This is a genomic window from Pseudomonas sp. 2024-210, from assembly GCF_045062345.1.
Taxonomy (GTDB): Bacteria; Pseudomonadota; Gammaproteobacteria; order Pseudomonadales; family Pseudomonadaceae; genus Aquipseudomonas.
Window position 1 is genome coordinate 1 of sequence record NZ_JBJGEJ010000012.1, and the last position, 115,343, is coordinate 115,343.

Annotated in this window: 90 protein-coding genes, 5 pseudogenes and 1 riboswitch (1 of these 96 running past the window's edge); of the genes and pseudogenes, 45 read left to right on the forward strand and 50 right to left on the reverse strand. The window is 56.5% G+C overall.

The window, feature by feature from the left end; genetic code table 11:
* Positions 1 to 113: 113 nt before the first annotated feature.
* From ACI7MX_RS16335 to ACI7MX_RS16355, 5 genes are all read right to left on the reverse strand, one after another.
* A complete protein-coding gene (locus ACI7MX_RS16335) occupies positions 114 to 737 on the reverse strand; it encodes a response regulator (RefSeq protein WP_405585548.1) in 624 nt (207 codons plus the stop codon).
* Between the two features lie 429 nt (positions 738 to 1,166).
* Positions 1,167 to 1,523: a CesT family type III secretion system chaperone gene (locus ACI7MX_RS16340; RefSeq protein ID WP_405585551.1), complete on the reverse strand. Its 357-nt coding sequence runs from the start codon at positions 1,521 to 1,523 to the stop codon at positions 1,167 to 1,169.
* Positions 1,524 to 2,336: a hypothetical protein gene (locus ACI7MX_RS16345; RefSeq protein WP_405585554.1), complete on the reverse strand. Its 813-nt coding sequence runs from the start codon at positions 2,334 to 2,336 to the stop codon at positions 1,524 to 1,526.
* A 102-nt stretch (positions 2,337 to 2,438) separates the two neighbouring features.
* Positions 2,439 to 3,152 (reverse strand): hypothetical protein, encoded by a 714-nt coding sequence (locus ACI7MX_RS16350; RefSeq protein ID WP_405585556.1) that lies wholly within the window; start codon positions 3,150 to 3,152, stop codon positions 2,439 to 2,441.
* Positions 3,153 to 3,220: 68 nt separating this feature from the next.
* Positions 3,221 to 3,760 (reverse strand): hypothetical protein, encoded by a 540-nt coding sequence (locus tag ACI7MX_RS16355; protein WP_405585559.1) that lies wholly within the window; start codon positions 3,758 to 3,760, stop codon positions 3,221 to 3,223.
* Between the two features lie 1,371 nt (positions 3,761 to 5,131).
* Between ACI7MX_RS16355 and ACI7MX_RS16360 the strand changes: the two genes are divergently transcribed.
* Positions 5,132 to 7,552 carry a glucose/quinate/shikimate family membrane-bound PQQ-dependent dehydrogenase gene (locus tag ACI7MX_RS16360; RefSeq protein ID WP_405585562.1) on the forward strand — a complete coding sequence of 807 codons (2,421 nt, stop codon included), beginning with the start codon at positions 5,132 to 5,134 and terminating at the stop codon, positions 7,550 to 7,552.
* A gap of 56 nt (positions 7,553 to 7,608) precedes the next feature.
* On the opposite strand, the gene ACI7MX_RS16365 is transcribed toward ACI7MX_RS16360, so the two are convergent.
* Positions 7,609 to 9,156, reverse strand: coding sequence for a TerC family protein (locus ACI7MX_RS16365; protein ID WP_405585565.1), 1,548 nt, complete (start codon positions 9,154 to 9,156; stop codon positions 7,609 to 7,611).
* Positions 9,157 to 9,499: 343 nt separating this feature from the next.
* On the opposite strand from ACI7MX_RS16365, the gene ACI7MX_RS16370 reads away from it, so the two are divergent.
* Entirely contained in the window at positions 9,500 to 9,949 is a 450-nt protein-coding gene (locus ACI7MX_RS16370; RefSeq protein ID WP_405585568.1) for a GNAT family N-acetyltransferase, read from the forward strand.
* A gap of 173 nt (positions 9,950 to 10,122) precedes the next feature.
* On the opposite strand, the gene ACI7MX_RS16375 is transcribed toward ACI7MX_RS16370, so the two are convergent.
* Positions 10,123 to 10,353, reverse strand: coding sequence for a PLD nuclease N-terminal domain-containing protein (locus ACI7MX_RS16375; RefSeq protein WP_314483164.1), 231 nt, complete (start codon positions 10,351 to 10,353; stop codon positions 10,123 to 10,125).
* Between the two features lie 66 nt (positions 10,354 to 10,419).
* Positions 10,420 to 11,265 (reverse strand): tyrosine recombinase XerC, encoded by an 846-nt coding sequence (gene xerC, locus ACI7MX_RS16380; protein WP_405585571.1) that lies wholly within the window; start codon positions 11,263 to 11,265, stop codon positions 10,420 to 10,422.
* Positions 11,266 to 11,564: 299 nt separating this feature from the next.
* Here xerC and ACI7MX_RS16385 point away from each other — a divergent pair, with 299 nt between their 5' ends.
* On the forward strand, positions 11,565 to 12,422 hold the full coding sequence (locus tag ACI7MX_RS16385) for an SDR family oxidoreductase (RefSeq protein ID WP_405585574.1): 858 nt from the start codon (positions 11,565 to 11,567) through the stop codon (positions 12,420 to 12,422).
* A gap of 177 nt (positions 12,423 to 12,599) precedes the next feature.
* Positions 12,600 to 12,823 (forward strand): annotated as a pseudogene (locus ACI7MX_RS16390) (AMP-binding enzyme); the annotation flags it as partial.
* A gap of 105 nt (positions 12,824 to 12,928) precedes the next feature.
* Here ACI7MX_RS16390 and ACI7MX_RS16395 read toward each other — a convergent pair.
* The 5 genes from ACI7MX_RS16395 to ACI7MX_RS16415 form a co-directional block, all read right to left on the reverse strand.
* On the reverse strand, positions 12,929 to 13,225 hold the full coding sequence (locus ACI7MX_RS16395) for a putative quinol monooxygenase (RefSeq protein ID WP_405585577.1): 297 nt from the start codon (positions 13,223 to 13,225) through the stop codon (positions 12,929 to 12,931).
* A 9-nt stretch (positions 13,226 to 13,234) separates the two neighbouring features.
* Positions 13,235 to 13,489: a DUF465 domain-containing protein gene (locus ACI7MX_RS16400; RefSeq protein ID WP_314483171.1), complete on the reverse strand. Its 255-nt coding sequence runs from the start codon at positions 13,487 to 13,489 to the stop codon at positions 13,235 to 13,237.
* Positions 13,490 to 13,691: 202 nt separating this feature from the next.
* Positions 13,692 to 15,035: a CDP-diacylglycerol--serine O-phosphatidyltransferase gene (pssA, locus tag ACI7MX_RS16405; protein WP_405585580.1), complete on the reverse strand. Its 1,344-nt coding sequence runs from the start codon at positions 15,033 to 15,035 to the stop codon at positions 13,692 to 13,694.
* Positions 15,036 to 15,128: 93 nt separating this feature from the next.
* The gene (locus ACI7MX_RS16410) at positions 15,129 to 16,265 is read right to left on the reverse strand and encodes a glycerate kinase (RefSeq protein WP_314483176.1); all 1,137 of its coding nucleotides are present in this window, start codon (positions 16,263 to 16,265) and stop codon (positions 15,129 to 15,131) included.
* A gap of 78 nt (positions 16,266 to 16,343) precedes the next feature.
* Positions 16,344 to 17,459, reverse strand: coding sequence for a sugar diacid recognition domain-containing protein (locus tag ACI7MX_RS16415; RefSeq protein WP_314483178.1), 1,116 nt, complete (start codon positions 17,457 to 17,459; stop codon positions 16,344 to 16,346).
* A gap of 160 nt (positions 17,460 to 17,619) precedes the next feature.
* Between ACI7MX_RS16415 and ACI7MX_RS16420 the strand changes: the two genes are divergently transcribed.
* Both ACI7MX_RS16420 and rarD (ACI7MX_RS16425) read left to right on the forward strand, forming a co-directional pair.
* Positions 17,620 to 18,933: an MFS transporter gene (locus tag ACI7MX_RS16420; protein ID WP_405585584.1), complete on the forward strand. Its 1,314-nt coding sequence runs from the start codon at positions 17,620 to 17,622 to the stop codon at positions 18,931 to 18,933.
* 828 nt (positions 18,934 to 19,761) lie between these two features.
* Complete coding sequence (gene rarD, locus ACI7MX_RS16425; RefSeq protein ID WP_405585587.1) at positions 19,762 to 20,646, forward strand: EamA family transporter RarD; 885 nt, start codon at positions 19,762 to 19,764, stop codon at positions 20,644 to 20,646.
* Between the two features lie 116 nt (positions 20,647 to 20,762).
* Here rarD (ACI7MX_RS16425) and ACI7MX_RS16430 read toward each other — a convergent pair whose 3' ends face one another.
* Entirely contained in the window at positions 20,763 to 21,968 is a 1,206-nt protein-coding gene (locus ACI7MX_RS16430) for an MFS transporter (RefSeq protein WP_405585590.1), read from the reverse strand.
* 105 nt (positions 21,969 to 22,073) lie between these two features.
* Here ACI7MX_RS16430 and ACI7MX_RS16435 point away from each other — a divergent pair, with 105 nt between their 5' ends.
* The 3 genes from ACI7MX_RS16435 (at position 22,074) to rarD (ACI7MX_RS16445) (ending at position 25,452) form a co-directional block, all read left to right on the forward strand.
* On the forward strand, positions 22,074 to 22,709 hold the full coding sequence (locus ACI7MX_RS16435; RefSeq protein WP_314485207.1) for a TetR/AcrR family transcriptional regulator: 636 nt from the start codon (positions 22,074 to 22,076) through the stop codon (positions 22,707 to 22,709).
* Positions 22,710 to 22,795: 86 nt separating this feature from the next.
* On the forward strand, positions 22,796 to 24,298 hold the full coding sequence (locus ACI7MX_RS16440; RefSeq protein ID WP_405585593.1) for an MFS transporter: 1,503 nt from the start codon (positions 22,796 to 22,798) through the stop codon (positions 24,296 to 24,298).
* Positions 24,299 to 24,570: 272 nt separating this feature from the next.
* Entirely contained in the window at positions 24,571 to 25,452 is an 882-nt protein-coding gene (gene rarD / locus ACI7MX_RS16445; RefSeq protein ID WP_405585596.1) for an EamA family transporter RarD, read from the forward strand.
* 12 nt (positions 25,453 to 25,464) lie between these two features.
* Here rarD (ACI7MX_RS16445) and ACI7MX_RS16450 read toward each other — a convergent pair whose 3' ends face one another.
* Positions 25,465 to 26,760 carry an ATP-binding protein gene (locus ACI7MX_RS16450; RefSeq protein WP_405585599.1) on the reverse strand — a complete coding sequence of 432 codons (1,296 nt, stop codon included), beginning with the start codon at positions 26,758 to 26,760 and terminating at the stop codon, positions 25,465 to 25,467.
* 4 nt (positions 26,761 to 26,764) lie between these two features.
* Positions 26,765 to 27,466, reverse strand: coding sequence for a response regulator transcription factor (locus ACI7MX_RS16455; protein ID WP_405585602.1), 702 nt, complete (start codon positions 27,464 to 27,466; stop codon positions 26,765 to 26,767).
* Between the two features lie 175 nt (positions 27,467 to 27,641).
* Here ACI7MX_RS16455 and ACI7MX_RS16460 point away from each other — a divergent pair, with 175 nt between their 5' ends.
* The 3 genes from ACI7MX_RS16460 to ACI7MX_RS16470 are packed head-to-tail and all read left to right on the forward strand — an operon-like array spanning position 27,642 to position 32,600.
* On the forward strand, positions 27,642 to 28,799 hold the full coding sequence (locus ACI7MX_RS16460) for an efflux RND transporter periplasmic adaptor subunit (protein WP_405586044.1): 1,158 nt from the start codon (positions 27,642 to 27,644) through the stop codon (positions 28,797 to 28,799).
* Between the two features lie 2 nt (positions 28,800 to 28,801).
* Positions 28,802 to 31,903, forward strand: a complete 3,102-nt coding sequence (locus tag ACI7MX_RS16465) for a multidrug efflux RND transporter permease subunit (protein WP_405585605.1) — start codon at positions 28,802 to 28,804, stop codon at positions 31,901 to 31,903.
* A gap of 55 nt (positions 31,904 to 31,958) precedes the next feature.
* Entirely contained in the window at positions 31,959 to 32,600 is a 642-nt protein-coding gene (locus tag ACI7MX_RS16470; RefSeq protein ID WP_314485194.1) for a DUF1345 domain-containing protein, read from the forward strand.
* 49 nt (positions 32,601 to 32,649) lie between these two features.
* Here the strand turns inward: ACI7MX_RS16470 and hppD are convergent, their stop codons facing one another.
* A complete protein-coding gene (hppD, locus tag ACI7MX_RS16475) occupies positions 32,650 to 33,726 on the reverse strand; it encodes a 4-hydroxyphenylpyruvate dioxygenase (protein WP_314485190.1) in 1,077 nt (358 codons plus the stop codon).
* 312 nt (positions 33,727 to 34,038) lie between these two features.
* Between hppD and ACI7MX_RS16480 the strand changes: the two genes are divergently transcribed.
* The 3 genes from ACI7MX_RS16480 (at position 34,039) to gloA (ending at position 37,179) form a co-directional block, all read left to right on the forward strand.
* Positions 34,039 to 35,589 carry an EAL domain-containing protein gene (locus ACI7MX_RS16480; RefSeq protein WP_405585608.1) on the forward strand — a complete coding sequence of 517 codons (1,551 nt, stop codon included), beginning with the start codon at positions 34,039 to 34,041 and terminating at the stop codon, positions 35,587 to 35,589.
* 255 nt (positions 35,590 to 35,844) lie between these two features.
* Positions 35,845 to 36,204 carry a histone-like nucleoid-structuring protein, MvaT/MvaU family gene (locus tag ACI7MX_RS16485; RefSeq protein ID WP_314485215.1) on the forward strand — a complete coding sequence of 120 codons (360 nt, stop codon included), beginning with the start codon at positions 35,845 to 35,847 and terminating at the stop codon, positions 36,202 to 36,204.
* 453 nt (positions 36,205 to 36,657) lie between these two features.
* Positions 36,658 to 37,179 (forward strand): lactoylglutathione lyase, encoded by a 522-nt coding sequence (gloA, locus tag ACI7MX_RS16490; protein WP_405585611.1) that lies wholly within the window; start codon positions 36,658 to 36,660, stop codon positions 37,177 to 37,179.
* A 55-nt stretch (positions 37,180 to 37,234) separates the two neighbouring features.
* On the opposite strand, the gene ahpF is transcribed toward gloA, so the two are convergent.
* From ahpF to ACI7MX_RS16505, 3 genes are all read right to left on the reverse strand, one after another.
* Positions 37,235 to 38,797: an alkyl hydroperoxide reductase subunit F gene (gene ahpF / locus ACI7MX_RS16495; protein ID WP_405585614.1), complete on the reverse strand. Its 1,563-nt coding sequence runs from the start codon at positions 38,795 to 38,797 to the stop codon at positions 37,235 to 37,237.
* A 127-nt stretch (positions 38,798 to 38,924) separates the two neighbouring features.
* Positions 38,925 to 39,488: an alkyl hydroperoxide reductase subunit C gene (gene ahpC, locus ACI7MX_RS16500; RefSeq protein WP_016780891.1), complete on the reverse strand. Its 564-nt coding sequence runs from the start codon at positions 39,486 to 39,488 to the stop codon at positions 38,925 to 38,927.
* 172 nt (positions 39,489 to 39,660) lie between these two features.
* Positions 39,661 to 40,599 (reverse strand): site-specific integrase, encoded by a 939-nt coding sequence (locus ACI7MX_RS16505; protein ID WP_405585620.1) that lies wholly within the window; start codon positions 40,597 to 40,599, stop codon positions 39,661 to 39,663.
* A 178-nt stretch (positions 40,600 to 40,777) separates the two neighbouring features.
* On the opposite strand from ACI7MX_RS16505, the gene ACI7MX_RS16510 reads away from it, so the two are divergent.
* A complete protein-coding gene (locus tag ACI7MX_RS16510) occupies positions 40,778 to 41,776 on the forward strand; it encodes a DNA-binding protein (protein WP_405585623.1) in 999 nt (332 codons plus the stop codon).
* Between the two features lie 478 nt (positions 41,777 to 42,254).
* On the opposite strand, the pseudogene ACI7MX_RS16515 reads toward ACI7MX_RS16510, so the two are convergent.
* Together ACI7MX_RS16515 and ACI7MX_RS16520 are read right to left on the reverse strand one after the other, a co-directional pair.
* Positions 42,255 to 43,100 (reverse strand): annotated as a pseudogene (locus ACI7MX_RS16515) (glycosyltransferase family 2 protein); the annotation flags it as partial.
* Positions 43,097 to 43,471 carry a GtrA family protein gene (locus ACI7MX_RS16520; protein ID WP_405585626.1) on the reverse strand — a complete coding sequence of 125 codons (375 nt, stop codon included), beginning with the start codon at positions 43,469 to 43,471 and terminating at the stop codon, positions 43,097 to 43,099. The pseudogene ACI7MX_RS16515 and the gene ACI7MX_RS16520, both read right to left, overlap by 4 nt.
* Before the next feature lie 237 nt (positions 43,472 to 43,708).
* Between ACI7MX_RS16520 and efeU the strand changes: the two genes are divergently transcribed.
* From efeU to ACI7MX_RS16590, 14 genes are all read left to right on the forward strand, one after another.
* Positions 43,709 to 44,551 carry an iron uptake transporter permease EfeU gene (gene efeU, locus ACI7MX_RS16525; protein WP_405585629.1) on the forward strand — a complete coding sequence of 281 codons (843 nt, stop codon included), beginning with the start codon at positions 43,709 to 43,711 and terminating at the stop codon, positions 44,549 to 44,551.
* A gap of 8 nt (positions 44,552 to 44,559) precedes the next feature.
* Positions 44,560 to 45,774 carry an iron uptake system protein EfeO gene (efeO, locus tag ACI7MX_RS16530; RefSeq protein ID WP_405585631.1) on the forward strand — a complete coding sequence of 405 codons (1,215 nt, stop codon included), beginning with the start codon at positions 44,560 to 44,562 and terminating at the stop codon, positions 45,772 to 45,774.
* On the forward strand, positions 45,771 to 47,075 hold the full coding sequence (gene efeB / locus ACI7MX_RS16535; protein WP_405585634.1) for an iron uptake transporter deferrochelatase/peroxidase subunit: 1,305 nt from the start codon (positions 45,771 to 45,773) through the stop codon (positions 47,073 to 47,075). The genes efeO (ACI7MX_RS16530) and efeB overlap by 4 nt, the downstream gene beginning before the upstream one ends.
* Before the next feature lie 28 nt (positions 47,076 to 47,103).
* Complete coding sequence (efeO, locus tag ACI7MX_RS16540) at positions 47,104 to 47,928, forward strand: iron uptake system protein EfeO (protein WP_314485162.1); 825 nt, start codon at positions 47,104 to 47,106, stop codon at positions 47,926 to 47,928.
* Positions 47,929 to 48,602: 674 nt separating this feature from the next.
* Complete coding sequence (arnC, locus tag ACI7MX_RS16545; protein ID WP_314485160.1) at positions 48,603 to 49,616, forward strand: undecaprenyl-phosphate 4-deoxy-4-formamido-L-arabinose transferase; 1,014 nt, start codon at positions 48,603 to 48,605, stop codon at positions 49,614 to 49,616.
* Entirely contained in the window at positions 49,613 to 51,604 is a 1,992-nt protein-coding gene (gene arnA, locus ACI7MX_RS16550) for a bifunctional UDP-4-amino-4-deoxy-L-arabinose formyltransferase/UDP-glucuronic acid oxidase ArnA (protein WP_314485157.1), read from the forward strand. The genes arnC and arnA overlap by 4 nt, the downstream gene beginning before the upstream one ends.
* A complete protein-coding gene (arnD, locus tag ACI7MX_RS16555) occupies positions 51,604 to 52,488 on the forward strand; it encodes a 4-deoxy-4-formamido-L-arabinose-phosphoundecaprenol deformylase (protein WP_314485155.1) in 885 nt (294 codons plus the stop codon). Before arnA ends, arnD begins: the two co-directional genes overlap by 1 nt.
* Positions 52,485 to 54,134 carry a lipid IV(A) 4-amino-4-deoxy-L-arabinosyltransferase gene (arnT, locus tag ACI7MX_RS16560; protein ID WP_314485152.1) on the forward strand — a complete coding sequence of 550 codons (1,650 nt, stop codon included), beginning with the start codon at positions 52,485 to 52,487 and terminating at the stop codon, positions 54,132 to 54,134. Before arnD ends, arnT begins: the two co-directional genes overlap by 4 nt.
* Positions 54,131 to 54,475: a 4-amino-4-deoxy-L-arabinose-phosphoundecaprenol flippase subunit ArnE gene (arnE, locus tag ACI7MX_RS16565; RefSeq protein WP_314485149.1), complete on the forward strand. Its 345-nt coding sequence runs from the start codon at positions 54,131 to 54,133 to the stop codon at positions 54,473 to 54,475. Before arnT ends, arnE begins: the two co-directional genes overlap by 4 nt.
* Positions 54,472 to 54,879, forward strand: coding sequence for a 4-amino-4-deoxy-L-arabinose-phosphoundecaprenol flippase subunit ArnF (gene arnF / locus ACI7MX_RS16570; protein ID WP_405585640.1), 408 nt, complete (start codon positions 54,472 to 54,474; stop codon positions 54,877 to 54,879). Before arnE ends, arnF begins: the two co-directional genes overlap by 4 nt.
* Positions 54,876 to 56,255, forward strand: a complete 1,380-nt coding sequence (locus tag ACI7MX_RS16575; RefSeq protein ID WP_405585643.1) for a UDP-glucose dehydrogenase family protein — start codon at positions 54,876 to 54,878, stop codon at positions 56,253 to 56,255. The genes arnF and ACI7MX_RS16575 overlap by 4 nt, the downstream gene beginning before the upstream one ends.
* 16 nt (positions 56,256 to 56,271) lie before the next feature.
* Positions 56,272 to 57,879 (forward strand): ArnT family glycosyltransferase, encoded by a 1,608-nt coding sequence (locus tag ACI7MX_RS16580; protein ID WP_405585646.1) that lies wholly within the window; start codon positions 56,272 to 56,274, stop codon positions 57,877 to 57,879.
* Between the two features lie 88 nt (positions 57,880 to 57,967).
* Complete coding sequence (gene pnuC / locus ACI7MX_RS16585; protein WP_314485137.1) at positions 57,968 to 58,531, forward strand: nicotinamide riboside transporter PnuC; 564 nt, start codon at positions 57,968 to 57,970, stop codon at positions 58,529 to 58,531.
* A complete protein-coding gene (locus tag ACI7MX_RS16590; protein WP_405585651.1) occupies positions 58,528 to 59,055 on the forward strand; it encodes an AAA family ATPase in 528 nt (175 codons plus the stop codon). The genes pnuC and ACI7MX_RS16590 overlap by 4 nt, the downstream gene beginning before the upstream one ends.
* Before the next feature lie 7 nt (positions 59,056 to 59,062).
* Here ACI7MX_RS16590 and ACI7MX_RS16595 read toward each other — a convergent pair whose 3' ends face one another.
* The gene (locus ACI7MX_RS16595; RefSeq protein WP_405585654.1) at positions 59,063 to 60,385 is read right to left on the reverse strand and encodes a sigma 54-interacting transcriptional regulator; all 1,323 of its coding nucleotides are present in this window, start codon (positions 60,383 to 60,385) and stop codon (positions 59,063 to 59,065) included.
* 326 nt (positions 60,386 to 60,711) lie between these two features.
* On the opposite strand from ACI7MX_RS16595, the gene ACI7MX_RS16600 reads away from it, so the two are divergent.
* Complete coding sequence (locus tag ACI7MX_RS16600) at positions 60,712 to 60,978, forward strand: hypothetical protein (protein WP_314485130.1); 267 nt, start codon at positions 60,712 to 60,714, stop codon at positions 60,976 to 60,978.
* Positions 60,979 to 61,016: 38 nt separating this feature from the next.
* On the opposite strand, the gene ACI7MX_RS16605 is transcribed toward ACI7MX_RS16600, so the two are convergent.
* The 4 genes from ACI7MX_RS16605 to cobW all read right to left on the reverse strand — a co-directional run bounded on the left by ACI7MX_RS16605 (position 61,017) and on the right by cobW (position 67,684).
* Entirely contained in the window at positions 61,017 to 61,613 is a 597-nt protein-coding gene (locus tag ACI7MX_RS16605) for a vWA domain-containing protein (protein WP_405585657.1), read from the reverse strand.
* A gap of 68 nt (positions 61,614 to 61,681) precedes the next feature.
* On the reverse strand, positions 61,682 to 62,689 hold the full coding sequence (locus ACI7MX_RS16610; protein ID WP_405585660.1) for an ATP-binding protein: 1,008 nt from the start codon (positions 62,687 to 62,689) through the stop codon (positions 61,682 to 61,684).
* Positions 62,690 to 62,839: 150 nt separating this feature from the next.
* Positions 62,840 to 66,610: a cobaltochelatase subunit CobN gene (gene cobN, locus ACI7MX_RS16615; protein WP_314485124.1), complete on the reverse strand. Its 3,771-nt coding sequence runs from the start codon at positions 66,608 to 66,610 to the stop codon at positions 62,840 to 62,842.
* Between the two features lie 3 nt (positions 66,611 to 66,613).
* Positions 66,614 to 67,684: a cobalamin biosynthesis protein CobW gene (cobW, locus tag ACI7MX_RS16620; protein WP_314485121.1), complete on the reverse strand. Its 1,071-nt coding sequence runs from the start codon at positions 67,682 to 67,684 to the stop codon at positions 66,614 to 66,616.
* Positions 67,685 to 67,776: 92 nt separating this feature from the next.
* Positions 67,777 to 67,976, reverse strand: a riboswitch (cobalamin riboswitch).
* Positions 67,977 to 68,074: 98 nt separating this feature from the next.
* On the opposite strand from cobW, the gene ACI7MX_RS16625 reads away from it, so the two are divergent.
* Positions 68,075 to 69,370 (forward strand): glycosyltransferase, encoded by a 1,296-nt coding sequence (locus ACI7MX_RS16625; protein WP_314485118.1) that lies wholly within the window; start codon positions 68,075 to 68,077, stop codon positions 69,368 to 69,370.
* On the opposite strand, the gene ACI7MX_RS16630 is transcribed toward ACI7MX_RS16625, so the two are convergent.
* Both ACI7MX_RS16630 and cobF read right to left on the reverse strand, forming a co-directional pair.
* Entirely contained in the window at positions 69,361 to 69,513 is a 153-nt protein-coding gene (locus tag ACI7MX_RS16630) for an SGNH hydrolase domain-containing protein (protein ID WP_405586047.1), read from the reverse strand. The genes ACI7MX_RS16625 and ACI7MX_RS16630 overlap by 10 nt on opposite strands.
* A gap of 123 nt (positions 69,514 to 69,636) precedes the next feature.
* Positions 69,637 to 70,383: a precorrin-6A synthase (deacetylating) gene (gene cobF, locus ACI7MX_RS16635; protein WP_405585664.1), complete on the reverse strand. Its 747-nt coding sequence runs from the start codon at positions 70,381 to 70,383 to the stop codon at positions 69,637 to 69,639.
* A 101-nt stretch (positions 70,384 to 70,484) separates the two neighbouring features.
* Between cobF and ACI7MX_RS16640 the strand changes: the two genes are divergently transcribed.
* From ACI7MX_RS16640 to ACI7MX_RS16675, 8 genes are all read left to right on the forward strand, one after another.
* A complete protein-coding gene (locus ACI7MX_RS16640; RefSeq protein ID WP_314485107.1) occupies positions 70,485 to 71,420 on the forward strand; it encodes an AraC family transcriptional regulator in 936 nt (311 codons plus the stop codon).
* A 141-nt stretch (positions 71,421 to 71,561) separates the two neighbouring features.
* Positions 71,562 to 72,872, forward strand: a complete 1,311-nt coding sequence (locus ACI7MX_RS16645) for a sugar ABC transporter substrate-binding protein (protein WP_314485104.1) — start codon at positions 71,562 to 71,564, stop codon at positions 72,870 to 72,872.
* A gap of 136 nt (positions 72,873 to 73,008) precedes the next feature.
* A complete protein-coding gene (locus tag ACI7MX_RS16650; protein ID WP_314485101.1) occupies positions 73,009 to 73,935 on the forward strand; it encodes a sugar ABC transporter permease in 927 nt (308 codons plus the stop codon).
* A gap of 7 nt (positions 73,936 to 73,942) precedes the next feature.
* The gene (locus ACI7MX_RS16655; RefSeq protein ID WP_405585668.1) at positions 73,943 to 74,776 is read left to right on the forward strand and encodes a carbohydrate ABC transporter permease; all 834 of its coding nucleotides are present in this window, start codon (positions 73,943 to 73,945) and stop codon (positions 74,774 to 74,776) included.
* Between the two features lie 20 nt (positions 74,777 to 74,796).
* Positions 74,797 to 75,900: an ABC transporter ATP-binding protein gene (locus tag ACI7MX_RS16660; RefSeq protein WP_405585671.1), complete on the forward strand. Its 1,104-nt coding sequence runs from the start codon at positions 74,797 to 74,799 to the stop codon at positions 75,898 to 75,900.
* 13 nt (positions 75,901 to 75,913) lie between these two features.
* On the forward strand, positions 75,914 to 77,389 hold the full coding sequence (locus ACI7MX_RS16665; protein WP_405585674.1) for a mannitol dehydrogenase family protein: 1,476 nt from the start codon (positions 75,914 to 75,916) through the stop codon (positions 77,387 to 77,389).
* A gap of 154 nt (positions 77,390 to 77,543) precedes the next feature.
* Positions 77,544 to 79,031 carry a xylulokinase gene (gene xylB / locus ACI7MX_RS16670; RefSeq protein ID WP_405585677.1) on the forward strand — a complete coding sequence of 496 codons (1,488 nt, stop codon included), beginning with the start codon at positions 77,544 to 77,546 and terminating at the stop codon, positions 79,029 to 79,031.
* 5 nt (positions 79,032 to 79,036) lie between these two features.
* The gene (locus ACI7MX_RS16675; protein WP_405585680.1) at positions 79,037 to 79,972 is read left to right on the forward strand and encodes a carbohydrate kinase; all 936 of its coding nucleotides are present in this window, start codon (positions 79,037 to 79,039) and stop codon (positions 79,970 to 79,972) included.
* Positions 79,973 to 79,986: 14 nt separating this feature from the next.
* On the opposite strand, the gene ACI7MX_RS16680 is transcribed toward ACI7MX_RS16675, so the two are convergent.
* Complete coding sequence (locus ACI7MX_RS16680; RefSeq protein ID WP_405585683.1) at positions 79,987 to 81,285, reverse strand: OprD family porin; 1,299 nt, start codon at positions 81,283 to 81,285, stop codon at positions 79,987 to 79,989.
* Positions 81,286 to 81,527: 242 nt separating this feature from the next.
* The gene (locus ACI7MX_RS16685; RefSeq protein WP_405585686.1) at positions 81,528 to 84,830 is read right to left on the reverse strand and encodes a hypothetical protein; all 3,303 of its coding nucleotides are present in this window, start codon (positions 84,828 to 84,830) and stop codon (positions 81,528 to 81,530) included.
* A gap of 227 nt (positions 84,831 to 85,057) precedes the next feature.
* Between ACI7MX_RS16685 and ACI7MX_RS16690 the strand changes: the two are divergent.
* Both ACI7MX_RS16690 and ACI7MX_RS16695 read left to right on the forward strand, forming a co-directional pair.
* Positions 85,058 to 86,356: pseudogene (locus tag ACI7MX_RS16690) on the forward strand (sensor histidine kinase); the annotation flags it as partial.
* A gap of 67 nt (positions 86,357 to 86,423) precedes the next feature.
* On the forward strand, positions 86,424 to 86,699 hold the full coding sequence (locus ACI7MX_RS16695; protein WP_019409622.1) for a peptidylprolyl isomerase: 276 nt from the start codon (positions 86,424 to 86,426) through the stop codon (positions 86,697 to 86,699).
* Between the two features lie 777 nt (positions 86,700 to 87,476).
* Here ACI7MX_RS16695 and ACI7MX_RS16700 read toward each other — a convergent pair.
* The 6 genes from ACI7MX_RS16700 to ACI7MX_RS16725 form a co-directional block, all read right to left on the reverse strand.
* Positions 87,477 to 88,670: an amino acid deaminase gene (locus tag ACI7MX_RS16700; protein WP_405586050.1), complete on the reverse strand. Its 1,194-nt coding sequence runs from the start codon at positions 88,668 to 88,670 to the stop codon at positions 87,477 to 87,479.
* Positions 88,671 to 88,678: 8 nt separating this feature from the next.
* Positions 88,679 to 89,074, reverse strand: a complete 396-nt coding sequence (locus ACI7MX_RS16705; RefSeq protein ID WP_314491932.1) for a RidA family protein — start codon at positions 89,072 to 89,074, stop codon at positions 88,679 to 88,681.
* 74 nt (positions 89,075 to 89,148) lie between these two features.
* Positions 89,149 to 91,401 carry an ATP-dependent DNA helicase gene (locus ACI7MX_RS16710; RefSeq protein WP_314491929.1) on the reverse strand — a complete coding sequence of 751 codons (2,253 nt, stop codon included), beginning with the start codon at positions 91,399 to 91,401 and terminating at the stop codon, positions 89,149 to 89,151.
* Entirely contained in the window at positions 91,398 to 93,050 is a 1,653-nt protein-coding gene (locus ACI7MX_RS16715) for a VRR-NUC domain-containing protein (protein WP_405585690.1), read from the reverse strand. Before ACI7MX_RS16715 ends, ACI7MX_RS16710 begins: the two co-directional genes overlap by 4 nt.
* 148 nt (positions 93,051 to 93,198) lie before the next feature.
* Positions 93,199 to 94,647, reverse strand: coding sequence for a hypothetical protein (locus ACI7MX_RS16720; RefSeq protein WP_405585693.1), 1,449 nt, complete (start codon positions 94,645 to 94,647; stop codon positions 93,199 to 93,201).
* 305 nt (positions 94,648 to 94,952) lie between these two features.
* Complete coding sequence (locus ACI7MX_RS16725) at positions 94,953 to 95,975, reverse strand: zinc-dependent alcohol dehydrogenase family protein (RefSeq protein WP_314491921.1); 1,023 nt, start codon at positions 95,973 to 95,975, stop codon at positions 94,953 to 94,955.
* Between the two features lie 264 nt (positions 95,976 to 96,239).
* Between ACI7MX_RS16725 and ACI7MX_RS16730 the strand changes: the two genes are divergently transcribed.
* Complete coding sequence (locus ACI7MX_RS16730) at positions 96,240 to 97,154, forward strand: LysR family transcriptional regulator (RefSeq protein ID WP_314491918.1); 915 nt, start codon at positions 96,240 to 96,242, stop codon at positions 97,152 to 97,154.
* A gap of 85 nt (positions 97,155 to 97,239) precedes the next feature.
* On the opposite strand, the gene ACI7MX_RS16735 is transcribed toward ACI7MX_RS16730, so the two are convergent.
* The 12 genes and pseudogenes from ACI7MX_RS16735 to ACI7MX_RS16790 all read right to left on the reverse strand — a co-directional run bounded on the left by ACI7MX_RS16735 (position 97,240) and on the right by ACI7MX_RS16790 (position 112,372).
* Positions 97,240 to 98,058 carry a LuxR C-terminal-related transcriptional regulator gene (locus ACI7MX_RS16735; RefSeq protein WP_314491915.1) on the reverse strand — a complete coding sequence of 273 codons (819 nt, stop codon included), beginning with the start codon at positions 98,056 to 98,058 and terminating at the stop codon, positions 97,240 to 97,242.
* Positions 98,059 to 98,064: 6 nt separating this feature from the next.
* Positions 98,065 to 99,378, reverse strand: coding sequence for an MFS transporter (locus tag ACI7MX_RS16740; RefSeq protein ID WP_405585697.1), 1,314 nt, complete (start codon positions 99,376 to 99,378; stop codon positions 98,065 to 98,067).
* A gap of 42 nt (positions 99,379 to 99,420) precedes the next feature.
* Positions 99,421 to 99,591: a DUF2783 domain-containing protein gene (locus tag ACI7MX_RS16745; protein ID WP_405585700.1), complete on the reverse strand. Its 171-nt coding sequence runs from the start codon at positions 99,589 to 99,591 to the stop codon at positions 99,421 to 99,423.
* 8 nt (positions 99,592 to 99,599) lie between these two features.
* Positions 99,600 to 101,312: an FAD-dependent monooxygenase gene (locus ACI7MX_RS16750; protein ID WP_405585703.1), complete on the reverse strand. Its 1,713-nt coding sequence runs from the start codon at positions 101,310 to 101,312 to the stop codon at positions 99,600 to 99,602.
* 464 nt (positions 101,313 to 101,776) lie between these two features.
* A pseudogene (locus ACI7MX_RS16755) lies at positions 101,777 to 102,730 on the reverse strand (XdhC family protein); the annotation flags it as partial.
* Positions 102,717 to 104,936, reverse strand: a complete 2,220-nt coding sequence (locus ACI7MX_RS16760; RefSeq protein ID WP_405585706.1) for a xanthine dehydrogenase family protein molybdopterin-binding subunit — start codon at positions 104,934 to 104,936, stop codon at positions 102,717 to 102,719. The gene ACI7MX_RS16760 and the pseudogene ACI7MX_RS16755, both read right to left, overlap by 14 nt.
* Entirely contained in the window at positions 104,933 to 105,931 is a 999-nt protein-coding gene (locus ACI7MX_RS16765) for an FAD binding domain-containing protein (RefSeq protein WP_405585709.1), read from the reverse strand. Before ACI7MX_RS16765 ends, ACI7MX_RS16760 begins: the two co-directional genes overlap by 4 nt.
* A pseudogene (locus ACI7MX_RS16770) lies at positions 105,931 to 106,404 on the reverse strand ((2Fe-2S)-binding protein); the annotation flags it as partial. The gene ACI7MX_RS16765 and the pseudogene ACI7MX_RS16770, both read right to left, overlap by 1 nt.
* A gap of 359 nt (positions 106,405 to 106,763) precedes the next feature.
* Positions 106,764 to 107,702: a sulfonate ABC transporter substrate-binding protein gene (locus ACI7MX_RS16775; RefSeq protein WP_314485472.1), complete on the reverse strand. Its 939-nt coding sequence runs from the start codon at positions 107,700 to 107,702 to the stop codon at positions 106,764 to 106,766.
* 49 nt (positions 107,703 to 107,751) lie between these two features.
* Complete coding sequence (gene mgrA, locus ACI7MX_RS16780; RefSeq protein ID WP_314485469.1) at positions 107,752 to 108,789, reverse strand: L-glyceraldehyde 3-phosphate reductase; 1,038 nt, start codon at positions 108,787 to 108,789, stop codon at positions 107,752 to 107,754.
* The gene (locus tag ACI7MX_RS16785; RefSeq protein WP_314485467.1) at positions 108,786 to 110,147 is read right to left on the reverse strand and encodes an LLM class flavin-dependent oxidoreductase; all 1,362 of its coding nucleotides are present in this window, start codon (positions 110,145 to 110,147) and stop codon (positions 108,786 to 108,788) included. Before ACI7MX_RS16785 ends, mgrA begins: the two co-directional genes overlap by 4 nt.
* 2 nt (positions 110,148 to 110,149) lie before the next feature.
* Entirely contained in the window at positions 110,150 to 112,372 is a 2,223-nt protein-coding gene (locus ACI7MX_RS16790; RefSeq protein WP_405585714.1) for a TonB-dependent receptor, read from the reverse strand.
* A 204-nt stretch (positions 112,373 to 112,576) separates the two neighbouring features.
* Here ACI7MX_RS16790 and ACI7MX_RS16795 point away from each other — a divergent pair, with 204 nt between their 5' ends.
* On the forward strand, positions 112,577 to 113,617 hold the full coding sequence (locus tag ACI7MX_RS16795) for a LacI family DNA-binding transcriptional regulator (protein WP_405585717.1): 1,041 nt from the start codon (positions 112,577 to 112,579) through the stop codon (positions 113,615 to 113,617).
* A 126-nt stretch (positions 113,618 to 113,743) separates the two neighbouring features.
* On the opposite strand, the gene ACI7MX_RS16800 is transcribed toward ACI7MX_RS16795, so the two are convergent.
* Entirely contained in the window at positions 113,744 to 114,667 is a 924-nt protein-coding gene (locus ACI7MX_RS16800) for a pyridoxal-phosphate dependent enzyme (RefSeq protein WP_314485461.1), read from the reverse strand.
* A 190-nt stretch (positions 114,668 to 114,857) separates the two neighbouring features.
* Between ACI7MX_RS16800 and mrdA the strand changes: the two genes are divergently transcribed.
* Positions 114,858 to 115,343, forward strand: the 5' portion of a protein-coding gene (gene mrdA / locus ACI7MX_RS16805; RefSeq protein WP_314485458.1) for a penicillin-binding protein 2. Its footprint extends 1,410 nt past the window's final position; the window shows 486 of its 1,896 coding nt (coding positions 1-486); it begins with the start codon at positions 114,858 to 114,860; the stop codon falls past the right edge of the window.

Below are 115,343 nucleotides of genomic sequence, written 5' to 3' on the forward strand. Positions count from 1 at the left end.
TTCCCCAGCCTTATCAGATAGCGCCAATGTTTGAGCATAGGCAGGCTTCACCGATAAGAACGCCAGCAAGGCCATGACGCCCAGCGGTAGGATGCGTGCATTATTATTCATTATTAATTGACCTTATTACGCCGTGCAAAGTCAATTAACTCCATAATATTGGACACTTCTAACTTCTGCATGATACGTGCCTTATAAGTACTCACGGTTTTGTTGCTCAACAGCATGTCCACGGCAATCTCTTTATTGCTCATGCCCAGCGACAAACCGTGCAACACTCTCAGTTCGCGCCGACTGATGCGCGCTAATAAATGGCGCTCATCATCTTCGCGCTGATCCGCGCTACCATACGTCATCACCTCTGCGGGAAAGTAACGTTTTTGTTTAACGATTGCCCGCATCGCCTCAACCAGTTCTTGCGTATCTTCCTCCTTTGAAACAAAGGCCGAGACACCTGCCCTCAAGCAACGAGAGGCATACGTATAACTTTTCAAACCCGTATAGATGATAATTGCAGTTCGATTATTCAGACTTTTCAATCGTTCAACAACAGACATGCCGTCCAATAATGGAATGTCTAAATCCAATACCACCACGTCAGGATTTAACTTGGTTATGGCACTAATAGCATCGACCCCATTGTCAAACTCACCGATTATTTCGTGCCCTTCATTACTGAGTATCATGCTTACTGCCAAGCGCACGACCGCATGATCATCAACCACTAAAACCTTCACTGCTCGATCCCTCCTTGAGCGGACAACATTTAATCAGCAGATCTTTACCGTACCTGCCAACACGTCATCGTCACAGGCATTGCATGCACCTTAATGAGGTAGCCGCGCCGTGACTAAAGCGACCTTACGGGCACAGTAAGGCCGAGTCATTACCCAATCGGAATTCACTCTTACTCTACCCTTAAGGATCCTTAACCCCCCTTAATCAAGGGCCCCGCAGGGGGTACGCCTAAGCCTTCCCTGCTCATGCGTACCCCCTGAACGGGGTATTTATAATTTTTTAGAGTTCGCGATGCACGCCTGGCCGAGCGCTCGCCATCGGTATCACGAGATAATCGAAACCTGCTGAACCACTCACACTCAATGTTAGGCAGGTTGAATGGATTTGCTCGACCTTATGCGCTGTTGCTTATTTATCGCTAACGGCCTTTACACCTTCTTGCCAGCCAATTGATTGGCCGCATAGGCCAACTGTTCCAATTGATAATGAATCTGCGCTCGACCCAATTGCGCAATCGGCTGTCGGTTCCACAAGATGTAGCTGTTACTCTGCGGCTCCTTCCCAAGTACCGGCCGGCACGGATCTTGACTAAAAATATTTTGTTCAATAACTGGGGCATCTTCCGAAGGCTCCACCGTCGCGAACATCAACACATAATCTGCTGGATGTTCGGTCACATGAAACACATCCTCGCCTATTCTAAAACTGGACACAGATTGAATGTATTCAGGTTTGGGCAACGATAAAGCCACATTCAACTCGATCATCAATGTTTCGTATTGCACTTATGCCTCCGACTGCAAGCCCACTGAATCATTAACTTTCAAGGTGACAGCACTGTCTATGCCCGTCTCCTTATAAGTTCTGCATCTCTCCAGGATGGCAGCGATGGGACCCGCCATAGAGTCAATTTCTTGCCCCGCCATTTCAATTTTCTGTTGTAGCGTCTCTCTCGCATCGAGCTGCTTATCGAGTTCTTCCTTCGACAAGCTCGCATCCAAATTATTGACAACATTAAGCTGCTCTAATAATTCATTAGCCGGACCCTGCGGCGTGGCCCACTGGGAAAATCCAATACCCGCAATAGGCGTGTCAAGTATATTTTGTAATTCACTCGTTATTTCCGGCGTATAATCAGCGCCTACCAAACCCTGAAGCTGTGTCACCATTCTACGCAGAGGACCATTACCATCGAACAACTCTCCACGAATATCATTCAGCGCTCTATCCCCCACCCAAGGATTTGTTTCAGCCTCTTTTAAGAGTTTTGGAATTATGGTGTAAGCAAGTTCCGCGTACACCAGCCTCTGTTGCTGTAAGTCCATGGGTTGTGTTTTATCAGGGACAGGCTCAACAGTGCGCCCTAACAAACTGTTAATCATGTCCATCACACCCGACACAGCCTGCTCCAAGTAAACCTTGAAACTTGCAAGATACCCTACACCCTTAGTGGGCTCTTGATGGTCAGCGAGTCGCTTTGCATCAGAAGGCGTGGGGGCAGGCGCTGCATGCGACATGCTGGAATTAGAAGAATCGCCGGTATACCACTGTGAAAAAACCTGACTCAGCGCCGCGGGATTTGGATGACCGATCATCATGACATTTCTCTTTCTTAACATTACAAGATAAAGGGGCGACGTAAGACTTCGCATTACGTCCATTGGCTAGGCGCTATTACTGAGCGCCCGTGTCTTTAACGATCAAGACGCCTGCTTTAAATTGACTTCTGCTACTGCCTCCGACGCCATCTCATGGTAAGTCGCCATATAGTTCACCAACCGCAGGTGCAAACTATCGCTAAGCTTAGTGCTGTCCTTTGGGCCAACTAACAGGACTGGGCTGTATGTGTTCATTGTGCCATCTGACTTGACATCGCCAAAAAAAGGCTTGCCGTATTTATCAAAATTCAATTCAGGAAAACTTTCTTTGTGCGCATATAAATGTTGAGCCTCTTTATACCTGCTCACTTCGTTAAATTCGCCAGAGAGTGTTTTTTTTGCTTCGCCAATCTTCTCTTTCAGTATAGAAATATCGTTCTTAACCACTTCCAGCGAATTGCGCACCCAACCGCGCCACTCGTTTTTTCTAAACTCAATTGCTTCTTGCGAGAGTTTCATCTCGACTGTTTCAAGCACTTTATTTAAACATTCAAGCTTAGCATCTTTGGTGTTTGACTTTGCCGCTTGCTGGCTTGACATTTGGGCCGACAAGAGAGCTTGTAACTCTTGTCCTTTATTATGGATTAATTTAAATTCTCCATAGCCAATGCTGGCTGAAGAATTCTTAACGGTTGACACCAACTTACTCAGCTCCGAAGCGGAGAACTTGCCTTTCGCAACTGCCGCATTAGCCGCCTTATTGAAAGCATCAACGACACTCACATGACGGCGTGTAAAAAAACTCAACATACCCATGCCTATAACCTCTTGTTACGCTGCAACCCAGCGCGCACTGTTATTTATAAATATTACTCAGCCCCACTTTAGAGGCGTGTAGTTTCAGTCTCGCTGTTGTTTATTGGCTGATGAATTTTAAGCGCGCTTTTCAGGGGGGACTTATCTCCGTCTCCTACCAGCTCACGAACCTTGAGTTTTCCATCAATTTCCGAGATATCTTTAACTTGAACCGTGTTAGAAAGCCTCACTTTTGTCGGCTTATCACTTGCGCTCTCGCGAAGCATTAGCTCGCACCTACCCATCATCCCTCTCAAAACCTTACCTGGACATGATTGATTGACACTTTTCAGATCCCCCAACAAACGCGACACCTTATGAACCACCTTATCGGCCACGTGCTTATTTTCCTTCGATAACTGGTCTAGACTCTTATCGTTTTGATTCTTGTCCAGCACTATTAGCGAGGCAAGGCCTCTGGATATTTTATAATCAGCATTTATAGCGCGCACCAAATGTTCAGCTGTTTTATTAGATATGGATTTATGCCCTGATTTCTTGCAAGCCATATCAATAAAGTTGTCTGATTCAATAATCTTATTTGAATGAAAGATATTACCAAGCTTCATTACCGCAAACTCCAGTTCAATATAACAGAATTCTGATAAGTCTCCCCTTTAAGCGAAAGACCTCATCATTATTTTACGGATTAGCGGCTTTCAATTGCTTGCACAATTCGCTCATTGTGCAGTCCTACTTTGAACCCAAAATTTTTGAGTATTGAGTGCCACCTACACGCGATGAAGTCAGCTCATTACACGCGCTCTCAAGGGAGTCCATTAACACGTCTTGCGCGAAAAGTTTTTGAGCCGCTCTGCCAGGCGTTTCGGGGTTAGCATGCTGTAATGCTGATCCCAGGCTGCTCGCAGGCTCACGCATAACTTTATGTGCGGCGTGCGCGGCCAGGCTTGAATGAGCATTGCGCGCGCCATAACGGGCTAAGTCCGTGACCACGCCAACACCCCGGCCATTGGCGGCCAATGCCTGGGTGATGGACGACTGAACAGCTCGGTGGCCAATCATCTCATCCTGTAGATGTCAGCCGACTACTGTGTGCTGCATTGAGTCCCTTTAATGTGTTGGCAATCACAGCACGATCAAAACCTACAGTTGATGTGTGGCTCCATAAATACAGATTTGATACCAGATACCCGGGTATTCATTGCAATCTTTGTTGCATGTGTGACTGGCACCCATGCTAACGCAGGCACTGGCCGTCTGTGATAATGCCGCTGTGAGTGCACATGCAATTAAACACTTTACGACTGATTTCATAGATCAAATCTCGTAGTCCAACATTTACGTTAGCTGCTTACGGTGAGTACCTGTCAAAACACTGACGCTTACCCCACAGAACTTAAGCAGCGGTAAGCGCTAGTATTTACTGGGTTGCGTGTAAAATCAGCCGAACCAATTCCTTAGTTACTGAAGTGCTTTTCTGTTGTTTATGCAGGAAGAAACGCTATTAGTGGTAGAAATGTCCTACTTTATTCAGACAATTCTTTCCTGTCCTACAGCCTGTATCGTTTGTCTTTTATTCCAAAAAAGAATAACCAGGGCGAGTGGTTGTTTGACTTAGTTATATTTGACGTACCATTTTTGTAAATCGCTTGAGGTCAGCTTCTCGCCGAAACAGATCTCCAGCTTGAAGCCTTGAAGCTTCTAATCCCTGCCCCCCCACGGCCCTCCTCCTATTTTTACGTTTTCGACGAGGGTCTTTCACACTGAGCCAAACACTGACAATTTGTCGCAGGGCTGCGTTTTTGATAGAGTCGTAAAACTAACTGTTTAGTACATAGCTTGATGTGCCTGCCGGTTTCTCGCTTTGAGCCTTAGGCTACGGGCGTTGCCTATGACCTCCAGATGCTGCAGTGCGCTATAGCTGAAGGGCTTCTGCCCTCCTCCCTCCCCGTTTTTTTGCATCAGTAGGGTCCCGAAACATGAATAAGTCACAACCTTCGGCCTCTGTAAGTCGCTGGCCCGTTTGGATCGCCGCCTTCGGTGTGCTGGTCTTCGGATTACTCTTTGTCGCCGGTGGTGGTTATCTCGCCACGCTGGGCGGTAGCGTGTATTTCCTGCTCGCCGGTATTGGGATGATTGTTTCGTCCGTCCTGCTGTTCAAACAGCGTTTGCTGGGCGCATGGCTCTTTGCTGCTGTGATGATCGCCTCCATTGTTTGGGCCGTGCTGGATGCAGGCCTGGTCTTCTGGCCGCTGGTCTCGCGGCTGTTCGCGTTGGCTGTGTTGAGCCTTGTCGTCGCACTGGTCTACCCGACATTGCGCAAAGCCAATGGTATGAACGGTAACGGTGGCTACGCTCTAAGTGTTGTACTGTTCGCGGCCATCGTTGCGGGTTTCTGGGGCATGTTCCAGCCTCACGCGTCGGTATCACCGACCGGTGACGGCCCGGGTATTACCAAGGTTGACCCGGCTAAAGCCCAGAAAAACTGGGAGCATTACGGTAATGATGAAGGTGGCAGTCGCTTCGCTGCACTGGATCAGATTAACCGTGACAACGTTTCCAAACTGGTTCCAGCCTGGACTTATCACACCGGCGACGTCGCAATCAGCGATGGCAATGGCGCTGAAGATCAGATGACGCCACTGCAAGTGGGCGACAAGGTGTTTATCTGCACCCCACACAACAACCTGATCGCGCTGGATGCTGACTCCGGTAAAGAACTGTGGAAGAACAACATCAATGCCATGTCAGCGGTATGGCAGCGTTGCCGTGGCCTGGCTTACTTTGATGCGACTGCGCCAATTGCCCAGCCAACCGATGGCAGCACGCCGGCCGCAGCGGTCTCGGTTGAGCCAGGTGCAGCTTGTCAGCGTCGTCTTTTGACCAACACCATCGATGCACGTCTGATCGCGGTCGATGCTGATACCGGCAAGTTCTGTGAAGATTTCGGCAACCATGGCCAAGTAGACCTCAAAGCTGGCTTGGGCAATGTCCCGGACTCCTTCTACCAACTGTCGTCTGCTCCGCTGATGGCGGGCACCACGGTCGTGGTTGGCGGTCGTGTGGCCGATAACGTTCAGACCGATATGCCGGGTGGTGTTATTCGCGGGTTTGATGTGATCACTGGCGCGATGCGCTGGGCATTTGACCCCGGCAATCCGCAAGACAAACAAGCGCCAGCTGAGGGGCAGACCTACGTTCGCAGCACGCCGAACAGCTGGGCTCCGATGTCTTATGACCCACTGATGAACACGGTTTTCCTGCCTATGGGCAGCTCGTCTACCGATATTTACGGGGTGGAACGTACTGATCTGAACCACAAGTACGGTGCTTCGGTGTTAGCACTCAACGCCACCACGGGTGATGAAAAGTGGGTGTATCAGACTGTCCACAATGACTTGTGGGACTTTGACCTGCCCATGCAGCCTAGCCTGATCGACTTTGCCAAACCTGACGGCAGCAAGGTTCCAGCGCTGGTCATCGGCACCAAGGCCGGTCAGATTTTTGTACTGGATCGCCACACCGGACAGCCGCTGACACAGGTAGAAGAAGTGCCTGTCAAAGCCTCCAACATCCCGAACGAACCTTACTCGCCGACACAGCCGAAATCGGTCGGCATGCCGCAGATTGGCGCTCAAACGCTGACTGAATCGGATATGTGGGGCGCAACACCGTTCGATCAGATGCTGTGCCGTATTTCGTTCAAAAAAATGCGTTATGACGGTTTGTATACCGCGCCGGGTACTGATGTGTCCCTGAGCTTCCCGGGTTCGCTGGGCGGGATGAACTGGGGCAGCCTATCGACCGATCCGGTACACGGGTTTATCTTCGTCAACGATATGCGTCTGGGTCTGTGGGTGCAGATGGTGCCACAGCAAAAAAATGCCATCGCCAATTCCGGTGGTGAGGCCTTGAACACGGGCATGGGTGCCGTACCGCTTAAAGGCACACCGTATGCTGTGAACAAGAACCGCTTTCTGTCGATTGCCGGCATTCCTTGCCAGGCACCGCCCTTTGGCACACTGACGGCTATCGACATGAAGACCCAGAAAGTTGCGTGGCAAGTACCGGTTGGCACCGTTCAGGACACCGGTCCTCTGGGGATCAAAATGGGCCTGCAATTGCCAATTGGCATGCCAACCCTCGGCGGTACGCTGTCAACTCAAGGCGGTTTGATCTTTATCGCCGGCACGCAGGATTACTACCTGCGTGCGTTTAACTCGGCCAATGGTCAAGAGGCATGGAAAGCACGCCTGCCCGTTGGTAGCCAAGGTGGCCCGATGACGTTTGTGTCGCCTAAAACCGGCAAGCAATACATTGTCATCACCGCGGGTGGCGCTCGCCAGTCGGCTGACCGTGGTGATTACGTGATCGCTTACGCACTGCCTGATAAAGAGTAAATTTGAAGCAATAAAAAAGACCCGCTGATAGAGCGGGTCTTTTTTTTGGATGGTTGTTACGTTTGAGTCAACAACACCCGCGTCACTCGGCGCTCTTCCACTTCTACTACCTTCAATGTCCAGCCTTCCCACGACAGCGTGTCGCCAATCATGGGCAGACGGTCCAGCAAGCTCATGACCATCCCGCCCAGTGTTTGGTAGTCGTCCGTGGCCTTGGCCGGGAAACCGGTGTGCAGGCCTATTTGGCTCAGGTTCAAGGCACCACTGACCAGAAATCCACCCTCCTGCGGCACGATGTTCGGACCTTCAATTTCGCTGGCATCTGGCAGTTCGCCTGCAATCGACTCAAGAATGTCAGTCATGCTGACAAGACCGGTGAAATCGCCGAATTCGTTGACCACAAAGGCAATGTGGGTCGACTCTTTGCGCATTTGTTCCAATGCATTAAGGATCGAGAAGCTGTCGAGCAAATTGATAGCCGTGCGTGCCATCGCTTCCAGGTCGGGTTCGTGACCTGCCAGCAGCTCCTTCAACAGTTCCTTTTTGTGAACAAAGCCCAAAGGTTCATCGATGCGCCCTGCCCTGATCAACGGTAATCTTGAGTAAGACGAGTGCATTAATGTTGTGCGAATTGTCTCAGGCGAGTCAGACAAATCTATGTGATCAATGTCGGACCTCGGAGTCATAATCGAACGTATGGGGCGTTCCGCGAGTTGCAGAACACCGCTGATCATCACACGCTCACGACGATGGAAGACCTCTTCGCTCTCCCCGCCTTCGAGCATGTCGGCGATTTCTTCTCCTACCTCGTCCACATCCAGGGTGCGACCGCCCATCATGCGCAGCACCGCATGAGCGGTACGTTCACGCATGGGACGAAGCCCTTGCACGCTCTTTTTGCGTCGTGAACGGGCAATCTGGTTGAACACTTCGATCAGAATCGAGAAACCAATCGCAGCGTACAAATAGCCTTTCGGGATATGGAAGCCCAAGCCTTCGGCCGTCAGGCTGAAGCCGATCATCATCAAAAAGCCCAGGCAGAGCATGATCACAGTGGGATGACTGTTGACGAATTTGGTCAGCGGCTTGCTGGCAATGATCATCAAGCCAATGGAGATCACCACTGCGATCATCATGACCGCCAAGTGTTCAACCATGCCCACAGCCGTAATCACCGCGTCCAGCGAGAACACGGCATCGAGCACTACGATCTGCGCCACAATTGGCCAGAACATCGCATACACGGGGTTCGAGACCTTTTCGGCGACATGACCTTCGAGCCGTTCGTGCAATTCCATCGTGGCCTTGAACAACAGGAACAGGCCACCAAACAGCATGATCAGGTCACGCCCCGAGAACGACTTCTCAAACACTTCAAACAAAGGCTCGGTGAGTGTCACCATCCACGAGATGCTGGCCAGCAGGCCCAGTCGCATCAGCAGCGCCAGCGTCAAGCCGATGACGCGAGCGCGGTCGCGCTGCTCAGGTGGCAGTTTGTCCGCCAAAATGGCAATAAACACCAGGTTGTCGATACCGAGTACCAATTCCAGCACGATCAACGTCAACAGGCCTAGCCAGGCCGTGGGGTCTGCAATCCATTCCATAAAATTATTAACACACTCGCAAAGTCAGGGAGTGCGCGTAACGCGCACGGACGCACAAAGCTGCAGACAAATTGTCGAGCTTCAAAAAAGCTGGGGTGTGTGATGCGGATGGATAAACAGTGGCTGCGCACAGGCGGGATGCTGGCAAAGAATAGCGACTGGGAGGCTCCAGGAGCGTGTTCATATAAACCTTTAGGGAATTTGGGGAGGCAATCCTACAGCGCTTTAGGTTTAGAGAGCGTGGCAGACTTATTACAAAATTTGACCGGACGCTGCATCATCAGCTTTTAATAGGGTGTCCTACCAATGAGCGGTCAACGCTATTACCCAGATGGCAAATACTATGGAAATCCAGTTACGAATCGCCCAGGTTGAAGACGCTGAGCCCATAAGTGCACTTATTACTGCAGCGCTGCAGGTCTCTAATGCGCAAGATTACCTGCCAGACGTCATCGCACAGGTTCAGCAAAACTTCACCCCAGTGCATATCCTTGGGTTTTTAAGCCAACGAGAGGTCTACGTGGCCACGCTCAAGGGCCGCGTTGTCGGCACTGCAAGTCTGGATCGGCAGGTGGTTCGCAGCGTATTTGTCGAGCCGGGTCTGCAAGGTTCGGGCATCGGTAAAAGACTGATGTCAACGCTAGAAACCGTGGCCGCACAAAAAGGCTACAGCGAGTTGAAAGTGCCCTCCTCGATCACCGCTGAGGGCTTTTACCGCGCAATGGGGTATTGCGTAGAACGCGATGAATATTTTGCCGGTGAGCGCACCATCATCATGATCAAACAGCTTTAGCCACTACTTATCGGGCTTTGACTGTTGTTGGCGAGCGGTCGACTGAGCCGTTGTCTCGCCCGCTCTGGTTTTTTTATTGTCAGCCACTTCAGGTGAGCGAAGAGCGTCATTGTCCCGTTCAACCTCACCCGGTGGCCTGTCCTGTGTGTCAGGATTTTCTGTTGACTTGCTCATCACTGACTTCTTGAGCGATGCGCTCTGTGATGTAACGCCCGGCTGTTATGGACTCGAGGCCCGGCAATCAGCCAAGCCAGCATCCCGAACAGCGGGACGAAGATAATGATCGCGAGCCACATTAGACGGCTAGTGGCGTGGCCTCCGCTTCGAAGAACACAGCTAATTGCCCAAAACTCGACTAGCAGCAAAATGATGGCCGACGCGACCCAGATATATTCGGTTTGCATACATCACCTCCCGTGTTGTTTGTCTTTAGGCTAGGTGATATCGCAAGGGTTCCATATTTTATTTAGTTATAACTGGAACCGATCTGTCACATTTCGACGCTCATTGTCATCGCGCATGTCATAGGCGACTGTTGTTGCGATGTTGGCATGGTGAGCGAGTTTTTGTGCAATCGATACGTCGTATTCCTCGATAACGCGGGTGATAAACGAACGACGGAAGTCATGGGGCATGATCTCGACCCCGATTTGCCTGCCTCGCTGCTTGGCAATGTAGTAAATCGCGTGCTTGGTCAGTCGCTCACGGGTGATGTGATTGCCACGCCTAATCCTGTTGAACAGGAATACATCGTCACTGACGCCTTGTGGCAATTGTTCACGGCGAAACGCCAGCCACGCCTCAAGCTTTTCGAAGGCCCATGCCGGAGCGAACTTGATCAGCTGTTTGTTACCTTTGCCGAGCACTTGCAGACTGCGTTCGACCACATTGACTTGCCACAGATCCATGTTCACCGACTCGGACTTGCGCATTCCGGAGCCATACAAGATCGCCATGATCGCTGCATCTCTGAGCCCCTGTGGACGCGGGTCAGCAGCGCATACGTCCATCAGCTCGCGGATCAGGGTGCGGCGCAGATTGCGGCCTTTGACCAACCGCGAACCCCCGCTCGCCTTGACGGCACGAATCTTGAGCAGGTGGTCCTGAGTGATCAGGCTTTGTTGCCATGCCTGATTCATCACCCCACGAATGGCATTGACGTACAGCGATGACGTGTTGGGCGCATAACCGTCTTCACGCAATGCCGCTACCAAGGCTGTGATATGCCCCGGTTGCAGCTCTTGCCAGGGGAACTCATCGATTGAGACGTCTTCCACTCCCAAGCGATCAGCCGCGTCTTGTAGGATATAGCGCATTGTCTGACGGCTAGACGGCGCGAGCCTCTCAAGATAGAGCGATACCGGCGGCCGAACCTGATTGAGCTGAAGGCCGGGAGCCGATGGAGTAGCGAGGTCAATAGTCGACAAAAGCAATCTCGGTGCGGGCTGAAACAGGTCGTAATATACCCCATATGCACCGCTGCATATTTCGATTTCTGCTTCAGAAGGCATGATCTAGAGCGCCGCCCATCGATCCTGCTTCAAATTTTTTAAACTTTTGCGAGTGCGTGCATTCACACCTTAGGCAACCTCTGAAGTTAATCAGGAGCCACGCCATGAAGCACTACCCTACGCCCCCGTTCGCACCGCAAGCGCAACCTGTGCCCGGTTCACAGCGCAAAATGGAACCGTACCCGGACTGTGGTGAGCAGAGCTACAAGGGATCGGGTCGACTGAATAACAAAATTGCATTGATCACTGGCGGCGACAGCGGCATCGGCCGTGCCGTGGCCATTGCTTATGCTCGTGAAGGTGCCGATGTTGCGATCGCCTACCTGGATGAACACGAAGACGCTCAAGAGACGGCTCGCTGGGTCAAGGAAGCCGGCCGTCAGTGCCTGTTACTGCCCGGTGATCTCGCTCAAAAGGAGCAGTGTGAAACCATTGTCGCCAAAACCGTGGCGCAATTTGGACGCATTGATGTGCTGGTCAACAACGCGGCCTTTCAAATGACCCACTTCTCACTTGAGGAGATCACGGATGAGGAATGGGTCAGAACGTTTGATATCAACATCACTGCCATCTTCAGAATCTGCAAAGCGGCGTTGCCGCATTTGCGCCCCGGCAGTTCGATCATTAACACCAGCTCCATTAATTCGGATATGCCCAAGCCAACTCTTTTGCCCTACGCCACCACCAAAGGGGCCATCGCCAATTTCACCGGCGGGCTGGCTCAACTGCTGGGGGACAAAGGGATTCGCGTCAACAGCGTGGCCCCCGGCCCTATCTGGACACCCTTGATCGTGGCAACCATGCCTGATGATGAAGTCAAAGACTTCGGTGGCCAAACCCCGATGGGGCGTCCGGGGCAGCCAGTAGAAGTGGCGCCGGTTTATGTGATGCTGGCCTCTGATGAGTCCAGTTATATCTCCGGTTCGAGAATTGGTGTGACGGGTGGCAAGCCTATTCTGTAGGCCGCACCGTTTAATTGAGCCCTGCCCCCAGCCTTTAGCGGGGCTCATTCACAACCTGATGGCCGCCCTTGGCGCCTAGCTCGATTAGACCGGCGCGAGTGGATCAACCAGCTTGGCCGCAATAGGCATCCCGTCCAGATCCCGTAAATGTCGGCCTTGCATGCGCTGCATGACCCGGGGGTCGTTGCTCGCCCGGATGAGCGCTGGGGCGAGACACCTTGTGCTTTTATTACCCTCAAGGCCGATCACCAACACGTGCGTGAGAGCGAGATCATCGCGTTTTGCCGCGAGCATCTGGCCGGGTCAAAGTCCCGCGCACGGTGGTGTTCACGTTGTTGCCCAAAACGTCGACCGGCAAGATTCAGAAGTTCGTGCTGCGGGATATGGCCAAGGCTTTATAGAACACGCGTTCAGTCCGTCATCCATGCACATCCTGCACATGTTCAACCCGCCAATAAAAACGACGGCCTTTACGGGCCGCCGTTGGGCGTGCGGGCAGAACGAACTCAGTCCTCCAGCTCTTCCAGTAACAGCACTTCACGATGCGCGAGCAGGTCTTTGACCGCCCCAGCCATCGTTAGATAGTGCGCCGTGGTTTTATGCTGCTCTATGGCCTCCCTGTTCGTCCACGCCTCGATAAAGACAAAGCGGTCAGGGTCGTCTATATCCACATGCAGGGCGTAGGCAATGCACCCTGCCTCAGCCCGTGATCCTTTCACACACGCGCGAAGCGCCTTTTCAACCTCGACACCATGGCCGGATTTGGCGCGCAGTGTGGCAACAATCTTGATGACTTTGGACATATCGACTTCCTAGACCTTGCTGGCACTTGATGCCGAAAAATAGCCAGCGATCTTATCTTTGATCACAAGCCTTTGCTCTTTGAGTTTGAGCAATGCCTCATCAGATATGCCCAGCGCATTGTCTTTTTCAGCTGCAACAATCTGGTCATCCTTGTCCTTGTACTCCGCAAACAATCGGTCCAGATGAGGGTTTTCGTTGCGCAGCTTGCTGGCCAACTCAGGGGTCACACTCAAGTCTTTAAGCAAATCGTGTTTAACAGGCATATCGGCACCTCGTAGAAATTTCGGTGGTCGCCTTGGGCTCGTGTGATGAGCCCAAGGCAGGTCGTGTCGCCATAAATGCTCCCTAAGCAATAGCACGCAACCGATCACCTCGAAAGCTACGCGTGAAAATTCACCGTCAGGCCCTCGTCAAACTTCCATCCCAACGTGCGCAAGATGTTCTCTTTAGCACTGGGCGGGTGACTCACAAAATCCGGTACAGCAACCGCTCAATTCTCACCCGGCTCACCCTGCGTAGAAACTTGGCGACGCCTGCCGGGTATTCCTCCAGCGTTTCCAGAATCTTGTAACTCTCAATACGCCGAGTGTTGGCAAAAATCGACTCCAGCTCTTGACGTCGTGGCTCCAGCCATTCGCGGCGCGGGTCATCAATCAGTAGGCCATTTTCAAGATCCAGACGGAACGCCCGCGGATTGAGGTTATTGCCCGTTAACAAGGTGTAACGGTCATCGACCCACAGGCCTTTGAGGTGAAAGGTGTTATCCCCATCACGCCATAAATGCAGGTTCAGTAAACCGCTATCGATCATGTGCTGATGCTTTTTGGCAAACCGGCGCAGACTCAACTCATACAGGTACGGGAGTGCCGCAATCACCTTGAAAGGCTCGCTGGGCGGGATGTAAAAATCATTGGCCGTCTTGTCGCCAACCACAATATCAATCTTCACGCCGCGCTCCAGCGCCCGATTGATTTCACGGGTCACGGGCAATGGCAAATTGAAGTACGGCGTGCAAATGGTCAGTTGCTGTTGGCTGCTGGCAATCAGCTCGCAAATCACCCGGCTTAGCGGGTTGTTTTTGCCCACCCCCAGCAGCGGGCTCACCGAAAGACCAAAATGCCCGGTTGTCGCTTCGCGGGTGTCGTATACGGCTTTTTTCAGGCTGCTGCGCAAATCACCAATGGCACTGCGCAGGCTGCGGGTAGACGGCAACTGGGGCACGTCCAGACGATGCACCGCCTTGGTGGTAATCAAGTCCTCAACCACAAAGCGCTGCATGGCATCCGCCAGGGGTTTGTTGCGCAGCAGATGATAGCGATCGAAGCGATATTTGTCGAACTTGTGCAAATACACATTGTTCAGGCTCGCGCCGCTGTAGATCACACAGTCGTCAACAATAAAGCCTTTGAGGTGCAAAACGCCGAAAAGCTCGCGGGTTTGAACCGGCACGCCATAAACAGGCACTTCGCTGCTGTGGGCGGCGGTCTGGGCCTGATACCAGGCGGCATTGCCCGGTTGTTTGCCGGCGCCGATCAAGCCGCGCTGGGCCCGTAGCCAATCCACCACCACCACGATTTCCAGTTCTGGACGTGCGGCTTTGGCAGCGTGCAAGGCATCGAGGATTTCCTGTCCTGCTTCGTCCTGCTGCAGGTACAAGGCCACCAGCGTAATGCGCTGACGTGCACTGGCGATATGTTCGAGCAGGCACTGACGAAATTGGGCCGCGCTGGGCAAGATGCTGATTGCATCGGCGGACAAAGGAAAGCTGCGAAGTTTAGGCAGCAAAGAACGTTTGAAGAGCGACGGCATAGGGCTCGCTAAGGGTCGAATGCGAAGAGCCGCAAAGCTTACACGATTGAGCTTTGAAGCTGTAGCCGCCGCAAAGGCGGCGGCCGGCGCGCATCAAACCGCGTAAATAGCCATCAGCCGCGCAATGTCGCGCGCCCTATCGGTGAGCAGTTGTGCGGCGTTGGCACAGGCGTCTTCGAGGCTCATGGGCCCGCTGGTCACGGCGAATGCGGCGTTGATGCCGTGCGCATAGAGTGTTTGATACCCCTCGCCCAACGTGCCAGCCAGCACCACGACCGGCACACCCTGAGCCTGAGCTATGCGCGCCACACCAAAGGGGGTTTTGCCGCGTAATGTCTGCGCATCGAAACGGCCTTCACCAGTAATCACCAGATCGGCATCCTTAACAGCTTCTGCCAGCCCCACCAATTCCGCCACCACTTCAACCCCGGCGCGAAACTCTGCGCCGAAAAATGCCTTGGCTGCAAAACCAAGCCCGCCTGCGGCTCCCGAGCCGGGCTCATCACGCACATCCTTGGGTAATACAGCCGCGCAGTGATCGGCAAAATGTCCCAGCGCTCGATCCAGCAAGCGAACGTGCTCAGGTGTTGCGCCCTTTTGCGGGCCAAAGATGGCAGAAGCGCCGTGTTCGCCACACAGCGGGTTGTTAACGTCGGCGGCAATTTCAAATCGAACGTCCGCCAAGCGCGGGTCAAGCCCCGAAAGCTCGATGTGTGCCAGCCTGGAAAGCGCCAGACCTCCGGGCGCCAAAGGCTGCCGTTCAGCGTCAAACAGACCCAGCCCCAACGCCTGCAAGGCGCCCGCACCCGCATCATTGGTGGCGCTGCCGCCGATGGCCAGAATAATGCGTTGTGCGCCCGCATCGAGCGCTGCCCGGATCAGTTCGCCAGTGCCGAAGGTGCTGCTGATGCGTGCATCGCGTTGCGACACAGGCACGCGTTGCAAGCCGCTGGCTTCGGCCATTTCGATAATGGCTGTATGGCTGTCCGGCAACCAGCCCCAATGAGCCTCGACCGCTTCGCCCAGCGGGCCCTGAACGTGATTGCGGCGCAACTGGCCATTGCCTGCGGCAACGATGGCCTCCACAGTGCCTTCGCCACCATCGGCCATCGGGCAGGTCACCAACTGCGCATCGGGCAGCGCGTCTGCCAGGCCCGCCGCGATGGCATTGGCGACTTTTTCGGCACTCAGGCTGTCTTTGAACGAGTCGGGGGCAATCACGATTTTCATAGGGGCGCATCTCCAGGTCTTATGCCAACCATGCTGCCATCATCGGGCTGCAAACACGCCAGTCAGGCGCACAAGCAATCACAGTGTTTGTTGTTCATTCTGACAAGGCAACAATTGCACACCCAAATACAACGCCAGCATGCCGTTCAAACTCAGCGGGTCCACTGAACTCAATTCAGCGATGCGTTCCATGCGGTAACGCAGGCTGTTGCGGTGGATACCCAGTGCGTCCGCGCATAACTGGCTTTGGCCGTCGTGCTCGCACCAACTGCGAAGCGTGGCAATCAACTGACCGTTGCTGTCTTTAGCCACGACTTTGTGCAACGGCCCCAGCAGTTCTTCAAGTGCATCATCATGCCGGTGACGCCATAGCATCACAGGCAAGCGGTAGCGATCTAGCGCCAGCACGCGGGTCTGGGGCAACACGTCGCGCCCATACGCCAGCAAGTCAGCGACCCGGCGATAGCAGCGACGCAGGCCTTTAAGTGCATCAGCCTGCCCCCCTGCTGCAATGCGCAGCACTTTCCAGCCCTGAGCATCCAGCCGTTCCAGCAGGCGCAGGTCATCCAGCGCAACCGTTGCAGGCCGGCACCACAACAGCGAGCCGGTCGCCGGGGTGACGCACCAGCTGTCCGGGTAGCGCGATTGCAACCACGCACTCAACGCTTCGGCGCTTTGACCTTTGCCCAGTTCGAACAGATAAGGGATACGCGATAACTGCGGTTTTAATCCCAACTGTTGAGCCTCATCGATCAGCCTCGGGGAATCGCCGCCTTCGCTGAGCAGTAATGCCACCAGGTCATCGCAACGCTGACGGCGCCACTGCTGTTCGGCCTGCTGGTAACGCTGGCCGACCAGCATTTCGGCGGTCATGCGCACCAGTTGAGCGTAAGTGCGAAGCTTCTCCGGTTCACCGGTCAGCCCTAGCACGCCGACCAGACGATCATCCAGCAATAGCGGCAAATTGATTCCGGGCTGAACACCCTTCAGGCAGGTCGCAGTCTGCGCGTCGATTTCCACCACTCGTCCATTGGCCAGCACCAGCTGCGCACCCTCGTGCCGGGTATTGATACGCTCAGGCTCGCCACTGCCCAGGATCAACCCCTGGCTGTCCATGACGTTTACGTTGTAAGGCAAAATGGCCATCGCGCGATTGACGATGTCCTGCGCCAATTCATGATCCAACTCAAACATGGGGACGACAATCCTTGGAAAAAATTTGTTCATGGGCACAGCGCTAGTGGAAATTCCCTGTGCGCAGGCACAAAGACAGCAGCGTTAAGGTGGTCGAAACTCAGGCCGCGATCAACGTTAACCCCGGATCGTGAAAAAACATAATAAAGAGAGACATACAATGTCACAGAGCGCCACCGCTTCGCTGATCAGCGATGACGATAAAAACGCCATCTACAAGCGCATCACACTGCGCCTGATTCCCTTTATCTTCATCTGCTACCTGTTCAACTACCTTGACCGGGTCAACGTGGGCTTTGCCAAACTGCAAATGCTCGATGCGTTGAAATTCAGCGAGACCGTTTACGGCCTTGGAGCCGGGATTTTCTTTATCGGTTACGTGCTCTGCGGCGTTCCGAGCAATCTGGCCCTGACCCGATTTGGCCCACGGCGCTGGATTGCTGTGATGATGATCGGCTGGGGCGCGTTGTCGACCTGCCTCATGTTCGTGACCACACCGACCGGCTTTTACACCCTGCGTTTTTTCACCGGTGCCGCCGAAGCGGGATTTTTTCCGGGCGTAGTCTTGTATCTCTCGCAATGGTTTCCGACCTTTCGCCGTGGCCGCATCATGGCCTTATTCATGTGTGCTATCCCGGTTTCCGGCTTGATTGGCGGGCCTTTCTCGGGCTGGATTCTCAGTCACTTCGCCGCAGGCCAGGGTGGGCTCGCTGGTTGGCAGTGGATGTTTCTGCTGCAAGGCATTCCCACGGTCATACTGGGCGCACTGGCGATTTTCTTGCTGAGCGACAGCTTTGCCAATGCCAAATGGCTGGGAGCCCATGAACGTGCCGTGTTGCAAGCCGACCATGATCTGGATGCTGCCAATAAACCCTTAACGGCGACCGATTCACTGCTGGCGGTGTTCAAGAACCCGGCAATCTGGGCCTTCGGCCTGATTTACTTCTGCATCCAGAGTGGCGTCTACGCAATCAACTTCTGGTTGCCCTCGATCATCAAGAACCTGGGCTTCAGCGACACCCTGGTGATTGGCTGGATCAGTGCGATTCCTTACCTGCTGGCGGCTGTCTTCATGTTACTGGTGGGTCGCTCGGCGGACTTGCGTAAAGAGCGCCGTTGGCATTTGGTGGTGCCCATGTTGATGGGCGCGATTGGGTTGGTGATTGCTGTGAACTTTGCAACACAGCCTGCCATTGCGATTCTTGGCCTGACCATCGCCACGATGGGTGCCCTTACCGGTTTGCCGATGTTCTGGCCGGTGCCGACCGCGATGCTCAGTGCGGGGGCTGCAGCAGGTGGCCTGGCGTTGATCAACTCGATGGGCCAGATGGCGGGTTTCCTTAGCCCGTATTTGGTGGGTTGGGTTAAAGACGCAACGGGCTCGACTGATGTGGCCTTGTACGTACTTGCGGCGGTAATCGTCGCTGGCAGCGTATTGGCATTACGGATGACACGCGGGATGAATAACGCCTAACAGCGCTTGTGATCTGGTTTGTGATCTAGATCTTGCTTGTGATCTTGATCTTGCTTGTGATCTTGATCTTGGCTTTTGATCTTGCTTTTGATCTTGATCTGCCGCCCCTTCGGGAGGCCGAAAGGAGGTTTCGCGGAGTGGGTCGACCGGCATGGATGCCGGGAGAGCCGTGTTGGGCCATGGATGGCCCGTCACGGCGTGCCCACGGAGCGGGACCGGAGTGAGGGACACCTGAGCGCAGCGAGGGCCGTACGCGGGGGCAAGGCCTTTTTGCTTACTTTTGTGGCTGTTTGACAAAAGTGAGCCGCCGTAAGGACGGAACCCGTAGATAATCGTTAAGCATCAAATGGATATGTACGCGGTTTATATAACTGGAGCACTGAGTACATATCCATTGGATGTGTAAATTCTTTCTACGGGTTTCGCCCTTACGGCGAGGTACTTTTGGCAAACGCCCCAAAAGTACCCAAAAGGTCTGCGCCCTACCATACGGCCGACCTCGCCTAGGCTCGCCCGGTGCCAGAACGAAGGCACTGTTATGGGGGCACGCCGCGACGGGCCATCCTTGGCCCGATCGCGGCTGGCTCGGCGTCCTGCCTCGCCACCCCCATAACAGCACCTGCGTTCAGCCTCCTGTGATGGGCTCCAGTGTCGCTCCCACTGTTTCGGTGGCGGCAGGAGGAATGTTTTAGAAGCTGCAATCTAGAAGCTGCAATCTAGAAGCTAGAAGCTAGAAGCTAGAAGCTAGAACGGATTTGCCCTACAGCTCGCTGAGCCTCAAGCTACACACTTCCTAACAATCATAAAGCGTGTTGCGACGAGGCTGTTGTGTCCAAAGGTATTGTTCTATCGGTTCTGGCATCGAGCCTGTTCGGTGTCATGTATTACTTCACATCCCTGCTCTGGCCCTTGAGCGGTGCCGAAATCTTCGGCTGGCGTATGCTTCTGACCCTGCCCTGCATGACCCTGTTCATGTGTGTTTCCGGCGATTGGCGCTTGGTGCCAAAAATCATCTCGCGGCTGCGCCAGCAACCACGCCTCTGGGCAGTTCTGTTGGCCTCCAGCGCGCTGGTGGGCCTGCAACTCTGGCTGTTTCTCTGGGCTCCACTCAATGGGCATAGCCTGGATGTCTCGCTGGGCTACTTCCTGCTGCCGCTGACCATGCTGCTGACCGGGCGACTGGTGTACGGCGAACATTTGTCCCATCTGCAAAAAATTGCCGCCGCCTTGGCCACGCTCGGCGTCGCCAATGAGGTCTATCGCGTGGGCGGGGTTTCATGGACCACGGCCGTGGTCGCCATCGGCTATCCCTTGTACTTCGTGCTGCGCAAACGCGCCGCGACCGACAACCTCGGTGGCCTGTGGCTCGACATGCTGCTGTTGATTCCCGTCGCTTTCTGGTTTGTACAAAGCGGTGAGCAGGGTTTTGACGTGGCCAGCCATCGCCCTGCCCTGTATGTGTTGATTCCGCTACTGGGCGGCATCAGTGCGTTGGCACTGATCAGCTACATCCTGGCCAGCCGGATGCTGGCCTTCAGCCTGTTTGGCCTACTCAGTTATGTGGAACCGGTGTTGCTGGTGTTTGTCGCCTTGTTGCTGGGGGAAAGCATCACCGCCGGACAATGGATGACCTATCTACCGATCTGGATGGCCGTACTGGTGTTGATGTATGAAGGTTTCAAGCATCTGGTACGTCATCGTCGGTCGGTTTGATATCCCGTCACGCTGAGCGGCTATGCACGCCACATCCGTGTAGCCGCTCACGTTTAGACGAGTCTGGCATCGGCCAGAAGCCGACACTTACGAAGATCAGGCGTGCAATGCCCTGATCAATGCCCGTGGATTGCCTGGGTGGTATGCCGTTGACCTTGCGGAAAACCATGCGCTTTTGCCCGAAATGCAATGGCCAGGCTGATCACTAGCAGCGCCAGCAACACGCCAGCAAATGCACTCGTTCCCCATTGGCCCAGTAACACGCCACCGAGCAGTCCACCGCCGGCAATAGCACTGTTCCAGACCACTACGTTCATGGAGAGCGCAACGTCAGAGCCCTTGCCGGCGGCGTCGGCGAGTGCTGTTTGCAGCAGGGTGGCCGCACCACCAAAGGTCAGCCCCCAAATGAAGACCCCCGCGTAAACGGCCACGGCAAAGCCTGAGAACACACCGAGGAAAATCGAAACCGCTGCGAATAGTGCAAGGCTGGCCAGAACGGTTGTTCGCAGGTGCCGGTCAACCAGTCGGCCCGTGAGCCAGATGCTGGCCAACGCCGCGACACCAAATGTGAGCAAGACCAAATCGACGTCTCTGTCGAGCCCGGCCCTGGACACGAAGGGCGCGACATAGGTGTAAAGAATGTTGTGGGCCAGCATCCAGGTGAAGACCACTGCCAATACCGAGCGCACGCCCGGAGTGAAGAATACCTGGCGTAACGGCAGGCGCTGTGAGGATGATTGGCCTGGGTAATCAGGCACTTTGATCAGCACCCAAACGATCAACACCAAGGTCATGCCGGACATCAATCCAAAGGCCATGCGCCAGCCCATGAATCCACCCAGCCAAGTTCCCATTGGCACGCCCAACGACAACGCGATCGGCGTACCCACCATCGCCACCGCCAATGCGGGCCCCTGCAAATGAGGAGCGACCATGCGCCGCGCATAGCCCGCGATAAGGCTCCAGGCCAGTCCCGCTGAAACCCCGGCGAAAAACCGCGCAATCAGCGTCAGCCAGTAATCGGATGAAAGTGCCGTGAGCGAGTTGAATACCAGGAAGCCAACAACGGTCACCAGCAGTACCGTTCTGCGGCGCCAGCTTTGCGTGGCAATGGTCAGCGGGATGGCCGCCAGTAACGACCCCAACGCATACACAGTCACCATCTGCCCGGCCAGAGACGCAGAGACACCCAGGCCACTGCCGATTTCGGGTAGCAAACCGGCTGGCAAGGTCTCAGTGACAATGCAAATGAAACCCGTCATCGCCAGTGCAAGCAGGGCCCCAAGCGGAAGCTGTCCGCTAGGTCGCTGTTCTGTAGTCATCTGCCACCTCACTTATATACTGATCGATACAATATGGAGGTGTGCCGCGATCTCGTCAATGACTTATATATCGACTAGTATTGAAGTGATCGACAGGAGGTTCACATGGCACAGATGGGACGTCCACGCACCTTTGACCGTAGCGTGGCGATTACTCAGGCGATGCATTTGTTCTGGGAGCACGGCTATGACGCAACATCGCTCAGCCAGCTCAAGGCCAATATCGGCGGCGGTATAACCGCCCCCAGCTTCTATGCTGCGTTTGGCTCAAAGCAGGCGCTGTTCAATGAAGTGATGGAACGTTATCTGAACACCCACGGCCGGGTGACCGATAGCCTCTTTGACACTACGCTCTCCCCGAGAACGTCGATCGAATTGACGCTGCGGCGCTCCGCGAAAATGCAATGTGAACCCGGCCACCCCGCAGGATGCATGGTGGCGCTGGGTCTGCTGAGCGCCTGCACGGATGAAAGCCAAGCCATCTCCCAGCCACTGGCTCAAGCAAGATCCTTGAACCGTGCAGGGATGTTGGCGTGTGTCGAACGCGCTATAGCATCCGGAGAGCTCTTACCGACGGTTATGCCCGAGGCATTGGCCACGGTGTTTGAGAGCTTTCTGCTGGGCATTTCAGTACTGGCCCGAGACGGCGTGCCCCTCAAACAAATAGACAACGCGGTGACGCACATCATGACGTTATGGGATGCATCGTGTTGCGCCGCCCGGAAATCGCCAGCCCGGTAGTATCCTCCAAGTCGCTCAGTGGTGATCTGAATGAGCGCAATACCTCAGACATTTGCGCAGTAACCGCGGCTTACTAGAGTGTGTCCATGCCTACAATTAATCCCCGCCGCTGGCTGGTTCTGTTAGCCGTCATGCTGGCCTTCCTGCCGGTGGTCATCGACATGACCATTTTGCACATCGCCGTGCCCTCCCTGACCTTAGCGCTCGGAGCCTCGGCCAACGAGGTGTTGTGGATCATCGACATCTACCCGCTGCTGATGGCGGGTTTGCTGGTGCCCATGGGCACCTTGGCCGACCGCATCGGCGACCGTCGCGTGTTGCTCACCGGGTTGGTCATATTCGGCTTCGCCTCACTGCTGGCCGCCTTTGCGCCGACCCCGGCCCTGCTCATCGGTGCACGGGTGCTGCTGGCCTTGGGCGGCTCGATGATTTTGCCCTGCGTGCTGGGCATCATTCGCCGTACCTTCGAGGACGAAAACGAGCGTGCTATGGCCCTGGGCCTGTGGGGGACGGTTGGTGCCGCAGGCGCTGCGCTAGGGCCTTTGATTGGCGGTGCGCTGCTGGAGCACTTCTGGTGGGGCTCGGCCTTTCTGATCAACGTGCCGATCATGCTGGTGGTCGCGCCGCTGGTGTTCCTCCTGCTACCCCGCACGCTACACACCACACCGGGTACTTGGGGGCTGGGCCAAGCCCTACTGCTGGTCGCTGGCATGCTCGCGCTGGTGTACAGCATCAAGGCTGCCGCCAGCGCGACGCAACCGCTGGCCATGGCGTTAGCCGTGGCGCTGCTGGGGATTGGGCTGCTGACCGTCTTTGTGCGCATGCAATTGCGCTCGGCGCAGCCCATGCTCGATCTGTCGTTGTTCTCACACCCGGCGATCCTGGCCGGAATGATTATGGCCACGGTGGCGACGGTTGCGTTGGCTGGCGTCGAGCTGACGCTGGCGCAAGAGCTGCAATACGTGCTGGGCAGAACACCGTTGCAGGCGGGCATCTTCATGATACCGATCATGGCTGCCGCCGCCGTGGGAGGTCCCATTGCTGGCTATCTGTCTAACTTATGCGGATTGCGTCTGGTCGCGAGTGCATCGCTGGTGTTGTCCGCCGTCGCCTTGGCGTTTCTAGCCTTCGCGGACTTCCATACGTCCGGCTTCATGGTGCCGGCGATGCTGGCGTTGCTGGGTCTGACGCTCAGCATCGGCCTGACGGCTTCGTCCATCGCCATCATGGGCTCGGTGGAGCCCAGTAAAGGCGCAGCGGCAGGTGCGCTCGAAGCCACCGCCTATGAACTGGGCACCGGGTTAGGGATCACCTTTTTCGGCGTATTCATGTCCGCTTTGTTTGGCCAGAGGATTTCGCTAGCCGTTGATCTCGATAACGATCTGGCAGAGCGTGCGGCACGTTCGATTGGCGATAGTTATGTCGTCGCTAACCGTTTGGTCGAGCCCCAAAGTACTGCACTCATAGAGGCGGCTAAAGAAGCTTTTTCAGCCGCTCATGAGCTGCTGCTGATGACATCTTCCGTAATGATGGGAATTCTCGGCATCGTCGTGTTCATCATGCTTAGCAGCTACAAGGGAGGAAAATAACCGCTCACTCATCCTCGGCTGTTTCGAGATTTGGCACTCCCTACCCACCCATCAGGCCGCCAGAACTGACCGTTAATCTTTTATTTCAAAAACACGAACGCACGTTTTAAACGGATTTGGCCCAGTATTTGCTTGGGATATTTAGAATTGATCTTGCTTAACAAGAATCAGTCCTAAGTAACTGGTTTAAAACGTGTTTGCCAATGGCCCCCAACACCCTCAAGCTACGTGCCCACTCAAATGAGTAACGTTGTAGATCCATTGAGGTTGTTGTGTCTAAAGGTATTGTTTTATCGATTTTGGCTTCCTGCTTGTTCGGCGTCCTGTACTACTTCACTTCCCTCCTCTGGCCCCTTGATGGCCAAGAAATCTTCGGCTGGCGAATACTTATTTCGCTGCCCTTTATGACTCTATTCATCTACCTGTCCGGTGATTGGAAATGGGTCCCTATAATTTTCAAGCTCTTACGCGATAAACCTCTACTGATTCCTTGTGTGCTGCTCACCAGCTTCCTGGTCGGCCTGCAACTCTGGATGTTTATGTGGGGGCCTTTAAACGGGCATGGTCTGGACGTGTCTCTGGGCTATTTCCTGTTGCCACTGACAATGATCCTCACTGGGCGCATCGTCTACGGTGAGCACCTGTCGCACTTGCAGAAAATAGCCACGGCACTGGCCGTTGTTGGCGTGGCCAATGAACTGTACCGAACGGGCGGTTTTTCATGGACGACACTAGTAGTAGCCATCGGCTACCCACTGTACTTCGTGCTGCGCAAAAAGATCGGTATCGACAACCTCGGTGGGCTGTGGCTGGACATGCTGCTTATGGTGCCCGTCGCCCTGTGGTTTGTACTCGCGGGCGGGCACATTGATCTCGGCGCACAACGTCAGGCTTTGTATGCACTCGTACCGTTGATGGGTGTGATCAGTGCCGCTGCAGGCTTTGCTTACATCCTGGCCAGCCGCCTGCTGCCCTTCAGCCTGTTTGGCTTGCTCAGTTACGTCGAGCCGGTATTGCTGGTGGCCGTCGCTCTGTTGCTGGGTGACAACCTCGAAGACGGCCAATGGCTGACTTACGGCCCGATCTGGCTTGCTGTGGTGGTGTTGATTATTGAAGGCTTGAAGCATGTGAGCCGCCAACGCCGCTCAATCTAAAGCCGGCCCGCTTCAAATCGGTAGCCAGAGTTTGAAGCGGGCACCGCCCAAGGGTGATGGCTCCACGGTTAACGTACCGCCCTGGGCTTCCAGGGCGCGTCGGCTAATCGCCAACCCAAGGCCAAAGCCGCCCGTAGCCCGGTCACGGCTACGATCAAGCCGATAGAAAGGCTCGAAAATGCGCTCACGCTCTGCCTGTGGAATGCCAATTCCATCGTCGTCCACCCACAGCTCACACCCCGTAGCCGACACATGTACACCTAACTGAATGCGCCTGTCGCAGTAACGCATGGCATTGCGCAGCAGGTTTTGCAGTGCACGAGCCGTTAGGCGCGGGTCCAGCACACATCGTTGCTGAGTGCCCAGCAAACGCACATCCAGAACGATGTCCGGGGACTCAAGCGCCTCATCGAAGCTGCCCAAAATACTGTCGATAAATTCGTCCAGTGCGACGTCAACGCGCTCCGGCATCAGCTTGGGATTTTGCAGGCGACTGAACGAGAGCAGTTCCAATACCAGCTCATCCAGTTCGCGTATGTGCCCGACCATTAATTGCAAACGTTCACGACTGGCCTCGGGCAGGTCGTCACACAGCACCAGTGCCAAGCCAAAATCAAGCCGGGTCAGCGGTGTGCGTAATTCGTGGGACACGGCATTGAGCAGCTCACGCTGTTGATTGAGCAGCAACTCGACATCTTGAGCCATGGTGTCGAAGACGCTGGCCAGGTCGTGAATATTGGAACGCGGCGATATCTGTGTGCGCGCACTCAATTGCCCTTGGCCCAGCCGCGCAGCCGTGCGTTTGAGGCGCTCAAGATCACGCCAGTGCGGGCGTAACCACAACAACAAAGCGCCGAGCAAAGCGGCGCCAATCAGTACGTTGATGCTCCAATACAGCACATTCATGTCAAATGGATCAGGCGGCATGACCCATTCCAGCGCCAGCTCCTGGTTGAGCGGCGACACCACCAGGGTTCGCCATCCCCACTCCCCAATGCGCAAAACCCCTTGGCCTTGCGCCAACTGCTCCTGCTCCCTGGCGTCAAACTTGGGAGCCGTAATGGGCAGCAAATTGACCCTTATAGGCTTGAACTGCTCATCGAGTTCGTGTGCCAAGGCGGACCACTGCTCCACTGGCCGCTCTTTGAATTGTTTGACCAAAAGCGTTTGCATCCCCCGGGACATGTCCACGTTGTAGCTGACAAAGCGCTCATGAAACAGCGACACAATGAGTTCGGGCACTGCATAAATGGCAGCGGCAAAGGTGAAGATGGTGATCAGGTACAACCGGATCAGAACCTTGAACATGGACTCAGCATTCCCATTCGCTACGGCTGAACAAATACCCCTTGCCCCACACCGTTTTGATTTTGCGGGCTTCGCCAGCGCAATCGTCAAATTTGCGCCTCAGCTTGGAGATGGCCACGTCCACTGAACGATCTGTGCCGTTGAACTCGATACCGCGCAAGCGTTGCAGGATCTGATCGCGACTCAGCACTTCGCCCGCGTGGCGGGACAGCACCACCAGCAAGTTATATTCGCCGCTGGACAGCTCAACCGCCTGCCCTCGCCACGTCACTGTGCGCTCCGAGAGGTCGATACTCAGGTTGCCAATCACGATGCGGTCACTGGCCACACTGGGTTCAGTCAAGCTACTGCGCCGCAACAACGTCCTGACTCTGGCCAGCAACACACGGGGATCGCAAGGTTTTGTCACATAATCGTCGGCGCCCATCTCTAGCCCTAGCACCTGATCGTGGCTATCGTCGCGGGCGGTCAGCATCAGAATCGGTAGGCTCTGCGAGTCCGTGCGCAATAAGCGGCACACCTGCAAGCCATCCAGGCCCGGCAACATCAAGTCGAGAATGACCAGGTCCGGCGGGTTGCTTTTAGCACGGGCACGTACTTGATCCCCTCGGGCAATGACACTGACCTGATAGCCATTTCGCTCCAGGTAACTGGCAATCAGCTCCGACAAGGCTGCATCGTCTTCAACCAGTAAGATAGTGGGCATAATAAATGCTTACATCAGGGGGGAACCCCGAAGGATATATAACCCTACGCCCCTGGGTGTATAACCTTCACACTTTTTCACATAGATCCTACATAGCTTCACAACGCCCCTTGCGCACTGCGCTTAGCATGCCAAGTACTTTACAGAAACATCCTGCACTTATAAGAAGGCACACCTGTTGAAAAAGCTTTTCGCCCCGCTCTGCCTTTCGGCGCTGGCATTGGCCCTGACTGCTTGTGACAAAAGTCCCGCTGCGCAAACTCCAGCGCCCTTGGCAAAGGTGCGCACAGAGGTGGTCGCGACGGCCCCACTCTCGATCAACAATGAACTGAGCGGCCGAGTGGTTGCCCCGCGTGTGGCGCAAGTCAGCGCCCGCGTGGCCGGCGTAGTCCTCAAGCGTGTGTACAGCGAAGGCGCTGAAGTGAAACAGGGGGATGTGCTGTTTCTGATTGATCCGGCACCGTTCAAAGCTGATCTGGACAGCGCACAGGCAGCCCTGAATAAATCCAGGGCAATCGCACAGCAGGCCAAACTGCAAGAGCAACGTTACGCCGATCTGATCGGCATTAACGCCATCAGCCGTCAGGACTATGACAACGCTCAAGCACAAGCGCAGCAAACTAACGCCGACGTAGCCGCCAATCAGGCAGCCGTGCAGCGGGCAAAGCTCAACCTCGGGTATGCCACCGTGACTGCACCGATCTCTGGGCGTATTGGTCGGGCGCTGGTGACTGAGGGTGCGTTGGTGGGGCAAGGCGAAGTGACGCCAATGGCGCGGATACAACAGCTCAATCCGATCCACGTTGATCTGACCCAGTCCACCCGTGACGTTGATAACTTGCGCGCAGCGTTTCGTGCCGGCGAACTCCAGCAAATAGGCAACAATCAGGCCCGAGCAACGTTGATTCGTGACAATGGCAGCCTTTATCCGTTACCGGGCAAGCTGCTGTTTACCGACGTGAGCGTTGAACCCAGCACCGGCCAAATCATTTTGCGCAGCGAGTTCCCCAACCCGGATCATGACCTGTTGCCCGGCAGTTTTGTGCGCGTGCGCCTGGAACAGGCGGTTAATAAAGAAGCAATCACAGTGCCGCAACGCGCGATATTGCGCGACAGCGCAGGCGTTGCCCAAGTGCTGTTGCTGGACGCCGAGAACAGGGTCAAGCAACAACCCGTACAGCTGGGTGGCGTCCAAAATGATCGATGGATCGTCAACGAAGGGCTCAAGCCCGGCGACCAGATTGTGATTCAGGGCTTGCAACACGCCCGTGTGGGCGAACAGGTACACATCGACAACCCGACTCTCCCCCTCGCACACTCCACGGATCAGTGAGCATGCCGCAGTTTTTTATCGACCGCCCTATCTTTGCCTGGGTCGTGGCACTGTTCATCTTGCTGGCTGGCGCATTGGCCATCCCGCAACTGCCCGTGGCCAAATACCCGGTCGTCGCGCCGCCTCAAGTGGAGGTGTACGCGGTCTATCCCGGTGCCTCGGCACAAACCCTGGACGAAAGTGTGGTCAGCTTGATTGAGCAAGAGCTCAACGGCACTGATGGCCTGTTGTATTTCGAATCCCAGAGCAGCCTGGGTAGCGCAAGCATTACCGCAACATTCAAACCCGGCACAGATCCGGAAATGGCTCAGGTGGATGTGCAAAACCGTCTCAAGGCGGTGGAGTCACGCTTGCCACAAGCCGTGATTCAGCAAGGCCTGCAAGTCGAGAAAATCTCTTCGGGCTTCCTGATGCTGGTGACCCTGACCGCTGACAAGGACAGCACGCTCGATGAAGTGGCGCTCAGTGATTACTTGGCGCGCAATGTCATGAACGAAATCAAGCGCGTAGAAGGCGTCGGCAAGGCACAGCTCTACGGGGCTGAACGGGCTATGCGCATCTGGATCGACCCGCAAAAGCTGATAGGTTTCAACCTAACCGCCGCAGACGTTAACCAAGCGATTGCCAGCCAGAACGCCCAGGTCGCGGCGGGGAGCATTGGTGATTTGCCGGGCAGCAAAACCCAGGAAATCACCGCTACGGTGCTGGTCAAAGGCCAGCTTTCCACGCCTCAGGAGTTTGGCGATATTGTTTTACGCGCCAACCCGGACGGCTCCACCGTGCGTATCAGCGATGTGGCACGGGTCGAAATCGGCAGTCAGGAATACCAGTACGGCACCCGCCTCAATGGCAAATCCGCCAGCGCTTTCAGCGTGAAGCTGGCCCCCGAAGCCAATGCCTTGAGCACTGGCAATCTGATTCGCGCAAAGATGGACGAATTGAGCCGCTACTTCCCTGCCGGGGTGGAATACACCATCCCCTACGACACAACACCCTTTGTCAAAGTGTCGATTACCAAAGTGGTCTACACGCTGGTTGAAGCGATGGTGCTGGTGTTTGCCGTGATGTTTCTGTTTTTGCAGAACGTTCGCTACACGCTGATTCCGACGCTGGTGGTGCCGGTGGCACTGATGGGTACGTTTGCGGTCATGCTAGTACTGGGGTTTTCGATCAACGTACTGACCATGTTCGGTATGGTGCTGGCCATCGGTATTTTGGTGGACGATGCCATCGTCGTGGTGGAGAACGTCGAGCGAATCATGGTCAGCGAAGGCTTGTCGCCTCGTGACGCTACGCGCAAAGCGATGACGCAAATCAGCGGGGCAATCATTGGCATCACCCTGGTGCTGGTCGCAGTCTTTATACCGATGGCCTTCATGCCGGGTTCGGTAGGCGTCATTTATCAGCAGTTTTCGTTGTCGATGGCCACCTCCATCCTGTTCTCGGCGTTTTTGGCCCTGTCGCTGACACCCGCATTGTGCGCCACCCTGCTCAAGCCCATCGCTAAAGGCGAACATCACACCAAGAGCGGCTTCTTTGGCTGGTTCAATAAAAAGTTCGATCGCCTGTCAGAGCGTTATGAACATTGGGTCATCCATCTGATCAAACGCAGCGGGCGTTATCTGCTGCTTTACGGCGCATTGCTGGTGGTGCTGGTGGTGTGTTTTGCACGCCTGCCCTCCTCCTTTTTACCGGTCGAAGATCAGGGTTACATCATCACCGATATTCAACTGCCACCGGGCGCCAGTCAAAACCGCACCATCGACGTGGTCAAGCAAATCGAGGCGCACAACGCCAGTGAACCGGGTGTTGGCAATACCACGATGATTCTGGGGTTTAGCTTTTCAGGCAACGGACAAAACGCAGCGCTGGCGTTCACCACCCTGAATGACTGGTCGCAGCGAGGCAGCAAAGACTCGGCGTTTTCGATCGCTGAGCGTGCCAACCAAGCGTTCGTTGAGCTCAAGGATGCAATTGCTTTCGCCATCCTGCCTCCGGCTGTGAGTGGCCTGGGCACCTCGAGCGGATTTGAATTTCGTCTGCAAGACCGCGGCAGTGTCGGTTATGACGCCTTGATGCAGGCCCGTACCGAGCTGCTGGCGTTGGCCGAGAAAAGTCCGGTGCTGGTCAATGTCCGCGAAAGCGCTCTGGCAGAAAGCCCGCAAGTGCAGCTTGAAGTGGATCGTAAACGCGCCAATGCCTTGGGCATTTCGTTTACCGACATCGGCAGCGTGCTGTCGACCGCCGTGGGTTCGGCCTATGTCAATGACTTCCCCAATCAGGGGCGCATGCAGCGTGTGGTGGTTCAGGCTGAAGGCGATCAGCGCAGTCAGGTCGAAGACCTGCTCAAGATCAACGTGCGTAACAACCTCGGAAAAATGGTACCGCTGTCAGCCTTTGTCGAGGCCCGCTGGATACAAGGCCCCGCCCAACTGACGCGTTATAACGGCTACCCGGCTATCAGTATTTCCGGCGAGTCGGCGCCCGGTCACAGCACCGGCGAAGCGATGATTGAAGTTCAGCGTCTGGTGGATCAACTGCCGGCGGGTCTGGGGCTGGAATGGACGGGCTTGTCTTTGCAGGAAAAGTTATCAGGGGCGCAAGCCCCAATCCTGCTGGGCTTGTCGTTGCTGATCGTGTTTCTGTGTCTGGCAGCGCTGTATGAAAGCTGGTCGATACCCACTGCGGTCTTGCTCGTCGTCCCGCTGGGCGTGCTTGGCGCCGTACTGGCAGTGACCTTTCGCGGCATGCCCAACGATGTGTTCTTCAAGGTGGGTTTGATTACCATCATCGGCTTGTCGGCGAAGAACGCGATCCTGATCATCGAATTCGCCAAAACCCTGTACGACGAAGGGCATGATTTAGTGAGCGCCACGGTACAAGCTGCACGCTTGCGCTTGCGTCCGATCGTCATGACTTCAATGGCCTTCATACTTGGCGTGGTGCCGCTGGCTTTTGCCACCGGCGCCAGTTCAGCCAGCCAGCAAGCCATCGGCACAGGCGTGATAGGCGGCATGATCGTGGCCACTCTGGCGGTAGTCTTTGTACCGGTATTTTTTGTGGTGGTGATGAAGCTGGTCAACGCTAAACCTCGCCAGCTTTAAGGGACGCTGTACGTGCTAAGGTTCAGTGACACACTTTACAAGGACAGTAACGTCGATGCCGCACCTAGCCCGTACACACCCTCGCTTGACCATCGCCACTGTGCTGGGTGTGGCAGTGGGAATATTCACACCTGCTGCCACGCTGACCACAAAGTTTCTTTTAGGCTGGAATGCCGCAGTCTGGCTTTATCTGCTGTTGAGCTTCTGGATGATGTTGCGGGCCAACACCTATGACGTGAAACGCACCGCTGAAATAGAAGATGAAAATGGCAGCATGGTGCTCCTCATCGTCTGTTTTGCGGCAGTTGCCAGCCTTGTGGCGATCATTCTTGAATTATCGGATAGCAACACTCGGTTCAGTCATGCAGAACAGGTAATGCGTTACGCCTTTGCCGGCCTCACAGTGCTGGGGGCCTGGTTGATGATCGGGGTGATTTTCACCCTGCATTACGCGCAACTCTTCTACACCGATGAGGGCACGGAACCGGCTTTGCGTTTTCCTGAAGGCGAATTAAACCCTGATTATTGGGACTTCCTGTACTTCTCGTTCACCCTGAGCGTGGCGGTTCAAACATCAGATGTGATGATCGCCACTCGAGAGATGCGCAAAGCAGTACTGGGTCATTCGTTGCTGGGCTTTTTGTTCAACACGGCGGTATTAGGGTTTTCAATCAATATTGCGGCGGGCTTGTTTTAACCTTGACGATGCGCCGTGTAGCCGCCGGACAAAGTCCGGCGGCTCAGGTTTAATCCGCCGTCAACACTCCGCGTCGCACCTGATCACGCTCGATGGATTCAAACAGCGCTTTGAAGTTGCCTTCACCAAAGCCGTCATCACCCTTGCGTTGAATAAATTCAAAAAACACCGGGCCCATCAAGGTTTCCGAGAAGATTTGCAGTAACAACCGCTTGTCTCCCGAGTCGGAAGAACCATCCAGTAAAATGCCCCGCGCCTGAAGCTCCCCCACCGGCTCGCCATGTCCAGGCAAGCGACCTTCGAGCATTTCGTAGTAGGTTTCGGGCGGTGCAGTCATAAAGCGCATACCGATACGCTTTAGCGCGTCCCAGGTCTTGATCAGATCATCACTGAGGAAAGCCACGTGTTGAATGCCTTCGCCGTTGAACTGCATCAAAAACTCTTCGATCTGCCCTGCACCTTTGGACGACTCTTCGTTCAACGGGATGCGAATCATGCCGTCAGGGGCGGTCATGGCCTTGGACGTCAGACCGGTGTACTCGCCCTTGATGTCGAAGTAGCGAATTTCGCGGAAGTTGAACAGCTTCTCATAGAAATTTGCCCAATACGCCATGCGCCCGCGGTAGACGTTGTGGGTCAGGTGGTCGATGATTTTCAGGCCCGCGCCCACCGGATGGCGATCGACACCTTCTATAAACACAAAGTCGATGTCATAAATCGAGCTGCCTTCACCGTAGCGATCAATCAGGTACAGTGGTGCGCCACCAATGCCCTTGATAGCAGGCAAATTCAGTTCCATCGGGCCAGTCGGAATTTCAATCGGCTGCGCGCCCAACTCCAGCGCCCGGGCATAAGCCTTTTGTGCATTGCGCACCCGAAAAGCCATGCCGCACACCGACGGGCCATGTTCGGCGGCAAAGTAAGAAGCGACACTGTGAGGTTCATTATTGAGAATCAGATTGATCTCGCCCTGACGGTATAAGTGCACATCTTTGGAGCGATGTGTCGCGACCTTGGTGAAACCCATGATTTGAAAAATAGGCTCAAGGGTATTGGGAGTCGGGGATGCGAATTCGATGAATTCAAAGCCCATCAAGCCCATTGGGTTTTCGTATAAATCGGCCATTTTGGCGCCTCATCAGGTTCATTTTTAGAATTAACAGAAGGTTATTTGCTAAGAATGCTGAGGCTGGCAGGAGGCGCACAGGAGATCCCGCGTACACTACGCGCCAGAAAATCACCGTAAATCAGTTGAAACCCAAATGTCTTCATGTCGACACATCTCTTACGCGGAAGAGCTCCTGAGTACAGAAGTCATTTATTCTTGTATGCGTAAATCGATTCTACAGGGCGTAATCGAGTTTGTCTTACCTCATGTGAAGACCTCGCCAGCAATGCTAGCCTAGTCTTCTCTCTACTTCTTTAGACAGGATCCTGAATGCCTTTTATGCCCAAGCTGAACCGCAACTGGACTGAGCGCTACGCTTTGGTTGTGCTGAGCGGCTTGTTACCCATAATTCTAGGCATCGTCATCATGGTGTGGCAGACACACCGCACGCTGACACTTGAAGCCAGGCAAACCGGTGAAGAAGCGATCCGTCAGTTTGATTTGATGCTGGACAATGCCGCCCTTGCCGCCAACGCGGTATTACCGTTGGCAGGTCAGGACTGCCCGCAGGTTGAATTGGCCCTGCGTGACCAAGTCGCACGCCGGCCTTTTGTTCGCTCGGTCAATCTGGTGTGGGACAACCAGATTTATTGCACCTCTTTATTCGGAAACTTTAAAGAAACCGTTGATCCGACTCACTATGCCGAAGGCATGCTGTGGCTGATGAGTGGCAATCCTGTTACGCCCGATGAACCATTGCTGGTTTACCGCGACCACAAAGATCAAGGTTCGGTCTTGATTAGCCTGTATGGCTTTCATTTGGTCAACGCACTGGGGCTGATTAATCCGAAAACTCAGTTACTGATTGAGGTCGGCAATAACTGGATAGATCGCTATGGCAAAGTGCGAAGTCTTCCTCATGAAGATTTTCCTGTCAGCCAGGTTGAGGTCGCGTCAACACACTATCCCTATCGCGTTGTGGCGGGGTTTGGCAGCGGAACAGCCATGGGCCACATGATTGATCAAAGCCCGGTGCTTCTGGGTCTACTTATCTTGCTGGGCGGTATTTCAGCAGCGACTGTCTTGCGCTTGAAAAAACGTGCAACTTCACCGTCCCGTGAGTTACAGCGCGGCCTTGATGCCAAGGAGTTTGTGCCTTATTTCCAGCCAGTGGTACTGGGTGATAGCAAACAATGGGCCGGAGCCGAAGTATTGATGCGTTGGCAGCATCCCACAGAGGGGCTGGTGCGCCCTGACTTGTTTATCCCTTTGGCCGAACATTGCGGGTTAATTGTCCCCATGACCCGTTCATTGATGCGCCAGACGGCCGAGTTGCTTGCTCCTCATGTCAGCATCCTGGCCCCTCGCTTTCATATAGCGTTCAACATCACGGCACTTCATTGCCATAACCTGGAGCTGATCGAGGATTGCCGTCAATTTCTAAGCGCCTTCCCTGCGCAAAGCGTCGTTCTTGTATTGGAACTTACCGAGCGGGAGTTGGTGGTTCCAACGGACATTACCCACGCATTGTTTGACGCACTGCACACGCTGGGGGTGATGATCGCTCTGGATGACTTTGGAACCGGCCACTCCAGCTTGAACTATTTACGTGAACTCAACGTTGACTACCTTAAAATTGACCAGAGCTTCGTGGCCATGATTGGCGCAGATGCACTGTCCGGACATATTCTCGACAGCATTATTGACCTGTGCGCAAAACTGGATTTGGGTATTGTTGCTGAAGGCGTAGAAACACCCGAACAAAGTGAGTATCTCTCGTCCAAGGGTGTCGATTTTTTACAAGGGTATTTATTCTCTCGGCCACTTGATGCCCATGGCTTTATCAAGGCTATGCAGGCCCATCGAGTTAACCCGGGGTAACTAAAAAGGTGATGCGCGATAACACAGCGGGTTGCGTTTTAGTTTTTTTAAAATTGTAGGCCTGCACGGCTTGGCAGTTCAGCCATTAAGATCTACAATTTTTTCAGATAATTTAAAGATGATTATTTAAGTGCACTAACGAAACTTGGCGACGGCAGTGCGCTAGGGTTGGGTACCGCCTCTGACAGTTTCGTATCTCTCAACCAACAATTGTTCAGGTCATCATTGACCGAGCCTGTGAGTGGAGTAATGACTTTGTCTAGACTTGCTGAATTTCGTGCTGCAGAAAAAGCGCTTCAGGAGCAATTGGCTCAACTGGAAGCACTCAAAAACGATGCTGGGCTCAAGAAGGAAATCGAGTTTGAGCAAAAACTTCAGGCGCTGATGAAGTCGTACGGCAAGAACCTTCGAGACATTATTACAATTCTTGATCCCAAACCGTCGACGTCAAAAGTATCAACGGCTCCTAAACAGCGTAAAGCGCGGGTACTGAAGGTTTATCATAATCCGCACACCGGCGAACTTATCGAAACTAAAGGTGGTAATCACCGCGGCCTTAAAGCCTGGAAAGAACAATACGGCGCCGAAACCGTAGATTCTTGGCTGCGCCGCTGACAGGTGTCGCTGGGCCTGCCGGAGTTCACCATTGACTTCGGCAGGCCAGGCCAGCATCCTCACCCTTACCCAACACTGCTTATGAGCGGTGTTTTTTATAATTATTTTTTAAAGACAGAGGCGCTTTTTAGACCTGATCGAGTTAGAAAATTCTGCTCATCGTTTATAAGGCTCCATTAAGCGCAAACCTCGAAATACAGCGATATTTTTCACATATTTTTCACGCCATCAGTCACACCATAGGGGCTGCTAAAGGACTAGCGCCCCATGCCCGCTTCGGCGGGCTTCTCTTTGCCTGAAATTCGTCAAAACCCGCCTCTCGCACTCAGCTGCCCAATGCAGATGCGCCCCTTCTCCGAAATCAGGTTTGGCGCAGGCGCTCACATTCCGTATCATTCCTGCCTCACGCTCATTGTAGCGACCGACTCAACTCGCACTACTTTCGGAGGGTTCATGAGCCTGCAAGAACTGAACAATATTCCCGGCGTAACGGCCGCTCCCGACAGCGCAACACAAAATTTCGTATTCAACCACACCATGTTGCGCGTCAAGAACATCGAGAAATCCCTGGATTTCTACACCCGCGTTCTCGGCTTTTCGCTGGTCGAAAAACGCGACTTCCCTGAAGCCGAGTTCAGCCTGTACTTTCTCGCGCTGGTCGACAAGGCTCAGATTCCAACCGATGACGCTGCACGCAACGTCTGGATGAAATCCATTCCCGGCATTCTGGAGCTGACCCACAACCACGGCTCGGAAACCGACGCCAGTGTGGTCTACCATAACGGCAACACTGATCCACGCGGCTTTGGTCATATCTGCATTTCGGTGCCGGATATCGTGACAGCCTGCGAGCGCTTCGAAGCGTTGGGCGTCGACTTCCAAAAGCGCCTGAGCGATGGCCGCATGAAATCGCTGGCCTTCCTCAAAGACCCGGACGGTTACTGGGTCGAAATTATCCAGCCGCAGCCGATGTAAAAATCGGGCGAAAAAAAACCCATGATTGCTCATGGGTTTTTTCATTTCAGGCCAATCAGTCCGGCGCAGAAGTCCGGATCAGATGATCAAACGCGCTCAGGGAAGCTTTAGCGCCCTCGCCGATCGCAATCACGATCTGTTTGTATGGAACAGTGGTCACGTCACCGGCCGCAAAAATGCCGGGGATGGACGTTTCACCGCGAGCGTCGACAACGATCTCGCCGCGGGGCGTAAGCTCGATGGTGCCTTTGAGCCAGTCGGTATTAGGCAGCAAACCAATCTGTACAAAGATGCCTTCCAGTTCGACGTTATGGACGACTTCCGTGGCGCGGTCTTTGTAGCGCAGACCATTAACCTTCTGACCATCACCTGTGACTTCAGTGGTCTGGGCGTTGGTGATCACGGTCACGTTCGGCAAGCTGTTCAACTTGCGCTGCAACACCGCATCAGCACGCAATTTGGTGTCGAATTCAAGCAACGTGACGTGGGCAACGATACCCGCCAGGTCAATGGCCGCTTCAACACCCGAGTTACCACCACCGATCACAGCAACACGTTTGCCTTTAAACAGCGGACCATCACAGTGCGGGCAGTAGGCCACGCCGCGGCTACGGTATTCCTGTTCACCCGGCACATTCATTTCGCGCCAGCGAGCGCCCGTTGCCAGAATCACCGTTTTGGCTTTAAGCGATGCACCGCTGGCGAATTTGACTTCGTGCAGCTCGCCCGCTTTACCCGGCAACAACTGGTCGGCACGTTGCAGGTTCATAATGTCGACATCGTACTGCTTGACGTGCTCTTCCAATGCAGTGGCCAGTTTTGGGCCTTCTGTTTCCTGGACAGAGATGAAGTTCTCGATGGCCATAGTGTCCAGCACCTGGCCGCCGAAACGCTCAGCGGCAACACCGGTGCGAATACCTTTACGCGCCGCATAGATTGCCGCCGCTGCGCCGGCAGGGCCACCGCCGATCACCAACACATCAAAGGCTTCTTTGGCGTTGATTTTTTCGGCTTGACGCTCAATGGCGCTGGTGTCTAGCTTGGCAAGGATCTCTTCCAGACCCATACGACCCTGGCCGAAGTTAACCCCGTTCAAATACACGCTAGGCACGGCCATCACTTGACGGTCGTTCACCTCATCCTGGAACAGTGCACCGTCAATCGCCACGTGGCGAATGTTGGGGTTCAGCACCGCCATCAAGTTCAGCGCCTGCACTACGTCCGGGCAGTTCTGACAGGACAGCGAAAAGTAAGTCTCAAAATTAAACTCGCCCTTCAGAGAGCGGATTTGCTCAATCACTTCAGGACTGGCTTTCGATGGGTGGCCGCCGACTTGCAGCAAAGCCAGCACCAGCGACGTAAATTCGTGGCCCATTGGGATGCCTGCAAAACGCAGGCTGATATCGCCGCCCGGGCGGTTCAGCGAGAACGAGGGCTTGCGCGCATCGTTACCGTTGTCCAGCAAGGTAATAAGGCTGGAAAGGCTGGCGATTTCTTTTAACAGGTCATGCATTTCACGGGATTTCGCACCGTCGTCGAGAGAAGCAACGATCTCGATCGGTTGGGTAACCCGCTCCAAGTATGACTTCAACTGTGCTTTTAGATTGGCGTCCAACATACGGGCGATCTCCTTAATACTGAATTCTGTGTAAAAAAAACGCCCGAGCGAATGTCGCCCGGGCGTTTTGAGGGCGATGCAGCTTACAACTCAGGTGCGGATCACCGCCCTAGGGTTCATCACGGACTTAGATCTTGCCGACCAGGTCCAGCGATGGAGCGAGAGTGGACTCGCCTTCTTTCCATTTAGCTGGGCAAACTTCGCCTGGGTGAGCAGCAACGTATTGAGCGGCTTTGATTTTGCGCAGCAGCTCGGAGGCGTCACGACCAACACCGCCATCGTTCAGCTCAACGATTTTGATCTGGCCTTCTGGGTTGATCACGAACGTACCGCGGTCAGCCAGACCTGCTTCTTCGATCAGCACGTCGAAGTTACGGGAGATGGTCAGCGTTGGGTCGCCGATCATGGTGTACTGAATTTTGCCGATGGCTGGCGAAGTGTTGTGCCAGGCAGCGTGAGCAAAGTGGGTGTCAGTCGACACGCTGTAGATTTCAACGCCGAGCTTTTTGAACTCTTCGTAGTTGTCAGCCAGGTCTTCCAGTTCAGTTGGGCAAACGAAAGTGAAGTCGGCTGGGTAGAAGAATACGACCGACCACTTGCCTTTCAGGTCAGCGTCCGACACTTCTACGAAGCTGCCATTTTTATAGGCGGTAGCTTTGAACGGTTTTACTTGGCTGTTGATGATAGGCATCGTTGACTCTCCGTCAGGGTTGAAAAGTTGATGGGGTGAATCCTAACAACTCAAAGTGGATCTGGCTCATTGGTAAAGCTGATGCTGACGATTGGTTTTAGCTATCAGGTGTACCTATAAATAGCCGAAAACTAAATATGGCTCACCTTGACGGTTTTCAACCTGACGTCGGTCAGCTCCCAATGTGTTTTTGCGCGGTAATACTCATCCCGGTAAAGGGAGACGCTTCAACATAGCGCATGGCTGACTTGATGTCTTTCCAGCCGACGTAATTCATCAGCGACTTCAAGTCCCAACCACTTTGATGCGCCCATGTTGCAAAACCACGACGCAGCGAGTGACTGGTGTAATGCTCAGCCGCGATGCCGGCACGCTCCAGTGCCTGGCGCAGCAGTGGAATCACGCTATTGGCGTGCAACCCCTCCTCTCCCAGATTGCCCCAGCGATCGATCCCGCGAAAAACCGGTCCACGCACCAGGGCTGCGGTATTAACCCACTCGATATACGCGCGTACCGGGCATAGACGCTGGAGTGCCGGGGTCTGGAAGGTTTTACCGAGGTTGTCGCGATCGCTTTTGCTGCGCGGCAAATACAAGGTAATGCCCGCCCCCGGCACCGCCTGCACATGTTCTATCTGCAAGCGACATAACTCATCGCTACGAAACCCTCGCCAAAAGCCGAGCAAGATCAACGCAGCGTCGCGTCGTGCGCGCAACAACCCCGGCTGGTCGGCGTTGGCTTGCGCGGTTTGCGCTTCGCCTTCAAGCCAGTCGATCACCTGTTCCAAGTGCTGCAACTGCAATGGCTGAGCCTGTTTCTCTTGTGCCGGGTGCAACGCCCGAATGCCCTTGAACACCTTGCGCACCACGGGTGCCTTGGTGGGATCGGCAAACCCCTGACTGTTATGCCATTGAGCGAGGGCCGAGAGGCGCAGCTTGAGGGTGTTAATCGACAACTGACCGGCGTGCGCCACCAGATACCTCGCCACGCTGTCACTGGTGGCGGGCAAAAATCCGCCCCACGTCACTTCGAAGTGCTCAATGGCTGCCCGATAGCTACGGCGGGTGTTATCGCGGGTCGCGGCGTTTAAGTAGCGATCCAGCTCGCTCATGGGCAGTTCTCTTGGTTTCTGTACTGAAAACGGGCCTTAAAAGCTCGTTTAAGGCTCTAGCACGGGATAATACCAGTATATCCCGCCTCAACAATCTTAAATAATGACAAAATCTCGGCACCATAATAGTATGTAATTACATGATACATACCACAGCACATAATCGTAGGAGAAAGCCATGGCTCGTGGCGGCGTGAATAAGGCGGTGGTGCAAATTGCACGCACAGCGATCCTGGCCCGAGGTGAACACCCGAGCATTGATGCAGTACGTATCGAAATGGGAAATACCGGGTCTAAAACCACCATCCACCGCTACCTGAAAGAGCTGGATGAAGTGGACGCACGCCGGGGTGCACCTCAGGAGCAGATTGGAGATGAGCTGACCGAATTGGTCGCCCGCCTTGCCCGACGCCTGCAAGAACAGGCACAAGAGCCGATTGATCGGGCGCAGTTGCACTACGAACAGCTCAAGGCAGAGCTCCAGGTACAACTGTCCGAAGCTCAACAGGTGCAAGCACAGCAGGAGCAGCAGCTCGACATTCAACGTGCAGCGCTGGCCCAAGAAACCGCGAAGCTGGCCTCCACCCTCTCCATGCTGCAAACCGAGCAAACCCGCAATGCGGCGCTCAATCAGGCTTGCTCTGACTTTGAACTGCGCTTGCAAGACCGTGACGAGCAGATTCGCTCACTCGAAGACAAACACCTGCATGCCCGAGACGCACTTGAGCACTATCGCAGCGCCGTCAAAGAGCAGCGCGAGCAGGACCAAAGCCGCCATGAAGGGCAGATTCAGCAAATACAAATGGAGCTGCGCCAGGCGCAACAAAGCGCTTTGGTGCGTCAAGACGAGATCACCCAGCTGCATCGTGACAACGAGCGCGTGCACAGCGAAAGCCGCGCCATGAGCAAAGAACTCAATCAGGCCAACGACCAACTGCACAAGCTGGGCAACTTGAATGACCAGCTCAGCCAGCAACTCAGCCAGATTGAAAGCGAACGCACCCTCCTTCAAGAGCGCTTGCGCGTGGCGATGCAGGAAAGCGAAGGGCTGAAGCAGGCTCACAGCAAACATCAAGAGATAAGCACCGCCTTAAGTGAGCGTGCATTCAAAGCCGAGGCCGCGCTAGAAGCGCTTAGAGCGTTGAAAGAAGCGCCAGAAGAGCCCAAGGAAGACTAGATAACTACCGGCGCTCTGGCGTGCGGGGAACTGCGCTAGGCGCTGTGCGAAATGTATCCACGCTCGGTGATGCTGCGTTGAAAACATTACGTACAGACCCTAGTAATAGCCACAGTGCCCCGCATCAATCAGATTCTGGGGCTGCTGATTCCGTATGGCTTTTTATCTGTATCAGACCTTCATTGCCCACCCGAAAGATCCTGTATTGCTTATTGTCCACGATCAGTTGGCCTTTATTTTGCGCCATCAATTGATTTATTGAGGCCCGCACCCAGTAAACCTTGCTGATCCCCAAGCGCTTGAAGTGATCTGGAAACAGTATCGTGTTGTCGTCACTCAACACGTATCTAAGAACAGGCATTAGCGCCAGGATTCCCTCGGAAGCCGGAACCCAATAGGCATCACTTTCAGTGTCGGGCGCTGAAAAATTAATACCCTCAACATCCCTGAGTTCAATACGACTGGTCAGGTCATAAGCGATGATACCAATACCAATCAGCTGCACTCCGCCGAGAAACAGCACGGCCGTCATTAACGATGGATAACCCGGCACGGTGTTACCAAAAATAATTTTGTCCAACACCATGTACGCGGCATATAACAATGCCGCCAGGGATATCACCCCGCCGATATAACTCCACAAACGCAGCGGCAATGTACTGAACGATGTAATACCATCAAGCGCCAGGTTCCATAATTTCCAGCCATTGAATTTGCTCTGGCCAACCACGCGGGGCGCTCGGTCATATTCAACGATGACCACATTAAAACCGGCCCAGGACAGTACACCTTTCATAAATAGCTGCTGCTCAGGCAGTACCTTGATCACGTCAACCACTTTACGATCCATCAATCGAAAGTCGCCGACGTTTTCTTCAATATGCGTATAGGTAATGCGATTAAGCAGGTGATAGAACATCGCGGCGCTGTGACGCTTCATATAACTGTCGCTGGAGCGATCCCGTCGTTTGGCCAGTACCACATCGGCGCCCTTTTGCCACCCATCAATCAGCCGTGAAACCACTTCGATGGGGTCTTGCAAGTCGACATCCATAGGCACCACCGCATCACCACTGGCGTATTCAAGCCCGGCGAACAGCGCAGCTTCTTTGCCGAAATTTCGGGAAAAGTTGATCAATAGAACATCGTTATCGGCCAGGGCAATGGCCTGCGCGTATTCGCCCGTGCGGTCGGTGCTGCCGTCGTTGATAAATACGATCTCAACGCTGTGGGCAAGCAATGACGGTTCTTGCCGAACGGTCTGGTAAAACAGGCCAATGGCTTGTTCTTCATTGAACATCGGCACGATCAATGAGAGTTTCATGACGCACGAACTCGAAATACCAACCATTTGGAGAGCAGAAAGCCAAGGACCAGACTAATCAGGGAAAACACCACCACGGTGACAATGCCCGGCAGGTTCCAGTTATCGGCAATCTTGCCCACGGCCAGGCTCAACCCGCCCATGCACACCATAAACATCAGATAGCGCCACACGGAGCCCGGCGTGGCAAAGGTGTAGAGAGAATTGGCATAAAAAGAAAAGGAAGCCGCCACGCAAAATGCCAAGAAATTGCTAAGCGCTTGGCTAATGTCGAACGCCATCCTGAGAACAAAAAAAAGCTGCCAATGGATCAAGGTATTGGCAACACCGATCACGGTATAGCTAGAAAATTCCTCCCATACTTTGCTCATACACTCCCCGTTTACCGTTGGCAGGCCAGTTGGATCAAGCCACTGCGCTCATCGATCCGTCTACTGTCAGAAGTAACAGGTGGCGCAGGAGTGTTGCTGCGTTCGCAAACCCTTTGAACGGCCACACTTATTTTCATTCAGCCAGCGTTCAGCTAATGCAAGTGATTCCTGTTTGGCAATGCGTATCAGTATGTTACAAATTAGCCTCCTAACTAATTTGTAACGCGGTGCGCTCCCATGCTGGTTCCCTTTCTGATCATGCTGCGCGAAGGCATTGAGGCCGCGCTTATCGTCGGCATCATTGCCAGCTACCTCAAGCAAACCGGGCGGGGCCAGTGGATGCCTGCCGTATGGATTGGGGTGTTTCTGGCCGCCGCCTTGTCATTGTTGGTGGGTGGCGGCCTGGAATTAATGAGCGCTGAGTTCCCGCAGAAACAGCAGGAATTGTTCGAGGGTATTGTCGGCCTGGTCGCTGTCGGCATTCTGAGCTCGATGGTGTTCTGGATGCGTAAAGTGGCGCGCTCCATCAAGCATTCCCTGCACACCTCGCTGGATCACGCGCTCGCCGGTTCCAACCATCAGGTCACCGCACTGATTGCCATGGTGTTTTTTGCCGTAGCCCGGGAAGGCCTGGAAACTGTGTTCTTTTTGCTTGCCGTGTTTCAGCAGAGTGAAGGTCCCGCTGCGCCTCTGGGCGCCCTGCTCGGTTTGATTCTGGCGATAGGTGTCGGGTTTGCCATTTACTCCGGAAGCATGCGTTTGAATCTGGGCCTGTTTTTCCGCTGGACAGGGCTCTTCATTTTGGTGGTCGCCGCCGGCATCTTGGCCAACTCCGTACAAGCCTTGCACGAAGCCGGGCTCTGGAATCACCTGCAAGGGGTGGTGTTCGATTTCAGTTCCGCCCTGCCTATGGATGGCCCCTTGGGCTCTGTTCTGGCCGGTATGTTCGGTTACCAGGATGCACCCACGGTCAGCGTACTCGGTGCGTATGTGATTTACCTGGCAGTGACTCTGGCGATGTTCTTCCGGTCGCCTGCAACGGCACAGGCTGCCTCTTCTCCTTCAGCGACCCACTCATAAGGTTCTGCATGTCTACCTCTTCAAGCGGTACACCACCTCGCGCCTTGCGCTGGGCGGTGGCCGGCTCGGTGATCGTGATGATCGCAGCGGGCGGCCTGTTTTATTACGCCTCGCAACTGGCAGCCGCCAAGCGCAAGGTCCACAGCAATGAGGTCACGGTTACTATTCATCCGCACAGTTGTGAACCGAATGCGTTGACCGTACCCGCAGGCTTTAACAGTTTCAAAATCGTCAACGCTTCGCAGCGCGCCGTTGAGTGGGAAATCCTCGACGGCGTGCTGGTGGTCGAAGAGCGTGAAAATATCGCGCCCGGCCTGAGTCAGGTGATCAATGCCACGCTGACCCCTGGCGATTACGCCATCACCTGCGGTCTGTTGAGCAATCCACGCGGCACTTTGCACGTCACCCCGACCGCAGAATCAGAAGCCAGTGCCAAGGCGCGCCCCTCCATGGTGGCGTTTATTGGGCCGTTGTCCGAATTCCGGGTGTACGTGAGCCGCGAAAGCAATGCCTTGATCAAAGCAGTGGATGCCTTGGCGCAGGCCATCAATGGCGGTGATCTGACTCAGGCTCAAGCGCTGTATGTCCCTGCTCGCGAGGCCTATCAACGTCTTGCACCTGCTGCGCAACGCATGGCCGAACTGGATAACGCCATCAACGCGCGGGCCGACTATTTTGAACAGCGCGAGCAAGATCCGGGTTTTACGGGTTTCCATCGACTCGAATACGGTCTGTTTGATCAACGCAACCTTCAAGGCCTGATGCCTGTTGCGCAGCAGTTGCAAGCCAATGTGGTTCAGCTCAAGCAGCAGTTGATGGCGCAATCACTGCCGCCCGAACAATTGGTCGGCATCGTCAGCCGCACTTTGCACAATCTGGCTGACACCCGCGCCAACAGCGGTGAAGAAGAGCGTTATAGCCATGTCGATCTCAACGGGTTTGCCGCCAACCTGCAAACCAGTCGCAAGGTCGTCGAGCTGCTGCGTCCGCTATTGGCCAAAAACAATGCTGACCTTTTGCTCAACATTGATCACGCCACGACCTCACTTGAGGATGAACTGAAGCGCCTGAAAACACCTCAGGGCTACGTTACCTACGACTCCGTAGGCGCGACCCAGCGTCAGGTAATCAGTACCAAGGCCAAGGCTCTGGCCGATGCACTCGATGGAATCGATCCCGCCCTCGGCCTCTCAGGCCTGTCATTGCAGACGAGACACACATGAGTGATTCACACCACAACCCTGACGATTTCAACCTGCAACGCCGTCGTGTTCTGCTCGGCATGGGCGTAGCCGGGGCCGCACTGGCGGGCGGCGCCTTGAGCTGCCCGGCAATGGCCGCCAGCAGTGGCCAAAACGCCCAAGTCACCCAGGCGCCCAGCAGCGATAAAACTCAGGACCGTCATGACTTCTATGGTCAGCACCAAAACGGCATTATTACCCCGCGCCCGGCGGCGGGCATGCTGGTCGCGTTCGATGTGCTGGCCAGCGACAAACAAGACCTTGAGCGGCTGTTTCGCACCCTCAATGAGCGCATCGCGTTTCTGATGAAAGGCGGCATCGTCGCGCAGGTCGATCCCAAACTTCCACCTGTCGACTCCGGCATTCTTGGCCCAGTGATCACGCCAGATAACTTGACCGTGACCGTGTCGGTGGGCGAATCCCTGTTCGATGAGCGATTTGGCCTTGGCCCGGTCAAACCCAAACGCTTGAGTCGCATGCAAGGCTTCCCCAACGACGCATTGGAGCCGGCGCAGTGTAACGGCGACCTGAGCCTGCAATTTTGTGCCAATACCGCCGACACCAATATTCATGCTTTGCGCGACATCGTTAAAAACTTGCCCGACTTGCTGCTGGTGCGCTGGAAGCAAGAAGGCACAGTGCCTCCCCAAGCCCCCGGCAAACCCGGCGAGTCGGCGCAAAGTGCGCGCAACTTTTTGGGGTTTCGCGACGGCTCTGCCAACCCGGATTCCACTAACAATACATTGATGGACAGCATTGTCTGGGTACAACCCGGCACCGATGAGCCGCAGTGGGCGGTCGATGGCAGCTATCAGGCGGTGCGCATTATTCGCAATTTTGTCGAGCGCTGGGATCGCACGCCGCTGCAAGAGCAACAAAGCATCTTTGGCCGCAACAAGGCCAGCGGAGCGCCTATGGATGGTCAGCGCGAAACCGACGTGCCCGATTACAGCAAAGACCCTCACGGCAAGCTCACCAAGCTGGATGCGCATATTCGCCTGGCTAACCCGCGCACCCCTGAAACCGCCCGCAGCCTGATCCTGCGCCGCCCGTTCAACTACTCCAACGGCGTCAATAAAAACGGCCAACTGGACATGGGCTTGCTGTTCATCTGTTACCAGAGTGATCTGGACAAAGGCTTCATCGCCGTGCAAACCCGGCTCAATGGCGAACCGTTGGAGGAATACCTCAAGCCGGTAGGCGGGGGTTATTTTTTCACCTTGCCGGGCGTGCGCGACGCACAGGATTTCATTGGCCGCTCCTTACTCAATGCACATGCGTAACCCCCCTGACACCTACCGGAAAAGTCCCATGAACAAGACGCCGCTCGCATTGATGCTCACGCTTGGTTTGCTCCACCTCCCACTCTCGGCTATGGCAGCGACTGCGCCACTGGACTTGGTGGGGCCTGTCTCAGACTACAAGATCTACGTGACTGAACAGCTGGATGAGCTGGCCAGCAACACCCAACAATTCACCGATGCAATCAAACAAGGCGATATTGCCACCGCTAAAAAGCTGTATGCGCCCACCCGCGTTTATTATGAATCCATCGAACCGATTGCCGAACTGTTCAGCGACCTTGATGCCTCCATCGACTCTCGGGTCGATGACCACGAAAAGGGCGTCAAGGCTGAAGACTTCACCGGCTTTCATCGCATCGAATACAGCCTCTACTCTGAAAACAGCACCCAAGGTCTGGATGCACTGGCCGATGGTCTGAACAAAGACGTCAAAGACCTGCAAACCCGAGTTGCCGGGCTGACTTTCCCGCCCGACAAAGTGGTAGGCGGTGCGGCGGCATTGATGGAAGAAGTCGCTGCAACGAAGGTAACCGGCGAAGAAGACCGTTACAGCCACACCGACCTCTACGACTTCCAGGGTAACGTCGACGGCGCCAAAAAGATCTTTGAGCTGTTCCGCGCGCCAATTGAACAAGGCGACAAAGCCTTTGCCGCCAAAGTGGATAAAAACTTCGCCACCGTAGACACCATTCTGGCCAAGTACCGCACCCAAGAAGGCGGCTTTGAAACCTATGACAAAGTCAGCGACAACGACCGCAGGGCCTTAATCGGCCCGGTTAATACGTTGGCAGAAGACTTGTCGACCCTGCGCGGCAAACTGGGCTTGAATTAAGTCTTGATACAGATCTCCTGTAGCCGCTGACGAACTCTGCGAGGCTGCGATCGGCGGCAAAGCCGTCATTAACCGGCCGATGCGTTGCCTCAGACGCATCACATTGGCCGGATTGCTGAATTCAGGCTCACCGCGCTCGTATTCATTACGACGATTGCATCGTCGAACGCAGCCTCGCAAAGCTCGTCAGCGGCGACGAGAACTGCATTCACGAGCCTGCACCGCACTAACCGATGTGATGCACGTCACATATCCGCAGGTGGGTTCTGGCGCTTTATCGAGTAGATAGGCGGGTTTACTGACCCAACTCATTGTTTCTATACCCGCTATCGCTGTAAGAAATAACCTTCACGTTAACTATGCGTCGAATAAAAAAACTGACCCTTTGGCCTAGTAAAACCTATTCCTGAATAACACCTGTCTAGTGTTTGGAAAACAGGTGGTGTTGATCCAACTTTCATAGGCTTTTCACAGTTCAGCGTTTAACGTATGGCCATTCCTTCGGCGAAAACCCTCAAGAGTCTGTAGGGAAATCATGTAGATAACGTAAGTCGATGACTTTACCTTTGTAAGTTATAAGCTTTACTCAGTGCGGTATGGCTTTTTGCCGTACTGAGTTATCCGACTTTCACATGAGTCATCTTGTGCCATTGAAATTGACTGGAACGAATACTTTGAAACCCTACCCCATCCAGTGTGTGTCGATCGTCATTCCGGTCTACAACGAAGAAGAGAGTTTGCCTGAGCTGTTGCGCCGCACTGAAGCGGCCTGTGCCCAGTTAACGCAAGCGTACGAAATCGTTCTGGTCGATGACGGTAGCCGCGATGCATCGGCGCAAATTCTTGAAGACGCTGCTGCCCGTGAAGGCAGCCCGGTGGTCGCCGTCATCCTCAATCGCAACTATGGCCAACATGCCGCCATCATGGCCGGTTTTGAGCATTCCAAAGGCGACGTGGTGATTACCCTCGACGCTGACTTGCAAAACCCGCCCGAAGAAATTCCACGGCTGGTGGCTCAGGCTGCGCTGGGTTACGACGTCGTCGGCACGGTGCGCAACAACCGCCAGGACTCTGCCTGGCGTCGCTGGCCGTCACGCTTGATCAACCTGGCCGTACAGCGCTCCACCGGCGTTGCCATGAGCGATTACGGCTGCATGCTGCGCGCCTATCGCCGCTCCATCGTCGAGGCCATGCTCGCCTGCCGCGAACGCAGCACCTTTATCCCGATCCTCGCCAACAGCTTCGCCCGCCACACCACTGAGGTGCTGGTAGAGCACGCCGAGCGCGAGCACGGTGACTCCAAATACAGCCCCATGCGCCTGATCAACCTGATGTTCGACCTGATCACCTGCATGACCACTACGCCTTTGCGTTTGCTGAGCATTATCGGTTTCAGCATGGCGTTGCTGGGCGGCCTGTTTGCCATCCTGCTGATCGTCTTGCGCCTTATTTTCGGTGCGACCTGGGCGGGTGACGGCACCTTTGTCTTGTTCGCCGTGCTGTTTGTGTTTACCGGCGGCCAATTCATCGGCATGGGGCTGCTGGGTGAATACCTCGGTCGCATGTACAGCGACGTTCGGGCCCGCCCGCGTTTCTTTATCGAAAAAATTGTCCGCGCCGAACCACAAGCGCCTGCTGTACACACGAATACCCCGTCTTTTTCTAATACCGCACAGGTTCAATCATGAGTTTGAAAGCCGTTGTTTTTGCCTATCACGATATTGGCTGCACAGGCATCGAAGCCTTGCTCAATGCAGGTTATGAAATTGCTGCGGTGTTTACCCATGCCGACGATCCCAAGGAAAACAACTTCTACGGTTCTGTAGCCCAGCTGTGTGCCCGTAAAGGCATTCCGGTTCACGCACCGGAAGACGCCAACCACCCGCTGTGGATCGAACGTATCGGCAAGCTGAATGCGGATTACATTTTCTCGTTCTACTACCGCAATCTGTTGGGCGAAGAACTGCTCAACAGCGTCAGCAAAGGGGCATTCAACCTGCACGGCTCGTTGCTGCCGCGCTACCGGGGCCGCGCACCGGCCAACTGGGTGCTGGTCAACGGCGAAACCGAAACCGGCGTCACCCTGCACCGCATGGTCAAACGTGCCGATGCAGGCGCCATCATCGCCCAACAGCGCATCAGCATTGAACGCACGGACACTGCGTTGACCCTGCACGGCAAACTGCGCGAAACGGCCGCAAAACTGTTGGCCGAAACCTTGCCACTGCTGCCTGAAGGGCAACTCAAAGAAACCCCGCAAGACGAGTCCAAGGCCACCTATTTTGGTCGTCGCACCGCCGCAGACGGTTTGCTGCAATGGGCTCGCCCGGCCGAAGAGCTGTTCAATCTGGTTCGTGCCGTGACCCAGCCCTACCCTGGCGCATTCTGCGCTGTTGGTGAGCACAAACTGATTGTCTGGGGCGCCGAAGTGGTCGCGGGCAATGGCGGGCACGCGCCGGGGCACGTTATCAGCTGCGACCCACTGCGCATTGCCTGTGGCCAGGATTCGCTGGTGATCACCGCCGGTCAACGCAATGACAACGGTCTGTACCTCAGCGGCCCGCAATTGGCCCGCGAACTGGGTCTGGTTGAAGGTTCACGTTTGCGTGGCAGTGAATCAGGACGTGCACCCCGTCGTACCCGCGTGCTGATTCTGGGTGTCAACGGCTTTATCGGTAACCATTTGTCCGAGCGCCTGCTGCAAGACGACCGGTATGAAGTGTACGGCCTGGACATTGGCTCCGACGCCATTGACCGCCTGCGCAGCCACCCTAACTTCCACTTTGTGGAAGGTGATATCAGCATCCACACCGAGTGGATCGAGTACCACATCAAAAAATGTGACGTGGTCCTGCCGCTGGTAGCCATTGCCACGCCTATCGAGTACACCCGCAATCCGTTGCGCGTATTCGAGCTGGATTTCGAAGAAAACCTTAAGCTGGTGCGCTACTGCGTCAAGTACAACAAGCGCGTGATCTTCCCGTCCACGTCCGAAGTGTATGGCATGTGCCAGGACAAGAATTTCGACGAAGACACTTCTAACCTGATTGTTGGCCCGATCAACAAGCAGCGCTGGATCTACTCCGTGTCCAAGCAACTGCTGGACCGCGTGATCTGGGCCTATGGGCAAAAAGGCCTGAAGTTCACCCTGTTCCGTCCTTTCAACTGGATGGGGCCACGCCTTGACCGTCTGGATTCGGCACGGGTCGGCAGCTCGCGCGCCATTACCCAACTGATTCTGCACTTGGTCGAAGGCACCCCCATTCGCCTCGTCGACGGCGGCGAACAAAAACGCTGCTTCACTGACGTGGCCGACGGTATTGAAGCCCTGGCGCGGATCATCGACAACAAGGGTGGCAAGTGCGACGGCCAGATCATCAACATCGGCAATCCGGACAACGAAGCCAGCATCCGCCAACTGGGCGAAGAGCTGCTGCGTCAGTTCGAAGCGCACCCGCTGCGTGACAACTTCCCGCCGTTTGCCGGTTTCCGTGATGTTGAGAGCCAGTCGTTCTACGGCACGGGCTATCAAGACGTCAGCCACCGTAAGCCAAGCGTAGAAAACGCCCGTCGCTTGATCGACTGGACGCCGACCACCGAGCTCAGCGAGACCATCGCCAAAACCCTGGATTTCTTCCTGCGCGAAGCCATGGTTGAACTCGCGGAAAAACGCTGATGCAGGCTGGACTACGCATTGATGTCGACACCTACCGAGGAACCCGCGAAGGGGTTCCCCGGCTGCTCGACATGCTCGACGAAGCGCAAATCAAAGCCACATTTTTCTTTAGCGTGGGGCCAGACAATATGGGCCGCCATTTATGGCGGCTGATCAAGCCTCAATTCTTCTGGAAAATGATGCGCTCCAAGGCGGCCAGTCTGTACGGCTGGGATATTTTGCTGGCCGGAACTGCCTGGCCTGGCAAACCGATTGGCAAGGACCTGGGGCACTTGATGCGCCAGACCCTCGACGCCGGCCACGAAGTGGGTTTGCATGCCTGGGATCACCACGGCTGGCAAGCCAATGCCGGGCGCTGGAGCGAAGCGCAGTTGATTGAGCAGATCCGTCGCGGTGTCGACACTCTGAGCGACATCACCGGGCAGGCGGTCGAATGCTCGGCCGCCGCCGGCTGGCGCGCTGATGAACGCGTAGTCCTGGCTAAGGAAGCCTTTGGTTTTCGTTACAACAGTGATTGCCGCGGGCACAGCCTGTTTCGGCCAAGATTGGCCGATGGCCGCCTGGGCGCGCCGCAAATCCCTGTCGATTTACCCACGTTCGATGAAGTCGTCGGGCCGCAGATCAGCGCCGCCGACTTCAACGCCTACATTCTTGATCGCTTCAGCCCGCAAAAGCTGAATGCGTACACCATCCACGCTGAAGTAGAAGGGATTCTAATGGCCAACGACTTCCGTCAATTACTGGCGCAGGCCCGTGCCCGCGATATTCATTTTCACCCTCTGCGCGACTTGCTGCCCGCAGCGCTCGACAGCCTGCCCGCGGGGCAATTGAGTCGTGGTGTTCTCGATGGCCGTGAAGGCTGGCTGGGAGTGCAGCAACCATGACGCAGCGCTGGGCAATACCGCTATTGGTTTTGGCTTTTATTGCGTTTTACCTGCTGCCGCTGGGCACCCACGGCTTATGGATCCCGGACGAAACGCGCTATGCGCAAATCGGCCAGCAAATCCTGATCGACGGAAATTGGGTCACCCCGCACTTTATGGACCTGCGCTACTTCGAGAAGCCGATTGCCGGCTACTGGATGATCGCCATCGGGCAGGCCATCTTTGGTGAAAACCTGTTTGGCGTGCGCATCGCGTCGGCCATTGCTACCGGCCTCAGCGTCATGCTGGCGTACCTCGTGGCGCGCCGCTTGTGGAACGACCCGCGCAAAAGTTTTGCCTGCGCGCTGGTGTACATGACCTTTGGCCTGATCGCCGGGCAGGCCGGGTATTCAAACCTCGATCCGCAGTTCACCTGGTGGGTCAACTTGAGCTTGGCAGCCTTATGGTTTGCCGTGGACAGCACCACCACCCGCGGCCGCCTGATCAGTTGGGCGGTGCTGGGTTTTGCCTGCGGCATGGGCTTTATGACCAAGGGCTTTCTGGCCTTTCTGTTGCCAGTATTGATCGCCCTGCCCTACATGATCTGGCAAAAACGCTTTGTCGAACTGGTCAAATACGGCCTGCTTGCCATGCTGGTGGCAGCGATTGTGTCGTTGCCGTGGGTGCTGGCGGTACACGCTCAGGAGCCTGACTACTGGCGCTTTTTCTTCTGGCACGAGCATATCCGCCGCTTTGCCGGTGAAGATGCCCAGCATGGCCGTCCGTGGTGGTTCTATCTGCCGCTGATGGTGGTTTCCAGCTTGCCGTGGGCGGCGCTGCTGCCCGCGACCTTCAAGGATGCGTGGCACAACACGCGTCATCGCGGGGTGGTCTTCCTGCTGCTGTGGATGCTGCTGCCGCTGGCCCTGTTCAGCTTGAGCAAGGGCAAATTGCCGACCTACATCATGCCGTGCCTGTTGCCGTTGGCGCTGCTGCTGGGCCATGCCTTGATGCAACGGGTGGAAACGGCCAAACCGCTGTCCTTGCGCCTTAACGGGCTGCTCAATGTGCTGTTGAGCGGTATCGCGCTGCTGGCACTGGTTTATTTCGAAGTCAAAAAGCCTTTCTACGAAGACGAAACCTTGCACATGAGCCTGTTGGTCATTGTGTTGTTGACGTGGATCGTCACGGGCCTGCTGACGTTCGCCAAACCGCTGAAAATGTGGGCCGCGCCAGCCGTGGCCATGGGCGCGCTGGTCTTGCTGCTCCCGGCAGCGATGCCCAGCAGCGTGGTGCACAACAAAATGCCCGACCAGTTCATTCTTGAGCATGTGCAGGCGTTGTCAGGGGCCAAGCACCTGCTCAGTAACGACCTGGGCGCCGCCTCGGCCTTGTCATGGCGCCTGCGCCGTCCGGATGTGACGCTTTATAACACTCAGGGTGAAGTCAAATACGGCCTGACCTATGACGACGCTAAAGGCAAAAGCCTGGGCCTGGACGAGATTGAGTCGTGGATGACCAACGCACGTCGCGAAGGCCCGGTGGGCGTAGTGATGCGCGTCAAGGACAGCGACGAAAGCCATGAAATGGATTTGCTGCCCAAAGATGGCCTGCGTTATGACGAAGGCAACATGGTGATTTTGATTTTCCCGCAGCGTGCACCATGACACTGGCGTTGCTGCTACTCGCTTGCCTGCTGACCTGCGCTGGCCAGATTGCGCAAAAGTACGCCGTCGAAAGCTGGCGTGGGGTCGAGTCAGGGGTGACGCACAAACTGCGCTCCCCCTGGCTGTGGCTGGCGTTGCTGTGCCTCGGGTTGGGCTTGCTGGTATGGCTGCTGGTGTTGCAACGCCTTGAAGTCGGCATCGCGTACCCGATGCTCAGCCTGAACTTTGTACTGATCACCCTCGTGGCACGCTACCTGTTCAAGGAAACCATCGACCTGCGCCATTGGTGTGGTGTGGGTCTGGTGATTGCCGGGGTGGTTTTGCTGGGGCAACAGGCATGAGTTCGATAAGAGGTTTGGCTTATGCGGCAGGCAGCGTCGCTCTGGTCAGCGGTGCTCAACTGGGCATGCGCTGGAGCATGACGCGCTTGCCTGAACCGGCTCAATGGTTGGCGGCAATCAGTCACGGCGACATCTCTCTGAGCGCATTGGCGGTGGTCGTGGGCGCTATCGCGGCCTATGCCCTGTCGATGCTGTGCTGGTTGCTGGCCTTGCGCGATCTGCCGCTGGGCCGTGCTTATTCGTTATTAAGCATCAGCTACGCGCTGGTCTATCTGCTCGCCGCCAGCGTGCCGGCGTTTCACGAAAGCTTCACCCTTTCAAAAACCCTTGGCGTGACCTTGGTCATTCTGGGGGTGCTTACGATCAACTTTCGACGTACCCCAAGCTCCAGGAACAGTGCATGAAAATCAGTGTATTCGGTAGTGGTTATGTGGGCCTGGTGCAGGCGACCGTTCTGGCTGAAGTCGGCCACGATGTGATTTGCATGGACATTGATCAAAACAAGGTCGAGTTACTACAGCAAGGTCATGTCAGCATTTTTGAGCCGGGTCTTTCCAGCCTGGTGCGCGACAACCTCGAAAGCAAACGCCTGCGCTTCACCAGTGATGAAAAACTCGCGGTGGAACATGGTCAAGTGCTGTTCATCGCAGTCGGTACGCCTCCCAGCGAAGACGGCTCAGCCGACCTCAGGGCGGTGTACTCGGTAGGTGATGCGGTTGCCCGTCACCGTGAAGAGCCACTGATTCTGGTAGAGAAATCCACCGTGCCGGTCGGCACCGGTGATGCGCTCACGGCCCATATCAATAAAGCCCTGAGCATCAGTGGTCGCTCGTTGCAATTTGACGTGGTGTCCAACCCCGAATTCCTCAAGGAAGGTTCAGCCGTCACCGACTGTCGTCGTCCTGATCGCATCATCATTGGCTGCGCCCGTGAAGAAGTCCGCGACGTCATGCGCGACCTGTATGCGCCGTTCAACCGCAACCATGACCGCATCATCTTCATGGATTTGCGCAGCGCTGAGCTGACCAAATACGCCGCCAACTGCATGCTGGCGACCAAGATCAGCTTTATCAACCAGATCGCCGAGCTGGCCGAGCACTTGGGCGCTGACATTGAAGCGGTGCGGCTGGGCATTGGTGCCGACACCCGCATCGGTTATCACTTTATCTACCCAGGCTGCGGCTACGGCGGTTCGTGCTTCCCCAAAGACATGCGTGCACTGATTCACAGCGCTCAGCAAGTCAACTGTTCGAGCGATTTGTTGCAAGCGGTCGAATCCATCAACGAACGGCAAAAACACAAACTCTTTGACCGTATCAATGCGTACTTCAAAGGCGACCTCAAAGGTAAAACCTTCGCCCTGTGGGGCTTGGCGTTCAAACCCAACACCGACGACATGCGCGACGCTCCGAGCCGTGTATTGATGGAGGCTTTGTGGGATGCGGGTGCCGATGTGCGCGCATTCGACCCCGAGGCCATGCAGGAAACCCAGCGCCTGTACGGCGACGAGTTGCGCCTCAGTTTGATGGGCACGCCGGAATCGACGCTTAACGGTGCGGATGCCCTGATCATCTGCACGGAGTGGCAGCAGTTCAAGGCACCGGACTTTGACCTGATCAAACTGCGGCTCAAGACCCCGGTTATTTTCGACGGGCGCAACCTGTATGACGGCGAACGCCTCGCCCGTGCCGGCTTGCAGTACTTCCCGATGGGCCGTGGCGAATCGTGCAACCTGCCCGTTTCACAAGGCTCGACACCGTTGGCCGCAAGCGTTAGGTAAGCCGGAGCAGCACGCCATGCAGGTCATCACTTCAGCTGACGCACTGCGCAGCGTGCATCGCCAGTCTCTGCTGTTGGGGGCACTGGTACTCGTGCTGTTTGTCATGGGGGACCCGCATCAGGCGGCCATCGGCTTTGATTCGCGTTTTGTGTTGTTCGCCAAAGAAATGCTGCGTCACGGGCCGGGGTTCTTCCCCACCACCTATGGCCAGCCTTATGCGGACTACAGCGCAACCTCGACGCTGCTCATTTGGCTGTTGTCCTGGCCGTTCGGCGAGGTCAGCAGCCTGACCGCATGGCTGCCCACGGCTATTGCCGGGGCAGTCATTGTGGCCCTGATGTATCGCCTGGTGGCGCCACAGTCGCGGACGTGGGCGCTGACCAGTGTGGCGATGTTGTTGCTGAGCATGACCTTCATCACTGAAACCCGTTCCGTGTCGCTGGACCAGATGCTCGCTGCGGTCAGCCTGGCCGCGTTTTACCTGGCCTACGCCCACGACCACTTAAGCACCCCGCGTCGGCACGCCGGTTTACTGGCACTGCTGGTACTGGGGTTTGCCATCCGTGGCCCGATAGGGCTGGTGATTCCCACTGGCATACTGTGCAGTTACTTCCTGCTCAGCGGCCAATGTCGACGCCTGCTCAGTGTCGGTCTGCAAGCATTGCTCTTGCTGGTTCTGTGTATTGGCGCCCTATTGCTGCTGGCCTGGGTCAATGGTGGCCAGGCGTTTGTCCAAGATGTCATCCGCATGCAAGTCACCGGGCGGCTAGACGGCACTGAGGGCGCGAGCAGCACGCTTTACTACTTCTCCAGTTCCCTGGGCAACTATGCATTGGCCTATCCGTTGGCCGTGCTGGTATTGATTGCGATCCTGATGAGCCGACGCACACTGTCCGGCCCCCCCTTGAAACTGGTCATTTACTGCCTCGGTGCAGGCTTGGTCGTGATGCTCGGCCTGTCGATACCTCAGGCCAAAAAAGCTCGCTATCTGCTCCCCATGTTGCCCATGGCGGCGATCATTGCTGCTTATCCATTCGCAGGGGTACAGGGGCGCTTATTCGGCGGGCTGCGGAGCCTCATGCAAGGGTTTTTTCTGATCATCCCTGCACTGTTGATGGTGGGCATCATGGTCGCGCGAAAACGCGTGGATCAAGTGTTGCCCTCTCTGGCCGTGGTGTTCGTCATGCTGGGTGGTTTACAGGCCCTTGCGGTTTCACTGCTGTTCAAACCGCAGTGGCGCACCGCCGGGTTGGCGGGCTCTGCGGTCATTGCGCTTTGGGCCAGCTTCATTCTGGTGTTCGAACCCGTTCAGCGCGAGATCTACGACACCCGCACCTTCACCGACAATGCCCTGCGCATGATTGAGCAGGCACCTGCGCCAGTGGTCCTGCATGGCATGGGCAAGGACGCCAAGGCGATCAAGTTTATGGTTAACCTGAACCGTGACCTCATGCCGGCGTTTACACAGACGGCCGTTGAGCTGCAAAACGTGGGCAAACCGGTTTGGGTGGTGATGGATCGCAAGGACTATGTGCAGCTGCATGGAACCCCAGCAGGCGATAGCGCACCGACGTTAAGCGGGCGCTTTGACAAAAATGACTACGTATTGCTGTACCTGCCTTAAAAAGTACTCGTTCACCGTCACAGCCTTGACGCCTGAGCAACGACAGCAGGTAAACTCTGCGCCCTCCTCCTTCACCTTAGGAATACCCATGTCAGGGCTCGAACTGTTTGCCGCCGTACTCGGCGTGGTAGCCGTGTGGTTAACAGTCAAGCAAAACCCCTGGTGCTGGCCTATCGGGTTGGTGATGGTGCTGCTTTATAGCTGGATCTTCTTCGACATCAAGTTGTATTCAAGCATGCTGTTGCAGGTTTTTTTTGCCGTGCTGCAAATCTATGGTTGGTGGCAATGGACGCGGGCAGGTGCGCAGCATCAAGGCCGTGTTGTCTCACGGCTTAGCCATTGGCACATCCTGCTCGGGCTGGCGGCAGGTGCCGTGATCAGCCTTGGGCTAGGGTCTGCTATGGCTCACTGGACCGATTCACAGTTTCCTTGGCCGGATGCCACACTCACGGCTTTCAGTCTGGTGGCTCAACTCTGGATGGCCCAAAAGCGTCTGCAATGCTGGGCTTTGTGGTGCGTCCTCGATGTGCTGTACATGGGCTTTTATGCGTATCAGGACCTTTACCTGACGGCTGGCCTCTACGGCTTGTTCACCGCTATAGCGATTGCCGGCTGGCGTGACTGGCAGCGCGACCCGGCGCTGCGCACATGAAAGTGGTCGTGCTGGCCGGGCCAGAATCGAGCGGTAAAAGTTGGCTGTCGGCGCTGTTGCAACAGCGCTTTGGGGGCATTTTGGTGGGCGAATACGTGCGCTACTTTATTGAGCAAAACCCTCGCGATACCTGCCTTGCGGATATTCCGGCGATCGCACGCGGGCAACTGCAATGGGAAGATGAAGCACGCGCCCAGCAACCCGAACTGCTGATCCTGGACACGCACCTGCTGAGTAATATGCTGTGGAGCCAGGCCCTATTTGGCGACTGCCCGGACTGGCTTGAACCTGAACTGCTCAAGCGCCATTACGACCTGCACTTACTGCTCTCGCCTGAAGGAGTGGAATGGACAGCGGATGGCCAGCGCTGTCAGCCCTCGCTGGCTGAGCGGCAGAAGTTCTTCAACGACAGCTATCAATGGTTGAGTCACCATCAACAACCGTTGTCAGTGATCACCGGCGATTGGCAGGCTCGCCAACTTAGCGCCTGCGCGGCAGTCGAGCAGTTGCTCACAGGCGCATGAGCGTCTGTCAGCGAATCTGATGCTTGTGCAGCAAGCGATAAAACGTCGGTCGTGACACGCCCAGCACCTTGGCCGCCATGCTCAGGTTGCGGCTGTAGCGATGCAAGACATCGCACAATGCCTGACGCTCGGCCTGGTCTTTGTAATGGGCAAGCGTGCCTATTGATTCTGTTGACTCCTTTTTGCAGGCCAATCCCAGGTCGCCCGCTTCGATCTGTCTTCCTTGCGCCTGCGCCAGCCCCTGACGCACCCGATTTGCCAATTCTCTGACGTTACCTGGCCAGTCGTGAATGCCCATCGCCATTAATGCATCCTTACTGAAAGTACGTGGGCGGCGACCCACCTCCAGACTGTAAAAACGGGAAAAATGGTTGGCCAGAACTTCGAGGTCGCCATGCCGATCACGCAAGGGCGCGACGCTTACCTGCAACACATTGAGCCGGTAGTACAGGTCAGCCCGGAAACGACCGCTGTTGATCTCGGCTTCAAGATCCACAGCCGTCGCTGCCAGCACGCGCACATCAATCGCTATCGGCTGACTGCTGCCCACCCGCCGTATCTGTTTCTCAAGTAAAAAGCGCCTCAAACTGGCTTGTAACTCCGGGGTGAGCTCTTCGATCTCGTCCAGAAACAAGGTGCCACCATTGGTGGCCTCAATCAGCCCGATCTTGCGCTCAATACCACTGAACGGTCCTGCGTCATGGCCGAACAGCTGTGTTTCCAGCAGGTGGGATGGCACCACCGCGCAGTTAATCGCGACAAATGGCTGTTCTTGGCGTCGGGACTGATGGTGCAAGGTCATGGCCACCCTTTTTTTACCGGTGCCAGTTTCACCTTGAATCAATACGGGAGACTCGGCGATGGCGTATTTGCTCAATAGCGTACGCAAGTCCTGCATCGGATGACTTTCGCCGAGCAACTGGTAGTCGGGGATATACACCGGGGGCGCGCTCTGATTGCGCAGGTGCACCATGCCGCTCGTTCTACCGAGGGTCACCGCCAATCTCTGCACATCAAAAGGCAACGTATGAAAATCATAAAACCATTCACATACGAAGTTGCCCACATTGCTCACCGCCAAATCGTCAGGGCTGACAACCGCAATCCACTCAATGCCGCTGAGCCTGATCATTTGTTTGACCGATTCGGGGCGTATCAAATGCCCGGCATCTAGCCGAATCAAGCCCACGTCGCACGCATGCTCAGCAGCGGTGGCCAAACTGGCAAACTCCATTGTCCAGCCCATCGCTTGCAATTCGGGCATTATTTGGTGACATTCTTTATGAGGATCAATGACTAAGAGGCGGCGCGAAGAGGGCGTAGCAAGCATGTCATTTCCTTGGCGCCAAAAAATAAAAGAACTTCTAAAACAGCATGTTGCTGAGCATAAACGTAACAATAGCAAAATATTGACGCTTTCTTGGATCGTTTATTTATAAGCGTTATAGCGAATTGAAAGGTGCATTTAAGCCTGACCTGTGATTTTTCAAAACCAATGAAAACTTGATTCACATCATCCTTAAGCAGATGGCTTTAAAAAAAATAAGAAAGTGTGTGACCTGAGTACGGTCTGGAGGCATCAGTACAAGTAACCAACCGAACGGTACGCCCAGCCGACGGTTAATCACTTGATGGGCACACTTGAGAGCACACCCTATGAACGCCCCGCTCCGTTTCAACGAAGCACTTTTGATTGCCGGACACGCCTTTGAACCTTTTCAATGCGTCGCCTGGGCTCCCCAGGAGGGTCACGGCGAATTGAGCCTGACGGTCATTGACCGAATCAGCAACCGCATCGGCCGCAAACAAATTCCGCGCAGCGCCTGCGCCGACGCTGCCCAACTGGAAGATTTATTGACTCAAGCCCGCAACGAGCTGAGCAATGAAGGCTACACCTTGCAGCCTTGGGTCATGCCAGCGTGATTCGCTATTGTCCTTATGGGAGCGAACGCGCTTCGCTTCTATAAGGACGCTGTTTCATCGATGTGTACGTAATCAATTGCCAGCTCTGTCGCCATCTGCCGCGATTTTCCCAGCCGTATAGGCCCGCGTTCGATATCGATCAAAATTCCCGGACACGCCAACACCGGCAGTGTCGACCACGCTTTCAAGCGTCCGTCGGTCAGCAGCAAAAAACGTTGTTGCTCGTGCGGTAACTGCTTACGGCGCAACCTCAACCATCCCGCTACGTCTTCCAGCGCCTGCAGCAGCGGCGTACCGCCACCGGAACCCAGCGTGGCCAGCCAGTCGTCCAGCCTTTTCGATGCCTTGGCGCCGCTGACCTGCCATTGCGGGCTGTTGCCACTGGCTTGCAACACGGCCACTCGAACGCGTTGACGATAAGCGTCCTCAAACACCTGCGCCAACAAGCCCTTGGCATCGCTCAAAGCCTGATGACGTCGCGTTGAGGCCGAGGCATCGACCACCACCACCCACGTTTCTTGCGCGGCGTTTTGTCGGGTTTTGAAGGCCAGATCGGCGGCCTCGCGCGGGCGTCCGCGCAACAAGGTCTGCACCCAGTCAACGGTGCCTTCGCCAGCACGGCGGCTGGCGCCCAACGTGCCTTGAGCGTGGGCACCCGCTCGGGGTTTGGCATCCGCCCCCGCACGGGGATGGGGACGAATGCCTAGGGCTTTTTTGGCCAGCTCGGCACTTCACGGCGCACGCCCATGCTTTGCGGTTGAGCGGGCATTTCTCCCCACTGGCCTTGTCCTGAGGCTTGCGAGGAGCCGTTAGCCGGTGGAGGCGATTGCGGCTGTTCAGGGGTCGGCGCAGGCTTGCTGATTTCGCGGCGGCGATGGCGCAAGGCGAACTCGGCGACCGCCTCGATATCGTCTTCACTGATCGTTTGTGCCCCCCGCCAGGCTGCATGGGCACGAGCGGCCCGCAACCAGACCAGATCAGCCCGCATACCGTCAACGCCTGCGGCGAAGCAGCGCTCGGTAATCAGTGCCAACGATTGATCGTCCAGTTCGATGCCTTGTAAACGTTCACGTGCTTGCTGGCAGCGTTCTGCCAGCGCGACTTGCTCGGGTGCCCACTGCGCACAAAAGGCGTGCGGGTCGGCATCAAACTGCAAGCGACGGCGAATGATTGCGGCACGTTCTGCCGGTGGCGGCTGCCCGATCATGGCGACGTTAAAGCCAAAGCGATCCAGCAACTGTGGACGCAGCTCGCCTTCTTCAGGGTTCATGGTGCCAATCAATACGAAGCGCGCCGTATGGCGATGTGAAATGCCATCACGCTCAACCACGTTGGTGCCACTGGCGGCTACATCCAGCAGCAGGTCAACCAGATGATCAGCCAGCAGATTGACTTCATCAACGTACAGCACGCCGCCGTCTGCTTTGGCCAGAACGCCAGGCGAGAACTGTGCTCTGCCTTGGCCCAGCGCCGCGTCCAGATCAAGGGTACCAATCAAGCGCTCTTCGGTTGCGCCCAGGGGCAAGGTGACGAACTGGCCGCTGGCGAGCAAGTCAGCGAGGCCGCGAGCCAGCGTGGACTTGGCCATGCCGCGCGGACCTTCAATCAGCACACCGCCGATTTTCGGGTCAATCGCGGTCAAGCACAGCGCAAGCTTCAGATCGTCGGCGCCGACCACCGCGGATAACGGGAAATGGGGGATGTCAGTCATGTGGATGTTCCGAAAATGGTTTAAATCGCTTCCCCTCACCCTAGCCCTCTCCCGGAGGGAGAGGGAACCGATGGGGGAATATTGAAGATTGATGCTAGGTCAGTCCCCTCTCCCTCTGGGAGAGGGCTAGGGTGAGGGCCGGCCGCACCCTCAATCTTCCTCTATATCGAGCAACAGATTTTCAAGCGCCTCTTTATACTCGCCCGGGTCACTCCACAGCCCACGTTGCTGGGCTTCGAGCATCCGTTCAGTCATGTCACGCAACGCGTGCGGATTGTGCTGCTGAACAAACTCACGCGTATCCGGATCGAGTAAATAGGCATCGGCCAGCAACGCGTATTGATGGTCGTCGATCAAATGGGTGGTCGCATCAAAGGCAAACAGGTTATCCAGCGTGGCCGCCATTTCAAAGGCGCCTTTGTAGCCGTGGCGCTTAACCCCGTCAATCCACTTGGGATTGGCTGCCCTTGAACGAATCACCCGGTTCAATTCTTCTTTGAGCGTACGAATTTTGGGCAAGTCCGGCTGGCTGTGATCACCGTGGTAGCTGGCCGCCTGTTCACCGCTCAAACTTTCGACCGCCGCCAGCATGCCTCCCTGAAACTGGTAGTAATCGTTGGAATCGAGCACGTCATGCTCACGGTTGTCCTGATTTTGCACCACGGCCTGCACCTGACTCAGGCGCTGAGCAAACTGGCCACGGGCGGCGGTGCCTTCATCACTGGCGCCATAGGCATACCCGCCCCAGTTCAGATACACCTCGGCCAGATCCTCTCGACTCTGCCACAACCGGCCATCAATGGCGTTTTGCACGCCTGCGCCATAGGCACCGGGTTTAGCACCAAAAATGCGCCACCCGGCCTGACGTGCCGCCACTTCCGGGCTCAGCCCTTCGCTTTCAAGTTGCGCACGCTCGCTGCGCACTTTCGCTGCCAACGGGTTCAGGTCATCCGGCTCATCCAGCGCTGCCACCGCCTGCACAGCCGCATCGAACAAACGGATCAGGTTGGCAAACGCGTCCCTGAAGAACCCGGACACGCGCAAGGTCACATCCACTCGGGGTCGATCCAGCAAGCTGACCGGCAAGATCTCGAAGTCATCGACCCGTTGACTGCCCGTCGCCCACACCGGGCGTACGCCCATCAAGGCCATCGCCTGAGCAATATCATCGCCGCCAGTGCGCATGGTTGCCGTGCCCCACACCGACAGGCCTAGCTGGCGCAGGTGGTCGCCGTGATCCTGCAAATGGCGTTCGAGAATCAGGTTGGCCGACTGAAAGCCAATCCGCCAGGCCGTGGTCGTGGGCAAATTGCGCACGTCCACGGAAAAGAAGTTACGCCCGGTGGGCAACACATCCAGTCGCCCACGACTCGGCGCACCGCTAGGCCCCGCCGGCACAAAACGGCCGCTCAAGGCGTCCAGCAAGCCCTGCATTTCCGCAGGGCCGCAGGCATCAAGCCGGGGTGCAACCACTTCCAGCAAGGCGTCGAAAATGGCGCGAACATCCGTCCATAGATCGCTGTCAGGTAGTTGCAGCTCACCCAGCAACGCTTGTTCGATCAACTGCGCAGCGTACAACTCAAGGCGCTCACGGGCATCCCCGGCGGTGCGCCACAACGAGTCGCAAACCGCTTGCAGCTCGGGGGGTTGCCGCGCAGTCCAGGGTTCAGCCAACGCACAGTCGAGTGGGTCAAAGCCCATCTCAAAAGCTTTGGCCAGGGCGCGTAATAGACTCGACTGCGCGCCCCGCCCATCGCCCCGTGGAATACGCAACAGGGCCAGTAAAGTGTCTATGCGCAAACGCCCGGCTGGCGATTCACCGAAGATGTGCAGACCGTCACGGATTTGTGATTCCTTGAGATCACACAAGTAGGTGTCCAGCCGGGGCAGCCAGATAGCCGCATCAGCGTCACTGTCGAGTTGTTCGTCAAGTTGCAGCTCGCGGTCGATCCGGGTTTCCCGTACCAGCTTGAGAATGTCGCGCTGCAATTCGCGGGCACGGCGCGGGTCCAGCAACTGCGCTTCGTAATACTCGTCGGCCAGCAGTTCCAGATCACGTAAAGGCCCGTAGGTTTCAGCCCGGGTTAGAGGCGGCATCAAGTGATCGATAATCACCGCTTGAGTGCGCCGCTTGGCTTGCGCACCTTCGCCGGGGTCGTTGACGATAAACGGATACACATTGGGCATCGGCCCAAGGATCGCGTCCGGCCAACAGTGCTCGGACAGCCCGACGCCCTTGCCCGGCAACCATTCCAGATTGCCGTGCTTACCGACATGCACCACTGCGTGAGCGCCGTAGGTGTGGCGCAGCCAGAAATAAAACGCCAGATAAGCATGCGGCGGCACCAGATCCGGATCGTGATACACCGCGCTGGCGTCAACCTGATAGCCACGCGCCGGTTGAATCCCGACAAAGGTCAGGCCAAAGCGCAGACCGGCAATCATCATTCGTCCGTCACGGAACATCGGATCACTGTGGGGCTCACCCCAGCGCTCGGTCACCGCTTGCCGATTGGCCTCGGGCAAGGCTTTGAACATCGCCAGGTACTCATCGAGCGCCAGACTTTGCAGGCACGGACGCAGATCGAGGCTGTCCAGGTCGTTACTCACCCCACCCAGCAACTGCGCAATCAACTCAGTGCCGCTGTCTGGTAACTGACAATCAAGCGGATACCCTTCAAGGTGCAAGGCCCGCAAGATATTCAGTGCGGCGGCCGGCGTGTCCAGTCCGACGCCATTGCCAATGCGGCCATCGCGGGTCGGATAGTTGGCCAGAATCAGGGCGATGCGCTTGTCCGCATTATCAACGCGGGCCAGCTCAATCCAGCGCCGGGCCAGTTCAGCGACAAAATCCATGCGCTCCGGTTGCGCTCGATAGCACACCACGTCCGACTGACTGCGCTCACTGCGCCAGGCCAGATCCTTGAAGCTGATCGGGCGGCTGATGATCCGCCCGTCCAGCTCAGGCAGCGCAATGTGCATGGCCAGGTCCCGAGGGCCGAGGCCTTGCTCACTGTCACGCCAGCCGGGTTCGTTATCCTGAGCGCAAATGGCTTGAATCACCGGGATATTGCGCCGGAACGGACGCAGGTGCGGCGCTTCCGGGCTGGACTGTGCAAAGCCGGTGGTGTTCAGAATGACACCCGCGTCCACCTCATCCAGCAGGTCCTGTACCACGGCCAAACAGCCCGGCTCTTTGAGGCTGGCCACCGCGATGGGCAAGGGATTGAGCCCCGCGGCCTGCAAACGTTGGCAAAACACGTCGACAAACGCGGTGTTGGCCGCTTGCAAGTGAGAGCGATAGAACAACACTGCGGCCACGGGTTGCCCGGCCAGCCAGTCGGCTTGCCAATGCGTGAGCTGCGGGCTGGAATGGGCCGGGTGATAGATCGCGGTACGCGGCAGGGTGTGTGGTTCGTCCCACTCATAGTCACGCCCCAACCATTGGCTGGCCAGGCAGCGATAGAGTTGCAACGCGTTATGCCGCCCGCCCTGACGCAAAAAATGCCAAAGCCGTTCACCCTCTTCTGCAGGCACAGTGCTTAGACCGCTGAGTTCCGGGTCGGGGCGATCATCGCCCGGCACCAGAATCAACGTGACGCCGCGTTCAGCCAGTTGCATGAGGCGCTCAATGCCATAGCGCCAATAGCCAATGCCGCCGTGCAACGACAGCAGTATCACCTTCGCGTGTTGGAGCACCTGATCAACGTAAAGGTCGACCGAGCCATGGTTTTGCACCTGCATCGGGTTGGCCAGACGCAGGCTTGGATAATCTTCAGGCAACTGCTGCGCCGCTTCGGCCAGCAGTGCCAGGCTTGAATCGCCACTGCACAGGATCACCAGCTCGGCAGGTGTCTGGCCTAAATCGGCAATGTTATCGTCCGATACAAAGCCACCGGGCTGAGTCCTGAGCAAATGCATGGCTTATACGCTCAACGCTGTACGCAAGGTGGATTCGAGCAATGCGGCGTCAAGGTCTTGACCGATCAATACCAGCTTGGTGTTGCGCGCCTCATCGGCGCCCCAGGCACGGTCGAAGTGTTTGTCAAAACGCGTGCCCACGCCCTGTATCAGCAACCGCATCGGCTTGCCCGGGATCGCAGCGAAACCCTTGACCCGCAGAATGCCGTGCTTAACCACCAGCGCGTTCAAGGCGTCCATCAACAGGCGCTCTTCAGCTTGCGGCAGTTCGATGGAGATGGAGTCAAACGCATCGTGGTCGTGATCGTCATGGTCATCATCGCCATCGTGATGATGATCATGGTGACTGTGACGGCCATCAATATGGTCTTCAGAACCCGCACCCAGCCCCAGCAACACGTCCAGTGGCAAGCGACCGCTGCTGGCCTCAATGACTTTCACCGCCGGTGGCAGTTCTTCAGCGACTTCGGCGCGCACTTTGGCCAGGTCCTCAGGGCTGATCAGATCGGCCTTGTTGAGGATCACCAAGTCAGCGCTGGCCAGTTGGTCTGCAAAGAGTTCGTGCAGGGGCGATTCGTGGTCAAGATTGGGGTCAAGCTTGCGCTGGGCATCGACTTGATCCGGAAAGGCCGCGAATGTACCGGCCGCCACGGCAGGGCTGTCGACCACGGTAATCACGGCATCTACCGTACAGGCGCTGCGGATTTCCGGCCATTGGAAGGCTTGCACCAAAGGTTTTGGCAGGGCCAGGCCAGAGGTTTCGATCAGGATATGGTCGATATCCCCACGCCGGGCTACCAACTCGCGCATCACCGGAAAGAACTCTTCCTGCACGGTGCAGCACAAACAACCGTTGGCCAGTTCATAGACCCGACCGTTGGCCTCTTCTTCGGTACAACCGATGGAGCATTGCTTGAGGATTTCACCGTCGATGCCCAACTCGCCGAATTCATTGACGATCACGGCAATGCGACGGCCTTGAGCGTTGTCCAGCATATGGCGCAGCAAGGTGGTTTTGCCCGAGCCGAGAAAGCCGGTGACGATGGTGACGGGGGTTTTGGCCAGTGTTTTCATCGGATGCCCTTTGGCAAAGCGGCGGGCATACGGGACGACATCGCGGGCCTGAGCGCGCGGGTTTTCGCCACCGGATCACCCCGCCCGGTTGAAATAAAAATCTGTCACGAGGCAGGTCTCCTGGCTTACGGCTGGGCGTCAGCCAAAGGCTGCGCCCTACTCTGCGCCTTCCCGCGTATGACGCAGTGGCATTGCACAGTAATCGACCGTTTACAGTTGCGGGGGCAGCCGCGGCATACCGCGTTCCCTTCTTAGCTTCGCAGTGCGAAGAACCTCGAAAGCGCAAGGCTACGCAGTGCCATGTAACAGGTCAATGCCAGTCGGTATCGAGGGGCGCGTTGTGTTCTAATTGCCGCCTTTTTTCGTCCTCTGCGCTTCAAGGATCTGTCCATGCCGTCCACCCCGCAAACCCGCGTCCTGATCATTGGCTACGTGTGGCCCGAACCACGCTCCTCAGCGGCGGGTGGGCACATGATGCAGATCATCGAGAGCTTTTTGCAGGAAGGCTGGCACATCACCTTCAGCAGCCCGGCAGGGATTGGTGAACACAAGGCCGATCTGGCCACACTGGGCATCGATGAAGTGAACATCGAGCTGAATAACAGCAGCTTTGACGCTTTTATCACTGAACTGGCCCCCGACATCGTGCTGTTCGACCGTTTCATGATGGAAGAGCAGTTTGGCTGGAGGGTCGAGAAACACTGCCCGGGTGCATTGCGCGTGCTGGAAACCTCCGACCTGCAAAGCCTGCGTGACGCCCGCCAGCAACAGCTCAAGGCACGGCTCAAGCACAGCCCCGAGCAAGACGACTTCAGCAGCCTGTTCGCCCCGGCCCCCCGCGAAACCTATGAGCACATGGCGGATGCGGACCTGGCGCAGCGAGAAGTGGCCGCGATTTACCGCAGCGACCTCAACCTGATGATTTCCGAGTACGAAATCGACTTGCTGGTGGAGCACTTCAACGTTCCCAAAGCATTGCTGCACTGGTGCCCGCTCATGGTCGACCACGTGCCGCAGACCTACGTGCCCTATGAACAGCGTCAGCACTTCCTGAGTATTGGCAACTTCCGCCACGCGCCGAACTGGGACGCGGTGTTATGGATGAAGACCCATATCTGGCCCTTGATTCGCCAGCAACTGCCCACCGCGCAACTGCATGTCTATGGTGCCTACACCCCGCCTAAAGCCACCGCCCTGCACAACCCGGCCCAAGGGTTTCACGTGCTCAACTGGGCCGAAGATGCGCTGGCCGTCATGAGTAACGCTCGCGTTTGCATGGCGCCGTTGCGGTTTGGCGCAGGGATCAAAGGCAAAATTGCCGATGCCATGCTCTGCGGCACGCCTAATGTGACCACACCGGTTGGCGCGGAAGGCATGCACGGCGACTTGCCGTGGGCCGGGGCCATTGAACAGAGCGCCAGCGCGATTGCTGCCGCCGCGATTGACCTCTACCAAAACCCGCAGGCCTGGCAGCAGGCCCAACAACACGGGCAGAAGCTGCTGGCTGAGCGGTACTTGCAGTCGAGCCACGGCCCGGCGCTGGTTGAACGCATCAAAGCCTGCCGCGCCGAGCTTGAACAGCACCGGCGCAACAACTTCACCGGGGCAATGCTGCGACACCACCAGCATAAAAGTACGCAATACATGTCGCAGTGGATCGAAGCGAAAAACCGCCTTCAGGATTGATCCCAGATGTGCAGCAACACTTGGGTGAAGGAAGGTTCAAGCACGCGGTTACCATGACCGCTGAGATGATTGGAGTCGAAAAACAGCGGCTTGCCCAATGGATCAAAGGCCGAACACTGATCGCGGTCTGGCCAAGGGCCCAGTCCTGGTCTTGCAACTCCGGGATTCGCAGTGACGCCAAAAAAACAATGTCTCCCGGCTTGGCCCGGGCTTCAATTTCCTATAATCGAGAAGTCTGCTTCCTCTTTGATGGCGGTCGGCGATGTTCAAGGCCGCCTGATTAGGTACGTATCCATAATCCAGCCTTTGCGCTGTCGGGCTTGCTCGCGGGCTGTTTTGATCTTTTCACACACGTCCGCCAGCTTGCCGGCAATCAGGATTTCATCGTCGGTGCCAATGTAGGCGCCCCAGTAAATATCGACGTCTTCACCGACAAACGCCTGAAACGCACAGTGGGCATCGAGCATGACCACCACGTTGTCCAGGTCCTCAGCCACCAGGCGTCGCCCCGTGGTGATACGAATCGGCTGGCCAATTTCATTGAGTGGTACACGATGCCGGGCGGCCAGTGCTTGCACGCTGCTGATGCCAGGAATCACTTCATAATCAAAATCGCTGCAGCCATTGGCCCGAACCCGATCCAGAATGCGCAACGTGCTGTCGTATAAGCACGGCTCGCCCCAAAGCAGGAAGGCGCCGCACTCCCCTTCTGTCAGTTCTTCCTCGATCAGACGTGTAAACACTTCGGCCCGTTGTTCGTGCCAGTCTTCGACCCCTTGGGTGTACGACGGCGTAGCACTGTCGCGCTGAGGATCACTGACCTGCACCACGCGGTAGTTCGGTTCCTCGATATAGCGTTGGCAGATCTCCAGCCGCAGCCTGACCAGGTCCTCGGTGGTCTGGCCCTTGTCCAGAACAAAGAACACCGAGGCACGGTTCAGCGCATTGATCGCCTGGACGGTGATGTGCTCCGGGTTGCCTGCGCCGATACCGATTAAAAGCAGTGTTTTCATCCAATCGTGCCCTTTATGTGGAGGAACATTAACCGGCGCTGGCAGGACGCTGGTGAAGTCGGCATGATCTGGCCCATAACTACTCTAGTAAGCACTTAACCATGACGCGACTCGCCCGAGCGACTGACCCGTCTTATGAACTGATGGACGATCATAACGGTCTGTCGATCATTTACCGCCAGCATGGTTTCCCATGCCCCTTGGTACGCTGGCATTTTCACAAAGAATACGAACTGCACCTGATCACCGCCAGCAGCGGCAAAGTCTTCGTGGGCGACTATATCGGCAACTTTCATCCCCAGACGCTGTTTCTGACCGGGCCCAATCTGCCCCATAACTGGATCAGCCAGATTGGAGAACATGAAGTGGTGCCAAACCGCGACATGCTGGTCAATTTCACCGATGAGTTACTGGAAAGCGCCAGCCAAGTCTTTGCCGAACTGAAAGGCCTGACGCCGCTGCTGGAGCGTGCTCAATACGGTATCGAGTTCCGTTGCCCCGCCACCCTTGAACAGGTAACAGCGCTGATGCACGCCATCGCCGACTCCAGCGGCGTCACCCGCCTGGGGCACTTTCTGATCCTGCTGCAACGGCTGGCCGATTGTGACGATTACCACTTGCTGTCAGGGCTGACCTCCAACCCATTGCCCGACGAGCACACCATCGACCGTACCAACCGCGCCGTGGAGTACATTTTTAACCACTACACCCGCGAGCTGCCGCTCGAAGAAGTGGCGGCCTATCTGGGCATGAAACCCACCTATTTCTCCCGCGTGTTCAAACAGGCCACCGGGCGCTGCTTTATCGAGTTCGTCAACCGCCTGCGAATCAGCAGGTCTTGTGAATTGCTCGTCGATGGTGAGAAGCCCGTAACAGACGTGTGCTTTGAATCCGGCTTCAACAATATTTCCAATTTCAACCGGCGGTTTCAGCAGCTAAAAGGGATGACACCGTCACATTATCGGCGCCTGGCGGTACAGCGCGTGACCGAGCAAAACCAACCGCCATCGGGCGTTCGCCTGCGCAGTGCAAAATAGTATCAATTGAAGTGCTACCAATGATTTGTCACGACGGAATTGGCGGGCTGTAATCGGCCCATGTGTCAGCCTCAGGCTGGCAGCTATAAAAACAATAACCGTCCTTCAAATGCCTCCCCGGCGGATGAAGAGGAGTGCTCAATGAATATTTCTGTCAAAGCGCTATGTGTAGCGACCTGCATGACTGTCAGCGGCATCAGCCTGGGGGCGCAGACCCTGACCATCGCCACCGTCAACAACAGCGACATGATTCGCATGCAAAAGCTGGCGAAAACCTTCGAGAGCGAGCACCCCGACATCAAACTCAACTGGGTGGTGTTGGAAGAGAACGTTCTGCGCCAACGCCTCACCACCGATATTGCCACTCAGGGCGGTCAATTCGACGTACTGACGATCGGCATGTACGAAGCTGCACTCTGGGGCGCCAAGGGTTGGCTGGAACCGATGAACGACCTGCCTGCCAACTATGCGCTCGATGATGTGTTCCCTGCGGTGCGCGAGGGGCTTTCGGTCAACGGCACCCTTTACGCCCTGCCGTTTTACGCTGAAAGCTCAATGACCTATTACCGAACCGATCTGTTCAAGGAGGCCGGGCTGAGCATGCCTGAACACCCGACATGGGAACAGATCGCTCAATTCGCCAAAGTCCTGAACAAACCGGAGAAGGAACAATATGGCCTTTGCCTGCGCGGCAAAGCGGGTTGGGGCGAAAACATTACGGTGATTACCACGCTGGCCAACGCATTCGGCGCTCGGTGGTTCAATGAAAAGTGGCAGCCCGAGTTCAATGGCCCGGAGTGGAAGAACGCGCTGAACTTTTATGTGAATACCCTGAAAGAGTCAGGCCCGCCGGGCGCAACCAGTAACGGCTTTAATGAAAACCTGGCGCTTTTCAACAGCGGAAAATGCGCCATATGGGTCGATGCCAGCGTGGCCGGTTCGTTTGTCACGGACAAAACCCAGAGCAAAGTCGCCGATCATGTCGGTTTCGTGTTTGCGCCGCACCAGGTCACCGACAAAGGCAGTGCCTGGCAGTACTCGTGGGCGCTAGCCGTACCCGCCACGTCCAAAGCCAAGGACGCGGCCAAAACCTTCAGTACTTGGGCCACGTCCAAAGAGTACGGCGCACTGGTCGCCGACAAAGACGGCATCGCCAATATGCCACCGGGCACCCGCGCCTCGACCTACAGCGACGCGTATTTGGCCGCCGCCCCCTTCGCCAAGGTCACGCTGGAGTCGCTGAAAGCCGCCAACCCCAAAGATCCGACGCTCAAGCCGGTGCCGTACGTGGGCATTCAACTGGTGACCATTCCCGAGTTTCAGGCCATCGGTACCCAAGTTGGCAAGTTGTTCAGCGCTGCGCTGATCGGGCAGACCAGCGTCGATCAGGCACTCGCGGCCGCGCAACAAACCACCGAGCGCGAGATGAAACGCGCGGGCTACCCCAAGTAAACATGATCCGAGCCTGTGGTCGCTGCCGAAGGCTGCGAAGGGTTGCGCAGCAACCTGTTTTCTCGACGTCCCGACGGACCTTTGTACAGCCGTCGGCAGCCACACCAGAACACGCCCCAATTAAGGTGTAATCACCATGACAATATCGAGTGTTAGCGCTGCACTTGAGCCATCGCTGCCCACGCGCAAGCCGCGCCGGTTCGACCCCAGCTGGTTTCTGGTTTCACCTTCCGTGGCCTTGCTGTTGCTATGGATGATCGTGCCGCTGGGCATGACGCTGTACTTTTCACTGATCCGCTACAACCTGCTCTATCCGGGTGAAAACGAATTTGTCGGGCTGGAAAACTTCACCTACTTCCTCACCGACACAGGCTTTTTACCCGGCGCGACCAACACGTTGCTGCTGGTCGGCAGTGTGTTGTTGATCAGTGTGGTACTGGGGGTGCTGATCAGTGCCCTGCTCGAAGCGACCGATTTCATGGGCCGCGGGTTTGTGCGCGTATTGCTGATCTCGCCGTTTTTCATCATGCCCACGGTGGGCGCACTGGTCTGGAAAAACCTGATCTTTCACCCGGTCTCCGGCGTGCTCGCTGCAGTGTGGAAATTGTTTGGTGCCCAGCCGGTGGACTGGCTGGCGCACTACCCCTTGTTGTCGATCATCATCATTGTGTCGTGGCAATGGTTGCCGTTCGCCATTTTGATTCTGATGACCGCCATGCAGTCCCTCGACCAGGAACAGAAGGAAGCCGCGCGGCTGGACGGCGCCGGGCCCATTGCGATTTTCTGGCACCTGACCCTGCCGCATCTGGCACGCCCGATTGCTGTGGTGGTGATGATTGAAACCATCTTTCTGCTGTCGGTGTTTGCAGAGATTTTCACCACCACCAATGGCGGCCCAGGCTATGCCTCCACCAACCTGGCGTACCTGATCTACAACCAGGCGCTGGTGCAGTTCGATGTCGGCATGGCCTCGGCCGGAGGCTTGATTGCCGTGGTCATCGCCAACATCGCCGCCATCCTGCTGGTGCGCATGCTAGGCAAAAACCTGACAGACAAGCCGTGAGGGCACAGTGATGACACTTCAACAATCCCGTCGTCTGCAAAGCGTGCTGCTCGGCACGCTGGCTTGGGCTATCGCGATCCTGATCTTCTTTCCGATTTTCTGGATGGTGCTGACCAGTTTCAAAACCGAGATCGATGCGTTTGCCACACCGCCACATTTCATCTTTACCCCGACGCTGGAAAACTACGTTCACATTGAAGACCGCAGTGGCTATTTCCGTTTCGCCTGGAACTCAGTGGTGATCTCCTTCACCGCGACCGCCCTGTGCATGCTGATTGCCATCCCGGCTGCGTACTCGATGGCGTTCTACGAAACCAAGCGCACCAAAGGCACGCTGCTGTGGATGCTCTCCACCAAAATGCTGCCGCCGGTGGGCGTGCTGATGCCGATCTACCTGCTGGCCAAGAGTTTTGGCCTGCTCGACACCCGCACTGCGCTGATCATCATCTACACCCTGATCAACCTGCCGATTGTGGTGTGGATGATTTACACCTACTTCAAAGACATTCCCAAAGACATCCTTGAAGCCGCCCGGCTGGACGGGGCGACCCTGTGGCAGGAAATGGTGCGTGTCTTGCTGCCCATCAGCAAGGGCGGGTTGGCCTCAACCGTGCTGCTGTCATTGATCCTGTGCTGGAACGAAGCCTTTTGGTCACTGAACCTGACGTCCTCCAACGCCGCGCCTCTGACCGCACTGATCGCCTCTTACTCCAGCCCTGAAGGTTTGTTCTGGGCCAAATTATCGGCCGTGTCGACGCTGGCCTGTGCGCCGATTCTGATTTTCGGCTGGATCAGTCAAAAACAATTGGTACGCGGCTTGTCCTTTGGTGCCGTCAAATAAAAATCGTGTGGAGGTCCGTCATGGCCCATCTGAAAATCAACAATCTGCAAAAAGGTTTTGAAGGCTTCCCGATCATCAAAGGGATTGACCTTGAAGTGAACGACCGCGAGTTCGTGGTCTTTGTCGGCCCGTCAGGCTGTGGCAAATCCACCCTGCTGCGTCTGATTGCCGGGCTTGAAGAGGTGACCGACGGAACCATTGAACTGGATGGCCGCGACATCACCGAAGTCTCTCCGGCCAAGCGCGATCTGGCGATGGTCTTTCAGACCTACGCCCTGTACCCGCACATGACCGTGCGCAAGAACATGTCGTTCGCGCTGGACCTGGCGGGTGTGGGCAAAGCCGAAGTTGAGAAAAAGGTCAATGAAGCCGCCCATATTCTAGAGCTGGCCCCGCTGCTGGAACGCAAACCCAAACACCTGTCTGGCGGGCAGCGACAACGGGTAGCCATTGGCCGGGCGATTGTGCGCAACCCCAAGATATTCCTGTTTGATGAACCGCTGTCCAACCTGGATGCCGCGTTGCGGGTACAAATGCGTCTGGAATTGGCACGTTTGCATCAGGAATTACAGGCCACCATGATTTACGTGACCCACGATCAGGTCGAAGCCATGACCTTGGCTGACAAGGTGGTGGTACTCAATGCAGGCAAAGTCGAGCAGGTCGGCTCGCCGCTGGAGCTGTATCACCAGCCTGCCAACCTGTTTGTGGCGGGTTTTCTGGGCACACCGAAAATGGGCTTTTTAAAGGGCACCATCAGCCGTATTGATGCCTTGGGCTGCGAAGTTCAACTGGACGCAGGCACGCGCATCCAGTTGCCCTTGAGCGGTCCTTCGTTGAGCCTTGGCAGTTCGGTCACGCTGGGTATTCGTCCCGAACACCTGAACCTTGCCAAACCCGGCGAATGCACCCTGACTGTCACCGCCGATGTCAGTGAACGGCTGGGCAGCGACACCTTTTGCCACGTCAACACGGCGTGTGGCGAACCGCTGACCTTGCGTATCCGCGGTGATATGGCCAGCCGCTACGGTGAGCAATTGCAGTTGCACCTGGACAGTGAGCATTGCCACCTCTTTGACGCAGAGGGGCTGGCCATGACCCGTCCACTGCGCGCTGCTGCCTAACGGAAAAGCCCCCATGAAACTGAATCGTCAAAACCTCGATCACCTGACTACCCGCGTGGCCAAGCCTGTTTACCTGGCGCAGGCCACCCGGCACGGCATCGCCCATATCGGGGTGGGCGGATTTCATCGTGCCCACCAGGCGTTTTACACCGATCAACTGCTCAATTCTGGTCGCGACCTGGACTGGAGCATCTGTGGCATCGGCTTGCGCGATGAAGACCGTCAAGTACGGGACGCGCTGGCAGGTCAGGATTACCTCTACACCCTGTTTGAACTGGACGACGGCGACGACAGCCAAAGCCGCATCATCGGCTCGATCAGCGACATGTTGCTGGCTCAGGATGGCATTGGCGCGGTGATCGACAAACTGGCCAGCCCTGACATTCGCATCGTCTCGTTGACCATTACCGAGGGTGGGTATTGCATCGACGACAGCAACGGCGAATTTATGGCCTCACTGCCGCAGATTCAGCATGACCTGGCCCACCCCGATACGCCGAGCAGTGTGTTCGGTGTGCTCAGCGCGGCCCTCGCCCGGCGGCGCGCAGCCGGCATCCAGGCGTTTACCGTGATGTCGTGCGATAACCTGCCGCACAACGGCGGCGTGGCCCGCAAAGCGCTGCTGGCTTATGCCGCGCTGCTGGATGTGGAACTGCATGACTGGATTGCCGCCCATGTGAGTTTTCCCAATGCGATGGTTGACCGCATTACGCCCATGACCAGTGATAACCACCGTCAGCAACTGCACGACCAGTTGGGCATTAACGACGCCTGGCCCGTGGTATGTGAGCCGTTTGTTCAGTGGGTGCTGGAAGATGATTTCTGCAACGGTCGCCCGGCCTGGGAAACGGTCGGCGTGCAGTTCACCCATGACGTTACCCCGTATGAAGCGATGAAAATCAAGCTGCTCAACGGCAGCCATCTGGCGCTGACGTACCTGGGGTTTCTAAAGGGCTATCGCTTTGTTCACGAAACGATGAATGACCCGCTGTTTGTTACGTATATGCGTGCGTACATGGACAAGGATGTAACGCCGCAACTGGCCGACGTGCCGGGGATTGATCTAGCCATCTATAAGGACACGCTGGTCGAGCGTTTTTCCAATCAGGCCATTGCCGACCAATTGGAGCGAGTGTGCTCGGATGGTTCGTCCAAGTTTCCTAAATTCACCGTGCCGACCATTGAGCAGTTGATTAGCGAAGGGGGTGAGTTGAGGCGTGCGGCGCTGGTGGTTGCGGCGTGGGCGCTGTACCTCAAAGGGGTGGATGAGACAGGGCAGACGTATGCGATACCCGATCCTCGGGCTGAGTTTTGCCAGGGGTTGGTGGCGGATGAGGCACAGATGGTGCCGCGATTGTTGGCTGTCGAAGAGATTTTTGGCAGTGTCATCGGCCAGTCAGAGGCATTTGCTGCAGCCGTTGAGTGGGGTGTGAAGAGTTTGCGGGAGGTGGGCGTGAGTGGAACGCTTGAGAGGTTGGCGCGGCTGTAAAGCCCCTCACCCTAGCCCTCTCCCAAAGGGAGAGGGAACTAAATGGGGGCCGCTGTAGAATTGCGCTGAACCCTAAAACACCTCGGTCAAGTCCCCTCTCCCTTTGGGAGAGGGTTAGGGTGAGGGTGCTTTTGATCTTGATAAGGCCACAGCCATGAACAATTTGTTTCTGGGCATCGATTGCGGAACCCAAGGCACCAAAGCGCTGGTGCTCGACAGCGATACAGGGCAAGTGTTGGGTCTGGGCTCAGCCCCACACACCCTGATTCAGGGCGAACACGGTCGCCGCGAGCAAGACACTGAGCAATGGCTAAACGCCCTCGCCCATGCCACGGGTCAAGCGCTTGCCCAAGCCAATGTCAATGGCCAGCACATCCGCGGCATCAGCGTCAGTGGCCAACAACACGGGTTGGTATTACTCGACGCAAACGACCAAGTCCTGCGCCCAGCCAAACTCTGGTGCGACACCCAATCCACCCCTGAAAACAACCAGTTGCTGGACTGGCTCGGCGGCGAATCCGGCTGCCTTGAACGCATGGGGCTGGTTATAGCACCGGGATACACCGTCTCCAAACTGCTCTGGACACGCGAGCATCACCCGCAAATTTTCGCGAAAATCGCCCATATTCTGCTGCCCCATGACTACCTCAACCATTGGCTGACTGGGCGCCTCTGTAGCGAGTATGGGGACGCCAGCGGCACCGGATATTTCAATGTAAAAACCCGCCAATGGGACCTTGGCATCCTGCGCCATATTGACCCCGGCGGGCGGCTGGAACGCGCCCTCCCCGAGCTGATCGAGTCCCATCAACCCGTGGGCACCTTGCGCCCGGAGGTGGCCCAATTATTAGGTTTGAACCCTCAGGCCGTAGTGGCCAGCGGTGGCGGTGACAATATGCTGGGCGCCATCGGCACCGGCAATATTGAACCCGGGATCATCACCATGAGCCTGGGATCATCAGGCACGGTGTACGCCTTCGATCAGCAACCGCAGACCCGCCCGGATGCCAGCGTGGCTGGCTTTTGTTCGTCTACGGGTGGCTGGCTGCCGCTGATCTGCACCCTCAACCTGACCACGACCACCAGCGCGGTGCGCGAATTACTGTCGCTGTCTCTCAACGACTTCAATACCCTGGCCGGTCAGGCGCCCATTGGCGCCGAAGGGGTCAGCATGCTGCCCTTTCTCAATGGCGAGCGCGTGCCCGCCCTGCCCGACGCAACCGGCAGCATTCAGGGCCTGACGCTGACCACTATGACCCCGGCTAATGTATGTCGGGCCGCACTGGAAGGCACCACCTATGGCTTACGTTACGGTTTGGATCTACTGCGCGCCAACGGCGTACAAAGCCAGACCATCCGCCTGGTGGGCGGCGGATCAAAAAGCCCGTTGTGGCGTCAATTGGTTGCCGACATTATGAACACCCCGGTCATCTGCACCGAACAAAGCGAAGCCGCGGCGTTGGGGGCGGCGATTCAGGCCGCCTGGTGCGTGTCAGCCGGCAAGCAAACGCTGGCCGATCTCTGCCAGCGCTGCGTGCGCCTTGACCCCACGAGCGAAAGCCGGCCCATTGCCGAAAACGTTCAAGCCTACGAACAACTCTACCTGCGCTACCGTCAACAGGTCGCAGCCTTATCCGAGTGAATGTTATGTATCTGGTATGTGGAGAAGCACTGTTTGATTTTTTCGCTCAGGCCGACAGCCGTGAGCAGGCCAATCGGGTCGATTTCAAGGCAATTGCCGGCGGTTCGCCCTTCAACGTGGCCGTGGGCTTACGTCGTCTGGGGGTTGAGGCCGGGCTGTTTGCCGGGCTGTCCACCGACTATCTGGGCCGTCGTTTAAAGCACATCCTGATGGAAGAAGGGGTCAGCGATGAATTTTTGCTGGATGTGGACTCACCCACCACGCTGGCGATGGTCGCGCTGGATGCCAACGGCTCCCCCGCCTACAGCTTTCGAGGCGAAGGGTGCGCCGACCGGCAACTGCACACTCACCATCTGCCCGAACTCGGCCCGCAAGTGCGCGGTATCCATGTCGGGTCCTTTTCGTTGGTGGTGCAACCGATAGCCGACACCTTGCTCGCACTCGTGCAACGCGAAAGCGGGCGACGCTTGATCAGCCTCGACCCCAATGTGCGGCTCAATCCACAACCGGACATCAACCTGTGGCGTGAGCGCATCAACCAGCTGATGCCTTACGCCGACCTGATCAAAGTCAGCGATGAAGACCTCGAACTGCTGTATCCGGGGCAAGATCCCGAACAGATTGCCCAATCATGGCTCAAGCAGCGTTGCCAACTGGTGTTTTTGACCCGTGGCGCAGACGGTGCCAGCGTGTTCAGTCGTAATCATGGGCAGCAGGCCATCGCAGCCATCCCGGTCAAGGTCGCCGACACCGTGGGCGCAGGCGATACCTTTCAGGCGGCGATCATTGCCTGGTTAACCGAACACAACTTGGACTCGGTTGCCGGGTTACAACAACTGAGCCCGTCGCACCTGAACGACCTGCTCGATTTCGCCAGCCGGGCGGCAGCGCTGACCTGCAGCAAAACCGGCCCCGACTTGCCCTACCGCGCCGACCTTTAAGCCAGGCGCCGCGTTTAGAAAATCGACAGGTTGTAGCTGACGATCAAGCGCGTTTCGTCCACATCGCGGGCGAATTTCGAATAGTTGGTGCGATACGTGGCGTTACGCAGGCGAAAGCTCAAGTCCTTGAACGTGCCACCTTGCACGATGTACTTGAGCTCGCTGTCGCGTTCCCACTCTTTGCCTTCCTCGTCGCGACCCTTGACGCTGATATGATCGCCGTTCACATAGCGGGTCATAAAGGTCAGGCCCTTGACGCCCACGGCCTTGAAATCATAGTCATAACGCAGTTGCCAGGAACGTTCCTGAGCGTTGGCGAAGTCGTTGACCTGCAAGTAGTTGACCAGATACGGGTTGCTGCCATCCAGGTACGGCATCGATGTTTCGCCGTTCATGCGCTGCCAGCCCGCCCCAAACTTGTGCCCGCCCAGCGAGTAGGTCAACAGCGCACCCAGCGCACGGTTGTCGATGGTCGAGGCCTTGGCCGAACCGGCGTCATCACTTTTAAGCAAGCGCACATCCGCCGCCAGCACGCCGGGGCCTATCGGTTGGTTGGCCAATAGTCCGACGAAATGCTGACGATATATGTCTTCCAGCTCGCCATATTGATACTGCGCCGTCAGACGGTCATTGACCTTGTAATCAAGCCCGTACAAGGAGAAGTGATCTGCGGTGATGTCGCACGCATAGCGCTTGTTCTTGCAGTTCAGGCGCAGGTCCTGTGAATCGCTGGAGTCACGCGCGGTATAACGATCAAGGCGTGAGGCGGTGAACGTCAGGTCTTTGATTTCCTGCGAGACCAGCATGGCGCCATTGAACATGTTGGGCAGCAGGCGGCCGTCGTTGTACTTGAGCAACGGCAGGTCCGGCAGTAGCGCACCGTATTTAAGAACGGTCTCGGAAACGCGCATTTTTGCGGTCAGGTCGAACTTGGCGTATTGATCTTTGGAACGACGCGGGTCATGGCCTGTCGAAGGCAGTAGACCGCTGTTGCTGTCGGCCGGGCTGGAGTCCAGTTTGATCCCCAGCATGCCCAACGCATCAAGGCCAAACCCCACGGTGCCTTCGGTGTAACCCGATTGCACGTTAAGGATAAAGCCTTCTGCGGTCTCTTCGCGTTTGGAAGCGCCTTGCGGGCTTGAGCTGCTGCCATCGCGAAAGTCGCGGTTGAAATACACCGTACGGGCTTCCAGCTTGGCGCTGCTGTCTTCAAAAAAGCCGCCCGCTTGCGCGTTAGCAGCAAAACCGGCGCACACCGCCAGCGCGCCAACCCTAGCAACCCGGCAGTGAGACCATGAATAAGGGACAACCATGAACAAGCTCCAACAGCGAATCATTCGCACAACAAAACCAATTGAAGGTCCACGTGCTGCCTGTGGCAGCACGGTTTACCTCAATCCAAAAAAAGTGCGCAATTGTACGAAAGGCTTAGCCTGAGGCTTCTACGACCTTAGTCGATCATGACGGTTAAAAAACTTCGTTTTGGTCCATGTTTAAGAGAGAAAAAAACCCGATGCGGTGCATCGGGCGTTTAGCACAAGCAGGTGTAAAACTATTAGTTCGGATCGTCGACATATAGATAGATGGAGTTCAGGATGACGTTTTGCAAGGCTGACCCGTTATCGCCAGTTTGCATATTTACGGTGTAATAGGTTGGCGGCAGCCATCCTGCTTGTTCGGACGACCAAATTTTACCGGCATAAGGAAATTGACTACCTCCGAATACGGAATAAATTTCCCTCAACTCGCTGACACTGGGAAGTCTTCCCTTCGCGTAGCTCGCGCCTTGATGTGCACCCGACCACGTGCCTTGGCCCTGGTAATACACTTGGGTGACACCTGAGACTATTGCGAGATACGACTTATATTTACCAGCACTGTCAGTCACTTCGATACGCTCTTGGCCGTTGCCCATCGCCCGAACATAGCCTGTGTGAGGGTCCACCTTGGCATTTGCGCCGGCCCCAGGGTTGGAATAAGTGTAGGGTGGGACTCCACCTTGGGCTGTGCGTGTAAAAGATGAATTCGAATCATAATCAGCCTCCAGGCGACCATTTTCAAAGATGAAAATAGGACCGTACAAATACATAGGCGTCTCATCAATGGTGAGCTCGGGTATTAAGGCGAGAACGGTAAATGCCCAAGCGCCAGAAACCTGACCATCTCCATACAGTGCCTTGGCCGTCAGGCTGTGTGAGCCAACGGCGATTCCTGTCACAGGGTGCGTCCATTCTCCAGCGCTGTTCACCGATGCGGTGCCCTTACTGGTAACACCGTCAAAAATCTCGACACTGGCATTAGCTCGCGCAGTGCCTTTGGCGGTTACGCTGGTATCCGTAGTGCTGCCGCCGTTGGCAATGGCCCTGCCTCCAGAATCGACGAGCGAGGTAATAAAGAGGGCAATTTCTGCCGTAATCGAAAACGTCCAGGGTGCAGACACCTCGCCTGCCCCATACAGCGCCTTGGCCGTCAGGCTGTGTGAGCCCAAGGCAAGTCCTGTCAGGGAGAGCGTCCATGTGCCAGCGTCGTTGGCCAGGGCCTGGCCCTTGCTAGTAGCCCCGTCTAAAACCTCGACTTGCCCGTTTGCCTGTGCTGTACCCGAAATCGTAACGGCAGTATCAAGGGTCGTGCCTCCGTCAGGAATAGAAACAGATGCCGAGTCCTGAAGTAACGTTATTTCAGGCGCCACAGTACTGACTTGACCAATTGTCAACTCGCGTGGCTTCGATCCTTGACGCTGCCCATCCAGTGCTCGAATAACGGTGTACTCCACCGTCAATGTGCCATTAAGGTTGGCGTCAACAAACGCTTTAGGCACATCGAACGTCACGTCCTGACCCGCCTCGCTGCCGCTGATAGAATTGGAATCATCAAAGCTACCGCCTGCTTCGCTTCCCGCCCAACTCAAAAGGACTTCATCGTTGACTTCTACATTGATGTCCGCTGCTTTTATCAACACGTGGGCATAAGCACCTGTGACAGCGTCAGGATCCAGTGTGCCTGCCTCGTTATCCGCTTCTACAACAAAAGGAGGTGGCAGCAAGCGATCACTGAGTGAACCAATAAACAGTGTCAAAACATCGGAATCGTAGAGCTTGGCGCCACTGCGAGTCAGGGTATAAGACACGTCTATATCCCTGCCCAGACTTTGCTCGACCCTGGCCTTGGGCACCTCAAATGTGATTCCGATGCCATCGGTCCGAATATTCATATAGTCAGGGAAATCACCCTCGTTCAGAGGGCTGTCCCACAACATGTCAATCCGGTCGTTGACTAACAGGAGCTCATTATCAGGAATCTGTACGTGGGCTTTGGTAAAGAGCGGCTGGGAAGGATCCAGGAAATCGTCGTCGGGGGCTTCCAGAACATGGGGCTTGACCAGTTTGCCGACTATCACATTTTTGACACTGTAAGTTGCCACCAGCGAGTCACGTGTACCGCCCGCAGCAAAAATGACGACATAGGAGAAAAGCACTTCAGAACCGTCGCCAAGGTTCATGAATTCAGATTTATCGATGATAAATTCGAAAGTCACGCCCACATCGGCCGACTCCAGCTCCTCACCTGCGCTGCCGTGGAGGGGGACACCGTTACTGTCTTCACCTTCCCAAGAGAGGAAAACCCGGTCAAATTCCCCCATCCCCGGGTAAGCGGGCAGCGAAATTTGGGCCCCCGATGCCGGCAGGCTCGCCGGTTCGAAAATACCCGCGACAAGACCGTTCTCAAGCGTGGGGGGCGGGAGGTCGACCTGGGTGCCAATCACCGCAAACATCACGCTACGCGAGGTTTCCAGTTTACCTGTAGACGTTGAGTCAACCGTGTAGAAAACAGACGTGGTAGACCCGCCTATAAACAGCGCGACGTCTTCATTCGGCACATCAAAACGCAGCCTGCCGGTGACACTCGCAACAGCCAGCTCATACTTTGTATCAATCGCCGCCCCTTGGGCATTGAAGCCCTTCCAGTACAACGTAACCACGTCGCCAACTGAAAAAACAGGCGCCGGAGTTCTAACCATGACCAGACTGGAATCGCTGCCCAGAGAGTCGTAATCCAGGATGCCGCCATCAACATCAACGCAATCCGGCTTTTCCAGAAGGTTTACATTGGTGTCCACGTTAACCAGGGTCGCTGGCGAGTTGAGCGACCAGTTGTTAACGACATCACGAATTTCATAACTGACCGGTAACTCATCTGAATTGCCGGCGGCAAGGATGTCGGCATCTGAGACGGTGATGACCAGCGTTTTATCGACTTGCGCGAGTGTCAATGGCGGTTGTTTTAGGGGATAACCGCCCCAGTTGATGGTGACAACGTCACCCTCAAACATGTTCTCCCAGGCGCTAATAGTCACTGTTGCTCCGAGTGCCACGTTCCCCAGATCGATGTTCAGTGGATCAACCATCGGTGCCGACATGGCTTCGTTGATATAGATCGTCTCGGGCAGATTGGGGCCGCTGTAAGGATTGCCGGGCACTGTGGTCTTGATTACACAGGGCATCTCATCGGACGGTGCTCCAACATTAAATGCGTCAACGAACATGTAGTGGAGAGTGCCAAGCCCCTCTTGAGCCAGCAACACATCTGTCACGCTGATGGCCAAAGTGACCATAATTTCATCGCCAGAGATAGGTCGAGTCCCGACCAACCGCTCAAGGCCATCACTGCCTTTCCAGTACAAATCAATTTTGTCACCGTCGAGTGCAATGGGGACAGGTCCGCAATGCACGAGAACATCAGCGGTTGGATCGGCACGCAATGCCAGGTAGTTGAGGCCACCGTTGACCGTAACATCATCAATGAATGGAGGAGGCAAACCTGCTTTCGAAGTGCGTTGAGGCCTAATGCTTTTAGACATGATCGATGCTCCTGCAAAAAATGCGAGCGGATGACGGGGGCTATGTACAGATGCAGAAATATTTAGCGCCAAACTGTTTCCGCTGTCTGCTGTCATAAATAACAGGCAAGCGAAGGCGATGAACGCCACGGGAGAAAGGGTCAGTCCCCTGAAGCCCTATCTGCATGGCAGCGAACTCAAATACGGGATTAAATATGGCCATCTCTGGCTTGACTAACAGGACTTCAATGAGAGCTGTATTTTCTGCCGGTCAACTCGACTCGTTAGCTCGCAGCCCGTTGGGCAAAATTTCAGACTGGCCGCAAAGTTTGCGCACCAGTGCACAACTGGTGCTCAATTCGCCCATCCCCATGTTGTTACTGTGGGGCGAACAACTGACGCAGGTGTACAACACCGCTTTTGCCGAGTTGGCAGGTCACAAGCACCCTGCCGCGTTTAGTCAACCCTTGCACCTCTGCTGGCCTGAATACAGGGCCTACAGCCAGCCGATCATTGATGCAGTGCTGGCCGGACAAAGCCTGTCATATGTTGACCAGTACTACGTCGTACCCGACCGCCAGCATGCCACCGAGCGTTGGCTGGATCTGACCTTCAGCCCGGTGTGCGACGAGCAGGGGACGGTGGCTGGCATCTTGATGATTGCAGTGCAGATCTCGACCCGCCGTACTGCGCTGAAGAAAACCGCCAAAGCTCTGCGCGAGCTGAACGATACCCTGGAAGAGCGCGTTAATGAACGCACCCAAGCGCTGGCAGAAGCCAATCAGCAACTGCAGCATGAAATGCTTGAGCGTGAACGCATCGAAGACACTCTGTTGCATGCGCAAAAAATGGAAGCGGTCGGCCAGTTAACCGGCGGTATTGCTCATGACTTCAACAATATGCTGACCGGCATCATTGCCAGTCTGGATTTGATGAAACGCTACATCGCGGCAGGCCGCAGTGACGAAATTGACCGCTTTACCGATGCGGCCGTGTCCTCTGCGCAGCGGGCAGCCGCACTGACCCACCGTTTGCTGGTGTTTTCCAGACGTCAGTCGTTGGACCGTAAACCGCTTGACCCCAACGTGCTGGTCAATTCCTTGCAAGCGCTGTTCAACAGTTCCAAAGGCGCGAAGATCCAGTTGGTACTTGAACTGGGTCAAGGCATCTGGCCGGTCAATACCGACACGGGGCAACTTGAAAGCGCCCTGCTCAACCTGATTATCAACGCCCGTGATGCCATGCCCGACGGCGGAACACTGACCATCAAAACGGCGAACAGTGTGCTCGATGGCAGCACGATCAAAGGCCTGGAAACCGTTGAGTCGGGTGATTATGTGATGTTCGAAGTATCTGACAACGGCACGGGCATGACCCCGCAGACCCTCGCCAAAGCCTTTGACCCTTTCTTCACCACCAAACCGGTAGGCGTTGGCACCGGACTTGGTCTGTCGATGATTTACGGTTTTGCTCAGCAGTCAGGTGGCCATGTCAGCCTTAGCAGCGAGGTGGATGTGGGTACCTGCGTGCGGGTGTACCTGCCGCGCCATGTTGACGAAACTCAGGCATAATCCGCGCCCGCGCGCATTGCCCCACCGTTACAAGGTCCAAGACATGAAAGCTCAAGCCCGCCATATATTGGTAAAAACTGCCGAAGAAGCCGAATCATTGAAGCAACGTATAGCCAAGGGCGAAGCGTTCGATGTGTTGGCCAAGAAATTTTCGACCTGCCCGTCGGGTAAACGCGGTGGTGATCTGGGCGAAGTGCGACCTGGGCAGATGGTGGGTGTGATTGACCAGATTATTTTCAAAAAGCCGTTGCGCGTGGTGCACGGGCCGGTCAAAAGTAAGTTTGGTTATCACTTGGTGCAAGTGTTTTACCGTGATTGATCAGCGGTCCTGCGGCCCGCATCGCAGCCTTCGTGCCTCGACAGCGGCTACAAGAGCGTAAGCGAGCATTTGATCCTGCTTGTGATCTTGATTTTGATCTTGATCTGCCGCCCCGTCGGGAGGCCGAGTGGAGGTTTCGCGGAGTGGGTCGACCGGCATGGATGCCGGGAGAGCCGTGTTGGGCCATGGATGGCCCGTCACGGCGTGCCCACGGAGCGGAATCGGAGCGAGGGGCACCTGAGCGAAGCGAGGGCCGTACGCAGGGGCAAGGCCTTTTTGCTTACTTTTGTGGCTGTTTGACAAAAGTGAGCCGCCGTAAGGGCGGAACCCGTAGAAAGACTTCATACATGGATTGGATATGTACGCTGGCCAATTAAAAGCTTCGTGTACATATCCATTGCATGTGTCTAGCTGAACTAAAGGTTTCGCTTTTACAGCGAGGTACTTTTGGCAAACGCCGAGTGTCGGACCATCCCAAAAATACCCAAAAGGTCTGCGCCCTACCATACGGCCGAGCTCGCTTAGGCTCGCCCGGTGCCTTCTCTCCGGCACTGTTATGGGCGCCCGCCGCGACGGGCCATCCTTGGCCCGATCGCGGCTGGCTCGGCGTCCTGCCTCGCCACCCCCATAACAGCACCTGCGTTCAGCCTCCTGTGAGGGGCCTCAGTGTTGGTCTCACTGTTTCGGTGGCGGCAGGAACATTGTTTTTGAAGCTGCAAGCTGCAAGCTGCAAGCTGCAAGCTGCAAGTTTGAGGCTTGTAGCTCACAGTTTGAAACTCAAAACGTGATCTCTATCGCCTCAACCACCTTGAACTGCTCATCCACCACACAGCCCGTTCGCCATTTATCGAAGGTCAGGCAAGGGTGTGAAGTACCAAAACTGATAATGTCCCCCACCCGAAGCTCAGTGCCGGGTGCCACCTTCATAAACGCATGCTGATCCATCACCGCCGTCACTGTGCACGCGCTGATGTCATCGCCCACGGCAGGCAACACTCCTTCGCGGTAGCGCTTCAACGGCATCGGCAATCCGGCATCGTAGGCAACGTCACGTTTGCCCAGCGCGATAACAGCGAAGCCCGGTTCAGGCAACGATTGCACATGGGCCCAGACCTCCAGCGCCGGGCGTAACCCTTCGTGCAGGTCGCTGCGCCGATCCAGCACACAACACTGCGCTTCTTTATAAATACCGTGATCGTGAACCACGTAGCTGCCAGGGCGCAGAACACTCAGAAAACGCCCGCTGGCCGCTTCAGCTTCAAACCCTTCAGCGATGAGGTCGTACCAGGCTGAACCGGAGGCGGTGATGATCGGCTTGTCGAGGGCAAAGGCTCCTTCACGTTGCAGTTGCAGGGCCAATCGCACCAAAGAGGCAGCAAAGGCACGAATTCCGTCGACCGCGTGTTCGCCGTGGATAACCCCTTCGTAGCCTTCGATGCCACAGAGGGCCAGCGCCGGCTGCGCCTTGATCGCCTGGGCCAATGCCAGCACTTCGTCTTCAGTGCGGCAACCACAACGGCCACCGATAACGCCGTACTCAATCATTACGTTGAGCCGTTGACCGCGCTCAGCAAAAAACGCACCGAGGGCAGCGACGTTGTCCGGGTGATCGACCATGCAGTAAAACTCGAATGCCGGGTCGTCCTGCAGGTCGGCAATCAACGCCATGTTGGCGCGGCCGACGAGTTGGTTAGCCATTAATACCCGACGTACACCACCGGCATACGCAGTGCAGGTTTGCACCGCCGTGGCCAGGGTCAGACCCCAGGCACCCTGCTCCAATTGGCGGCGAAACAGCGCCGGGGCCATGCTGGTTTTACCGTGCGGAGCCAGTACGGCACCACTGCGGGTTACAAAATCCTGCATCCAGGCAATGTTGTGCTCCAACGCATCACGATGAATCACCAGCGCAGGCAAACTTACGTCGCGTACCAGATCAGCACCCGGCTGGGCGGCACCTTTCAAAATCATCGACACACTCAAGTCCTCGCTTTGGCTTTGTAAGCAATGCAGTCAATTTCGACTCTGCAATCGACCATCATCATGGCCTGCACACAGGCACGCGCCGGGGCATGTTCGCTTTTGAAGTACGAGGCAAATACTTTGTTGAAGCTCCAGAAGTCGCGCGGGTCTTGCAACCACACGCCGGCCCGCACCACATCTTCGAGGCCATAGCCGGCTTCTTCGAGAATGGCGATCAGGTTTTGCATGGTTTTGTGCGTTTGTTCAACGATGCCGCCGTTGATGATTTCACCGTTTTCCATCGCCACTTGCCCCGAGACGTGCAACCAGCCATCAGCCTCGACTGCACGGGCGAAAGGCAAAGGTTGACCGCCTGCACCGACTGCGCCAGTACCGAAACGTTTGATGCTCATATAGGCAAACTCCACTGCTGATGACAGACGCTTCATGCGTCAGGGACGACGCAGTGTGCCATAAGGTCGCAGGCTCATCCCAATTGCCACCAACTGGGCAGTAAATTCTGCACCTTGTGCTCGGCAAAACGGTCATCGATCAAAAACAGTGTGCCCTGATCGCTTTGGGTGCGAATTACCCGCCCCGCTGCCTGCACCACTTTTTGCACGCCCGGATACAGGTAGGTGTAGTCATAACCGGCGCCGAACAGCGTTGCCATGCGTTGTTTGATCTGTTCATTGACCGGGTTCAGTTGAGCCAACCCCAGGGTCGCGACGAATGCGCCAATCAACCGGGCACCAGGCAGATCGATGCCTTCACCAAACGCGCCGCCCAATACGGCAAAACCGATGCCCTGACTGGCGTGGGTGAATTGATCGAGAAACCCCTGGCGCGCCGCCTCATCCATACGCCGTGATTGCACCCACTGCGGGATGTGCGGATAGCGCTCGGCGAGCAGTTGGGCGACTTGCTGCAAGTAGTCAAAGCTGCTGAAAAACGCCAGATAGTTTCCGCCACGCTCCGCAAACTGGCGGGCAATCAGTTCCACAATCGGGCCCAGCGAGGCCTGACGATGGTTGAAACGCGTGGATATTTCACTGACCACATGAACGGCCAGTTGCTGCGCACTGAACGGCGACTCGACATCGATCCACACCGTGTCGGCCGGTAAACCCAGCAAGTTGGCGTAATAGGTGCGCGGGCTCAAAGTGGCCGAAAACAGCACATTGCATTGCGCACTGCCCAGCCGTGGGCCGATAAAAGCCGCCGGCACAATGTTGCGCAGGTTGAGCTGGGACAGACGACGTTTGCCGTGCTCATGCAGGCTGACGTCAAACAAAAAATGCCCGTCAAAGAGTTCAGCTACACGGTTGAATTGCAGGGCTTCGAAGTAAAAGCCTTGCAAATCACCCGCAAGCCCTTGCGGGTGATCGTTAAGGTAGTCGCCGATGGCGGTGATACACGCGCTCAAGGCATTCAGCCATTTGGCCGGCACGTGGGAATGCACCTGATAAGGCCCGATTTGCTCCTTGTGCAGTGCATTCCACTCCCGGTTCAGACGCTTGAAGGACTTGTCCAGTACTGCCGGGGCGTTTTGCCGAACCCGGTTGAGGCTTTGTTGGTCGAGGCTTGCGCTGTACATCTGACGGGCGCGCTCGACCAGATTGTGCGCTTCGTCCACCAATGTCCCGACTTGCCACTGGTTGGCTTGGGCAAGCCCGTACAGCAACGCGGTAAAGTCGAAGTAATAGTTGTAGTCGGCAATGATCACATCCGCCCAGCGTGCCATTTCCTGACTCAGGTAATACGGGCACACCTGATGTGCGAGGGCGACCTCGCGCAGTGTCTGTTGATCCAGCGTGGGTTGTGCAACCGCCGCCTGTCGCGCTGCGGGCAAACGGTCGTAAAAACCTTTGGCCAACGGGCAGGCATCGCCATTACAGGCATTGGCAGGGTATTCACAGGCCCTGTCCCGCGCGACCAGTTCCAGTACCCGCAAGGGCGCATCATTGGCGCGGGGATAGAGCACCTGCAGCGAGTCGAGGGCCAACTTTCGCCCCGGTGTCTTGGCGGTCAAGAACAGCACTTTGTCCAATTGCTTGACGGGCATGGCCTTGAGCAGCGGAAACAAGGTGCCGATGGTTTTGCCTATCCCCGTGGGGGCTTGCGCCATCAAACAGCGGCCACCACTCGCCGTCTTGTAGACGGCTTCAGCCAGCGCGCGCTGGCCGGTGCGAAACTGCGCATGGGGAAATGCCAGCGTGCGGGCCGCATCATCACGCGCCTGCCGATGCTGCGCTTCCTGTTCGGCCCAAGCCCCGAACAGCATGCATTGCTGATTGAAAAACGCCTGTAACTGCGCAGCGGTCCAGGTTTCTTGAAGACGCGTTTCCTGTTCGCTGACGATATCGAAATACACCAGCGCGATATTGACCTCGGGTAATTGCAGGCTTTGGCACACCAGCCAGCCATAGACCCGAGCCTGAGCCCAATGCAATTGACGGTGATTGGCCGGGATGGAGGTGAAATCCCCGCGATAGGTTTTGACTTCTTCCAGCACATTGCCCTGCGGGTCATAGCCGTCTGCCCTGCCCCTTACCTGCACGCCGGCGTATTCGCCTTGCAGGCTCAATTCGGCTTGATAGCCGGCGCTGCGCCGTGACGCCACCGTGCGATGTCCGGCGATGCCCTGTTGCGCCGTGGGCGAGGGAGTAAAACGCAAATCCAGGTCACCGGCCTTGGCCGTGAACTCGCACAAGGCACGCACTGCGATGCGATATGTCATGCGCCTGCTACATCCTGCCACTGCACGTAGCACACGGTCACCGGCATGTTGTGCTGCTCACACAGCGTCAACCAGCGCAGCTGGTTATCTTGCAGGCGATCTCCCGGACCTTTGACTTCAATCATGCGGTAGGTCTTTTGCGCCGGCCAAAACTGGATGAGGTCGGGCATGCCGGTCCGGTTGGCTTTTATGTCCTGCAACAAACGTCTGAACCAGACCCTTAAATGGGCAGGCGGCAGGCAGTGCAAAGCCTCATCAAGCAAGGATTGACTCAGGCAGCTCCAGGCCACAAAAGGCGATTGAACGCCAAATTTGGCCACGTAGGCAACGTGTATGGTGTCCCTGTAGCGTCCATCGTCAAGCTGTTGCAGGCAGGCATCAAATAGCTCGGCACGGCGCAGGTAAAAGTCCTCATCCAGCAAGTCAGCCGGGCCGCTCTGGTAAGGGTGAAAAAATGCACCCGGCAGCGGCGCGAAGATCGCAGACCAGCACAACAGGCCGAACAGCGCATTGATGAGCGTGTTTTCGACATAGTGCACCGGCTGTTCAGGCCCGTGCAGATGGGTGGCGACTCGCCACTCCACGGAAATTGCAGCCTCGTGCGCTAACACCAGATCGAGGCGTTCATAAGTGCGCGGCTTGGCTTTTGCGTGAGCGGCCAGCCCAAGGCTGCGCCGCAAACGCGGCAGCATGCGCAACAGCTGTTGATGCTCGGCATCATTGCAAGGCGCCTGCTCTGCCGCCTCTGCCAGGGCCATAGCCTCTGAAGGCTGGCCCAACCGCTCCAGCACCCTGATCGTACGCACCCGCGCCTCCGGATGCTGGCTATGCCGATAGATCTGAAGTGCCTGGGTCAGTTCCCCCGCCCGCTCGCAGTGCTGGCCCAACAGGAACAATAAACGCCCTCGACGTCGCTCTAACCAGGGATTGTGCACGCTGTACTCCAATACGTAAGGCAGCACATCAGTCACATCGACACCGGCTTCAAACTGCTCACGGCAACGGTACAGGTGCAGATAGCCTTCAATATCGTCACGACACGCCAGCGCCCGTGACTGGGGGCTGAACGCAACTTTCTCGTAGGTAAACAGGCCAAGATCGGCCAGAACAAGATCGGCCCAGCTCTGGCTCAGGTTGCCAAAAAACATCAGCCGCAGACGATCACACAATGCCCGATGGGTCAGGCTGTAAAGCTGTTCCGCCAGTGTGGGATGCCACTGACTGAGGCTCTGAACTTGAGGGAATTGAGGCGCAAGGTCTTCCAGCCATTGATCTTTTTTGGCCTTGGGCTGGGCGATATGCAGGCTAAAGCGGGCCTGAATCTCGGGCTTGCTCAACACCTCAAACACCTCTGGCAATGCGAGCGGTGCCTGATCGTTGAGCCAGCCCACACCCAGCAAAGGGGCCGCTGCCTGACGGATGTCGCCAATCTCCGGATAGCTGAGCTTGCTGGCCCGAAAATGCTGACCTTTACGCATGACCATCCGCACCCATAGCGCTTGGGATACGCTGGGCAACTGGCCAAATTCGGCGATGAACTGCTGCTCTTCAACCGTTAATACATCGTCATAGCGCGCCGAAATCCAGCCGAGCACATGATCAAAGTTTTTCAGGTAATAAAAGGGGTCTTCAAGGGGATTGGAAATCACAGGCAGAACAAACCACTGACTTTAGGTACTGGACATGCGTACAGATAGCAGTTTGCTCACTGCTCTGGCAACCCGAAGGGATGAGCGGTTGCCCTTCATTGCGCCCGCCAGCCCGGCTGACAGGCACCTGCTCATCACGTGAATACGTCTAAGCCAACGTCCACGGCTGTTTGTGAGGGTCGCTGGCCCACAGAGACGTCATCAGGGAGTCGTCCTCCCGGAACTGGACGTGTTGCATGCGATACAGCACCTGAATCGAGCTAAGGGGTAAGCCACTGACATGCTCAAGCCAGGTCACGTCGACCGGAGGAGAAAGCGGCTTATCCATCATTATTTGATGGTACTCATTGATGAATCGCAGTTTGTCCGGGTAGCAGTTGCGCAAAAAACATTCGAGGTTCTGCCCTTCATTGATAAAGGGCGAGTAAATAAAACAGCCCAGCTGTACCTCGCTGATACCGTACAGTTCGTCCAGATAACGGGCCGTTATCAAGCGTAATTGGTCTATTCGTCGCGGGGTATTGAACGCGGCCCCCAGCAGCGTAATGAGTTGACCTTTGAGGCGTTCGTTCGGGGGGTATTGAGTCGCTGCCTGCTGCCAGTACATTTCGACACCTGCGCTATAGCTCAGGCTTGGGTCACAGGCCGCACGCAAACCCTGAAGGTGGGCGGCCAACACAATGACCGCCATTTGGGGCTCTTCTATATCCAGGTCTTTTAGGGCGAACGAGCCGTGCAGGTAGGTGAGTAGCCTTGAATTGAACAGGTCTATGTCCGTGAACAGGCAGTCAAAGACATTCAGTACGGTTATATTTTTACCGCCCGCAAGGGGGCTGTACGGCTGATCATTGGACGCCAGACACAACGCGTCCTTGTAGTCGTCGTCGAGAAAGGAACACAGCCTGACTGAGGCGTGCAGATCATCGCGATTAACCGGCTGACCGGCATGCCCCCGCTGACTTGCGACACGCTGTATCCAGGCCATGTACCTAGCCAGATGCCTGGGCGGGCGCCGGTCGATTACTGCATCTGCCGGTTGTCCCCATTCAAAAGCACTGCTGAAAAGTTTTGCCCGTGCCAGCAAATCTGCATAAAAAAACGTACCGCGCGCATCACCTCGGGTCAAATGCCCGGACATCAGCATCATTACCCTGTCTCGGGCGGAAGATTTACTGATACCGTCCAAGTGCTTGTCCAGCCTGCGAACCCCCTTGTCGTCGACTGACAGCAACTCAACGCGATGATCGTCATACAGGAACAACTCACTGAATTGCGCCTCAATCCGCTCCAGCACCCTGGGCGTCAGACGAGGCTGATGCAAGATGGCAACTCGCAATATGAAGGTGTCCGGATAGCGTCCCGCAATACTCAACTGAGCGGCACGCAAAAAAGCCAGTGTATACGCGCATTCCCTGCCCCCCTCAAGCACAACCATAACCCGGTACTGAGCCAGTCGATCCAGGCCTCCCGCAGCCACCAGTAACCGCTGAATCAATAGTTGCAAGGCAATGCGCTCGGTACGTTCCAGAACCCCCTGTAACCGGTGCAGCACTTGCTGATAAACAAAGCTCATGGCTTGTTCATGAAAATTGTTCATAGGGCATCCCTCCATGTGAGCGTTTTATTATCGGCAGCTGCCTGCGTGACGCCCACACTTAAGTTGAGGTTTCAATCCGTTACAGATGAACCGCACATCCGCAGAGGAATCCCCCTACAAAAATTAAATCTAAATGGATATAGATTGGCTTTTAAATTATCCATATGAATATAAAAGCGGCAAATGGCGGGACAAAGCAGAAGGGTATGCGGGCGTAAAAATCCATTTTTCTGGCGGGTTTACACACTAAAACGCCCTCGAACTCAGGGTTCAAAGGCGTTTTTTATCGAACGTAATTCCAGGTTTCAATTGACGGGCAATTGCAGTGCGACCCGACCACGACAGGGGCAATCATCCATATAGCGATGAGCGTCGACAAAGGCCTCGAACGGGAAGACTTTTACCTCCAGAGGCAACAGCACCCGGTCAGCCGTCAGCTGGTTGATCTCGCGCAGGGCACGCTGCATGGCTTGCTCATCCTGGGTGATGCCCAGTTCCGGCTTGCCGGTGAAATTACCGATGCAGTGTACAAAGAACTGAATGTTCTTCTGAAACGCGGCACAGGCCGGAAAGGGCGTGTGGTTGCCCCCTTGCAGTCCATACAGCACAAGGCTGCCACGGGGCGCCAGCACATCACCCAGCACTGACATTTGTGGGCCACCAAGCCCATCCATGACCACATCGACGCCTTTGTCGTGGGTGATCTTGTTGATCTCCAGCAACAGGTCTTGTTCCTCGGTGACAATAACTTTGTCAGCGCCTAGCTTGAGCAGGTATTCGCGTTCTTCAGCATTTTTGGTGGCCGCGATGACGGTAACCCCAAGTGCCTTGCCTAACTGCACGAATGAAGGACCGGAGCAGTGGCTGGCATCGGTAATCAGCACGGTTTGCCCGGCCTTTACCCGCGCCAGGTCGACATACGCGAAATAAGCGATCAGCAGCGGCGTGTAATGCACGCTGGCTTCAACTGGCGTCAACACATCGGGGTAGCGCGTCAGGGTGGAGCGCGGCATGACGATCAGCTCGCCATAGGTCGGGTAGTCGTTGGCGCTCTGGCCGGGAAAACTGGCCACTTTGTCACCAACGGCAACATCATCAACCCCTGCCCCGACGGCGGTCACGATACCGGCCATTTCATGGCCAATACCGGCCGGCAAACGTGCTGGGCTCGGAGCCAGGTTTTGCCGCCAAAGCACGTCATACCAGCTGATACCAATCGCTTCGACACGCACCTGCACTTCGCCGGGCGCAGGCGCAGCGACTTCGTGCTCTTCGCACTGGAGCACCTCGGCCGGGCCAAACTTGTGAAAACGGATCGTGCGCGACATCGCAAACCTCGCCTAATTAATCGCTAATACCACGGGACTTTATCCGGGCTTTGCGGGCAAGACTAACAGACAGCATTAATAGTCGACATGCCTGACATTGATCCGCAGGCATTTTCTGAACAAGGAAAGCTGGGTTTCCCCTTCAAGATGCGTACGTTTCTCATAAGTAAAAACGCGAAATCCTATCTTCAGAGTGACGATCCATCGGTTTTGTCAGTAAGATCCTTACCCTTCTACCGTTGATCCGCCTGCGAAGTCTGCCAGATGAACCGTAACGACTTGCGTCGCGTCGATCTGAATTTGCTGATCGTCTTTGAAACCCTGATGCATGAGCGCAGTGTGACCCGAGCGGCCGAGAAGCTGTTTCTGGGGCAGCCTGCCATCAGCGCGGCGCTCTCACGCCTGCGCGGTTTGTTTGATGACCCGCTGTTTGTTCGCACCGGCCGCAGCATGGAGCCTACGGCACGGGCGACCGAGATTTTCGCCCTGCTGTCCCCGGCGCTGGACTCAATTTCAACCGCTGTCAGCCGTGCCGCAGAGTTCAACCCGGCCACCAGCACCTCAGTGTTCCGCATTGGCTTGTCCGATGACGTAGAGTTCGCCCTGCTGCCTTTGCTGCTTAAGCGCTTGCGCGCCGAGGCACCGGGCATCGTGCTGGTTATCCGCCGGGTCAACTACATATTGATGCCGCCGTTGCTGGCGTCTGGCGAAATCTCGGTGGGCGTCAGTTACACCAGCGACCTGCCCGCCAACGCCAAACGCAAAGTATTAAGGCGCAGCAAGCCCAAACTGTTGCGGGCTGACACCATGCCGGGGCCGATGAGCCTGGACGACTTCTGTGCACGCCCCCACGCACTGGTCTCCTTTGCAGGTGACTTGAGCGGCTTTATCGACGTTGAACTGGAGAAACTCGGGCGCAAGCGTCATGTGGTGCTGGCGGTACCGCAGTTTAATGGTCTGAGCACCTTGCTGGCCGGCACCGACATCATTGCCACCGTACCGGATTACACGGCCCAAGCCTTGACCGCCGCGGGTGGCGTGCGCGCCGAAGACCCTCCGCTGGCAATGCAAAGCTTTGAATTGCACATGGCCTGGCGTGGCGCCCAGGACAACGACCCGGGTGAACGCTGGCTTCGCTCGCGGATTCAAATGTTTTTTGGGGATCCTGAGAGTCTTTAGGCGTTGTCAGGCGGGCTGGTTATCTAACAATCCGAACTCTCTGCGCTTAGTCAAACCTTCGTTTATTCAACGATGCAGAGCACACTCAGGACCAGCGACCTCTCACGACAAGCCCCAGCAATTCTCGATATCCGCTGACACCGACCTTTCGATAGATCCGCTTGATGTAGGTAGCGGCGCTTGAGCGCTGAATGCCCATCAGGGGCGCGATGTCTTGCGCTCCCAGACCACTGAGTAAATACCTGAGCAACTCTCGGTCCCGCCGAGTCAGTTCAGGATAAAGCTGCTCGACCCGATGACTTAGTAAGGCCGGCATCTGATTGGCTTCGATATACGCGCGATAGTGCAATCGTGTGACTTGAATCAGCAAGGGTGCCACCGACTCGATAAATTCGATTTCGCGTTGAGTGAAGTTACCGTGCTCACGACCTCGATAGAAGTTGATCGACAGCCAGCCCCCACCCTCTTCCTGATGATTGAGCAAGGCCATGCGCTGGGAAATTTGCGGCTGTTCATAGCAGACCCGCCGATACTCACGGTGGGTGATGTCCTCGACTGACTGAAGCTGAGCCAGGATTCGCGCGCCTCCATATTTCGCCCGATGACCGAGCATCGCCTGACGGTTGCCGTCAAGACTGTGAAAACGCTTCACGTAATCCCGGGAAATGCGCGATATCTGAACCAGCCTCGCCTGATCGGAACACGACAATACCTGCGGTTCCTGGCCCTCCGGATAAGCGAAAATCGTACATTGGGCCAACGGCATCTCACCCCGCACCAAAGTCAGTAACTCTGCGGCCAGCCAAGTCCGGCAGTCCTCGCCCACTCGAGCCAATAGATGCGCGACTTGCCCCGTCGTCAATGGGCTCTGATGGTAAGCGGTGGTGAGCAGCCAGTGGTTCATTGGGGGTCAGTTCACGTAGGAAGGTTGGGGTTTGTGGGGCAGCGTGCGCACCAGCAAGGCAGCGACTAATAACAGCAGCGCGGCATACAGGCAACCGGCTGTATAGGCATGGGTCAGGTCTTTTAGCCAGCCGATCACCAAGGGGTTTAGGGCCGACCCCAGGTTACCGACTGCGTTGATCACCGCGATGCCCACTGCCCTGGCTTGAAAACTCAATGACCGATCCGGCAGGGTCCAGAAAATCGACATGGCTGTATAGGATCCCGTCGCCGCCATGCAGACCCCGGCCAGTTGTACGATCGGTTCGCTCGACAGGGCCGTGCAGAACCAGCCCGCTGCAGCCAGCAGCATCGGCAGCGCCAGGTGCCAACGTCGCTCTTGGGTCAGGTCCGAGTGACGGCCCCAGAGGATCATGCCAACAATGGTGCATATTTGTGGAATTGCCGACAACAATCCGATCAGTGTATTGCTCTGACCTGCGCTGAAGCTTTTGACGATCAACGGGGTCCAGACCGCGATCATCGCCAAGGTGTTGACCAGGCAAAAATACACCAGGCAGAACAGAATCACTGAGGGCGATAGCAACTCGCGCCCCCAATGCGCGTGAGGCGAAGGTGCCTGACGGTCGCGCTCCATCAAGTCAGCCAGCTGTAGCTTCTCATTGTTGGTCAGCCAGCGAGCTTGAGACGGCTGATCGTCGAGATAACCGTACACTGCCAGACCGAGCAGGACGCTGGGCAATCCTTCGAGCAAAAACAACCACTGCCAGCCTGCCAGCCCCCAGAGGCCATCCAGTCCCAGAATGCTGCCGGACAAGACCGAGCCAAAGCCTGCGGTAAATGGCATGGCGATCATAAACAACGCATTGGCCCGCGCCCGGTACGCCGCCGGAAACCAGAACGTCATGTATAACAGCACACCCGGCAGAAACCCTGCCTCGGTGATGCCTACCAACGCACGCAACCAATACAGGCTGGTTGCGTCATGCGCAAACAGGGTTGCGGTCGAGGCCATACCCCAGGCGATCATCAGGCTACCGATCCAGCGACGGGCACCGAGTTTGGCCAGAACGATGTTGCTGGGGATACCGCATGCGATATAGGCCAGGTAGAAAATCGTGGTTGCCATGCCGAACTGGGTACTGCTCAACCCCAGGTCGCCCATCATCGTTAGCCCGGCAAAACCGATATTGATACGGTCCAGAAACGAAAAAACGAAGCAGATAAAGAGAAACCACAACAGGCGTTTCGAGACTTTGGCAATAACCAGCGGATGAGCGCCGGCCTCCTCGCCAAGGGCCACAGCAGGACGGGATGGCATAGGGTGATCCTATTATTGTAATTATTGGCTGACGCAAAGGTTTTACAGGTCCTGCACGGCGCTCTCGATCAGTGCGTCGAAGCGCTCGATATCGTTCAGCGACTCTGCCGCCAGCAGCGCCAGCTTGACCAGAAACAACTCACTGTTTTTACCTGTGCAATCAATCGCCGCGGCGAGCCGATCATAGACGCGCTCCAGGTCCGTGATGTTCATTGACTGACTCATGGGTGGTTACTCCCGTTGTGGCCAAGGGCCTGATTTAGTCCATGGCGCAAACGCTCGCCATCCAGATGCAGCCAGCGCGCGCAGACATGCTGGTCCGGGCGCGCAAGATAGGCGGCGCCAGCGTGCTGCACGCCATAACGTGTACTGAACAGATCATCCGTATCAGCCAGGGTCAGGTCGGCATGTTGCACTTGATGGCCCCCACTCATGGCGATCGCGATCACTTGTATCGCCAGTCCCTGGTCGCGCAGAGCCTGAACCTGCGCCACAACTTCGGTATCGAGCGCCGCAGCGTCAGTGAAGCAAAGCAAATGAAAGGCAGGCGCCAGCTCGTCGAACAAATAGTGCTGCTCGGCCAGACGGACATTGAGCAACGGCGCACCGTTGCGCGGGCCGCCAACGAATAAACGATTATCGTCGTCCACCGCGTTGAGCTGCGAATCGGCATAGTCGTGAGCTCTTGAGGTTCGCCAGTGGTACAGCGGGCGTACAAATTCCCGGGTCAACGACAGCGACAGCACCGCATCGCGTAACAGTCGATAGCCGCGACTGGGCGGCGCCATGAACCTCGTGCTTTTGCCCGCCTCCTCAATGATTTCCCGTGCAGCCTTGACCCGCTCCTCACTGTAGGAGGCCAGCAGCCCGGCACCGGCCAACCCCTTGATGTGCAGTGCCAGTTTCCAGCCGAGATCGTGGCAATCCTGAAACCCGGTATTGGCGCCGCGCACACCGAAGATTGGCAACAGGTGCGCCGCGTCTCCAGCAAAAATCACTCGCTCATTAATGTAGTGCGCCAGGGTCAGGGCCCGGGCCGAGTACACAGAGCTCCAATCCAGCTCCCATTCCGGTTTTTCAACGCCGAGCATCGCCAGTTGCGCATTGATGCGTTCACGCAAGGAGTCGGGGTGCAACGCCTGCTCGGGCGTTTCGTCCACGGGCAACTGGTAATCGATGCGCCAGATATCTCCGGGCTCGCGGTGCATCAACACGGTATTGCCGGGGTTCCATGAGGGATCGAAAAACGCCAGACGTTCAGTCGGCAGGTCGAGCTTGATGCGGATGTCGGCAATCACGAAGCGCCCTTCATAGGACGCCCCCTCAAGCTTGAGCCCAAGCATGGAGCGCAGTCCGGAGCGAGCGCCATCAGCGGCCACAACCCAATCGGCCTCCAGAGAATAAACATCGCCCGGGGTATCGACTTGCAACACAGCATGGTCGAGCCGTTGCTCGATATCGATGACTTTATTGCCCCACCGCAGTTCGATCAGCGGCTGTGCCTGGGCGGCGGCCACCAGATGCTGCTCCAGATATTGCTGTTGCAGGTTGGTCATCGGTGCAAAACGATCATGCTCGTCGACCGCAGCCTCCATGCGAAAAACCCGCTGGCCGCGGTAGTACGAATTTCCGAAGCGCCAAGGCAGCCCCTGCTCGGCCACTGCCTCGGACACCCCCACTTGCTGAAAAATCTCCATGGAGCGACGGGTGAAAACAATCGCACGGCTACCTTCACAGACCTGCTGCTGAGCCGCCAGCACACTACTTCTGACACCGTAGCGGGCCAGCTCGAGCGCCAGCGTCAGGCCAATGGGCCCAGCCCCCACAATCACCACGGGCGAGCGATTGACGATGCCTGGGGACGGCACGAACGCAGGATATACCTGATAGGGAAAATAGAGGGACTGATGGGGTACGACTTGAGGCTGATGCATGGTCCGGTGGCTCCCGGTTTATTGTTTTATTGTTCGCGGGGACAGGTTTTGTCTCAGGTCACTCTAAACCCAAGCGCACAGGGTAACGTCCCCTGAAGGGGACATTCTTCTGGAGCGAGAAAGGGTCAACTGCTGCAAGAAATTACTAACCGAGGGGCACTCGAGAACGCTGCGTCTGCTCCACCAAGTGGCTTTTCGAAAGTGATTAGGATTGCGTCAGGCGTAATGAATGCCTTACCACGAAAGTTCTTTGCATGATTGATCGATACAGACGCATCACTGCAAGAGCCCACGCCCCAAACTCGCAGCCACACGCTAACCTGTAGCCGCTGCCGAAGGCTGCGATCGAGCGCGCAGCGGTCGCAAGATGGGACACCTCGGTATGTCTGGTTTTACGACGGCTTCGCCGCCGATCGCAGCCTTCGTTCCTCGTCAGCGGCTACAGGGGTGGTGTAGTTGCAGTGACTGATGCCGTTGGAGACACGCAGAATATCAGCCATGACGGACAAGGCGATTTCTGCCGGGGTTTTGCTGCCAAGGCGCAGGCCGATCGGCGCATGGATACGTGCCAATGCCTGCGCATCGAGCCCGCCAATGCGTGCCAGTCGCTCAAATCTTTTTGCACTGGTGCGTTGAGAGCCCATGGCGCCAATGTAAAAAGCATCGGTTCTGACCGCTTCCATCAGGGTCAAGTCATCCAGACGAGGGTCATGGGTAAGGGCTACCACTGCGGTGGTGGCGTGACAGCCATTTTCTTCGATATAGACCGATGGCAGGCGCTTGTGCACCTGCACGCCGGGCATGGAAAAGCGGTCGATAACTTCTGGCCTTGGATCACACAGGATCACTTCATAGCCCAAGGCCAAGGCAAAGCTGGCACAAAACTCGGCCACCGGAGACAGCCCAGCCAACACCAGCCGACGCACAGCACCCACCCTGATAGACACCTCATCGACCTGTAGCGTGACCCTTGGCACGTTTTCATCGCAGCGCGCCAAACGTCTGCGCGAACTGCCGAGCTGAACCGTTCGAGTGGCCAGGTACTGCCCGCCCAGTGCGCACTTCATGGCCTGGAGGTGCTCGTACGTATCGTCATCGGGGGCCATGTACTCGATCAATACGTCCAATACGCCGCCGCAGGGCAAGGCCACATTGGGTGCCAGCCCACCCTCGCCGTAACGCACAACCTGATTGTGTTCAGCAAAATGGCCTTGTGAGAGCCGCGTCATAAAGTCTTCTTCTACACAGCCGCCTGACAGCGAGCCACTGTATTCACCTGTAGGCAACGCCACCAGCATGGCGCCCGGGCCACGCGGCGCCGAACCGAAGGTAGACACGACTGTACACAGCCAGATGGATTTACCCTCGGCTAGCCAACCCTGAGCGCGCTGCACAACCTGTAGATCAAGCGAGTCCATGCATCAATTTTTCCTTGGAAATGGGCAGGTCACGGATACGTACGCCGGTGGCGTGATAGACCGCATTGGCGATGGCCGCGGCCAACCCGGTGATACCAATTTCGCCGATGCCGCGGGCCCCGAACTCACTGAAGTTGAGGTCAGGATAATCCAGCAGGGTGATATCGATATCAGGTTGATCGGCATGCACCGGCACCACGTATTCAGCGAAGTTATTGTTGGTCGGTAAGCCGCTGTTCGGATCGTACTCCCCCGCCTCGAACAGCGCCATGCCGATGCCCATGACGATTGCTCCTTCAACCTGATTGCGCGCAGCCAGCGGGTTGACCACTTGGCCCACGTCAATGGCGCTGACCACCCGTGCCACTCGCAAGCTCGAAATGCCGGGGTCCCAACGCACTTCCACAAAATGTGCGCCAAATGATCGGAAGGAATAAGTATCAGCTTTGGCGGCACCGCTCTGGAAGGTGCCTTCAGCGTGAGCCACCCGCTGTGAATCGAGGATTTCGGCGAATGAGGCGCGCTGCCCGCCACACACTAAATGCCCCTCTTCTACGTCAAGGGCTTCGGTTTTTTGATCTTCAAACGGCGCTCCTTTCAACACAGCAATCTGCCGTAAGTTGTCCAGCGCTTGGCGGGTCGCACCCGCAATGGCGGGCATGACACTCGACGTCGCCCACGATCCGCCCGACATGGCGCCGGGCGGGTACGCTGAACTGCCCAACTGCACTTCAATGCAATCCAGCGCCAGCCCGGACAACTGACTCAGGGTCTGTGCCACCACCGTGTAAGTGCCGGTGCCTATGTCTTGCAGACCGCATTGCGCCAACGCTGTACCGTCCGCACGCAAAATCACACGGGCATCGGTCGGCACTTGCGACGCCTCCCAATTACAGGCGCTCATGCCGTAGCCAATGATTTCGTCGCCGTCGCGCATGGAGCCGACTTCAGGGTTGCGCTGCTGCCAGCCGATTTTCTGCGCCGCAACGTTCATGGCTTCTTCAATATGGTTGCTGGACCACGGCAGGCCGACACTTTCATCCTTGGCAGCTCGATTGAGCAGGCGAAAATCCAGAGGATCGATGCCATTGGCCAAGGCCATTTCATCGATAGCCGATTCAAGGGCAAATAAACCGGGGGCGGCACCGGGAGCACGCATCGAGGTCGGCGTGCCACGGTTGACCGGCACGTTTTTGTGGCTGACCAGCACATTCGGACAGGCATATAGACTTTTGGTCACGCTGGCACAGGGTTCGGTGTAGGCATCGGTGGTCGACGTGCTGTTGATGGACTCATGGCGCAGCGATACCAGTTTGCCCTGACTGTCTGTGGCAAGACGCATGCGTTGCGATGTTTGCGGGCGGTGGCCGCTGGTGGTGAACATCTGCGCTCTGGGCAGCATCAACTGCACAGGTCGCCCGGTGATTTTCGCCGCAACGCAGGCGGCAATCGAATGCGGCCACGGCCATAGCTTGCTGCCAAAACCTGAACCGATAAAAGGCGCACGCACCTCAACCTGGTCAGGCGGTAAATCGAAGACATTGGCCAGCACATTACGATGATTGACCACGCCCTGAGAGCTTTCGTACACAAAGAGGCGTCCATCCTCCCACCATGCAGTGGTGGCGTGCATTTCCATCGGGTTGTGATTTTCGACAGGTGTGGTGTAGGTCGCGTCGATTTTTTTGGCGGCAGAAGCAAAGGCAGGTTCTGGTTTGCCCCGAGTGTGCCCCCCTGCCCCGTCCTGAGGAGCCTGCGCCTTCAGACCTTCTGTCAGGCTTGTGATCGGCTCTTCAACGTCATAGTCCACCGACACCTGTTGCGCCGCGGCCCTTGCTTGTTCAAAGGTTTGGGCAACGACCAGCGCGACAAACTGGCCCGGGTATGACACACGGTTATCTTCGAACGGGGTGCGAAACTCATCCACTTTGCTGGCGCTGAGAATTTTCGCCATGTCCATCGGCGTGGCAGGCGTGCGATGGAGGGTTGGGCAATTGAGATGATGCACGATGCTGACGACGCCAGGCATTTGCAGCGCTTTTACATCATCGATCGTGAGAATTTGACCGCGCGCTATCGTGCTGTAGACACCATAGGCATACAGCATGCCCGGCATGGGGTGGTCGGCGGCGTAGTGAGCTTTGCCGCTGACCTTTAGCTGCCCGTCTATCCTGCGTTGAGGGACACCGATAATGGATTCGTTCATACCGACTCCTGCGCCGTCAGGTCGCGAAGGTTGCGCGCAATGACCTGCTGGCCGAGGGGAATTTTGTAAGCATTGTGCTCGTAGGCCCGCGCGTCTTTCAGAGCCAACTCGGCCACCTGTGAGATGAGCTGCGCAGAGACCCGTTGCCCGGTGAGGTGCTGTTCTGCTTCAACGGCTCGCCACGGCTTGGTGGCCACGCCGCCGAGGGCAATACGCACCTCGACCACGGTTGGCCCGTCCATCACCACAATGATGGCGCTGGATGCCAGTGCAAACTGGTAAGACGTGCGGTCACGCAGCTTCAGGTAGCCTGAACGACTTGCCGACAGCGGCGCATCCAAAGTCACGTGGGTAATCAGTTCGTGGGGCTCTAGTGCATGCTCACGCCACGGTGTGTCGCCGGGCAGCAGATGAAAATCAGCAAAATTGACTTCACGCGACTGTCCCTGCGGATTTTGCAGCGTGACGTGCGCACCGATGGCCGCGAGGGCCACACACATGTCGGAAGGATGGCTGGCAATGCAGTGATCACTGGTCCCCAGCACCGCATGCACGCTGCGATTGAGCCCTACAAGCGCTGCGCAACCCGAACCCGGCTGGCGCTTATTGCAAGGTGAAACACCATCGCGGAAATAATTGCAGCGCACCCGTTGCATCACGTTGCCCGCAGTGGTGGCTTTATTGCGCAACTGCGTGGAAGCCCCCGCCATAATCGCCTGAGCGAGCACCGGGTAATGCGTCAATACCTGTGGATGACGTGCCAGCGCGGTATTGCTGACCAACGCCCCGATGCGTAAGCGACCGTCGTCCAGGGTCTCAACCTGCTGCAAGGGCAATCGGTTGATATCGACCAAGTGGTCAACTTTAACCACATCCAGCTTCATCAGATCCAGAAGCGTGGTGCCGCCAGCCAGATACCGGGTCAGCTCCAGGGTCGAGGCCGTGTTGATCGCGTGGGCGCAAGACTGCGCCCGGACGTAATCGAAAGTCTGCATCAGACACCCCCCGCCATTTTGTCGCGCGCCGACTGCACGGCCGCGAGGATATTTTTATACGCGCCGCAGCGGCATATGTTGCCACTCATTGCCTCTCTGACGCTGGCATCGTCCGCGCCACTGTCTGGATCATTGAGCAAGGCCACCGCGCTCATGATCTGCCCTGTCGTGCAGTAGCCACATTGAAAGGCGTCGTGCTCCCAAAAGGCCTGCTGCACGGGATGCAGCGCGTCGCCGTCGGCAAGCCCCTCGATGGTGGTGATGCTATCGCCGTCATGTTGAACGGCCAGTGATAGGCACGAGTTGATGGCCACACCATTGACGAGCAACGTGCAGGCACCGCACTGGCCGTGGTCACAGCCCTTTTTGGTGCCGGTCAGCTGCAATCGGTCGCGTACCACATCAAGCAAAACCGCATTGGCAGGCACATCCAGCGGGTACACCTTGCCGTTTATCTGAAGGTGGATGCTGTGATCATTCACAGCTGGGCTGGCTGGGTCTTCTGTGAGACGCAGGGTTGTTTGGTTTTCTGTCATCAGGGTCACCTTTGGCCAAGGGGGACACGTACAGAGCGGTTACACGTAACACCCAAAAGGCAACTACGTCAGGTCAAACCACACTTACGTCCGGTGTTGTCGGTGAGGGTCGGTAAGTTATGGAGGCATGCCAGACGCAAATAGTTTCGTGCGCTGATCATTTAAAATCGCCAAACCCGGACTTGTGCGACGCGCGGGCCCGTGATGTCGAACAGGTGCGTGCACTCAGTCGAGACCGTTAGCGGCCAAAAAGGTCTGTATACGGGGGGGGCTCGCTTGTGCCCCCCCAGTGCGTTTCAGTCTGCGGCCTGCCAGATCGCATCACGCACCGCTATTTTCTTGGGCAGAAGCTTGTTTTGATAAAACAGATCCGCCGTTACTTGCTGCGCATTGATGATGCTTTGATCAATCGGTAGCACCGGAGATGGCGGCCGATTGTCGAGGTAGCTGGCAATCACTGTGTCGGGCAGCCCCATGTATTTTTGGATCACCTTGAGGCTTTCTTGCCGCTGGCTGCGGGTCAGCGCTTCAGCGTCAGTCAATTCATCCAGCAATGCGTGAACAAAGGCGCCATTGGCATCGGCATACGCTCGCCGGGCCGTGTAAACGGGACCTGACAGACCTAGTCCCTCACCGTTGGCCAGCACACGGGCATTGCCCTGACTTAAGGCCAACGAGGAATAAGGCTCCCAGGTGGCCCAGGCATCGACGCTGCCCTGCTCGAAGGCCGCGCGAGCATCCGCAGGTGGCAGATTCACGGGTTGGATGTCCTGATAGCTCAACCCGGCCTTGTTTAACGCCCTCAAGATCAGGTTGTGGGAGCTGGACCCGCGCTGAAAGGCTACTTTCTTGCCTTTAAGGTCGGCAACGGAGTGAAGCGGGCTGTCGCCGCGAACCAGCACAGTTTCCGCTTGTGGTTTTGCCGGCTCGGCGCCGATGTAGACCAGATCGGCCCCCGCTGCTTGGGCGAACAGCGGCGGGATGTCTCCGGTAGACCCTATGTCCAGTGCATTGACGTTAAGCGCTTCGAGCATCTGCGGCCCGGCGGGAAACTCAATCCACTGCACGGCCGTGTGAGGAAAGCGCTTGTCCAGCAGGCCATGCTCTTTAGCGAGCAACAAGGCAATCGAGCCTTTCTGGTAGCCGATTCTCAGGGTGGCAGGGTCTGCGGCCAGCGCGGAGGTTGTAAGGCTGAGCACGGCCAACCCGGTAACTATAAAAGTGCGAAGCTTCATGTTTTTCTCGCTGCTAAAGTCTGGAAGAACACCTGAGTTGGCCTTGTGCTCACTCAGCCTTCGAGGGCTTTTCCCACAGGTTGATCCCGCCCTCTTGGGCAAACCGGTCAATTTCGGTCAGCTCCTGCACGCTAAAGTGCAGGTTCTTCAAGGCACCGACGTTCTCTATGATCTGCTCCGGTCGACTGGCACCGATCAACGCTGACGTCACCCGAGGGTCGCGAAGTGTCCAGGCCAATGCCATCTGGGCCAGACTCTGACCGCGCGCCCTGGCAATCTTGTTGAGGCCGCGTACCCGGGCGAGGTTGGCTTCGTTCAGATGCGAGGGCAGCAAAGAGTCGCCACCCGCGCGGTTGACCCGCGCCTGCGTCGGCACACCGTTGAGGTACTTGTCGGTCAGCAAGCCTTGCGCCAGGGGGGTAAAGGCAATCACACCGCTGCCCAGTGCTTCAGTGGTGTCCAGCAAGTCTTTTTCCACCCAGCGATTGAGCAGGTTGTAGGCCGGCTGGTGAATAAGCAGCGGAATTTTCCAGTCATTGAGCAACGCCGCCATTTCTCGGGTTTTAACCCCTGAGTAGGATGAGATGCCGATGTACAGCGCCTTGCCCTGCTGCACGGCCGTGGCCAGGGCGCTGGCCGTCTCCTCCAGCGGGGTGTCCGGGTCGAAACGGTGCGAATAAAAAATGTCGACATAGTCCACGCCCAAGCGTTGCAGGCTCTGATCGAGGCTGGCGAGCACGTATTTACGCGAGCCACCGCCCTGACCGTACGGGCCGGGCCACATGTCCCATCCGGCCTTGCTGGAGATGATCAACTCATCTCGGTAGTGCTTGAAGTCTTCACGCAGCAAACGACCGAAGTTGATCTCGGCACTGCCATAGGGCGGGCCGTAATTGTTGGCCAGATCAAAATGGTTGATCCCCAGGTCGAAGGCTGTACGCAATAGCGCACGCTGGGTGTCGATCGGTGTGCTGTCGCCAAAGTTGTGCCACAGGCCAAGGGAGAGTGCCGGTAACACCAGTCCGCTGCGGCCCACGCGGCGATAAGGAATGGCGTCATAGCGGTTTTCGGCAGCGATATAAGTCATTGAGTAATGTCCTGCTTGTCTGGAGAAAAATGTGGTTGTGGCGTTAAGCGATTGGCAGGCCGGGTCAGGCCAAGGTTCTCGCGCAACGTACGGCCTTCGTATTCAGTTCTGAACAGGCCCCGGCGTTGCAACTCCGGTATGACTTCATTGGCGAAATCCTCCAGCCCTGCCGGAAGATGCGGCACCAGCACGTTGAATCCATCGGCCGCCCCTTGCTCGAACCACGCTTGCATCTGGTCAGCAATCTGCACCGCTGTACCCACCAGGGTGTAATGCCCGCGCCCTCCGGCAATCTTTCTGCCCAGTTCGGCGAGGCTAAGGTTTTCTTCGCCTGCCAACTCGGTCAGCAGCTTCTGCCGACTTTGTTGGCCGCTTTCAGTCAGCGGCAAATCGGGGAGCGGCCCGTCCAGCGGGTACTGCGACAAATCGAAGTTGCCCAGCATGCGCCCCAGCAAGGCCACGCCCACTTCAGGCTCGACCAGCCGCTGAAAGGTCTGAAATTTTTCCTGCGCCTGCGCCTCTGTGGCCCCCACCACGACAAACATTCCGGGCATGATTTTCAGGGAGTCCTGGGTGCGGCCGTACTGGTTCAAACGGCCTTTGAGATCAGCGTAAAACGCCTGTGCATTGGCCAATGAGGTTTGCGCGGTGAACACCACCTCTGCCGTTTGTGCGGCCAAATCGCGACCGACCTCGGATGAGCCGGCTTGCACAATCACAGGCTGCCCCTGCGGGGAACGCGCCACATTCAGCGGGCCCTTGACCCGAAAGTGCTCACCCTGGTGGTTCAGCACATGCAGCTTGGCGGGGTCGTAGTAAGCGCCGCTGATCGTGTCGCGGACAAACGCATCATCTTCCCAGCTGTCCCACAGTCCCGTGACGACATGATGAAACTCGCGGGCGCGGCTGTAGCGTTCAGCGTGACTGATATGTTGCTCACGGCCAAAGTTTTGCGCCTCGGCGGCGTTATCCGAGGTCACCAGGTTCCACCCCGCCCGCCCGCCGGACAGGTGATCCAGCGATGCAAATTTTCGCGCCACATGGTAGGGCTCGTTGTAGCTGGTGGTGGCCGTGGCGATCAAGCCAATGCGCTCCGTCACCGCACTCAAGGCTGAAAGCAATGTGAGTGGCTCAAAGTAAGCCGAACGATCCATGCGACTGGCGATGTCATCCCTCGGCGCGGCGACGCTGTCGGCGACGAACACAGCGTCAAACTTCGCCGCTTCTGCAATCTGTGCCAAGCGTTTGTAATGGCAGAAGTCCAGCCCGGCGTCTGTCTGTACCTCAAGGTGACGCCATGCGGCGACGTGGTGGCCGCCGGCCATGAGAAAGGCGCCCAGTTTGAGCTGTCGAGTCATGTTCAGAAATCCTTGCGCAGTTGCACACCAAAATAACGTTCGTCGTCCCTTGGAACCGCGCGGTAGATGTAGCTACCGCCTGTGGCCAGCATGGGTGAATAGGACTTGTCCGCGAGGTTTTTACCCAGCAGCGCCACACGCCAGCCGTTGGTGTAATCCGCCAGCGCGATGCTGGCATTCCAGATGCCGTACGCGCCCTGTTTGGTGTCCGGGTTCTGGCTAATGTCGTACTGCACTTCGCTCTGCCAGCTGTAATCGGTCCCCAGTTCTACATCCAGACCGTTATCCAGCGGGATGCTGTAGTCGGCGCGCACATAACTTTTCCAGTCCGGGCTGTAAGGCAGCGGCTTCCCATTGACGTTGCACGATGCGGCAGCGCCTGCGGGGCAGCCAAACTCGTCAATACGGGCATGGGTGTATGCCAGTGCGCCAGAGAGCTTCAATTGCCGAGTCGCCTGCAACGCATAGTCGAGTTCAACGCCTTCGGTGCTGACACTGCCCGCGTTGATCAGCCGGGTAACGACTTGGCCTGCGACCGTGTCGAAGAAGTTCGCCTGATAATTGTCGTACTCGCTGTGAAATACCGCGACGTTCGCGGTCAGGCGATGGTTCCAGGCCGTGGTTTTAATCCCCAATTCCCAGTTATTCGACGTTTCTGGTTTGAGTGCGCCGGTATCACGCGGCTGCATGTTAAAGAACACGTTGTAGGCCGGGCCTTTGTAGCCTCGCGAATAGGTCAGATAGGTGGTGACGGTGTCGGTCAGGTCGTATTGCAGGCCAAGCCGACCTGACCAGCCGTCTTCATCCACTGACCCGGCGCTGCTGGTGTCCGGCTGGATGCCCGTCACGGCCGTCGCCGACGTGGACACTCGGCGGTGATCGTATTTCAGATCGTCATGGGTCCAGCGCAGGCCGGCAATGCCGCGAAAGGTCGGGGTGAAGTTCAGCGTGCTTTCGCCGAAGACCGCATAGCTGTCACTGGTGGTGCTGTAATCGGCGACGCCCCGGTTGACTCTCGCAGGCGTGGTCAAGGTGCGCTGATAGGTTTCGTCATCCTTGGCGTGCATATAGAACAGTCCACCCACGTATTCCAGGAACTCCCCCTTGGGTGAAGCCAGCCGCAGCTCTTGCGAATACTGATTGAACGTCAGGTCGCCTTTGTCGGCAGAGCCTGGAAAATCGGCGCTGATGGTACTCAGGCGATCGCCATCCTGATATTGAGTGTTGTCCCAACCCCGCCACGCGGTGATCGACGTCAGGGTGTAATCACCCAGATTCCATTCCAGTTGGGCAGACAGGCCTTTATTGATGTCTGCCACTCGCGAACGGGTGTCTGTATTGATCTTGCGGTTGTCGCTGGACGCCCATACCGGAGCCAGCGCATTGCCAAAGCCCGGCGTCAATGACTGGACGACCACTCCATTGGGTGCGTCGTCATGGGACTGCATGTAGTCGGCGATGACTGTGAGCGTGAGGTCATCGTCAGGGGTAAACACCAATTTGCCGCGCGCGCCTTTATGGTTGTAGCCATTCACCTCCTGCCCGTTGTACTGGTTATCGACATTGCCGTCATAGGTGCCGAACAAGGCGGTGAACGAGCCCGTGAGGGTGTCAGGAATCAAACTGCCACCCAGGCCGAAGCGCGTACGGCTTTCGTTACCGGTGAAGTTCGATTGATCAATGTAACCGTGGGTTTCAGTTGTGGGTGCACGGCTGATGATGTTCATCACCCCGGCCGAGGCGTTCTTGCCGAACAACGTACCTTGCGGGCCACGCAAGACTTCAATGCGATCCAGGTCCAACAGGTCGAGGGTCGTCTGCCCCGGGCGCGCGTAGACCACCCCATCGATTACCGTCGCCACGGTCGGCTCAACGCCGGGCGAGGTAGAGATCGTGCCCACACCCCGCACAAACAGCGACGTGTCCTTGTTCGAGGCACCGGTTCGAAAATTCAGCGAGGGAACTTGCTGGACGATGCTCGAGACGCTGTTGCGCCCGTCTCGCTCCAGCTGCTCGCCATTGACGACGGTCACGGCCACGGGGATTTTTTGCAGCGGTTCTTCGCGACGAGTCGCACTGACCGTGACGGATTCAAGGGTCACCGCCTGCTCATTGCTGTCGGCGGCGAACGTCAGGCCGGGCGCGACGCCCAAGCCCGTAAAAAACCACCCCGCAGCGCACAACGTGTGCGCCAGTGTGTGTGTTGCCCCAGGAAAAGTACGCATGATAGACCCGCTCAAAAAGTGCCCTGAACCGCTGCCGCTCTACGACGACAATGGCGGAAATGTGTCTTGGACATTCGCTCGAGCGAGTAGCAGACAAAGCGCGTTGTTAGCGCTAACATCACCAGTATCAATAACCGTCGCATAGATCGTCAAATACTTAAATAGTGTTCTTATATTCCCATTTGTTATTACAAGGAGTGCGCGTTGATCGACCATTCACCCCGCAAACGCCGTGGCGCCGGGCGCGTGACGCTAAGCACTGTCGCGCAACAGGCCGGGGTCTCGGCCATCACCGTGTCGCGTTATTTCAATCAGCCAGAACAGGTCTCGCCGGAGCGACGCGAGCGCATTGCTGCGGTGGTCGCGCAATTGGGCTACGTGCCCAATCTGGTTGCTGGCGGGCTGGCCTCGGCACGCGGCAAAATCGTTGGCATGGTCATTCCCAACATATCGGGGCCGATCTTTGCCAACACGATTCAGGGTTTCAGCGACACGCTGAGTCGCCACGGCTATCAACTGCTATTGGCATCCAGTTACTTCAGCGTCGAACAGGAAGAAAGTGCGGTGCGCGCATTCCTGGGCTGGTCACCTGCGGCGCTGGTGTTGACCAGCCATTTTCACAGCCCGGGCACCGAAAAAATGATCGCCGCAGCGGACATTCCGGTGATTGAAACCTGGGACTACCAACCCGAACGCGCGCCGATACAGATAGGTTTTTCCCACCTTGAGGTGGGCATTACAGCAGCCCGCTACCTCTACAAAAAAGGCTATCGACGCATTGCCTTTGTACTGAACAGCAGCGCGGGTGATTTCAGCGCACTGGAGCGCCGCGATGGCTACCTCAACGGTGTTCGCGAATTGGGACTGGAGCCGTGGGTGTATACCCCCCAAGAGGGTATGGCGCCCTTTGAAGCCGGCAAACAGGCCATGCAAGCGCTCATGCTGGCCTCTGCTCCACCGGATGCAATTATCTTTGCCAACGACAACCTGGCGGCGGGCGGATTGCTTGCCGGGCAACGCGCAGGGCTGAAAATTCCCGAAAACTGTGCGGTGCTTGGCTTTGGCGATTATCCGTTTGCCGAAATGCTGCTGCCGAGTTTAAGCACCATTAAACCGCCTGCACTGGAGATCGGTGTGCTGGCGGCCACACGAGTGCTGGAAAGTCTGGGGGTTTTGCCACAGGAGGACGAGGTGCAACGGCTGAATAAGCTGGCGTGCAGGGTGATCGCGCGTGAAAGTACCTAAACACTGCAAAAACGGGCAGGAAGCGACGCTCAACTTGAATCGCAGTTAATCATAATCAATCATTGCTCACCGCCTGCTTGGCGGCTATCAACAGGAGGCCTGACGAATGACAGCAGGCGAAGATCCTCACGCCCCACTTTCAAATCCCCGGCGGCCTTGCAAGCCGCCTGTGTGAACGAACACCAAACGCTGACCTGTGGCAAAGCGCCCGGCGTCGACCGCTTGTTTGAGGGCTAATAGCGCTTTGCCGGTATACAGCGGCTCCAGCAGCAGCCCGCTGGCGGATTCGCTATCGTGGATAAACCCGGTCAAGGTGTCATCCACTCGGGCGAAACCACCGCGACTGGCATCAATCAGTTCAAGGTTGCATTCCGAGCGATGTGCCGCTTGCAAGATCGCCTCGATCTGCGGTGCCACTCCATGATCTTCGGGCACGGCCAGCGCCCCGTAAATCCGGCGCTGTGGTGCTTCAGCCAAAAGCAAACCCGCGAGTGTGGTGCCGGTTCCAGCCGCCAGCCACCAACCGTCGTAATCGTCCCAACCCACGTCACCCAACTGCTCACGCACCTGCCCGACCAGCGTCATGCACCCCAGCGCACCGGCCAGCCCGCCGCCTCCCTCCGGGACGGGATGAAACGCTGGATAGCGCGCGAGCCAAGGCTGCCAGAAACCGGCTTCATGGCGCGCCCGATACCCGGCAAACCCCAGCCAGTGCAACTGCATGCCAAAGTCTTCCAGGTCGCGGGTGGTTGGGGTGTGTTGCGCATGCCCCCGTAACAGGCCAACGGTGGGAAAGCCAAAGCGCTTGCCCGTAGCAGCCAGGGCATGCAAGTGGTTGGAGTGCGCCCCGCCCAGGCTGATCAGCCCCTGCGCACCGCCCCTGTGAGCGGCCAACAGGTGCTCGGTGAGCTTGAACCACTTGTTGCCACTGATCAGCGAGTCGATCTGATCCAGACGCAACACTGCTACCTCGACACCGGCCCGTTGCAACCAGTCAAAGTGCAAGCGTTGCAGCGCGGCGCGTGGCTGCCAATCGATCAAGGGCAACATGCAAGTCCTGTCCATTTCATTCAAAAAAGACGCGAGTTTACACCTCGGCAGCCTGTCGGCTTTCATCTCAACTGTGACCAATAATCTGACTCCCACTCGGGCTTCTTGGTAAGGTGTGCGCCGACTTTCGTAGCCCGCTAACGATCTGCGGGCTGCTGCTTTCTGTTTTCTGACGTGAGACACCCCTGATATGCCCGAGCCGATCCCTCTAAAAGATCACGACTCCGAGAAGCGGCTGGTCAACAAAAGACTGGTCGCCTGCGCCGCGCTGGTGCTGGCCATCAGCTGTGCACTGGTCGGGCGCATGTACTTTCTGCAAGTGACCGAGTTCGCCTACAACTCGACGGTGTCCGAGAACAATCGGGTGCACGTGCTGCCCATCCCACCGGAACGCGGGTTTATCTACGATCGCAATGGCGTGTTGCTGGCCGATAATCAGCCCAGCTTCAACATGACCATCACCCGCGAGCGGGCGGGAGATACCGCCAAAGTGCTGGATACGGTGATCAGTATTCTGCATTTGCCCGAAGACGACCGTGCCGTGTTCGCCAAAGCCATGAAGCAGGCGCGCCATCCATTTGACCCCTCGACCCTGCTGTACGAACTGAGCGAAGAGCAAATTGCCCTGCTGGCCGTCAATCAATACCGCCTGCCGGGCATTGATGTTGACGCCCAA

Bases quoted from the DNA above. Each gene is read 5' to 3' on its own strand.
- xerC (WP_405585571.1), bottom strand. From the start codon at position 11,265: ATGCGCTATATCCTACAAGACGCGGCTGATCGCTTGGGAGTGGAAGAC.
- ACI7MX_RS16370 (WP_405585568.1), top strand. From the start codon at position 9,500: ATGGAAATCCAGTTACGAATCGCCCAGGTTGAAGACGCTGAGCCCATA.
- ACI7MX_RS16470 (WP_314485194.1), top strand. From the start codon at position 31,959: ATGCCGCACCTAGCCCGTACACACCCTCGCTTGACCATCGCCACTGTG.
- ACI7MX_RS16720 (WP_405585693.1), bottom strand. From the start codon at position 94,647: ATGAACAATTTTCATGAACAAGCCATGAGCTTTGTTTATCAGCAAGTG.
- efeO (WP_405585631.1), top strand. From the start codon at position 44,560: ATGTCTACCTCTTCAAGCGGTACACCACCTCGCGCCTTGCGCTGGGCG.
- ACI7MX_RS16680 (WP_405585683.1), bottom strand. From the start codon at position 81,285: ATGGTTGTCCCTTATTCATGGTCTCACTGCCGGGTTGCTAGGGTTGGC.
- ACI7MX_RS16385 (WP_405585574.1), top strand. From the start codon at position 11,565: ATGAAGCACTACCCTACGCCCCCGTTCGCACCGCAAGCGCAACCTGTG.
- ACI7MX_RS16705 (WP_314491932.1), bottom strand. From the start codon at position 89,074: ATGAGCATCAAACGTTTCGGTACTGGCGCAGTCGGTGCAGGCGGTCAA.
- arnF (WP_405585640.1), top strand. From the start codon at position 54,472: ATGAGTTCGATAAGAGGTTTGGCTTATGCGGCAGGCAGCGTCGCTCTG.
- ACI7MX_RS16740 (WP_405585697.1), bottom strand. From the start codon at position 99,378: ATGCCATCCCGTCCTGCTGTGGCCCTTGGCGAGGAGGCCGGCGCTCAT.
- ACI7MX_RS16625 (WP_314485118.1), top strand. From the start codon at position 68,075: ATGCCGTCCACCCCGCAAACCCGCGTCCTGATCATTGGCTACGTGTGG.
- efeB (WP_405585634.1), top strand. From the start codon at position 45,771: ATGAGTGATTCACACCACAACCCTGACGATTTCAACCTGCAACGCCGT.
- ACI7MX_RS16750 (WP_405585703.1), bottom strand. From the start codon at position 101,312: ATGCATCAGCCTCAAGTCGTACCCCATCAGTCCCTCTATTTTCCCTAT.
- ACI7MX_RS16590 (WP_405585651.1), top strand. From the start codon at position 58,528: ATGAAAGTGGTCGTGCTGGCCGGGCCAGAATCGAGCGGTAAAAGTTGG.
- ACI7MX_RS16395 (WP_405585577.1), bottom strand. From the start codon at position 13,225: ATGTCCAAAGTCATCAAGATTGTTGCCACACTGCGCGCCAAATCCGGC.
- ACI7MX_RS16760 (WP_405585706.1), bottom strand. From the start codon at position 104,936: ATGAACGAATCCATTATCGGTGTCCCTCAACGCAGGATAGACGGGCAG.
- gloA (WP_405585611.1), top strand. From the start codon at position 36,658: ATGAGCCTGCAAGAACTGAACAATATTCCCGGCGTAACGGCCGCTCCC.
- ACI7MX_RS16645 (WP_314485104.1), top strand. From the start codon at position 71,562: ATGAATATTTCTGTCAAAGCGCTATGTGTAGCGACCTGCATGACTGTC.
- ACI7MX_RS16725 (WP_314491921.1), bottom strand. From the start codon at position 95,975: ATGTCGCGCACGATCCGTTTTCACAAGTTTGGCCCGGCCGAGGTGCTC.
- arnD (WP_314485155.1), top strand. From the start codon at position 51,604: ATGCAGGCTGGACTACGCATTGATGTCGACACCTACCGAGGAACCCGC.
- ACI7MX_RS16465 (WP_405585605.1), top strand. From the start codon at position 28,802: ATGCCGCAGTTTTTTATCGACCGCCCTATCTTTGCCTGGGTCGTGGCA.
- arnE (WP_314485149.1), top strand. From the start codon at position 54,131: ATGACACTGGCGTTGCTGCTACTCGCTTGCCTGCTGACCTGCGCTGGC.
- ACI7MX_RS16345 (WP_405585554.1), bottom strand. From the start codon at position 2,336: ATGATGATCGGTCATCCAAATCCCGCGGCGCTGAGTCAGGTTTTTTCA.
- ACI7MX_RS16410 (WP_314483176.1), bottom strand. From the start codon at position 16,265: ATGAAAATCGTGATTGCCCCCGACTCGTTCAAAGACAGCCTGAGTGCC.
- ACI7MX_RS16710 (WP_314491929.1), bottom strand. From the start codon at position 91,401: ATGACATATCGCATCGCAGTGCGTGCCTTGTGCGAGTTCACGGCCAAG.
- ACI7MX_RS16595 (WP_405585654.1), bottom strand. From the start codon at position 60,385: ATGCTTGCTACGCCCTCTTCGCGCCGCCTCTTAGTCATTGATCCTCAT.
- ACI7MX_RS16430 (WP_405585590.1), bottom strand. From the start codon at position 21,968: ATGACTACAGAACAGCGACCTAGCGGACAGCTTCCGCTTGGGGCCCTG.
- ACI7MX_RS16360 (WP_405585562.1), top strand. From the start codon at position 5,132: ATGAATAAGTCACAACCTTCGGCCTCTGTAAGTCGCTGGCCCGTTTGG.
- ACI7MX_RS16685 (WP_405585686.1), bottom strand. From the start codon at position 84,830: ATGTCTAAAAGCATTAGGCCTCAACGCACTTCGAAAGCAGGTTTGCCT.
- cobF (WP_405585664.1), bottom strand. From the start codon at position 70,383: ATGAAAACACTGCTTTTAATCGGTATCGGCGCAGGCAACCCGGAGCAC.
- ACI7MX_RS16600 (WP_314485130.1), top strand. From the start codon at position 60,712: ATGAACGCCCCGCTCCGTTTCAACGAAGCACTTTTGATTGCCGGACAC.
- ACI7MX_RS16375 (WP_314483164.1), bottom strand. From the start codon at position 10,353: ATGCAAACCGAATATATCTGGGTCGCGTCGGCCATCATTTTGCTGCTA.
- ACI7MX_RS16510 (WP_405585623.1), top strand. From the start codon at position 40,778: ATGGCTCGTGGCGGCGTGAATAAGGCGGTGGTGCAAATTGCACGCACA.
- efeU (WP_405585629.1), top strand. From the start codon at position 43,709: ATGCTGGTTCCCTTTCTGATCATGCTGCGCGAAGGCATTGAGGCCGCG.
- ACI7MX_RS16440 (WP_405585593.1), top strand. From the start codon at position 22,796: ATGCCTACAATTAATCCCCGCCGCTGGCTGGTTCTGTTAGCCGTCATG.
- mgrA (WP_314485469.1), bottom strand. From the start codon at position 108,789: ATGACTTATATCGCTGCCGAAAACCGCTATGACGCCATTCCTTATCGC.
- ACI7MX_RS16400 (WP_314483171.1), bottom strand. From the start codon at position 13,489: ATGCCTGTTAAACACGATTTGCTTAAAGACTTGAGTGTGACCCCTGAG.
- ahpC (WP_016780891.1), bottom strand. From the start codon at position 39,488: ATGCCTATCATCAACAGCCAAGTAAAACCGTTCAAAGCTACCGCCTAT.
- ACI7MX_RS16420 (WP_405585584.1), top strand. From the start codon at position 17,620: ATGTCACAGAGCGCCACCGCTTCGCTGATCAGCGATGACGATAAAAAC.
- ACI7MX_RS16350 (WP_405585556.1), bottom strand. From the start codon at position 3,152: ATGGGTATGTTGAGTTTTTTTACACGCCGTCATGTGAGTGTCGTTGAT.
- ACI7MX_RS16745 (WP_405585700.1), bottom strand. From the start codon at position 99,591: ATGAACATCACGGACCTGGAGCGCGTCTATGATCGGCTCGCCGCGGCG.
- ACI7MX_RS16765 (WP_405585709.1), bottom strand. From the start codon at position 105,931: ATGCAGACTTTCGATTACGTCCGGGCGCAGTCTTGCGCCCACGCGATC.
- ACI7MX_RS16775 (WP_314485472.1), bottom strand. From the start codon at position 107,702: ATGAAGCTTCGCACTTTTATAGTTACCGGGTTGGCCGTGCTCAGCCTT.
- ACI7MX_RS16480 (WP_405585608.1), top strand. From the start codon at position 34,039: ATGCCTTTTATGCCCAAGCTGAACCGCAACTGGACTGAGCGCTACGCT.
- cobW (WP_314485121.1), bottom strand. From the start codon at position 67,684: ATGAAAACACTGGCCAAAACCCCCGTCACCATCGTCACCGGCTTTCTC.
- xylB (WP_405585677.1), top strand. From the start codon at position 77,544: ATGAACAATTTGTTTCTGGGCATCGATTGCGGAACCCAAGGCACCAAA.
- ACI7MX_RS16735 (WP_314491915.1), bottom strand. From the start codon at position 98,058: ATGAACCACTGGCTGCTCACCACCGCTTACCATCAGAGCCCATTGACG.
- ACI7MX_RS16730 (WP_314491918.1), top strand. From the start codon at position 96,240: ATGAACCGTAACGACTTGCGTCGCGTCGATCTGAATTTGCTGATCGTC.
- cobN (WP_314485124.1), bottom strand. From the start codon at position 66,610: ATGCATTTGCTCAGGACTCAGCCCGGTGGCTTTGTATCGGACGATAAC.
- ACI7MX_RS16790 (WP_405585714.1), bottom strand. From the start codon at position 112,372: ATGCGTACTTTTCCTGGGGCAACACACACACTGGCGCACACGTTGTGC.
- arnA (WP_314485157.1), top strand. From the start codon at position 49,613: ATGAGTTTGAAAGCCGTTGTTTTTGCCTATCACGATATTGGCTGCACA.
- ACI7MX_RS16640 (WP_314485107.1), top strand. From the start codon at position 70,485: ATGACGCGACTCGCCCGAGCGACTGACCCGTCTTATGAACTGATGGAC.
- ACI7MX_RS16355 (WP_405585559.1), bottom strand. From the start codon at position 3,760: ATGAAGCTTGGTAATATCTTTCATTCAAATAAGATTATTGAATCAGAC.
- ACI7MX_RS16675 (WP_405585680.1), top strand. From the start codon at position 79,037: ATGTATCTGGTATGTGGAGAAGCACTGTTTGATTTTTTCGCTCAGGCC.
- arnT (WP_314485152.1), top strand. From the start codon at position 52,485: ATGACGCAGCGCTGGGCAATACCGCTATTGGTTTTGGCTTTTATTGCG.
- pnuC (WP_314485137.1), top strand. From the start codon at position 57,968: ATGTCAGGGCTCGAACTGTTTGCCGCCGTACTCGGCGTGGTAGCCGTG.
- ACI7MX_RS16665 (WP_405585674.1), top strand. From the start codon at position 75,914: ATGAAACTGAATCGTCAAAACCTCGATCACCTGACTACCCGCGTGGCC.
- ACI7MX_RS16650 (WP_314485101.1), top strand. From the start codon at position 73,009: ATGACAATATCGAGTGTTAGCGCTGCACTTGAGCCATCGCTGCCCACG.
- ACI7MX_RS16450 (WP_405585599.1), bottom strand. From the start codon at position 26,760: ATGTTCAAGGTTCTGATCCGGTTGTACCTGATCACCATCTTCACCTTT.
- ACI7MX_RS16435 (WP_314485207.1), top strand. From the start codon at position 22,074: ATGGCACAGATGGGACGTCCACGCACCTTTGACCGTAGCGTGGCGATT.
- ACI7MX_RS16365 (WP_405585565.1), bottom strand. From the start codon at position 9,156: ATGGAATGGATTGCAGACCCCACGGCCTGGCTAGGCCTGTTGACGTTG.
- ACI7MX_RS16660 (WP_405585671.1), top strand. From the start codon at position 74,797: ATGGCCCATCTGAAAATCAACAATCTGCAAAAAGGTTTTGAAGGCTTC.
- ACI7MX_RS16505 (WP_405585620.1), bottom strand. From the start codon at position 40,599: ATGAGCGAGCTGGATCGCTACTTAAACGCCGCGACCCGCGATAACACC.
- ACI7MX_RS16575 (WP_405585643.1), top strand. From the start codon at position 54,876: ATGAAAATCAGTGTATTCGGTAGTGGTTATGTGGGCCTGGTGCAGGCG.
- ACI7MX_RS16520 (WP_405585626.1), bottom strand. From the start codon at position 43,471: ATGAGCAAAGTATGGGAGGAATTTTCTAGCTATACCGTGATCGGTGTT.
- pssA (WP_405585580.1), bottom strand. From the start codon at position 15,035: ATGCCGTCGCTCTTCAAACGTTCTTTGCTGCCTAAACTTCGCAGCTTT.
- efeO (WP_314485162.1), top strand. From the start codon at position 47,104: ATGAACAAGACGCCGCTCGCATTGATGCTCACGCTTGGTTTGCTCCAC.
- ahpF (WP_405585614.1), bottom strand. From the start codon at position 38,797: ATGTTGGACGCCAATCTAAAAGCACAGTTGAAGTCATACTTGGAGCGG.
- ACI7MX_RS16800 (WP_314485461.1), bottom strand. From the start codon at position 114,667: ATGTTGCCCTTGATCGATTGGCAGCCACGCGCCGCGCTGCAACGCTTG.
- ACI7MX_RS16610 (WP_405585660.1), bottom strand. From the start codon at position 62,689: ATGACTGACATCCCCCATTTCCCGTTATCCGCGGTGGTCGGCGCCGAC.
- ACI7MX_RS16455 (WP_405585602.1), bottom strand. From the start codon at position 27,466: ATGCCCACTATCTTACTGGTTGAAGACGATGCAGCCTTGTCGGAGCTG.
- hppD (WP_314485190.1), bottom strand. From the start codon at position 33,726: ATGGCCGATTTATACGAAAACCCAATGGGCTTGATGGGCTTTGAATTC.
- ACI7MX_RS16580 (WP_405585646.1), top strand. From the start codon at position 56,272: ATGCAGGTCATCACTTCAGCTGACGCACTGCGCAGCGTGCATCGCCAG.
- ACI7MX_RS16785 (WP_314485467.1), bottom strand. From the start codon at position 110,147: ATGACTCGACAGCTCAAACTGGGCGCCTTTCTCATGGCCGGCGGCCAC.
- ACI7MX_RS16700 (WP_405586050.1), bottom strand. From the start codon at position 88,670: ATGATTTTGAAAGGTGCCGCCCAGCCGGGTGCTGATCTGGTACGCGAC.
- ACI7MX_RS16415 (WP_314483178.1), bottom strand. From the start codon at position 17,459: ATGTTTGAGTTGGATCATGAATTGGCGCAGGACATCGTCAATCGCGCG.
- ACI7MX_RS16695 (WP_019409622.1), top strand. From the start codon at position 86,424: ATGAAAGCTCAAGCCCGCCATATATTGGTAAAAACTGCCGAAGAAGCC.